At 67.5% G+C, this 111,173-nt stretch carries 109 protein-coding genes and 3 tRNA genes (1 of these 112 cut by a window edge); 64 read left to right on the top strand and 48 right to left on the bottom strand.

Annotated features, from left to right (window positions below):
• The 3 genes in view from PAM7066_RS02755 to PAM7066_RS02745 are tightly spaced (at most 58 nt apart) and all read right to left on the bottom strand, a layout consistent with a single transcriptional unit that may run on beyond the window.
• Positions 1-204, bottom strand: the beginning of a protein-coding gene (locus PAM7066_RS02755) for a dimethyl sulfoxide reductase anchor subunit family protein (RefSeq protein ID WP_085852577.1). It extends 648 nt beyond the left edge of the window; only the first 204 of its 852 coding nucleotides appear in the window; the start codon lies at positions 202-204; its stop codon lies beyond the left edge, outside the window.
• A gap of 58 nt (positions 205-262) precedes the next feature.
• Complete coding sequence (locus PAM7066_RS02750; RefSeq protein WP_085852576.1) at positions 263-1,006, bottom strand: 4Fe-4S dicluster domain-containing protein; 744 nt, start codon at positions 1,004-1,006, stop codon at positions 263-265.
• The gene (locus tag PAM7066_RS02745; protein ID WP_085852575.1) at positions 1,003-3,918 is read right to left on the bottom strand and encodes a molybdopterin-dependent oxidoreductase; all 2,916 of its coding nucleotides are present in this window, start codon (positions 3,916-3,918) and stop codon (positions 1,003-1,005) included. The genes PAM7066_RS02750 and PAM7066_RS02745 overlap by 4 nt, the downstream gene beginning before the upstream one ends.
• 189 nt (positions 3,919-4,107) lie before the next feature.
• On the opposite strand from PAM7066_RS02745, the gene PAM7066_RS02740 reads away from it, so the two are divergent.
• On the top strand, positions 4,108-6,609 hold the full coding sequence (locus tag PAM7066_RS02740; RefSeq protein ID WP_085852574.1) for a GcvT family protein: 2,502 nt from the start codon (positions 4,108-4,110) through the stop codon (positions 6,607-6,609).
• Between the two features lie 64 nt (positions 6,610-6,673).
• On the top strand, positions 6,674-7,522 hold the full coding sequence (locus PAM7066_RS02735; RefSeq protein ID WP_139214933.1) for a hypothetical protein: 849 nt from the start codon (positions 6,674-6,676) through the stop codon (positions 7,520-7,522).
• Here the strand turns inward: PAM7066_RS02735 and PAM7066_RS02730 are convergent.
• The 6 genes from PAM7066_RS02730 to PAM7066_RS02705 form a co-directional block, all read right to left on the bottom strand.
• Positions 7,458-7,895 (bottom strand): PACE efflux transporter, encoded by a 438-nt coding sequence (locus PAM7066_RS02730; RefSeq protein ID WP_085852787.1) that lies wholly within the window; start codon positions 7,893-7,895, stop codon positions 7,458-7,460. The two genes, PAM7066_RS02735 and PAM7066_RS02730, sit on opposite strands and share 65 nt — an antisense overlap.
• A gap of 114 nt (positions 7,896-8,009) precedes the next feature.
• Positions 8,010-8,780, bottom strand: coding sequence for a GH25 family lysozyme (locus PAM7066_RS02725; RefSeq protein ID WP_085852572.1), 771 nt, complete (start codon positions 8,778-8,780; stop codon positions 8,010-8,012).
• Between the two features lie 89 nt (positions 8,781-8,869).
• On the bottom strand, positions 8,870-9,934 hold the full coding sequence (locus PAM7066_RS02720; RefSeq protein WP_085852786.1) for an NAD(P)/FAD-dependent oxidoreductase: 1,065 nt from the start codon (positions 9,932-9,934) through the stop codon (positions 8,870-8,872).
• An 11-nt stretch (positions 9,935-9,945) separates the two neighbouring features.
• Positions 9,946-10,881: an aldo/keto reductase gene (locus PAM7066_RS02715; RefSeq protein ID WP_085852571.1), complete on the bottom strand. Its 936-nt coding sequence runs from the start codon at positions 10,879-10,881 to the stop codon at positions 9,946-9,948.
• A 47-nt stretch (positions 10,882-10,928) separates the two neighbouring features.
• A complete protein-coding gene (locus PAM7066_RS02710; protein ID WP_085852570.1) occupies positions 10,929-11,825 on the bottom strand; it encodes a 1-acyl-sn-glycerol-3-phosphate acyltransferase in 897 nt (298 codons plus the stop codon).
• Positions 11,826-11,937: 112 nt separating this feature from the next.
• Positions 11,938-12,495: a type 1 glutamine amidotransferase domain-containing protein gene (locus PAM7066_RS02705; RefSeq protein WP_085852569.1), complete on the bottom strand. Its 558-nt coding sequence runs from the start codon at positions 12,493-12,495 to the stop codon at positions 11,938-11,940.
• A 105-nt stretch (positions 12,496-12,600) separates the two neighbouring features.
• Here PAM7066_RS02705 and kynU point away from each other — a divergent pair, with 105 nt between their 5' ends.
• The 5 genes from kynU (at position 12,601) to hflX (ending at position 18,402) form a co-directional block, all read left to right on the top strand.
• Positions 12,601-13,785 carry a kynureninase gene (gene kynU / locus PAM7066_RS02700; protein ID WP_085852568.1) on the top strand — a complete coding sequence of 395 codons (1,185 nt, stop codon included), beginning with the start codon at positions 12,601-12,603 and terminating at the stop codon, positions 13,783-13,785.
• Between the two features lie 63 nt (positions 13,786-13,848).
• A complete protein-coding gene (gene trkA / locus PAM7066_RS02695) occupies positions 13,849-15,240 on the top strand; it encodes a Trk system potassium transporter TrkA (RefSeq protein WP_276326057.1) in 1,392 nt (463 codons plus the stop codon).
• A complete protein-coding gene (locus PAM7066_RS02690) occupies positions 15,240-16,748 on the top strand; it encodes a TrkH family potassium uptake protein (protein ID WP_085852566.1) in 1,509 nt (502 codons plus the stop codon). The genes trkA and PAM7066_RS02690 overlap by 1 nt, the downstream gene beginning before the upstream one ends.
• A 117-nt stretch (positions 16,749-16,865) precedes the next feature.
• Positions 16,866-17,105, top strand: a complete 240-nt coding sequence (gene hfq, locus PAM7066_RS02685; protein ID WP_085852565.1) for an RNA chaperone Hfq — start codon at positions 16,866-16,868, stop codon at positions 17,103-17,105.
• A gap of 40 nt (positions 17,106-17,145) precedes the next feature.
• Positions 17,146-18,402, top strand: a complete 1,257-nt coding sequence (gene hflX / locus PAM7066_RS02680; protein WP_085852564.1) for a GTPase HflX — start codon at positions 17,146-17,148, stop codon at positions 18,400-18,402.
• A 432-nt stretch (positions 18,403-18,834) separates the two neighbouring features.
• On the opposite strand, the gene mepK is transcribed toward hflX, so the two are convergent.
• A complete protein-coding gene (mepK, locus tag PAM7066_RS02675; RefSeq protein ID WP_085852563.1) occupies positions 18,835-19,401 on the bottom strand; it encodes a peptidoglycan L,D-endopeptidase MepK in 567 nt (188 codons plus the stop codon).
• Between the two features lie 326 nt (positions 19,402-19,727).
• Here mepK and PAM7066_RS02670 point away from each other — a divergent pair, with 326 nt between their 5' ends.
• The 4 genes from PAM7066_RS02670 to PAM7066_RS02655 are packed head-to-tail and all read left to right on the top strand — an operon-like array spanning position 19,728 to position 23,981.
• Complete coding sequence (locus PAM7066_RS02670) at positions 19,728-21,344, top strand: L,D-transpeptidase family protein (protein WP_085852562.1); 1,617 nt, start codon at positions 19,728-19,730, stop codon at positions 21,342-21,344.
• Between the two features lie 34 nt (positions 21,345-21,378).
• A complete protein-coding gene (lpxD, locus tag PAM7066_RS02665; protein WP_085852561.1) occupies positions 21,379-22,470 on the top strand; it encodes a UDP-3-O-(3-hydroxymyristoyl)glucosamine N-acyltransferase in 1,092 nt (363 codons plus the stop codon).
• A gap of 33 nt (positions 22,471-22,503) precedes the next feature.
• Entirely contained in the window at positions 22,504-22,770 is a 267-nt protein-coding gene (locus PAM7066_RS02660; RefSeq protein ID WP_085852560.1) for an acyl carrier protein, read from the top strand.
• On the top strand, positions 22,767-23,981 hold the full coding sequence (locus PAM7066_RS02655; protein ID WP_085852559.1) for a beta-ketoacyl-[acyl-carrier-protein] synthase family protein: 1,215 nt from the start codon (positions 22,767-22,769) through the stop codon (positions 23,979-23,981). The genes PAM7066_RS02660 and PAM7066_RS02655 overlap by 4 nt, the downstream gene beginning before the upstream one ends.
• A gap of 137 nt (positions 23,982-24,118) precedes the next feature.
• On the opposite strand, the gene PAM7066_RS02650 is transcribed toward PAM7066_RS02655, so the two are convergent.
• Complete coding sequence (locus PAM7066_RS02650; RefSeq protein ID WP_085852558.1) at positions 24,119-24,823, bottom strand: invasion associated locus B family protein; 705 nt, start codon at positions 24,821-24,823, stop codon at positions 24,119-24,121.
• Positions 24,824-25,261: 438 nt separating this feature from the next.
• Positions 25,262-27,733, bottom strand: a complete 2,472-nt coding sequence (locus tag PAM7066_RS02645) for a penicillin acylase family protein (protein ID WP_085852557.1) — start codon at positions 27,731-27,733, stop codon at positions 25,262-25,264.
• Positions 27,734-27,817: 84 nt separating this feature from the next.
• On the opposite strand from PAM7066_RS02645, the gene PAM7066_RS02640 reads away from it, so the two are divergent.
• Positions 27,818-28,696, top strand: coding sequence for an NAD(P)-dependent oxidoreductase (locus PAM7066_RS02640; RefSeq protein WP_085852556.1), 879 nt, complete (start codon positions 27,818-27,820; stop codon positions 28,694-28,696).
• On the opposite strand, the gene PAM7066_RS02635 is transcribed toward PAM7066_RS02640, so the two are convergent.
• Both PAM7066_RS02635 and PAM7066_RS18820 read right to left on the bottom strand, forming a co-directional pair.
• The gene (locus tag PAM7066_RS02635) at positions 28,693-29,676 is read right to left on the bottom strand and encodes a GT-B fold glycosyltransferase domain-containing protein (protein WP_085852555.1); all 984 of its coding nucleotides are present in this window, start codon (positions 29,674-29,676) and stop codon (positions 28,693-28,695) included. The two genes, PAM7066_RS02640 and PAM7066_RS02635, sit on opposite strands and share 4 nt — an antisense overlap.
• A 52-nt stretch (positions 29,677-29,728) precedes the next feature.
• A tRNA-Tyr gene (locus PAM7066_RS18820) sits at positions 29,729-29,812 on the bottom strand.
• A 92-nt stretch (positions 29,813-29,904) separates the two neighbouring features.
• On the opposite strand from PAM7066_RS18820, the gene rlmB reads away from it, so the two are divergent.
• The 11 genes from rlmB (at position 29,905) to PAM7066_RS02580 (ending at position 37,496) form a co-directional block, all read left to right on the top strand.
• Positions 29,905-30,672, top strand: coding sequence for a 23S rRNA (guanosine(2251)-2'-O)-methyltransferase RlmB (rlmB, locus tag PAM7066_RS02630; protein WP_085852554.1), 768 nt, complete (start codon positions 29,905-29,907; stop codon positions 30,670-30,672).
• Positions 30,673-30,849: 177 nt separating this feature from the next.
• Positions 30,850-31,266: a CoA-binding protein gene (locus PAM7066_RS02625; RefSeq protein WP_085852553.1), complete on the top strand. Its 417-nt coding sequence runs from the start codon at positions 30,850-30,852 to the stop codon at positions 31,264-31,266.
• Positions 31,267-31,380: 114 nt separating this feature from the next.
• Positions 31,381-31,707, top strand: a complete 327-nt coding sequence (gene yajC, locus PAM7066_RS02620) for a preprotein translocase subunit YajC (protein WP_085852552.1) — start codon at positions 31,381-31,383, stop codon at positions 31,705-31,707.
• Between the two features lie 31 nt (positions 31,708-31,738).
• Positions 31,739-33,412 carry a protein translocase subunit SecD gene (gene secD, locus PAM7066_RS02615; protein WP_085852551.1) on the top strand — a complete coding sequence of 558 codons (1,674 nt, stop codon included), beginning with the start codon at positions 31,739-31,741 and terminating at the stop codon, positions 33,410-33,412.
• Positions 33,413-33,416: 4 nt separating this feature from the next.
• Complete coding sequence (secF, locus tag PAM7066_RS02610; RefSeq protein WP_085852550.1) at positions 33,417-34,385, top strand: protein translocase subunit SecF; 969 nt, start codon at positions 33,417-33,419, stop codon at positions 34,383-34,385.
• A 29-nt stretch (positions 34,386-34,414) separates the two neighbouring features.
• The gene (locus PAM7066_RS02605; RefSeq protein WP_085852549.1) at positions 34,415-34,768 is read left to right on the top strand and encodes an Mth938-like domain-containing protein; all 354 of its coding nucleotides are present in this window, start codon (positions 34,415-34,417) and stop codon (positions 34,766-34,768) included.
• 10 nt (positions 34,769-34,778) lie between these two features.
• Positions 34,779-35,372, top strand: a complete 594-nt coding sequence (gene ccmA, locus PAM7066_RS02600; RefSeq protein ID WP_085852548.1) for a heme ABC exporter ATP-binding protein CcmA — start codon at positions 34,779-34,781, stop codon at positions 35,370-35,372.
• Between the two features lie 4 nt (positions 35,373-35,376).
• Entirely contained in the window at positions 35,377-36,033 is a 657-nt protein-coding gene (gene ccmB, locus PAM7066_RS02595; RefSeq protein WP_085852547.1) for a heme exporter protein CcmB, read from the top strand.
• Between the two features lie 60 nt (positions 36,034-36,093).
• On the top strand, positions 36,094-36,828 hold the full coding sequence (locus PAM7066_RS02590) for a heme ABC transporter permease (RefSeq protein WP_085852546.1): 735 nt from the start codon (positions 36,094-36,096) through the stop codon (positions 36,826-36,828).
• Positions 36,821-36,970: a heme exporter protein CcmD gene (gene ccmD / locus PAM7066_RS02585; protein WP_085852545.1), complete on the top strand. Its 150-nt coding sequence runs from the start codon at positions 36,821-36,823 to the stop codon at positions 36,968-36,970. The genes PAM7066_RS02590 and ccmD overlap by 8 nt, the downstream gene beginning before the upstream one ends.
• Positions 36,963-37,496, top strand: coding sequence for a DsbE family thiol:disulfide interchange protein (locus PAM7066_RS02580; protein ID WP_085852544.1), 534 nt, complete (start codon positions 36,963-36,965; stop codon positions 37,494-37,496). The genes ccmD and PAM7066_RS02580 overlap by 8 nt, the downstream gene beginning before the upstream one ends.
• Before the next feature lie 259 nt (positions 37,497-37,755).
• Here PAM7066_RS02580 and acnA read toward each other — a convergent pair whose 3' ends face one another.
• The gene (acnA, locus tag PAM7066_RS02575) at positions 37,756-40,557 is read right to left on the bottom strand and encodes an aconitate hydratase AcnA (protein WP_085852543.1); all 2,802 of its coding nucleotides are present in this window, start codon (positions 40,555-40,557) and stop codon (positions 37,756-37,758) included.
• 209 nt (positions 40,558-40,766) lie between these two features.
• Here acnA and PAM7066_RS02570 point away from each other — a divergent pair, with 209 nt between their 5' ends.
• Both PAM7066_RS02570 and prfB read left to right on the top strand, forming a co-directional pair.
• Positions 40,767-41,465, top strand: a complete 699-nt coding sequence (locus tag PAM7066_RS02570) for a DUF1223 domain-containing protein (protein WP_085852542.1) — start codon at positions 40,767-40,769, stop codon at positions 41,463-41,465.
• 72 nt (positions 41,466-41,537) lie between these two features.
• Positions 41,538-42,662 (top strand): peptide chain release factor 2, encoded by a 1,125-nt coding sequence (gene prfB, locus PAM7066_RS02565; RefSeq protein WP_085852541.1) that lies wholly within the window; start codon positions 41,538-41,540, stop codon positions 42,660-42,662.
• Between the two features lie 152 nt (positions 42,663-42,814).
• On the opposite strand, the gene PAM7066_RS02560 is transcribed toward prfB, so the two are convergent.
• The 5 genes from PAM7066_RS02560 to PAM7066_RS02540 all read right to left on the bottom strand — a co-directional run bounded on the left by PAM7066_RS02560 (position 42,815) and on the right by PAM7066_RS02540 (position 50,049).
• Positions 42,815-43,375 carry a bactofilin family protein gene (locus tag PAM7066_RS02560; RefSeq protein WP_085852540.1) on the bottom strand — a complete coding sequence of 187 codons (561 nt, stop codon included), beginning with the start codon at positions 43,373-43,375 and terminating at the stop codon, positions 42,815-42,817.
• Positions 43,365-44,648, bottom strand: a complete 1,284-nt coding sequence (locus tag PAM7066_RS02555) for a M23 family metallopeptidase (RefSeq protein WP_245749562.1) — start codon at positions 44,646-44,648, stop codon at positions 43,365-43,367. The genes PAM7066_RS02560 and PAM7066_RS02555 overlap by 11 nt, the downstream gene beginning before the upstream one ends.
• A 235-nt stretch (positions 44,649-44,883) precedes the next feature.
• Positions 44,884-45,648: an ion channel gene (locus PAM7066_RS02550; protein WP_085852538.1), complete on the bottom strand. Its 765-nt coding sequence runs from the start codon at positions 45,646-45,648 to the stop codon at positions 44,884-44,886.
• Positions 45,645-46,730: a tRNA preQ1(34) S-adenosylmethionine ribosyltransferase-isomerase QueA gene (gene queA, locus PAM7066_RS02545; protein WP_085852537.1), complete on the bottom strand. Its 1,086-nt coding sequence runs from the start codon at positions 46,728-46,730 to the stop codon at positions 45,645-45,647. The genes PAM7066_RS02550 and queA overlap by 4 nt, the downstream gene beginning before the upstream one ends.
• A 4-nt stretch (positions 46,731-46,734) precedes the next feature.
• On the bottom strand, positions 46,735-50,049 hold the full coding sequence (locus PAM7066_RS02540) for a YhdP family protein (protein WP_085852536.1): 3,315 nt from the start codon (positions 50,047-50,049) through the stop codon (positions 46,735-46,737).
• A gap of 115 nt (positions 50,050-50,164) precedes the next feature.
• Between PAM7066_RS02540 and PAM7066_RS02535 the strand changes: the two genes are divergently transcribed.
• The 6 genes from PAM7066_RS02535 (at position 50,165) to uvrA (ending at position 57,036) form a co-directional block, all read left to right on the top strand.
• Positions 50,165-50,623: a peroxiredoxin gene (locus PAM7066_RS02535; protein ID WP_085852535.1), complete on the top strand. Its 459-nt coding sequence runs from the start codon at positions 50,165-50,167 to the stop codon at positions 50,621-50,623.
• Between the two features lie 90 nt (positions 50,624-50,713).
• Complete coding sequence (locus tag PAM7066_RS02530) at positions 50,714-51,970, top strand: MFS transporter (RefSeq protein WP_085852534.1); 1,257 nt, start codon at positions 50,714-50,716, stop codon at positions 51,968-51,970.
• Positions 51,971-52,043: 73 nt separating this feature from the next.
• Positions 52,044-52,622, top strand: a complete 579-nt coding sequence (locus PAM7066_RS02525) for a DUF924 family protein (RefSeq protein ID WP_090928635.1) — start codon at positions 52,044-52,046, stop codon at positions 52,620-52,622.
• Positions 52,623-52,685: 63 nt separating this feature from the next.
• A complete protein-coding gene (locus PAM7066_RS02520) occupies positions 52,686-52,901 on the top strand; it encodes a hypothetical protein (protein WP_085852532.1) in 216 nt (71 codons plus the stop codon).
• 49 nt (positions 52,902-52,950) lie between these two features.
• Complete coding sequence (locus PAM7066_RS02515; protein WP_090928632.1) at positions 52,951-54,099, top strand: MFS transporter; 1,149 nt, start codon at positions 52,951-52,953, stop codon at positions 54,097-54,099.
• Between the two features lie 72 nt (positions 54,100-54,171).
• The gene (gene uvrA / locus PAM7066_RS02510; protein WP_085852530.1) at positions 54,172-57,036 is read left to right on the top strand and encodes an excinuclease ABC subunit UvrA; all 2,865 of its coding nucleotides are present in this window, start codon (positions 54,172-54,174) and stop codon (positions 57,034-57,036) included.
• Positions 57,037-57,042: 6 nt separating this feature from the next.
• Here uvrA and PAM7066_RS02505 read toward each other — a convergent pair whose 3' ends face one another.
• Genes PAM7066_RS02505 through PAM7066_RS02490 form a run of 4 tightly spaced genes read right to left on the bottom strand, consistent with a single transcriptional unit; the run spans position 57,043 to position 58,830 of the window.
• Positions 57,043-57,312, bottom strand: coding sequence for a hypothetical protein (locus tag PAM7066_RS02505; RefSeq protein ID WP_085852529.1), 270 nt, complete (start codon positions 57,310-57,312; stop codon positions 57,043-57,045).
• Positions 57,309-57,635 carry a hypothetical protein gene (locus tag PAM7066_RS02500; RefSeq protein ID WP_085852528.1) on the bottom strand — a complete coding sequence of 109 codons (327 nt, stop codon included), beginning with the start codon at positions 57,633-57,635 and terminating at the stop codon, positions 57,309-57,311. Before PAM7066_RS02500 ends, PAM7066_RS02505 begins: the two co-directional genes overlap by 4 nt.
• 35 nt (positions 57,636-57,670) lie before the next feature.
• The gene (xth, locus tag PAM7066_RS02495) at positions 57,671-58,453 is read right to left on the bottom strand and encodes an exodeoxyribonuclease III (protein WP_085852527.1); all 783 of its coding nucleotides are present in this window, start codon (positions 58,451-58,453) and stop codon (positions 57,671-57,673) included.
• Positions 58,454-58,506: 53 nt separating this feature from the next.
• The gene (locus PAM7066_RS02490; RefSeq protein WP_085852526.1) at positions 58,507-58,830 is read right to left on the bottom strand and encodes a HesB/IscA family protein; all 324 of its coding nucleotides are present in this window, start codon (positions 58,828-58,830) and stop codon (positions 58,507-58,509) included.
• A 76-nt stretch (positions 58,831-58,906) separates the two neighbouring features.
• On the opposite strand from PAM7066_RS02490, the gene PAM7066_RS02485 reads away from it, so the two are divergent.
• Together PAM7066_RS02485 and PAM7066_RS02480 are read left to right on the top strand one after the other, a co-directional pair.
• Positions 58,907-60,064: a deoxyguanosinetriphosphate triphosphohydrolase gene (locus PAM7066_RS02485; protein ID WP_085852525.1), complete on the top strand. Its 1,158-nt coding sequence runs from the start codon at positions 58,907-58,909 to the stop codon at positions 60,062-60,064.
• Between the two features lies 1 nt (position 60,065).
• Complete coding sequence (locus PAM7066_RS02480) at positions 60,066-60,992, top strand: endonuclease/exonuclease/phosphatase family protein (protein WP_085852524.1); 927 nt, start codon at positions 60,066-60,068, stop codon at positions 60,990-60,992.
• A gap of 47 nt (positions 60,993-61,039) precedes the next feature.
• Here the strand turns inward: PAM7066_RS02480 and PAM7066_RS02475 are convergent, their stop codons facing one another.
• The 7 genes from PAM7066_RS02475 to rpmF form a co-directional block, all read right to left on the bottom strand.
• Positions 61,040-62,113 carry a 2'-deoxycytidine 5'-triphosphate deaminase gene (locus PAM7066_RS02475; RefSeq protein ID WP_085852523.1) on the bottom strand — a complete coding sequence of 358 codons (1,074 nt, stop codon included), beginning with the start codon at positions 62,111-62,113 and terminating at the stop codon, positions 61,040-61,042.
• Positions 62,114-62,159: 46 nt separating this feature from the next.
• Positions 62,160-62,236, bottom strand: a tRNA-Pro gene (locus PAM7066_RS02470).
• Positions 62,237-62,297: 61 nt separating this feature from the next.
• Positions 62,298-62,912 (bottom strand): MerR family transcriptional regulator, encoded by a 615-nt coding sequence (locus tag PAM7066_RS19240; RefSeq protein ID WP_245749561.1) that lies wholly within the window; start codon positions 62,910-62,912, stop codon positions 62,298-62,300.
• Positions 62,913-62,914: 2 nt separating this feature from the next.
• Positions 62,915-63,238 carry an integration host factor subunit alpha gene (gene ihfA, locus PAM7066_RS02460; RefSeq protein ID WP_085852522.1) on the bottom strand — a complete coding sequence of 108 codons (324 nt, stop codon included), beginning with the start codon at positions 63,236-63,238 and terminating at the stop codon, positions 62,915-62,917.
• Between the two features lie 77 nt (positions 63,239-63,315).
• Positions 63,316-64,290: a beta-ketoacyl-ACP synthase III gene (locus PAM7066_RS02455; RefSeq protein ID WP_085852521.1), complete on the bottom strand. Its 975-nt coding sequence runs from the start codon at positions 64,288-64,290 to the stop codon at positions 63,316-63,318.
• On the bottom strand, positions 64,287-65,399 hold the full coding sequence (gene plsX, locus PAM7066_RS02450) for a phosphate acyltransferase PlsX (RefSeq protein ID WP_085852520.1): 1,113 nt from the start codon (positions 65,397-65,399) through the stop codon (positions 64,287-64,289). The genes PAM7066_RS02455 and plsX overlap by 4 nt, the downstream gene beginning before the upstream one ends.
• 14 nt (positions 65,400-65,413) lie before the next feature.
• Positions 65,414-65,620, bottom strand: coding sequence for a 50S ribosomal protein L32 (gene rpmF, locus PAM7066_RS02445; protein ID WP_085852519.1), 207 nt, complete (start codon positions 65,618-65,620; stop codon positions 65,414-65,416).
• A gap of 191 nt (positions 65,621-65,811) precedes the next feature.
• On the opposite strand from rpmF, the gene PAM7066_RS02440 reads away from it, so the two are divergent.
• Together PAM7066_RS02440 and PAM7066_RS02435 are read left to right on the top strand one after the other, a co-directional pair.
• Complete coding sequence (locus PAM7066_RS02440) at positions 65,812-66,462, top strand: fumarylacetoacetate hydrolase family protein (protein WP_085852518.1); 651 nt, start codon at positions 65,812-65,814, stop codon at positions 66,460-66,462.
• A 178-nt stretch (positions 66,463-66,640) separates the two neighbouring features.
• Positions 66,641-67,225 (top strand): HNH endonuclease, encoded by a 585-nt coding sequence (locus PAM7066_RS02435; protein ID WP_085852517.1) that lies wholly within the window; start codon positions 66,641-66,643, stop codon positions 67,223-67,225.
• 87 nt (positions 67,226-67,312) lie between these two features.
• Here PAM7066_RS02435 and PAM7066_RS02430 read toward each other — a convergent pair whose 3' ends face one another.
• Positions 67,313-67,504 carry a hypothetical protein gene (locus PAM7066_RS02430; RefSeq protein ID WP_085852516.1) on the bottom strand — a complete coding sequence of 64 codons (192 nt, stop codon included), beginning with the start codon at positions 67,502-67,504 and terminating at the stop codon, positions 67,313-67,315.
• Between the two features lie 309 nt (positions 67,505-67,813).
• On the opposite strand from PAM7066_RS02430, the gene zwf reads away from it, so the two are divergent.
• The 3 genes from zwf to pgi all read left to right on the top strand — a co-directional run bounded on the left by zwf (position 67,814) and on the right by pgi (position 71,615).
• Positions 67,814-69,268 carry a glucose-6-phosphate dehydrogenase gene (gene zwf, locus PAM7066_RS02425; protein WP_085852515.1) on the top strand — a complete coding sequence of 485 codons (1,455 nt, stop codon included), beginning with the start codon at positions 67,814-67,816 and terminating at the stop codon, positions 69,266-69,268.
• A 70-nt stretch (positions 69,269-69,338) separates the two neighbouring features.
• On the top strand, positions 69,339-70,004 hold the full coding sequence (gene pgl, locus PAM7066_RS02420) for a 6-phosphogluconolactonase (protein ID WP_085852514.1): 666 nt from the start codon (positions 69,339-69,341) through the stop codon (positions 70,002-70,004).
• A gap of 6 nt (positions 70,005-70,010) precedes the next feature.
• Positions 70,011-71,615: a glucose-6-phosphate isomerase gene (pgi, locus tag PAM7066_RS02415; RefSeq protein WP_085852513.1), complete on the top strand. Its 1,605-nt coding sequence runs from the start codon at positions 70,011-70,013 to the stop codon at positions 71,613-71,615.
• A gap of 52 nt (positions 71,616-71,667) precedes the next feature.
• Here the strand turns inward: pgi and putP are convergent, their stop codons facing one another.
• Complete coding sequence (putP, locus tag PAM7066_RS02410; RefSeq protein WP_085852512.1) at positions 71,668-73,134, bottom strand: sodium/proline symporter PutP; 1,467 nt, start codon at positions 73,132-73,134, stop codon at positions 71,668-71,670.
• 169 nt (positions 73,135-73,303) lie between these two features.
• Here putP and PAM7066_RS02405 point away from each other — a divergent pair, with 169 nt between their 5' ends.
• The 3 genes from PAM7066_RS02405 to grxD are packed head-to-tail and all read left to right on the top strand — an operon-like array spanning position 73,304 to position 74,173.
• A complete protein-coding gene (locus tag PAM7066_RS02405) occupies positions 73,304-73,546 on the top strand; it encodes a BolA/IbaG family iron-sulfur metabolism protein (protein ID WP_085852511.1) in 243 nt (80 codons plus the stop codon).
• Positions 73,543-73,809: a hypothetical protein gene (locus PAM7066_RS02400; RefSeq protein ID WP_085852510.1), complete on the top strand. Its 267-nt coding sequence runs from the start codon at positions 73,543-73,545 to the stop codon at positions 73,807-73,809. The genes PAM7066_RS02405 and PAM7066_RS02400 overlap by 4 nt, the downstream gene beginning before the upstream one ends.
• 4 nt (positions 73,810-73,813) lie before the next feature.
• Entirely contained in the window at positions 73,814-74,173 is a 360-nt protein-coding gene (gene grxD / locus PAM7066_RS02395) for a Grx4 family monothiol glutaredoxin (protein ID WP_085852509.1), read from the top strand.
• A gap of 99 nt (positions 74,174-74,272) precedes the next feature.
• Here the strand turns inward: grxD and PAM7066_RS02390 are convergent, their stop codons facing one another.
• Positions 74,273-74,677, bottom strand: coding sequence for a cell division protein ZapA (locus PAM7066_RS02390; protein WP_085852508.1), 405 nt, complete (start codon positions 74,675-74,677; stop codon positions 74,273-74,275).
• Complete coding sequence (locus tag PAM7066_RS18480; RefSeq protein WP_090928629.1) at positions 74,670-75,173, bottom strand: hypothetical protein; 504 nt, start codon at positions 75,171-75,173, stop codon at positions 74,670-74,672. Before PAM7066_RS18480 ends, PAM7066_RS02390 begins: the two co-directional genes overlap by 8 nt.
• Before the next feature lie 183 nt (positions 75,174-75,356).
• Between PAM7066_RS18480 and tkt the strand changes: the two genes are divergently transcribed.
• Positions 75,357-77,372, top strand: a complete 2,016-nt coding sequence (gene tkt, locus PAM7066_RS02380) for a transketolase (protein WP_085852507.1) — start codon at positions 75,357-75,359, stop codon at positions 77,370-77,372.
• Positions 77,373-77,480: 108 nt separating this feature from the next.
• On the opposite strand, the gene purL is transcribed toward tkt, so the two are convergent.
• Complete coding sequence (gene purL / locus PAM7066_RS02375) at positions 77,481-79,643, bottom strand: phosphoribosylformylglycinamidine synthase subunit PurL (protein ID WP_085852506.1); 2,163 nt, start codon at positions 79,641-79,643, stop codon at positions 77,481-77,483.
• 351 nt (positions 79,644-79,994) lie between these two features.
• Positions 79,995-80,915 (bottom strand): LysR family transcriptional regulator, encoded by a 921-nt coding sequence (locus PAM7066_RS02370; RefSeq protein WP_085852785.1) that lies wholly within the window; start codon positions 80,913-80,915, stop codon positions 79,995-79,997.
• Positions 80,916-81,281: 366 nt separating this feature from the next.
• Between PAM7066_RS02370 and PAM7066_RS02365 the strand changes: the two genes are divergently transcribed.
• From PAM7066_RS02365 to PAM7066_RS02325, 9 genes are all read left to right on the top strand, one after another.
• On the top strand, positions 81,282-82,094 hold the full coding sequence (locus PAM7066_RS02365) for a glutamate racemase (RefSeq protein ID WP_085852505.1): 813 nt from the start codon (positions 81,282-81,284) through the stop codon (positions 82,092-82,094).
• A gap of 27 nt (positions 82,095-82,121) precedes the next feature.
• Positions 82,122-83,150 (top strand): N-acetyl-gamma-glutamyl-phosphate reductase, encoded by a 1,029-nt coding sequence (gene argC, locus PAM7066_RS02360; RefSeq protein WP_085852504.1) that lies wholly within the window; start codon positions 82,122-82,124, stop codon positions 83,148-83,150.
• 98 nt (positions 83,151-83,248) lie between these two features.
• On the top strand, positions 83,249-83,713 hold the full coding sequence (gene ccmE / locus PAM7066_RS02355; RefSeq protein WP_085852503.1) for a cytochrome c maturation protein CcmE: 465 nt from the start codon (positions 83,249-83,251) through the stop codon (positions 83,711-83,713).
• A gap of 50 nt (positions 83,714-83,763) precedes the next feature.
• On the top strand, positions 83,764-84,375 hold the full coding sequence (locus tag PAM7066_RS02350; protein WP_085852502.1) for a holin-associated N-acetylmuramidase: 612 nt from the start codon (positions 83,764-83,766) through the stop codon (positions 84,373-84,375).
• The gene (locus PAM7066_RS02345) at positions 84,366-84,851 is read left to right on the top strand and encodes a holin family protein (RefSeq protein WP_085852501.1); all 486 of its coding nucleotides are present in this window, start codon (positions 84,366-84,368) and stop codon (positions 84,849-84,851) included. The genes PAM7066_RS02350 and PAM7066_RS02345 overlap by 10 nt, the downstream gene beginning before the upstream one ends.
• Entirely contained in the window at positions 84,848-85,054 is a 207-nt protein-coding gene (locus PAM7066_RS02340) for a hemolysin XhlA family protein (protein ID WP_245749560.1), read from the top strand. Before PAM7066_RS02345 ends, PAM7066_RS02340 begins: the two co-directional genes overlap by 4 nt.
• Before the next feature lie 79 nt (positions 85,055-85,133).
• Positions 85,134-87,110 carry a heme lyase CcmF/NrfE family subunit gene (locus tag PAM7066_RS02335; protein WP_085852500.1) on the top strand — a complete coding sequence of 659 codons (1,977 nt, stop codon included), beginning with the start codon at positions 85,134-85,136 and terminating at the stop codon, positions 87,108-87,110.
• Positions 87,107-87,556, top strand: coding sequence for a cytochrome c-type biogenesis protein (locus PAM7066_RS02330; RefSeq protein WP_085852499.1), 450 nt, complete (start codon positions 87,107-87,109; stop codon positions 87,554-87,556). The genes PAM7066_RS02335 and PAM7066_RS02330 overlap by 4 nt, the downstream gene beginning before the upstream one ends.
• Positions 87,557-87,625: 69 nt before the next feature.
• Positions 87,626-88,402 carry an enoyl-CoA hydratase-related protein gene (locus PAM7066_RS02325; RefSeq protein WP_085852498.1) on the top strand — a complete coding sequence of 259 codons (777 nt, stop codon included), beginning with the start codon at positions 87,626-87,628 and terminating at the stop codon, positions 88,400-88,402.
• Here PAM7066_RS02325 and PAM7066_RS02320 read toward each other — a convergent pair.
• On the bottom strand, positions 88,399-89,175 hold the full coding sequence (locus PAM7066_RS02320; protein WP_085852497.1) for a transglutaminase-like domain-containing protein: 777 nt from the start codon (positions 89,173-89,175) through the stop codon (positions 88,399-88,401). The two genes, PAM7066_RS02325 and PAM7066_RS02320, sit on opposite strands and share 4 nt — an antisense overlap.
• A gap of 109 nt (positions 89,176-89,284) precedes the next feature.
• Here PAM7066_RS02320 and PAM7066_RS02315 point away from each other — a divergent pair, with 109 nt between their 5' ends.
• Complete coding sequence (locus PAM7066_RS02315) at positions 89,285-90,385, top strand: alkene reductase (protein WP_085852496.1); 1,101 nt, start codon at positions 89,285-89,287, stop codon at positions 90,383-90,385.
• Positions 90,386-90,456: 71 nt separating this feature from the next.
• On the opposite strand, the gene gltA is transcribed toward PAM7066_RS02315, so the two are convergent.
• Together gltA and gltX are read right to left on the bottom strand one after the other, a co-directional pair.
• Entirely contained in the window at positions 90,457-91,752 is a 1,296-nt protein-coding gene (gene gltA / locus PAM7066_RS02310; protein WP_085852495.1) for a citrate synthase, read from the bottom strand.
• A 51-nt stretch (positions 91,753-91,803) separates the two neighbouring features.
• The gene (gene gltX, locus PAM7066_RS02305; RefSeq protein WP_085852494.1) at positions 91,804-93,237 is read right to left on the bottom strand and encodes a glutamate--tRNA ligase; all 1,434 of its coding nucleotides are present in this window, start codon (positions 93,235-93,237) and stop codon (positions 91,804-91,806) included.
• Positions 93,238-93,301: 64 nt separating this feature from the next.
• Between gltX and PAM7066_RS02300 the strand changes: the two genes are divergently transcribed.
• Positions 93,302-95,368 carry a ComEC/Rec2 family competence protein gene (locus tag PAM7066_RS02300; protein ID WP_245749559.1) on the top strand — a complete coding sequence of 689 codons (2,067 nt, stop codon included), beginning with the start codon at positions 93,302-93,304 and terminating at the stop codon, positions 95,366-95,368.
• On the opposite strand, the gene lexA is transcribed toward PAM7066_RS02300, so the two are convergent.
• From lexA to tyrS, 5 genes are all read right to left on the bottom strand, one after another.
• Positions 95,362-96,057: a transcriptional repressor LexA gene (gene lexA, locus PAM7066_RS02295; protein ID WP_085852492.1), complete on the bottom strand. Its 696-nt coding sequence runs from the start codon at positions 96,055-96,057 to the stop codon at positions 95,362-95,364. The two genes, PAM7066_RS02300 and lexA, sit on opposite strands and share 7 nt — an antisense overlap.
• 66 nt (positions 96,058-96,123) lie before the next feature.
• The gene (locus tag PAM7066_RS02290; RefSeq protein ID WP_085852491.1) at positions 96,124-97,296 is read right to left on the bottom strand and encodes a molybdopterin molybdotransferase MoeA; all 1,173 of its coding nucleotides are present in this window, start codon (positions 97,294-97,296) and stop codon (positions 96,124-96,126) included.
• Positions 97,293-97,772: a cyclic pyranopterin monophosphate synthase MoaC gene (gene moaC, locus PAM7066_RS02285; RefSeq protein WP_090928626.1), complete on the bottom strand. Its 480-nt coding sequence runs from the start codon at positions 97,770-97,772 to the stop codon at positions 97,293-97,295. The genes PAM7066_RS02290 and moaC overlap by 4 nt, the downstream gene beginning before the upstream one ends.
• Positions 97,769-98,569: an indole-3-glycerol phosphate synthase TrpC gene (gene trpC, locus PAM7066_RS02280; protein ID WP_085852489.1), complete on the bottom strand. Its 801-nt coding sequence runs from the start codon at positions 98,567-98,569 to the stop codon at positions 97,769-97,771. Before trpC ends, moaC begins: the two co-directional genes overlap by 4 nt.
• Entirely contained in the window at positions 98,570-99,817 is a 1,248-nt protein-coding gene (gene tyrS, locus PAM7066_RS02275; RefSeq protein ID WP_085852488.1) for a tyrosine--tRNA ligase, read from the bottom strand.
• 61 nt (positions 99,818-99,878) lie between these two features.
• Here tyrS and PAM7066_RS02270 point away from each other — a divergent pair, with 61 nt between their 5' ends.
• A complete protein-coding gene (locus tag PAM7066_RS02270; protein WP_090928623.1) occupies positions 99,879-101,012 on the top strand; it encodes an anhydro-N-acetylmuramic acid kinase in 1,134 nt (377 codons plus the stop codon).
• Here PAM7066_RS02270 and PAM7066_RS02265 read toward each other — a convergent pair.
• Positions 101,004-101,465: a Hint domain-containing protein gene (locus tag PAM7066_RS02265; protein ID WP_085852486.1), complete on the bottom strand. Its 462-nt coding sequence runs from the start codon at positions 101,463-101,465 to the stop codon at positions 101,004-101,006. The genes PAM7066_RS02270 and PAM7066_RS02265 overlap by 9 nt on opposite strands.
• 131 nt (positions 101,466-101,596) lie before the next feature.
• Between PAM7066_RS02265 and PAM7066_RS02260 the strand changes: the two genes are divergently transcribed.
• Both PAM7066_RS02260 and tig read left to right on the top strand, forming a co-directional pair.
• Positions 101,597-101,684, top strand: a tRNA-Leu gene (locus PAM7066_RS02260).
• 127 nt (positions 101,685-101,811) lie between these two features.
• Entirely contained in the window at positions 101,812-103,149 is a 1,338-nt protein-coding gene (gene tig / locus PAM7066_RS02255; RefSeq protein ID WP_085852485.1) for a trigger factor, read from the top strand.
• Positions 103,150-103,242: 93 nt separating this feature from the next.
• Here tig and PAM7066_RS02250 read toward each other — a convergent pair whose 3' ends face one another.
• Positions 103,243-104,124 (bottom strand): lytic transglycosylase domain-containing protein, encoded by an 882-nt coding sequence (locus tag PAM7066_RS02250; protein ID WP_085852484.1) that lies wholly within the window; start codon positions 104,122-104,124, stop codon positions 103,243-103,245.
• A gap of 83 nt (positions 104,125-104,207) precedes the next feature.
• Complete coding sequence (locus tag PAM7066_RS02245) at positions 104,208-104,750, bottom strand: hypothetical protein (RefSeq protein ID WP_139214932.1); 543 nt, start codon at positions 104,748-104,750, stop codon at positions 104,208-104,210.
• Between the two features lie 265 nt (positions 104,751-105,015).
• Here PAM7066_RS02245 and rpsF point away from each other — a divergent pair, with 265 nt between their 5' ends.
• The 8 genes from rpsF to mltG all read left to right on the top strand — a co-directional run bounded on the left by rpsF (position 105,016) and on the right by mltG (position 111,093).
• Positions 105,016-105,369: a 30S ribosomal protein S6 gene (gene rpsF, locus PAM7066_RS02240; protein WP_085852482.1), complete on the top strand. Its 354-nt coding sequence runs from the start codon at positions 105,016-105,018 to the stop codon at positions 105,367-105,369.
• A gap of 15 nt (positions 105,370-105,384) precedes the next feature.
• The gene (gene rpsR, locus PAM7066_RS02235; protein ID WP_085852481.1) at positions 105,385-105,612 is read left to right on the top strand and encodes a 30S ribosomal protein S18; all 228 of its coding nucleotides are present in this window, start codon (positions 105,385-105,387) and stop codon (positions 105,610-105,612) included.
• A 19-nt stretch (positions 105,613-105,631) separates the two neighbouring features.
• Entirely contained in the window at positions 105,632-106,273 is a 642-nt protein-coding gene (gene rplI, locus PAM7066_RS02230) for a 50S ribosomal protein L9 (protein ID WP_085852480.1), read from the top strand.
• 138 nt (positions 106,274-106,411) lie between these two features.
• Positions 106,412-107,350 carry an ACP S-malonyltransferase gene (gene fabD / locus PAM7066_RS02225; protein ID WP_085852479.1) on the top strand — a complete coding sequence of 313 codons (939 nt, stop codon included), beginning with the start codon at positions 106,412-106,414 and terminating at the stop codon, positions 107,348-107,350.
• A 2-nt stretch (positions 107,351-107,352) separates the two neighbouring features.
• Positions 107,353-108,090 (top strand): 3-oxoacyl-[acyl-carrier-protein] reductase, encoded by a 738-nt coding sequence (gene fabG / locus PAM7066_RS02220; protein ID WP_085852478.1) that lies wholly within the window; start codon positions 107,353-107,355, stop codon positions 108,088-108,090.
• A 175-nt stretch (positions 108,091-108,265) separates the two neighbouring features.
• Positions 108,266-108,505 (top strand): acyl carrier protein, encoded by a 240-nt coding sequence (locus tag PAM7066_RS02215; RefSeq protein WP_085852477.1) that lies wholly within the window; start codon positions 108,266-108,268, stop codon positions 108,503-108,505.
• A 162-nt stretch (positions 108,506-108,667) separates the two neighbouring features.
• On the top strand, positions 108,668-109,936 hold the full coding sequence (gene fabF, locus PAM7066_RS02210) for a beta-ketoacyl-ACP synthase II (RefSeq protein WP_085852476.1): 1,269 nt from the start codon (positions 108,668-108,670) through the stop codon (positions 109,934-109,936).
• The gene (mltG, locus tag PAM7066_RS02205) at positions 109,936-111,093 is read left to right on the top strand and encodes an endolytic transglycosylase MltG (protein WP_085852475.1); all 1,158 of its coding nucleotides are present in this window, start codon (positions 109,936-109,938) and stop codon (positions 111,091-111,093) included. Before fabF ends, mltG begins: the two co-directional genes overlap by 1 nt.
• The last annotated feature ends 80 nt before the right edge of the window (positions 111,094-111,173 follow it).

The raw sequence follows: 111,173 nt of genomic DNA, 5'->3' as shown, positions 1-111,173 counted from the left end.
GAACGCCTTCAGCGCGCGCTCGGGCCGGCCGAGGTGGAAGGTCGAGGCCGCGAGGCCGGCGATGGCGAGGGCAAATGCGAGCGCGGCCTCGGCAAGGCCGGCCCATCCGGTCGTCCGCGCAAGCCCCGCGCCGATCAGCGCCAGAAGACCGAAGCCGGCTCCGGACAGGGTCGAGAACAGGATGAGTGACGCGGCGGGGTGCATGGGGACTTTCGAACCGGGGCGCGTGCGACATTGCGTCGCCGCGCCGCGGATGTCGAGATCATCCCAGCCGGTCCAGTGCCCGGTCGAGCCAGCCGAGCCAGCCCTTGGGCTCTTCGGCCACGGGCGCGAGCAGGGGGGCGAGCACGTCGATTTCGTCCTCCTTCGGGCGGGGCGGGAGGTACTTGTTGACCGGCCGCGTGCCTTGTTCGGGGGCAAGGTCCATGCCGCCGCGCGCCTCGACCAGCTGCGAGACGTGGCTGTCCGGGTCGCCGAGATCCCCGAAATGGCGGGCCTTCGAGGGGCAGGTGCGGACGCAGGCGGGGATGCGGTCGGCCTCGGGCAGGTTCTCGTTGTCGATCCGGTCGACGCAGAGGGTGCATTTCTTCATCACCTTGGCGACCGGGTCCTGCTCGCGCGCGCCGTACGGGCAGGCCCAGGCGCAGAGCCCGCAGCCGATGCACTGATCCTCGTTCACCAGCACGATGCCGTCCTCGGCCCGCTTGTACGAGGCACCCGTGGGGCAGACGGTGACGCAGGGCGCGTCCTCGCAATGAAGGCAGCTTTTCGGGAAGTGCACGATGCGGGGGGCGCCGTCGCCGGTCACCTCGTAGGAGTGAATGCGGTTCACGAAGGCGCCCGAGGGGGCCGCGCCATGGGCGTCGGTATCCGCAAGGGCTGCGCCGTAATTCTCGGTGTTCCACGCCTTGCAGGCGACGACGCAGGCATGACAGCCGACGCAGGTGTCGAGGTCGATGACCAAGCCGAGCTTCTTCGTCGAACGCGTCTCGGGGAGGTCCGTCATTGTTCATCCTCTTTGTGAGGATTGGCACGTAATCTCTTATTCATAAATAAGAATTTTAAGATGTAACTCATCATGCCGGGTGCCGGATCAGGTTCTCCGGTCGATCGCGCGACAACAGACGGCCCTTGGCCTACAGGACTGTCCTGCCGGGCGATCGCGGGGTGAGAGATGCGCTCGCGCGGGACACGCTCGACCTTCACGCGGCAGTCGAACCAGGCGGCCTGTCCGGTCACGGGGTCGCTGTTGGACCAGCGCAGGCCGTCTCCCTTCTCGGGCAGCAGCTCGTGGATCAGGTGGTTCACCAGGAACCCGCGCTGGGCTTCGGGCGCCTCGGGGGACAGCGCCCAAGCCCCGCGCCGTTTGCCGATCGCGTTCCAGGTCCAGACGGTGTTCTCGTTCAGCGCGGCCATGTGGGCGACGGGCACGGTGATCTCGGAATGGGCAGACTCGACGCGGGCCCAGTCGCCCTCGGAGAAGCCGCCGGACCTCCACAGGTTCGTCGGCAGGTAGAGGACGTTCTCGCCGTGGATCTGGCGCAGCCAGGGGTTCTGGCCGCCCCACGAGTGATACATGGCGGCCGGACGCTGGGTCAGGACGTAGAAAGGATACTCGACGGGGTCGGCGTGACCGTCCTCGAGCGGGGGATACCAGATCGGCAGGGGATCGTGGGTCAGGCGCATCCGGGCGCGAAGGTGCTCGGGCGGCTGTCGGGCGCCAATGCCCTCGGCGGCCATCTGGAAGCGGCGGAGCGGTTCGGACCAGAGCTCGAAGAGGTAGGGCGCGGGGGCGTCGGTGAAGCCCATGTCACACGACCAATCCCACCAGGCGGCGTTGAACGGCTTCATGTAGCGGGCGGCCTCGGGCACCGCGTAGGTCTTGAAGCCGCCGGCTGCGATATACTGGTCGATTTGGCCCGCATTCGGCGCGCCGCGGCCGTCGGTCAGGCCGGTTTCTCCGATGCGCCACCCGGCAAGGGGGCCGACACCGGGACGCCGTTCGTGCATCTGCATGTAGTCGGCGTAGTCGGAATGGAGCGGCTCGCCCCCCTCGACGAAGCCCGGCAGGCCGAGGCGGTTGGCGAGGTCGACCAGCACCGACTGGAACGGGCGCACGTCGCGGTCGGGGGCGACCACTGGCCAGCGGATCGCGTCGCCGGCGTGGTCGGGCTCGGAGATCGGCCGGTCGAGCAGCGAGATGCAGTCGTGCCGCTCGAGGTAGGTCATGTCGGGCAGGACGATGTCGGCATAGGCGACCGTCTCGGACGAGTAGGCGTCGGCATGGACAATGAAGGGGATCACGTAGTCGCCGTTCTCGTCCTTGTCCGACAGCATCCCCATCACGGCCTGCGTGTTCATGGACGAGTTCCACGCCATATTCGCCATGTAGAGGAACAGCGTGTCGATCTCGTACGGATCGCCCGCATAAGCGTTCGAGATCGCCATGTGCATCAGCCCGTGGACCGAGATCGGGTTCTCCCACGAGAACGCCTTGTCGAGGCGCAGGGGCGCGCTGGCCTCGTCCACCAGCAGATCCTCGGGGCCGAGCGGGAAGCCCAGGTGCGGCCCGTCGAGCGGCTGGCCCGCATGGGTGTCGGCATGGGGGCGCGGGTGGCTTGCCGCCGCTTTGGGGTAGGGCGGCTTGAAGCGGGTGGCACCGGGCACGTCCACCGCGCCGATCAGGACCTGAAGGAGGTGAATGGCGCGGGCGGTCTGGAAGCCGTTGGAATGGGCCGAGATCCCGCGCATCGCGTGGATCGAGACCGGGCGGGCGGTGACATGGGTGTGGTGCTCTCCGCGGAAGTCGGTCCAGTCCTGCTCGTGCTGCCAGCTTTGGTCGAAGGCCGCGTGGGCGATGCGGGCGGAGATGCGGTGGATCTGGGCGGGGTCGAGGCCGCATTTCGGGGCGACGGTCTCGGGGGCATATTCGTCGGACAGGTAGCGGTCGGACAGGGTCAGGAAGACCGAAGCGTGTGTCGTCCCCGCATGGCGCCAGCGTCCGGCAAGGTCGGGCTTCACGCCGGCCGCGTCCCAAGGCACCGGCTTGCGGCTGGCGCGGTCCATGACCAGCGCCCGGCCGCCTTCGTCCCGCAGGATAAGGCCGTAGGTCCTCGATTTCGGGTCGCCGTCCAGCAGGCAGGGCGCGTTGGTCCAGCGGGAGAGGTAGTCGAGGTCGATCTTGCCGGCCTTCAGCAGGCAGTGGATCAGCGACAGGACGAACAGCCCGTCGGTCCCCGGCGTGATCCCCACCCATTCGTCCGCGATGGCGTTGTAGCCGGTGCGGATCGGGTTCACGGCGACGATGGGGGTGCCGCGCTCCTTCAGCTTGGCGAGGCCCAGCTTGATCGGGTTGCTGTCGTGATCCTCGGAAGTGCCGAACAGGAGGAACAGCTTCGCGGCCTCCCAGTCCGGCGACATGAACTCCCAGAACGCGCCGCCGATGGTGTAGATGCCCGCCGCGGCCATGTTCACCGAGCAGAAGCCCCCATGCGCGGCATAGTTGGGCGTGCCGAACTGCTGCGCCCAGTAGCCGGTGAAGCTTTGCGACTGGTCGCGCCCGGTGAAAAAGGCGAGCTTCTTCGGGTCGGTCTCGCGGATGCGCCCTAGCCGCTTGGCCACGATCCCGAGGGCCTCGTCCCAGGTGATCTCCTCGAACTTGCCCTCGCCGCGTTCGCCGACGCGGCGCAGCGGCGCACGCAGGCGGGCAGCCGAGTTGTGCTGCATGATCCCCGCCGCCCCCTTGGCGCAGAGGACGCCCTTGTTCACGGGGTGGTCGCGGTTGCCCTCGATATATGCGACCTCTTCGCCCTTCATGTGGACGTCGATGCCGCAGCGGCAGGCGCACATGTAGCAGGTGGTCTTGCGGACCGCGTCGCCCGGCGCGGGGCTGGGATCGAAGTGGCTGTCGTCCTTCATCCGCCATTCAGTGGCAGATCGGCGGGTGGTGCGGAAGGGGGCGCCCGCATGTCTCGGCGCACCCGCGCCGATGCGTCGGCTCGTGCAGACGGTGCTTGATGTCGCAAATCCGCACCCATCGGTCGGGCGGGCACAACGGCGCCGCGGGGCGCTGCGCTTAGTGGGCGTAACGCCAAGGGGAGTCCGGGAATGAAAAGCCATGTGAAAGCGCTGGTCGTGGGCGGCGGTGCGGTGGGGACGTCCATCGCCTACCACCTCGCCAAGGCGGGCTGGCAGGATGTCATGCTGCTGGAGCGGGACGAACTGACCAGCGGCTCGACCTGGCACGCGGCGGGGCTGCTGCCATATTTCAACATGAGCTACGCGACGACCTGGATCCACGACCACTCGATCAAGCTCTACAAGACGCTGGAGGAGGAGACGGGCCTGAACGCGGGCTTCTCGGTCGTGGGCAACCTGCGCATGGCGGGCTCGAAAGAGCGTATGGACGAGTACATGCTCTACGCCGCGACGGCCGAGACGGTGGGCGTGCCCTTCGAATGGCTGACGCCGGGCCAGGTGAAGGACCGCTATCCGCTGGTCAATACAGACGACCTTCACGGCGCGATCTTCCATCCCACCGACGGCTATATCAACCCCGCCGACGTGACGATGGCCATGGCCAAGGGCGCCCGACAGCGCGGTGTCACCATCGAGCGCAAGTGGCAGGTCGACGGCTATGAGTGGACCGGCTCGGCCTGGAAGGTCACGCTGAGCAAGATGGCCGAGAAGGGCGGGAACCTGCTGCCCACCGAAGAGCGCACCGTGGTCGAGGCCGAACACGTGGTGACCGCCACCGGCAACCACGCGCAGCGGACCGCGCGGATGCTGGGAATCAAGATCCCCGCGATCCCGGTCGAGCACCAGTATATCGTGACCGAGCCCGACCCGGCCTTGCAGAAATGGCGGGCCGAGGGGAATGGCGAGCACCCCGTGCTGCGCGACGCCGACGCCAAGTGGTATGTCCGCGAGGAACGCGGCGGCTGGATCCTCGGGCCGTACGAGCGCAACGCGCCGGCCCGGTTCCGCTACGGCGTGCCCGACAGCTTCCGCGCCGACCTGTTCCCGCTGGATCTCGAGCGGATCGAGGAGGAGTACATGTCCTTCATCCACCGCATCCCGTCCTCGGAAGAGGTGGGGCTGAAGGACGATTTCAACGGCCCGATCTGCTACACCCCCGACGGCAATCCCCTGCTGGGCGCCGCGCCGGGGCTGCGCAACATGTGGCTGGCCGAGGGGTTCTCGTTCGGGATCACCGCCGCCGGGGGTGCGGGTCACTACCTCGCGCAGCTGATGGTCGAGGGCGAGGCCGAGATCGACATGGCGTCGCTCGACCCCAAGCGGTTCGGGTCGTGGATCACGACCGATTGGGCCGTCGCCAAGGACGAGGAGGCATACGAGCACGTCTACATCCTGCACCACCCCGACGAGGAACGCCCCGCCGCGCGACCCCTGCGCACCGCCCCCTGCTACGACCGGCTGAAGGCCCGTGGCGCGCAGTTCGGCGCGGTCAACGGGTTCGAGCGCCCCAACTATTTCGGCCCGGTGGATGCGGACGCGCGGTTCGACGAGCACGCGCGATCATTCCGCCGCGGCGGCTGGTTCGACTATGCCAAGGCCGAGGCCGAGGCGGTGCGTGGCGCGGCGGGGCTGATCGACGCCTCGGCCTTCGCCAAGCATGTCCTGAAGGGGCCGGGGGCGGCGGCGTTCCTCGACTGGTTCACGACCAACCGGCTGCCCAAGGTCGGCCGGATCAACCTGACCTACGCGCTGACCGATGCCGGAACCGTCCGCACGGAATACACCATCGTGCGCCAGGCCGAGGACCAGTTCTACCTCGTCAGCGCCGGCGGCTGGGCGGATTACGACCGCGACTTCCTGCAGAAGGCGATGGAGGACAAGGCAGCCGAGTTCGGCCCGATGGTCCTGCAGGACGTCACCACCCAATACGGGGCCTTCGCGCTGGCCGGGCCACGGTCGCGCGACATCCTCGCCACCCTGCTGCGCGACGCCGACCCCGAAGGGGCGCTGGGCAACAAGCGTTTCCCGTGGCTGAGCGCGCGAGAGATCGAGTTGGGGATGGTGCCTCTCATGGCGATCCGTGTCGCCTATACCGGCGAGCTGGGGTGGGAGCTTCACCACCCGATCGAGATGCAGAACCACCTGTTCGACTGGCTGATGGAGGCGGGCGAGCCACTGGGGATGAAGCTGGTGGGGATGCGCGCCCAGAACTGGCTGCGGCAGGAGAAATCCTACCGCGCCTTCGGCACCGAACTCGGCCGCGACGCCACGCCTCTGGAAGCGGGGCTCGACCGGTTCGTGGACCAGGGCAAAGCGTTCCACGGCAAGGAGGCGATGGAGGCGACCGGCATCCGATCGAAATGCGTGACGCTTCTGGTGGACGGTCCGGACGACGCCGATCCGTGGGGCCGCGAGGTGTTGTTCTCGGGCGACGAGCGGGTCGGCCGGATGACCTCCGGCGGCTATTCGGTGGCGTTCGGCAAGTCCATCGGCATGGGCTACGTTCGCCCCGACATGGCCGAAATCGGCACGAAGCTGAAGGTCCGGATGTTCCGCGAGCTCTATGACGCCGAGGTGGTCGAGGACTCGCCCTACGACCCCAGGAACGAGAGCATCCGCGCGGACGGCTGATCCGCGCTGGTGCGGCACGGCGGGCGGTGGTTTATGCTGGTCACGAACAGCAGGAGCCCCGCCCGTGACCCGAGACGACCCCGCCACCCGAATGCGCCTGCTCGCCGCCGCGCTGCTTCTGCTCGTGGCGGCAACCTCCGTCTGGGCCGCGTTCAACCACCGCGACCTGCCGCAGAACGAACGCGCGGCGGCTTATGCCCGCGACATCTCGGTGACTGCCTCGGCCACCTACATCACGCTCCGGACACTGAATGCGTTCCTGTCCACGGCGCAGGAGCTGGAGGTCGGCGTGAGCCTGATCGGGTCCGGCTCGGCGCAGCCCCTGAAGGTGCTGGAACCCATCGACGACACGATCGAGCGCATCGCGAGCGTGATCTTCGGCGTCATGGTGGTCTCGGGCGTGCTGGCCGTGACCATGGGGCCGCTGGGGGCGGTGGGGTTCGCGCTTCTGGCGCTCGGGGCCGCCATGGGGGCGGGGGTGCTGGCGACCGGCCGGCCGCTTGGCGGGGTGCCGCGGCACCTGGCGGTCTATGGCGGGTTCCTGGGCCTCGGCATCCCGCTCGCGTTCCTGCTCTCGGCGCTCGTGGCCGACAGGCTGACGGCCGAGACCTGGGCCGAGCACAGCCGCGTCGTCGCCGAAATCACCGCCACCGTCGAGGAAGAGGGCGTCGCCCCGGTCGAGGCAGGTGGCCTGCGCGGCATGATGGACCAGGTCGAGCAGTACCAGACGCTCGCCTCGAACCTGTCGAACCGCGCAGACGACCTGATCGGCAGCTTCATCAGCCTGCTGTCGGTCTACATCTTCAAGGTGCTGGTGCTGCCCGTGATGCTGATCGGCGGGCTGTTCGTCATCGCCCGGCGGCTTGGGGCGCGGGAGTTTCGGGCGGAAAGACGCGGTCGTAGCCCCAGGTGAAGACGAAGGCCCAGACGAGGTAGAAGGCCGAAAAGCCGATATCGGCGATGAAGGCCTGCCAAAGCCCGACCCCAAGCACCCACATCGCCACCGGAAGAAGCGCCAGAAGTAGCGCCGTCTCGAACAGGACGGCGTGGACGACGCGCAGGAGAAGCGTCTTTTGCACCCCGCCGGTGAAGCGCAGAAGCGCGTGATCGAAGATCAGGTTGTAGACATAGTTCCAGACCGTCGCGACGAGGCTGGCGATGATTGCCAGCGCGCCGAGTTCGTGCATCGGATGGCCGAGCACGAGTGCGAAGAACGGGATCGATAGCGCAAGGCCGAGCCCCTCGAACAGAACGGCCTGGCGGATGCGGTCGGTGGTGCTGCGCATGGAAGCTCCGGCGTTGGTGTCCGGGCCGTCCCGCGTGGTGCCCCGGCGCATCCGGGGGGAGGTCGTCCTCCTGCGCAGACCCAGATAGCGGTTCCGGGGCCTGCCGCAAGAGGGTTACCGGATCGAGCGGGCGGCCCGCCAGCGTTGCCAGTCGGCCGCCGACCCGTTGAAGGCGTTGAGGTCGACCTCGCCCGCGATCCCCGGAACCGTGCCGGTCGAGGTGTACTGCCAGACCCGCCACGGCGCGCCGGGATAGACCTCCTGCACGGGGCGGGCGACGGCGCGCAGCCAGGTTTCGACGCCCAGGCGGCCGATCTGGTTCTCTTCGTAGAACTCGGGCGTGGTGTAGATCAGCGGTTGCTGCCCGTAATGCCGGGTCAGGATCGCGAGGAACCGGGACGCGCGGTCGCGCACCTCGGCCGCGGGGGGGCGAACGGTGCAGGTGGGCGAGAACGGCGTCCATTCGAGGTCCAGCACCGGGGGCAGGTCGCCCGCACGCTTAGGGACGTTGCGGATGAACCACTCGGCCTGGCTTTCGGGCGGGCCGCACCAGTAGAAGAAGTGGTAGGCGCCGATGGCCACGTCCGCGGCGCGGGCGCCATCGTGGTGGTAGGCGAACATCGGATCGATCCGGTCGCTGCCCTCGGTTGCCTTGACCCAGGCGAAGTTGACGCCGGACGCATGAGCGCGCGGCCAGTCGATGTCGGTCTGCCAGCGGGACATGTCGATGCCGTGCACGGGATAGCGCGCCGGGCCGGGGCCGCCCCAATCGGTGGGGTCGGTGTCGCCGAAATCGGGGCGAGTGACGGTGCCCTGCCGCAGCGTGGGCACATTGGGACTGCCGCAGGCGGCAAGCGAGAGGCAGAGGAAGCTGCGGCGATACATGGCATACTCGTGCGAGAGGTCGTCGCGACCCTAGCGACTTGGCCGGTAGGGCCGAGGGGGGATCGTCGCCCTCGGCGGAGATGCGCCGACTACGCCACGAGGCGGGCCGGGGCGTAGGGCGCGGCATCGAGCAGCGGGGCGCGGCCGGCCATCAGGTCCGCGAGAAGGCGCGCGGCGGCCGGCGCGGTCTGAAGCCCGTAGCCGCCTTGCCCGGCGCACCACCAGAAGCCCCGCACGGTCGGGTCCGGGCCGATCACGAGAGACTTGTCGGGGGCGAAGGTCCTGAGACCGGCCCATGTGGTGAGCGGGCGCGTGACCTCGTGGATAACCGCCTCTTCGTAGCGGGCGAGGCCCTCGGCCAGCACCATGTCGTCGGCCCATGCGTCGAATGGCTCGACCGGGTCGGCATCGGCGGGCGAGACCAGCCATGAGCCCGCGTCGGGCTTTGCGTACCAGCGCTCGCCGACCTCTTCCACGAAGGGCCAGCCGCTTACGTCATGCCCGCCCGGCGCGGCAAGCTGCGCCATCGACCGGCGGTGGGGGACGAGGCCCAGCGGCGCGACCCCCGCCATCTGGGCGATCCGGTCCGCCCAGGCGCCGGCGGCGTTGACCACGGCGCCCGCATCGGCAGAGCCGCCGGGCCATTCGACATGCCAGCCCGCGCCGTCGCGGTGGATCGCGGTGAGGGGCGCGCGGGTGACGATCCGCGCGCCTTGATCCGTCGTGCGGCGGCGCATCGTCTGCAGCAGGCGGTCGGCATCCAGATCCCATCCCTCGGCGCGGGCGGCGGCCGCCACCCAGCCGGGCCGGAGGATCGGCCACATCTCTTGCGCCTCGCCGGTGCCGATCGGCTTCAGGCCCTGGGCGCGGGCCTCGGCGGCGAGGGCGCCCTCGCGGCCCGCCGGCGCGATGCACAGGAAGTCCCGGGGCGAGAGGCTGTCGGCCTCGGCATGGGCGGCGGCGCTGGCTTCGGTCAGGGCGCGGATGGCGGCGTTGCCGTAGCTGGGCAGGAACATCGCGGCCGAGCGGCCGGTGGCGTGGTGGCCCAGATGCTCCTCGGCCTCGAGGATCAGGACCGAGCCGTGGGCCGCAAGCTCGGCGGCGGCCGATATGCCTGCAATCCCGCCGCCTATCACAAGCGTTTCGACTTGCATCGTGTCGCGACTCACGATGCCTCTTCGCTGCGGTCGGTGGCGGGGGCGGGATCCCGGGTGAGGGCGCCCACGCGGGCCTCGGTGTCGGCGTCCCAGTCGAGCGACAGCGCGTCGAGCGACGGCATCAGCTGCTCGACGTTCCTGGCCGAGATGATCGGGGCGGTCACGCCGGGGCGGTGCATCGCCCAGGCCACCGCCAGCGTCGCGGGCGAGGTGCGCATGCCGTTGGCGAGCGTCGCGAGATCGGCGGCGGTGTTGTGCATCCACTCCTCGCGGTAGCGGTTGGCATACATCTCGCTGTCGCTCAGCCGCCCTTCGCCGCCGGCGCGATACTTCCCGGTCAGGAGCCCGCCGCCCAGGGGCGAGTAGGGGAAGACGGCCATGCCCTGATCCTGCGCCATTGGCAGAAGCTCGACCTCGACCTGGCGCTTCACGAGGTTCAGCATGGGCTGGATCGCGTCGATCCGGGTGTCGAACCGCGCCGCCACGGCCTGCGCCTTCATCACCTGCCATGCCGCGAAGTTCGACACGCCGATGGCCCGGATCCAGCCCTGGTTCTTGAGGGTCGAGAGGGTCTCGAAGCTTTCCTCGAGGTCGGTTTCGGGGTCGAAGCGGTGCAGGTAGTAGAGGTCGATCGTGTCGATGCCGAGGCGCTTGCGGCTTTCCTCGCAGCTTTCGCGGATCGAGGCGGCCGAGTTGCCGCGCTTGACGTTGGCCTTGGTGGCGACGACCACCTCGTCGCGCTCCTTGGCGATCAGGCGGCCCAGCATCTCTTCGGACCGGCCGTCGGTATAGGCGTGAGCCGTGTCGAACATGTTCACGCCGTATTCACGGCAGGCGAGGTACATCCCGCGGGCGTCATCCTCGTCGGCGGTGCCACCGAATTGCATGGCGCCGAAGGACAGGGCGGAGGGCGGGGTGCCGTCGGGCGAGGTCACGTTGTTCATGACCTTGAGAATGCGACGCACGACGCGGTTGGCAAGAGGAATGCCAATCAGAGCCGCGAGGACGTCTCCGAGGCGCGGGCGCTGACCCAGCTGGGGCGGCGGGTCACGTCGACCAGCGACACGTCGGGAGCGTGGCGGCCGCCCAGTTCCAGGGTGGCGTCGCGCAGCCGCGCGATGGCCGAGTCGGCGTCCTTGGGCAGCGCCTTGGGCGAGATCGGCTCGCCGACCGCGATGCGGAAGGGCTGCTTCGCCTTGTTCAGCGTCTCGTAGAACAGGGTGATGTCGCGCAGGGACGGGTGGATGAAGTCGAACAGGTAGAACAGTGCCGAGTTGCGCGACCGGATGTTCATCGGGATCACCGGCACGTCGAACTTGCGCGCGATCATCGCGGCCGAGGACATCCACGGCCGCTCGTGCAGGCGCAGGCCGCGCCGCTTGGCCAGGCGGCCCGAGGGGAAGATGATGCCGAGACGCCCGTCGCCCATGGCGTTTCGGGTGAAGGCCATGGTCTCGCGCGTTTTCGAGTGGTTGCGCTTGTCGGGGCGCCATTCGACCGGCGCGATCATCGAATCGAGCTGCGGGACGACCTTCAGCATGTCCGAGTTGGCATAGAAGAACAGGTCGGGGCGCAGGGGCGACAGCAGGTGCCACAGGATGATGCCGTCGGCGATTCCCGTTGGATGGTTGCACACGATCAGGGCGCCGCCGTTGCGCGGGATGTTGTCGATCCCCGAAATCTCGACGTCGCGGGCAAGCATCTCGCCCATCCGGTCCATGATGGCGGGGCCGGACCAATCCTCCATCTCGATGGCGAGGTCCATCGTGCGATCGTAGCTGAGAAGCAGGTTCAGAACGCGCCGTGTGGCTTGGACGGCCGGGTTGGGTCGGTCCAGCCAGGCGGCCCGTTCCAAGATCTGCTCGTCGATGCGCTCTTTGATGCCCATGACGGCCCATCCGCGGTTGTTGTCGTCTTCACTATTTGGGCCGGTTGGGGGGGAAAGGCAAGAAAGTGGGGCGGAACGCGCGGGATGTCGCGCGCGTTCCGCCGGGTTCGCGTCAGGCCGCGGCCTTGTCGCGACTGGCCGAAACGGCCTCGACGATGGTCTTGCAGAAGGCGTCGAGATCGCCGGGGTTGCGCGACGTGATGAGGTTCCCGTCCTGCGCGACCTCTTCGTCCACGACCTCGGCACCGGCGTTCTTCAGGTCCGTGCGGATCGAGTTGTAGGACGTCAGGCGCTTGCCGCGCACGAGGTCGGCCTCGATCAGCAGCCAGGGCGCGTGGCAGATCGCGGCGAGCGTCTTGCCGGTGGCGGCGAAGTCCTTGATCTTCTGCACCACGTCCGCATCGGCGCGCAGCACGTCGGGGTTGATCTGGCCGCCGGGCAGGACCATCGCGTCGTAGGTGGCGACGTCGATATCCTCGATCTTGAGGTCGGCCTTGGTCTCGTCTCCCCAGTGGTCCTTGTCCCAGCCCTTGATGTTCGAGCCGTCCGGGCTGGCGACGTGGACGGTCGCGCCGGCCTCGGCCAGCTGTTTCTGCGGGGTCGTCAGTTCGGATTGCTCGAACCCGTCGGTGGCGACGATGACGATCTTGGCGTTGTCGATGCTTGGCATGATATCCTCGCTTCGTGTTGGTACGTTTGACCCCTCAACGGGGCCCCGGAGCGTGTGTTCCTGCGACGTCTTGTCGGCGGCCGGCCCAAGGGCTAGTCCATCGCCATGACCGATTTCACCGCCACCCGCGCCCTGTTCGACCTGCCCGAAGGGCTGGCCTATCTTGACGGCAATTCCCTTGGCCCGCTGGCCCGATCCGTGCCCGACCGCGTGGCGCGGGCGGTGCGGGAGGAGTGGGGCAGGCAGCTGATCCGCGCGTGGAACGACGCCGGCTGGATGGAGATGCCGGACCGCCTGGGAGACCGGATCGCGCCGCTGATCGGCGCGCCGGCGGGAACGGTGACCACGGGCGATACGCTGTCGATCAAGTTGCACCAGGCGCTGTCGGCGGCGCTGACGATGACGGACCGGCCGGTGATCCTGAGCGATACCGGCAACTTTCCCTCGGACCTCTATATCGCCGATGCCGTGGCGCGGCAGGCGGGGGGCGAGCTTCGGACCGTGGCGCCCGAAGCGGTGGCCGCGGCGCTGTCGGAGGAAATCGGCGTCCTGATGCTGACCGAGGTGGACTACCGGACGGGGCGGCTGCACGACATGGTCGCGCTGACGGCGCGGGCGAAGTCGCTGGGCATCGCGACCGTGTGGGACCTGGCCCATTCGGCGGGAGCATTGCCGGTGGACGTCGCGGGCGCCGGTGCGGATTTCGCCGTGGGCTGCAGCTACAAGTACCTGAACGGCGGGCCCGGCGCGCCGGCCTTCGTCTATGCGGCGCCGGACGTGGCGGGGCGGATCGACCCCTCGATGCCCGGCTGGCTCGGCCACGCCGCGCCCTTCGCGTTCGAGCCCGGCTACCGCCCGGCACGCGACGTGGCGCGGTTCCGCGTGGGTACGCCGCCCGTGCTGCAGATGGCGGCGCTGGACGCGGCGCTCGACGTGTGGGACGTGGCGGACATCGTCGATGTGCGGGCGCGGTCCCTGGACCTGTCCGAGCGGCTGATCGCGGGCGTCGAAGCGGCGTGCCCGGACCTTGCGCTGGCCTCGCCGCGGGATGGGTCGGCGCGCGGCAGCCAAGTCAGTTTCAGCCACCCCGAGGCCTACCCCATCATGCAGGCGCTGATCGCCCGCGGCGTGATCGGCGATTTCCGCGCGCCGGACATCCTGCGCTTCGGCTTGACGCCGCTCTACCTGGGCGAGGCCGAGATCGACACCTGCATCGCGACATTGGCCGAGGTGATGGACAGGCGCCTCTGGGACGATCCGGCCTATCGCCAGAGGCAGGCCGTCACCTGAACCGGCGGGTGCTTGAACGGCGCGCGGGCGCGTGCCAAAAGACGACTGGCCGCCGTCGCGTTCATTGATCGGACCCTCATGCAAATCATCATCTGCGGAGCAGGTCAGGTCGGCTGGCAGATCGCGCGTCACCTTGCGGGCGAGCAGAACGACGTCACCATCGTGGACAACAACCCCGACCTCGTGCGGCAGGCGACGGACGTGCTCGACGTGCAGGGCATCGCGGGCCACGCGAGCTATCCGGATGTGCTCGAGCGGGCCGGGGCGCGCGATGCCGACATGATCATCGCCGCGACCCATTCGGACGAGGTCAACATGGTCACCTGCCAGGTGGCCCACTCGGTCTTCGCCGTGCCGCGCAAGATCGCGCGGCTGCGGGCGCAGAGCTACCTCGACGCGATCTATTCCGACCTCTACCGCCGCGATCACCTGCCGATCGACGTGGTCATCAGCCCCGAGCGCGAGGTGGCCGAGGCCGCGCTGCGCCGCCTGGCCGTTCCCGAAGCCTTCGACAACCAGTTCTTCCTGGGCGGTCAGGCGCAGCTTCTGGGAATCTCGCTGGACGAGGCCTGCCCGGTGCTGAACACGCCGCTGCGGCAGTTGACGGACCTGTTCTCGACCCTGCGCGCCATCGTCGTCGGCGTCCGTCGCGGCGGCCAGCTTTTTGCGCCCGAACCCGGTGACCAGCTTTTCGCCGGAGACGACATCTACGTGATGACCCACCGCGAGGATGCGCTGCGCGCCCTCGACATCTTCGGGAAAGAGCCCCGCAAGCAGGAGCGGGTGGTCGTCGTGGGCGGCGGCAATGTGGGCCTCGCCGTGGCCCGCGACCTCGAATCGCGCACCCAGCGGGTTCGCGTGAAGATGATCGAGAAGAACCGCCTGGTCGCCGAGCGCGCGGCGGATGCGCTCGACCGGACGATCGTGCTGAACGGCGACGGGATGAGCTTCGAGCTGCTCAACGAGGCGTCGATCCAGAAGGCGGACTCGATCCTCTGCGTCACCGATGACGACAAGACGAACCTCTTGACCGCCGTGCGCGCCAAGCAGGCGGGGTGCCGCATGGCGATCTGCCTCGTCAACGATCCGACGCTGATGGGGATGATGCGGCCGCTGGGGATCGACGCCTCGATCAACCCGCGCGCCACCACCGTCAGCTCGATCCTGCGGCACATCCGCCACGGGCGGGTACGCGGCGTCTATTCGGTGGGCGACGCCGAGGCCGAGGTGATCGAGGCGCAGGTGCTGTCGACCTCGACCATCGCGGGTCAGATCGTGCGCGACATCGACTTCCCCGAGGGGGCGCTGGTGGGCGCGGTCAAGAAGGGCGACAAGGTCATCCGACCGACCGGTGCCACCCGCATCGAAGAGGGCGACATCATCGTCATCTTCGCGCTCGCGGCCGATGTGCCCGCGGTCGAGCGGCTGTTCCAGGTCGCGATCGACTTCTTCTGATGTGGCCGGCGCTGAAACGGCTGCCGTTCCTCCTCATCCTGCAGGGGCTGGGGGCGGCGGCGATGTTCGTTCCGGCGATCCATGCCTTCCGCCTCGGCTACATGCACACGGCGCGCTGCTTCTTCTATTCGGGTCTGCTGTTCCTGGTGCTGTTCGTGCTCATGGCGATGGCGCTCGGTGCGCGGGGGCGCGACGGGGGTACCCGCGGGCAGTTGTCCGGGCTTGTCGGCGCGCTGCTCCTGCTGCCGCTGATGCTGGCCGTGCCGTTCCGCGAGGCGCTGTCGGACAGCCGCGTCCTTGCCCCGTGGTTCGAGATGGTCTCGTCGCTGACCACCACGGGCGCGACACTCTATCCCGGCGGCGGGACGCTTCCGCCCTCGCTGCACCTGTGGCGCGCCATGGTGGGCTGGATGGGGGGGCTGCTGTTCTGGGTCTCGGCGCTTGCGGTGCTGGCGCCCCTGAACCTCGGCGGGTTCGAGGTCATCGCCACCGACATGAACTCGGCGGGGCGGACCGCGCTGCGCGAAAGGCGGGCAGGGCGGCCGGGCGAGCGGTTGCGGCGCTACGCGGTGCGGCTGGCACCGATCTATGCCGCGCTGACCCTGACCCTGTGGCTGGGGTTGGTCATCACCGGGGTCGAGCCGGGCGTGGGCGCGATCCTGGCGATGTCGACCATGTCGACGTCCGGCATCACCTCCGGAGCCTTCCAGGGAACTGGCTTCCTGTCCGAGCTTCTGGTGTTCGTGTTCCTGATCTTCGCGATCTCGCGGCTGACCTTCCGCAACGACTTCATCACCCGCGACCGGGGCTCCCTGCGCCGCGATCCCGAGATCCGGATGGCCGCCGCCCTGTTGATCCTGGTGCCGGGGTTCCTGTTCTTCCGGCATTTCGTCGGCTCGATCGAGACCGAGGGTGGACGGGATCTCGACGCGGCCATCGCCGCGCTGTGGGGCGCGCTTTTCATGACGATGTCGTTCCTGACCACCGCCGGGTTCGAAAGCGCGTTCTTCGAGGATACCCGCTTCTGGTCCGGCCTCGACACGCCGGGCCTTCTGTTCGTCGGGCTCAGCCTGATCGGCGGCGGGGTGGCGACCACGGCGGGCGGCGTGAAGCTGTTGCGGATCTTCGCGCTCTACAAGCACGGCGCGCGCGAGATGAACCGGCTGGTGCATCCCAGCTCGATCGGCGGAGCGGGCTTGCGGGGCCGCAGGCTGAGGCGCGAGGGGGCGTTCGTCGCGTGGATTTTCTTCATGCTCTTCGCGATCACCGTGGCCGTGACCATGGCCGCGCTTTCCCTTGCCGGCGTCGATTTCGAGGATTCGGTGGTGCTGACGATCGCGGCCCTGTCGAATAACGGCCCGCTGGCCGAACTGGGCGGCGAGCAACCGATCAGCTACGGCGACCTGACGGCGGCGGCGCAGTTGATCCTCGCCCTGGTCATGGTTCTGGGCCGGCTCGAGGCGCTGGCCATCATCGCGCTGTTCAACCAGGACTTCTGGCGCAGTTGACGCGGCGGTTTTTCCGCTGGCGTTTCCCTGTACCGGTGCCCATACTTGGTGCCGACACCCGCGGGTCACTGATTCCGCGGGCAATAAGAAACGACCTATTCAGGGGACGGTGCGTCGATGGCCGGTGATAAGCAGAACCTTCAGGAAACTTTTCTGAACCACGTCCGGAAGACCAAGGTTCCCGTCACGATCTTCCTCATCAACGGGGTGAAGCTTCAGGGCGTCATCACCTGGTTCGACAATTTCTGCGTGCTGCTGCGCCGCGACGGGCAGTCTCAGCTTGTGTTCAAGGGCGCGATCTCGACGATCATGCCCTCGCAGCCGATTCAGCTCTACGAGGGCGACGGGCAGGAGTGACCGGGCTGAACCCAACCCCGTTCGGGCGCGTTCGCGAGTCATGACAACAAAAGCCTGGGTGCTGCACCCCGATATCCAGACAGATCGCGACCGGCGGGAGGCCCAGCCGGCGCTCGACGAAGCCATTGCGCTTGCCCATGCCCTTCCGGGGCTTGAGGTGGCGGGCGGTCAGATCGTGCGCCTGCCGCGCGCGCATCCCGGCCACCTGTTCGGCACCGGCAAGATCGACGAGCTGAAGACCCGGATCGACGCGGAAGAGATCGGCCTCGTGCTGATCGACGGGCCCGTGTCTCCGGTGCAGCAGCGGAACCTCGAGAAGGCGTGGGGCGTGAAGCTTCTCGACCGGACGGGGCTGATCCTCGAGATCTTCTCGGACCGCGCCCGCACCCGAGAGGGCGTTCTGCAGGTCGAGATGGCGCATCTGAGCTACCAGCGCACGCGGCTGGTCCGCGCCTGGACGCACCTCGAGCGTCAGCGGGGCGGCCTCGGATTCGTCGGCGGCCCCGGCGAGACGCAGATCGAGGCCGACCGCCGTGCCATCGACGAGCAGATGGTGCGGCTGAAGAAGCAACTCGACAAGGTGGTGAAGACGCGCGAGCTGCACCGCGCCGCGCGTGCCAAGGTGCCGTTCCCCATCGTTGCGCTGGTCGGCTACACCAACGCCGGCAAGTCCACGCTGTTCAACCGCCTCACCGGCGCCGAGGTGATGGCCGAGGACATGCTCTTCGCCACGCTCGACCCGACGATGCGGGCGATCGATCTGCCCCATGGCAAGCGGGTGATCCTGTCGGACACGGTGGGGTTCATCTCGGACCTGCCGACGCAACTGGTCGCCGCCTTCCGCGCCACGCTGGAGGAAGTGCTGGCCGCCGACCTGATCCTGCATGTCCGCGACGTCAGCCACGCCGGCACCGAAGAGCAGGCCCGGGACGTGGCCCGCATCCTCTCCGATCTGGGCGTGAGCGACGACGTCCCGATGATCGAGGTATGGAACAAGACCGACCGCCTTCCCGAACCCGATCGCGAGACGTTGAACAATCTCGCCGCCCGCCGGGACGAGGTGCAGACGCTCTCGGCCTTGACCGGAGCGGGGATGGAGACGCTCCTCGACGCGGTCGAAGAGACACTCGACGAAGCGCGCACCCGCAAGGAAGTGGTCCTGCCCTTCACGGCGGGGCGCCGGCGCGCCTGGCTCTACGAGCAGGGCGTGGTCGAGGACGAATCGCAGGACGATGCGGGTATCCGGCTGACGGTGAACTGGACGCGAAGGCAGGCCCGCGCCTTCCATGACCTCTGACCCCCCTGCGGATTTCACGCGCAGCCAGTATTTCGAGGCGAGTCCAGATCAGGTCGCGATAACTGTCGCTGCTACGGGCGACCGGGTCTTCGGTCTTCAGGTCCTCAAGCGCGGGAGGGGAATCCGTATGGCATTCCCGTCGGCTGGGGCGTCATCGGCACTCACGTGCATCCCGACGCGGCAGGAAAGGGAAACGGCCGCAGGCTCTTCGTGGAGACGCTCGACGCGGCGCGGCATGCGGGGCTCGACCGCATCGACGCGGCGATCATGCACGAGAATATATGGGGTAGGGCTATTACGCGGCGATGGGATTCGCGCGGGATCGCGCGGATGCCGAGCGCATCCATTACGTCCTGACGCTGGACTAGACGCTCGAAAAGAAAAGACCCGCACGCGGCGGGCCTTTCCAATGCACATCTTGGCGCTGTCGCCTCAGCTGCCCCAGGAGCGGACCGGGCCGCAATCCATGTGGACGAAGTTAGACGAGGTATAACGTCCGACGCCACCGGCGGCGCAGGCCGCGGCCGCGCGATACATCTGGTTGACCGAGCGCGAGTTCAGCCGAAGGTCGGCGGCTTCGCCCTGCAGGTGGCGCGAGTTCTTCGCGACGCCGGAGGAGCGCGCGCGGAGCATCGCGTTGGTCTCGGGGCTGCGGTAGCCCGAGATCAGCATGTAGGGCTCGGTGGTGTCGAGAAGGTTGTGCGCCGCGGCGGAGAGGTCGATCGTGCGCGTGTCGATCGCTTTCACCTGGTTGTTCCGCCAGTCACGCATGAAGTGATTGATCTCGTTCAGGGCTTCTTTGATGTAGTTGCCCTCGATCCAGTAGATCGTGTCGAGATTTTCGCCGGTGCGACCGTTATACATGCGCACTCGGCGGACGTCGCCGGCGCCACGCAACAGGCCGAACGCATTTGAGTAGGTCGGTGCCGCGATCACGCTCGTTGCGGCGAAGGCGCCAAGCAGCGCCCGGCGGGTGAGGCCGTTTGTCCGGTTTACCATGATGAGTGTCGTCCCGTTTACTAGTGAACCTGTATAATCGTCTCGCGTTGGCCGCGATGTGTGTGCCCCGTCCCCAAGGCCCTTTCCCTATGCCATGGGATGGATCGTGGAAAAAGGGGCGTAACGGCCACAGTCAGAAAGTTCCGCGAAATTGGCAAAGATTCGCTTAACAAGCGGGATTCAGTCTCAGAGACGGCGAGCGGCGGATTTCGTGACTTTCGGGCAACGTGCCGTCATTCAATCTGACAAATCCGTGTGGGATAGAACTTGCCTGAAACCCCGGGGCTGCCAGAGGGTTGTTGATGGGGATGCAAAGAGGAATTCACATGACCGCCGCGATTTTCAGGCGACTGGCTCTGCCGGCCGTCGTCAGCCTTCTCGCCGTTCCGGCTGCAGCCGTGGCGCAGGTCACGCCGTTCACCCAGGCCGTCGCCGTCGCCGCCTCGGGGGACGAGGCGCTGTCCACGTACTATCGCGAGTCGGGCTACGAGCCGCTCTGGACGGATGCCGACGCAGATGACCGCGCGCGCCGCGAGGCACTGCTGACGGCGGTGTCGAAGACCGATCTGCATGGGCTGCCCGCGGGCCGATACGATGCCGACCGCCTGCGCAGCATGATGGGCGACGCGACCGACGCCCGTGCACGTGGCCAGCTGGAGGTCGAACTGTCGCGCCTCTTCCTGCGATTCGCATCGGACATCTCGACCGGCATCCTCGAGCCCGAGAAGGTGGTTTCGAAGATCAAGCGCACCGCCCCCGAGAACAACCGTGTCGAGCTGCTGCGCGACCTGTCCACCTCCCGCCCGCATGCCTTCATGGACCGCCTGTCCCCCGAATCCCTGGAGTACAAGCGGCTGGTGCGCGAGCGCCTGCGCCTGATCGACGCCGTGCAGCAGGGCAGCTGGGGCGAGCAGGTCGAGGCTGCGCGCCTCGATGAAGGTGCAAGCGGCGCCGACGTCGTGCGCCTGCGCGACCGCCTTTCCGCCATGGGCTATCTCGAACGTTCGCCCACGCAGACATTCGACGCCTCCATGCGGCAGGCGGTCGAGCGCTTCCAGGCGGATCACGGGCTCAAGATCGACGGGATCGTCGGCGGCAAGACCCGCGACGAGCTGAACACGCCGCCCGAGGATCGCCTCGGCTCGATCCTCGTCGCGATGGAGCGTGAGCGCTGGATGAACCGCGACCGGGGCGAGCGCCATGTCTGGGTTAACCTCACCGACTTCCGCGCCAAGATCATCGTGGACGGCGAAACCTATTTCGAGACCAAGTCGGTCATCGGGTCGGACATGCCCGACCGCGAGACGCCGGAATTCTCGGACACCATGGATCACATGGTCATCAACCCGTACTGGTACGTCCCGCGCTCGATCATCGTGAACGAGTATCTGCCCGACCTGCGCCGCAATCCCTACGCTCACGGTCAGCTCGATGTGATCAACTCGCGCGGGCAGATCGTGAATCGTGGCCGGGGCTTCTCGAACTACTCGTCGCGCACCTTCCCGTTCTCGATGCGCCAGAAACCGGGACCGCAAAATGCGCTCGGCCGGGTGAAGTTCATGTTCCCCAACACGTACAACATCTACCTGCACGACACCCCGGCGCAGAGCCTGTTCGAGCGTGAGGTCCGCGCCTTCAGCCACGGCTGCATCCGTCTGGACGATCCGTACGAGTTCGCCGAGGCGCTTTTGACGCTCGACGGCGTTGCCGATCCGATGGGCACGTTCCAGCGCCACCTGACCTCGGGCAACAACACGCGGCTGGAACTGGCCGATCCCCTGCCGGTGCACCTCGTCTATCGCACGGCGATCGCCAAGCTGGACGGTGGGGTCGAGTATCGCGATGACATCTACGGCCGTGACGCGCAGATCCTCGAGGCGCTGCAGGCCGAGGGCGTCGAACTGCCCCGCGCCGCGCTGCGGGTGGCCTCGGCCGCCGAGTGAAGCTAGTGTCGCCCCCGCGGACAGCGGAGGCGGCATGACCCACAGGTTAGACGAGATTGCGGCGGCGCTGTCGGCCCGGCTGGAGGGCGACGGCGCCCTTCGCGTGTCCGGCGCGGCCGAGCCGGCGGATGCGGGCCCCGACGACCTCGCCCTCGCGATGCAGCCCGCCTATGCCGAGCGGCTGGGTGGGGGCCGGGCCCGCGCGGCGATCCTATGGGAAGGCGCGGACTGGCGAGCCCTCGGCCTCGAGGCGGCGCTTTTCGTGCAGCGGCCACGGCTGGCAATGGCGCACCTGACCTCGATCCTCGACCCGGGACCAGAGATCGCCCCGGGCATCCACCCCAGCGCGGTGGTCGACCCCACTGCCCAGGTCGGAGAGGGCGCCGCCATCGGCCCCTTTGTCCTGATCGGCCGGGGCGTGAAGATCGGTGCGCGGGCACGAATTGCGAGCCATGTCTCGATCGCCGAGGGAGCGCTTGTCGGCGACGACGCGCTGTTTCTGAACGGCGTTCGGATCGGTGCGCGGGTGGTGATCGGCGACCGGGCGATCCTGCAGCCCGGCTGCGTGATCGGCGCCGACGGGTTGTCCTTTGTGACACCCGAAAAATCCGGCGTCGAGAAAGCCCGCGAGAGCCTGGGCGATCAGGGCGAAATCTCGGCACAGAGCTGGACGCGGATCCACTCCCTGGGGGCCGTCCTGATCGGAGACGATTGCGAGTTCGGCGCCAACACGGCGATCGACCGTGGCACGATCCGCGCCACCCGGATCGGCAATGGCTGCAAGATCGACAACCTTGTCCACATCGCCCACAACGTCGTCATGGGGAATGACTGCCTTCTCGCCGGTCAGACCGGCATCGCGGGCTCGACCGTGCTCGGCGACCGCGTCGTCTGCGGCGGGCAGACGGGGATCGCCGACAACCTGTCCATCGGGTCCGACGTGATCCTCACCGGGGCCACGAAGGTGGTGTCCAACGTCCCCTCGGGGCGGGTGATGATGGGCTACCCGGCGGTGCGGATGGATCAGCACGTCGAGATGTACAAAGCGTTGCGCCGGTTGCCGCGCGTGTTGCGCGAGTTTGCCGCAGCCAAGAAAGCGGTTCCAAATCAGGGCCCGGATCATTAAATCCGCGGACACGACCACAGGGGCGGGGAAGCCATGACAGACAGCGTCAAGGACAAGGTCATCCGCATCATTGCCGAGCAGGCCATGCTCGAGCCGTCGGATATCGAGATGACGCAGAGCCTTCAGGATATCGGCATCGACTCGCTTGGCCTGGTCGAGAGCATCTTTGCCATTGAGGAAGAATTCGACATCCAGGTGCCCTTCAACGCCAACGAGCCCGAGGCCAGCGAGTTCGACATTTCGTCGGTCGCGGCCATCGTCGGCGCGGTCGAGGGGCTGGTTGCGGCCCAGAAGTCGTGAAGCGCGTCGTCATCACTGGCGCGGGCACGATCAATGCGCTCGGACAGTCGGTTCGCGAGACGATGGAGGCCATGCGCGAGGGGCGCTGCGGTATTGGTCCGCTGGACATCCGCGACGTGGACCGCCTGACCGTGCAGATCGGCGCGCAGGTGAAGGGCTACCACGAGCAGGATCGCTTCAACCGCCAGCAGATCGCGCTCTATGATCGCTTCACCCAGTTCGCCCTGATCGCAGCCACCGAAGCGATTTCGCAGGCCGGACTCGAATTCCAGGGCGAGCTCTCGCAGCGCGCGGGGGTCGTCATGGGTACCTCGGGCGGCGGGCTGACGACCCAGGACGAGAATTACCGCGCCGTCTACGAAGAGGGGAAGAACCGCGTCCACCCCTTCGTGATCCCCAAGCTGATGAACAACGCCGCGGCCAGCCACATCTCGATGCAGTTCAACCTGCAGGGCCCCAGCTTCACGGTCGCCACGGCGTGCGCCTCGTCGAACCACGCGATGGGGCAGGCTTTCGCCATGATCCGCTCGGGGATGGCGGACGCGATGGTGACGGGCGGCACCGAATCCATGTTGTGCTTCGGCGGCGTGAAGGCGTGGGAGGGCCTGCGCGTCATGTCCAAGGAGGCCTGCCGCCCGTTCTCGGCCACCCGCAACGGGATGGTCCAGGGCGAGGGCGCGGGCATGTTCGTGTTCGAAGAGCTCGAACACGCCAAGGCCCGCGGGGCGGAGATCCTCGCAGAGGTCATAGGATTCGCAATGTCCTCGGATGCGGCCGACATCGTGATGCCGTCGAAGAAGGGCGCGGCGCGGGCGATTGCCGGCGCCCTGAAGGACGGCCGGATCGATCCGGGCGAGGTGGGCTACATCAACGCCCACGGCACCGGCACCGCGGCCAACGACAAGACCGAATGTGCCGCCGTGGCCGACGTGTTCGGCCACCACGCCAACGACCTGATGATCTCGTCCACCAAGTCGATGCATGGCCACCTGATCGGCGGCACCGGCGCGGTGGAGCTTCTGGCCTGCGTCATGGCGTTGCGGGACGGCATCATCGCGCCCACCATCGGTTATGAAGAACCCGACCCCGAATGCGCGCTGGACGTGGTCCCCAACGAGGCGCGCGAGGCGCATGTCGACGTGGTCCTGTCCAACGCCTTCGCCTTCGGTGGTCTGAACGCGGTGCTCGCGCTACGCCGATACGCCGCCTGAAGCGGGTGGTGCGGCCCAGGCGGCGCCGTCGCTGATCAACCTTCGGAAAAACCCGCGTAGGGCGCGCCTCTTCCGCACCGCACGAAAAAGGGCCGGGGAAAGTGCCCCGGCCCTGCTTTCGGTCCGATCCGAGGGGATCACTCGGCGGGGACCGTCTCCTGAACCGCTTCGTAGCCGGCGGTGAAGCCCGAGAGCGAGATCGTCAGCTCGATCTGCTGATCCGGCGCCGCTGCGGGACGGATCACCATGTTGCCGTTGGCGCCCTGCTTGAATTGCGCAACCTCGGCATTGGTGAAGCCCACGCGGGCGATGCAGCCCTGAGCCGCGCAGAACTCGAACGGATACCGGCGCGGCTGGCCGCCATCGACGGTCAGCGTGATTCCCGCGGGGAGCAGCGTCTCGAGCGGGGTCACGATCGTTGCGCCAGCGGCGGCCTCCTGTCCCGCGGGCAGGGGGAAGATGCTGATCTCGGCGACCGAGTTGCCGTTGCCGTCCTGAAGCAGCTGGTAGAGCTGGCAGGGATCCGTCCCCTCGGCCGCCCGCGCGCAGCGCTGCTGCCAATCGCCGAACTCGGCGGCGGTATAGGTCGATCCGGGGCCCTCTTCGGGCGTGTCTTCCGCGGCAACGCCGGCCTCGGCGGTCGGGGCTTCGGAACCGGGCGCCTCGGAGGCCGGGGACTCGGGCTGTGCGCCCAGATCAAGGTCGCTGGCCGCGTCGGGGGCGGCAGGCTCGGACGTCTCCGACGCCCCGGAGGTATCGGCGGTCTCGTTCTCCTGCGCGAGGGCCGGCCCGGCAAGGGCGACGAGCGCGGCGAAAGAGATCGTCTTCAGAAATTGGGACATGTCGCTTCCATAGCTGCAGATTGAACCGAGCGCCGTTTAACAGGTCAAATGAGGCGTGTCAGGTCCGATTTCCGGGATCGGCGCAGACGTGAAAAAGGCCCCGAGGAGGGGCCTTTTCGCTACGCTATCTCCCTGGCGGACTGGCCAGCTTTTTTGATTTTCTCGGACGCTATGGGCTAAACAAGGGACCGTCAACAGGGAAAATTCCGTGCTTCGAGCGGTCTGGACGCGACCCGCGAGGCACGAAAAAAGGCCGCGCCCGGCGGACACGGCCAGTCCATCAGGGAGGACCCGAGAAACGAAACATTGCTCCATCGGTTGCTCCACTCTCGCACGAAATGGTTAAGACACTCCTGCGTGGATGGGGGGTCTCCACGGCAGCCGGCTAGCGCCACCGAGACCAAGGCGGCCCCCTTTGGCGGGAACGCCCGCCAAAGTTCACTCGCGCGTCGGGACCAGCGTGGTGATCCCGACGGCCCCGGCGCGGGCGAGGTCGGGGTCGAGGGTCATCGGGATGTATTCGCCGCGCCGCCACAGCTCGCTCAGATCGTCGTAATGGCGCGAGAGCGGGTGGCCCGACTGCCCGGTCGAGCTGATGAACACCGATGAATTCGGGTCCGCGAAGTCGTAGATGCCCCGGTAGCCTGCGCCGTGGACGTTCAGGAACGGATCCGGCCCGGTGCCCTTGGTGCGGCCCCGCAGAAGCGTGTTGTCCCCGCCGCTGGTGCTTTGGCGGATGTTGACGATCCAGCCGATCCCCGGCGCCTCGCCCAGCACGGCATGTTCGTGCAGCGCTTCATGAGCATTTCCCCAACGTAGCGACTCGAGGCCGCGGCCGTAGGTCTCGGTGATCCAGATCAGCGCCTCGTCGAGCGCCTGGCGCGCGATCTCGTTGCAATCCTCGACCCGCGCGGACTGGACGACGTCGCACCACTCCGCCGCGCCATCCACGTTGCGGTAGACGCGCTCGATGAAGAGCGGCTCGATATGGGTGAACTCTTCGGCGAGGGGCCCCAGCTCGTCATGGATAAGGCGGTCCTGCAGCGCGCGCATCCACGCGGCATAGAGCAGGGGTTCGGGCAGATGCTCGTTCATCTCGCCGTTCCAACTGGCCAGCAGGGCCAGGGCGCGCTGCCGCAGGCGTTCGGGCGTCCCCTCGGGGGCGGCCTCGCCAGTGAACCAAAGTTCGGCCCCGACCAGCGGCAGAAGCGACCGGGCGGTGGGGCTGACCGTGTCGAGCTGCGCCTCCATGAAGCTTTCGCGGGTATGGACCTCGCGGCCCTGCATCAGACGGCTCCAGCGTTGCACGCGCTGCGTGTCGCCCCAGTGATACGAGACGTGCAGCGGGAAAGGACGGTCGATCACCTCGTTGTTCGTGTTGCCCAGGATGCCGCCGTCGGGGTCCACGAATTCCGGATTCTGCGAATAGGGCAGCATGCCGTCCCAGCGGTTCGCCTCGATCCAGCCGGGCGTGGGCAGGCGGCCTTTCGACTGGTGGTCCTCGTGCCGCTTGGGCAGGGCGCCGATGGTCTTCATGGCGATGCTCTCGCGGTCGGCCACGGTCAGGTTCTGCGACGGGCCGATGAAGTCCTCGGACGCCTCCAGCGCCTCTTCGACAGTGTCCGCCTTCATCAGTTGCATCGCCGCGGACATGGATGTGTCCTCGTCGCTCAGGACCGTCCAGGACAGCGAGGCGACGTGTCCGGGCGGGGTGACCGTCGCAAGGTTCCAGTGCCGCCCCGGCAGGACGGGGCCATTCTCGGACCAGCGGAGCGTCAGCGTCACGTCGGCCCCGTCCTTGATCCGGACGATCGAGGTGCGGGTGCGCATCGGCTTGTAGCCGTCGGGCGTCAGCAGTTCGGAGGAGTTCTCGGGGTTCAGCCGCTCGATATGGACGTCCTGGTCGTCTGCGTAAGATGATGTCAGCCCCCAACCGAGCTGGTCAGACCGGCCCAGCATCACCACGGGCATTCCGGGGATCGTGCCGCCGATGATACCACCAGATTCCAGCTCGATCCGGGCGAGGTACCAGATCGAGGGCGCGGTGAAGCCCAGGTGCGGGTCGTTCGCCAGCAAAGTGCCGCCGCTGGCGGAACGCGACGGACCGGCCGCCCACGCGTTCGAAGCGCCGCCCATGCCGCGGGCCGCGACGGGGTAAAGTGGATCGGCGATCCCCGACGCCGCAGCATAGCGGATGCCCTCGGTTTCCGGCACGAGCGAGGAGTATTCAGGCAGCGCCGCAATTCCGTTCCCGGGCGAGTCCGGCATGATGTCGGCAAGCCGCGCATCGTCCTCGAGCGCCAGCGAGACGCGTGCGCGCAGCACCTCTTCGGTGGCGTGAGACGACAGCTGCAGGCCCATCAGCTTCAGGATGGCGAGGCTGTCGGTGGGCTGCCACGGGGCGAATTCCGGCGGGAAGAGCCAGAACTCGGGCGCGCCGCGGCCGCGCGCGCCTTCGTTGACCTGCGCCAGCCAGGCGTTGACCCCGGCGGAATAGGCTCTCAGCGCCTCTGTCGTCGCGTCGTCCTGCACCTCGAGCGAGCGGCGCGCGAGGTTGTAGAGGTCGAGCCGCCGCAGCAGCTCGTCGGTGCGGGCCGTGCGCGAGCCGAAGATCTCGGACAGGCGGCCTTGCGCGGTGCGGCGCAACAGGGTCATCTGCCACAGCCGGTCCTGCGCGTGGGCGAAGCCAAGCCCGTAGAACACGTCGGCGTCGGTCTCGCCGAAGATGTGGGGGACGTTCTGGGTGTTGCGCACGATCTCGACCGGGGCGGTCACGCCGTCGACCGTGAAGCGGCCCTCGTAATCGGGGATCGAGCGCGACAGGAACAGGTAGCTCACCACGACGGCCACGATGGCGAACAGGGCGAGGCCGATGAAAATCCGGACAAGCCAGCGAAACACGGAAATCATGGACACCTCGGGGCCGCGCCGGTTGACCGGCAGGGGGGCTGCGTTGGACAACCGCTTAGACAATAGACCGGCAGAGGTGAAGGCATGGCTAAGATAGCATTTCTGGGATTGGGCGTGATGGGCTACCCGATGGCCGGGCACCTGAAGGCCGCAGGGCACGAGGTGACGGTCTACAACCGCACCGCCGCCAAGGCCGAGGCCTGGGTGGCGGAGCACGGCGGATCGCATGCCGAAACCCCTGCTGAGGCGGCCGATGGCGCGGATTTCGTCCTGACCTGCGTCGGAAACGACGACGACCTGCGCGCGATCTGCACCGGCGATCACGGCGTCTTTACCGGCATGTCCGAGGGCGCGATCCTCGTCGATCACACCACCGTGTCGGCCAAGGTCACGCGCGAGCTGGCCGGGATCGCAGCGGGTCGCGGGATCGGCTATGTGGATGCGCCGATCTCGGGCGGGCAGGCGGGGGCCGAGAATGGCAAGCTCTCGGTCATGTGCGGCGGCGATCAGGCGCATTACGACCGGGCCGAGCCGGTAATCTCGACCTATGCCAAGATCTGCCGCCTGATCGGCGAGATCGGGGCGGGGCAGACCACCAAGATGTGCAACCAGATCGCCATCGCCGGCCTTGTCCAGGGTCTCAGCGAGGCGCTGCATTTCGCCGAGAAGGCCGGCTTGGACGGCCGGGCGGTGGTCGAGGTCATCAGCCAGGGCGCGGCCGGCTCGTGGCAGATGGAGAACCGCTACGAGACCATGATCGACGGCGCGTTCGACCACGGCTTCGCCATCGACTGGATGCGCAAGGACCTGGGGATCTGCCTGTCCACCGGGGACGAGATCGGCGCAGCACTGCCCGTCACGGCGCTGGTCGACCAGTTCTACAAGGACGTCCAGAACATGGGCGGCAATCGGTGGGATACGTCTGCCCTGATCGCCCGGCTACGCAAGCTCGGCGCTGTCTAGCGCATCCACAGGTTGTTGGCCTTGAGCCGGTTGCGGATCGCCTGCTCCTTCCGGGGCAGGTCGGTCCGGTCGAACAGCGCGCGGGCCTTCGCGCCCTTGTTCTGCAGGATGAATCGCTTGAAGGGCTCGTGCTCCTTCAGGACCTTCTTGATGCGATTGTCGGACATCGCGCCTTCGGCCGCAGCAACGGCCTCGTCGCGCTCGCGGGCATAAAGCAGGGGCAGGGTGCGGTAGTGGGTCGTCACTTCGCCGTCGAGGCCGCTCAGTTCCGGGCAGGGGCGACCGCCGCCGAAGGAATGAATCACGAGGGGCAGGGCGACCTGGTCGAGCCACGGGTCGAAGCTTTGCAGCGCGACCTCTTCGGGCGGATCGTCGCGGATCGCCGTCGCGTAGTCGAGGAACCGGCGGCCGAATGCGGGGCCGGAGCGGCCGAAGAACCAACCGGCGTTGAAGTAGAGATACCTCTCCCAGTATTCATCGGGCTGGGTCAGGTCGAACGAGCTGTCGAAGTCCAGCCCGAACCGGTCGTAGAGCGCGCGCCATGTCTCGGCATAGCCGGGGCCATAGAGTTCAGGCTCGGGCCAGGTCCCCTCGCGCCGCATCGAGGCGGCGGGTCGGTCGAAGTCGAAGGGAAGGGCAGAGAGGGCGCCATGCACCAGCGTGTCGCTGTCGAAGAAGACGAACGGCCGGTCGGGGTCGAGGGTCAGCAACCCTTCGATCTTGTTGCCGTAGGGGTACTTGGCGCCGAAGACCGGCGTCTCGAACGGGCGAATCTCGGCACCCAAGGTGCCCAGCAGATCGCGCACGGGATCGGACAGCCGCGGATCGTCGGGCCAGTTTGGCCCCGGCTGCGGTTCCAGAACGATCAGCCGTCCGTCGAAGGCGGGATCGGCGCGGCGCAGGGTTGCGGCGAACAGCGCGGACTCGTAGCCGATGCGGCCGGCCTGTCCCACGATCGCGATGTCGAATGGTTCAGTCATGACGTGGGCCCTGTTGCGCCATCCGCGCGTGACGCGGTGGCCGGGCAGTCAGTGGTGGGCGACCCTGGAATCGAACCAGGCGTGCGTCTCCGCGAGGGAGTTACAGTCCCCTGCCACACCTTGCGGCCTGTCGCCCACTGACTGTGGCGGCTCTCCTATCCATGGTCCGAAGGGGGGTCAATACGAAAATCGCTTGAATTTCGGTCACGCCCCGCGCATGGCCCCGGCATGACAAAGAAACCGAAATGGGTCGTCGAAAAAGAGCGTGGCCGCCGCGAGGCCGCGCGCGAGACGGTGTGGCTGTTCGGCCTCCACGCGGTGCGCGATGCGCTCGAGAATCCGCGCCGCGAGATGGTGCGCCTGATCGTCACCAAGAACGCCGCCGACCGGCTGGGGGACGCGATCCGCCATGCCCCCGAGGTCGAGGAGGTCGATCCGCGCAAGTTCCCCCCGGTGCTCGACCCCGGATCGGTGCATCAGGGGGCCGCGCTTGAGGTCAAGCCGCTGGACTGGGGGCGGCTCGACGACATCGCAGTGTCGGGGAGCGGGCCGATCGTGGCGCTCGACCGGGTGACGGACCCGCACAATGTCGGCGCCATCCTGCGCTCGGCCGAAGTATTCGGAGCGCGTGCCGTCATCGCCCCCTCGCGCCATTCCGCGCCCGAGACCGGCGCGCTGGCCAAGACCGCCTCGGGCGCGCTGGAGCGTCAGCCCTACCTGCGGGTCGGCAACCTTGGCGACGCGCTCGAGGCGCTGAAGGGGATGGGCTACCTGTGCCTGGGCCTCGACGGAGAGGCCGAGGCGGACGTGGCCGATGCCGTGGCCGCCGCCGGGTCGCGCCCGATCTGCCTGGTGCTGGGCGCCGAGGGGCCGGGCTTGCGCGAGCGGACGCGCGAGCTCTGCGACCGGCTGGTGCGAATTCCGGCGGGGGGCGCGTTCGGATCGCTCAACGTGTCGAACGCGGCGGCGGTGGCGCTGTACGCGGCGACGCGCTGACGTAAAATCACGTTCGCGCGACCTCTCTTTCCGTTGCCGCCCTGCAACGCCATGTTCTTGGCAGGCGCCGGGCCGGAACACCCGGCGCGTCATCACTGTCCCTCGTTCCACACTCGCGCCCGGGCTGAACCCCCGGGCGCGTTTTTCGTTGGTGCCCTGCACAAGAAGGGGATTCGCATGACTGACGACGATATTCGCCGCATCCTGACGGACGTGAAACGCATCGGGCTGGCCGGGGCCTCGGCCAATCCTGCACGGCCCAGCCACGGGGTCGGGCAGTTCCTGGCGGCGCGGGGTTACGTGGTTCATCCGATCAACCCCGGCCTCGCCGGGCAGGAGCTGTTCGGGCAGACAGTGGCCGGCGGACTTGCCGACCTGCCTGACGACGTCGAGATGCTCGACATCTTCCGCCGCTCGGATGCCGTGCCCGCCCTGGTCGAAGAGGCGCTGAAGGTGATGCCGTCGCTGCGGGTGGTCTGGATGCAGCTTGGGGTAAGCAGCCCCGAGGCGGTCGAGATGGCGCGGGCGACGGGCGTCGAGGTCGTCGTCAATCGCTGCCCCAAGATCGAGATCCCCCGGCTGGGCATCGCCTGACGGTCACTCACGGGTCGGTCAGCCACCCTTGCTGGACAAGAGCGGGGGGCGCAGATAGGACGAAGCCGACCTCGCGGGCCGAACCGGCCTGCCCGACCGCAGAAGGACCGATCCATGTTCGCAACGCCCGCCTATGCGCAGGCCGCCGGTGGGGGCGCCGGTGGCGCCATCGCAAGCTTCCTGCCGCTGATCCTGATCTTCGCCATCATGTATTTCCTGCTGATCCGTCCGCAGCAGAAGAAGGTGAAGGAGCATCAGAAGATGGTCGAGGCGCTGCGCCGGGGCGACCAGGTCGTCACCGCGGGCGGGCTCATCGGCAAGGTGACGAAGGTGCATGACAACGGCGAAGCCGAGGTCGAGCTGGCCGAAGGCGTCAAGGTGCGCGTGGTCCAGTCGACGATCGCACAGGTTCGCAACAAGACCGAGCCGGCCGAGAGCTGATCCCGTTCGGCAGGTCATCCGGGGGCCCTAGATGCTGCACATTCCTCTACTGAACCGCATCCTGATCCTGGGTGTGGTGGTCATCGGCCTCGGCCTGGCCATGCCGAACCTGTTCTACAACCGGGTCGAGCAGGCGAATGACGCCCGTGCCGCGATCGCCGCCGAGGGTGCGACGCCCGAACGGCTGGAAGCCGCGGCGGGCTGGCCGGAATGGCTGCCCTCGGGACTGGTCAACCTCGGGCTGGACCTGCGCGGTGGCGCGCATCTGCTGGCCGAGGTGCAGGTCGAGGATGTCTATGCGCAGCGCATGGACGGCACGTGGCCCGAACTGCGCGACGAGCTGCGCGACGCCCGCGACACCGTCGGCACGATTCGTCGGGTGGACGAGGGCGGACCGGTGCTCGAGGTGCGGATCTCGAATGCCGCGGGGCTTCCCCGCGCTCTCGAAATCGCGCGCGGGCTGTCGCAGCCGGTGGCCTCGCTGACCGGCGGTGGCGGGCAGAGCCTCGTCGTATCCGGCGAGCAGACCGGCGACACCGCGATCATCCGCATCTCGCTGAGCGAGGCCGAGCAGGCCGCGACCGACGACCGCACCATTCGCCAGAGCCTCGAGATCATCCGCCGCCGGGTGGACGAGGTCGGCACCCGCGAGCCGACGATCCAGCGTCAGGGCGCCGACCGCATCCTGATCCAGGTTCCCGGCATCGGCTCGGCGGACGAGCTGAAGACACTGATCGGCACCACGGCGCAGCTGACCTTCCATCCCGTCGTCAGCCGCACCACCGAGGCGGACGCCAATCCCGGCGCAGGCAACGTGATCTACCCGTCGATCGACGAGACCGGCACCTATTACGTGCTGGAGCGCACGCCCGTCCTGTCGGGCGAGACGCTGGTCGACGCGCAGCCCGCCTTCGACCAGAACGGGCAGCCGGCGGTGAACTTCCGCTTCAACCCGCAGGGCGCGCGCGTCTTCGGAGAGTACACATCCGAGAACATCGGCTCGCCCTTCGCCATCGTGCTGGACGAAGAGGTCATCTCGGCCCCCGTCATCCAGAGCGCGATCACCGGCGGGTCGGGCATCATCACCGGCAACTTCACCGTCGAAGGCTCGACCGAGCTGGCCGTCCTGCTGCGCGCCGGCGCGCTGCCGGCCGAGCTGACCTTCCTTGAGGAACGGACCATCGGCCCCGAACTCGGCCAGGACTCGATCGAGGCCGGCCGGATCGCCTGCATCGTCGCCTTCGCCGCCGTGCTGCTCTTCATGGGCCTCAGCTACGGGCTCTTCGGGCTGTTTGCCAACGTCGCCCTTCTGATCAACGTCGGCCTGATCTTCGGCCTTCTGAGCATGATCGGCGCGACGCTGACCCTGCCGGGCATCGCGGGGATCGTCTTGACCATCGGCATGGCGGTAGACGCCAACGTGCTGGTGTTCGAGCGTATCCGAGAAGAGGCCAAGACCGCCCGCGGGCCGTCGCGCGCCATCTCGCTCGGCTACGAGCGAGCCCTGTCGGCCATCGTGGACGCCAACATCACCACCTTCATCATCGCCGGCATCCTGTTCGTGCTGGGCTCGGGGCCTGTCCGCGGCTTTGCGGTGACGCTGGGCCTCGGCATCCTCACCTCGGTCTTCACCGCGATCTTCCTGACGCGTCTGATCATCGTGACGTGGTTCGACCGCCGTCGCCCGAAAACCATCGAGGTCTGATCCCATGCGTCTGAAACTCGTCCCCGAGAACGTCGACATCGACTGGTTCAAGAACGCCCGGCTGACCCTCGGGGCCTCGGCCGTGGCGGTGGTGCTGTCGCTGGTGGCCTGGGCGGTGCTGGGCTTGAGCTTCGGCATCGACTTCCAGGGCGGCACGACCATCCGCAGCCAGGCCGAAGAGCCGGTGAACGTGGCCGAATATCGTGGCGCGCTGGCTGATCTGGGGTTGGGCGACGTCGTGATCTCGGAGGTGTTCGATCCGTCGTTCGGCCCGGACGAGAACGTGGCGATGATCCGCATCGCCGCGCAGGAAGGCGCCCAGTCGGTCCAGCAGGACACGATCGAAACGGTGCGCCTGGCTCTGGTCGAAGTCGCGCCGTCGATCGGGTTCTCCAGCGTGGAGTCGGTCGGTCCCAAGGTCTCGGGCGAGTTGATCCAGACCGCGTTCTTCGCCGTCGCGGCCTCGATGGCGGCGATCCTGTTCTACATCTGGCTCCGATTTGAGTGGCAGTTCTCGGTCGGCGCGGTCGCTGCGCTGTTCCACGACGTGATCCTGACCATCGGCATCTTCGCAATCTTCCAGATCCAGTTCGACCTGGCGACGATCGCCGCGATCCTGACCATCATCGGCTATTCGATCAACGACACGGTGGTGATCTTCGACCGCCTGCGCGAGAACCTCATCAAGTACAAGCAGCGCCCCCTGCGCGACGTGATGAACCTGTCGGTCAACGAGACGCTGAGCCGGACGGTGATGACGTCGGGCACGACCCTCGTCGCGCTGATCGCGCTTCTGATCCTGGGCGGCGACGTGATCCGCAGCTTCGTCTTCGCGATCACCTGGGGTATCGTCGTCGGCACGTATTCCTCGGTCTTCGTCGCAAAGAACATCGTCCTGTTCCTTGGCGTGAAGCGCGACTGGTCCAAACCCGACAAGACCGAGGGCAACCAGTTCACGAATGTCGAATCCTGAGCACAGGCGTTGGTCGAGGAGGCACCCTCATGGAACTGAACGAAGCGCAGTATTTCGGTGGCACGCCGATCGACGGCTACGGCCCCGGCTTCTTCCGCATCGGAGGCGAGGTTCATGAGGGCGCCCTTCTGCTTTTGCCGTCAGGCTTGGGCGAATGGGCGGGGTTCGAGGCCGCGCCGATCGTCGCCGCGGCGGACCAGATCGACATCGTGCTGATCGGCACCGGCCCCGAGATGTCCTACCACCTGCCGCCGGAGTTCCGCGCCGCCATCGAAGGCGCCGGTATCGGGATCGAGGTTATGGCCTCGCCGCAGGCCTGCCGCACATACAACGTCCTTCTGGGCGAGGGGCGCCGGGCGGGCGCGGCGCTTCTTCCCGCATGAGGCCCCGCGCGTGACCCTTGTTGCGCGCGAATTGACCGTTGGCCGGGGCGGCCTGCCGATCCTCGCACGGCTGTCATTCACGGTCGAACCCGGCCGCGCGCTGATCCTGCGCGGGCCGAACGGGTCCGGCAAGACGACCCTTCTGCGCACCCTGTCCGGCCTTCAGGCCCCCTATGAGGGCGAGGTCGAACCCGGCCCCGAGGCGGTCGCCTATGGCGGACACCGCGACGGGATGAAGGGTCAGATGACCGTGGCCGAGAACCTGTCCTTCTGGGCCGGCCTTCACGGGGTGCGCGACATCGAACCGGCATTGCGGGCCTTCGACCTTCAGCGGCTGGAGGATCGGCTGGCGCAGCATCTTTCGGCGGGGCAGGGGCGCAGGCTTGGCCTCGCGCGGCTTCTGGTGACCGGGCGATCGATCTGGTGCCTCGATGAGCCGACCGTTTCGCTCGACGCCGAGAACACGGGGCGGTTCGCCGACATGGTGCGCGGGCACCTCGCGGGCGGCGGGATTGCGGTGATCGCGACCCATATCGACCTCGGGCTAGACGGAGACACGCTGGACGTGCGCCCCTACAAGGCCACGCTCGAGGCACTGGAATGAGCCCGTGCTGAGGCTGATCGTGCGCGATCTGGCGCTGGCGGTGCGCTCGGGCGGCGGGTTCGGGCTGGGGCTGGTGTTCTTCCTGATCGTCACGGTGCTGGTGCCGTTCGGCGTCGGCCCCGAGACGGCGCGGCTGGCGCCGATCGCGCCCGGCATCCTGTGGGTGGGCGCGCTGCTGGCGTGCCTGCTGTCGCTCGACCGGATCTTCGCGCTCGACCGTGAGGACGGGGCGCTGGACCTGCTGGCGACCGCGCCGATCCCCCTCGAAGGGCTGACGCTGGCCAAGGCGGCGGCGCACTGGCTGACCACGGGGCTGCCGATCTCGATCGCCGCCGCTCCGCTGGGGGTGTTCCTGAGCCTGCCCTGGCCCGGGCATCTGTGGCTCAGCCTGTCGCTTCTGGTGGGCACGCCCGCGCTGTCGCTGATCGGCTGCTTCGGCGCCGCGCTGACGGTCGGGCTGCGGCGCGGAGGGCTTCTGCTGTCGGTCCTTGTGCTGCCCCTCTACATCCCGACGCTGGTCTTCGGCGCCGATGTCGCGCGGCGCGGGGCAGAGGGGCTCGATGCCGCCACGCCGCTGGCGCTTCTGGGGGCAGTGACGCTCGGCTGCCTCGCCGGACTTCCCTTCGCGGCGGCGGCGGCGCTGCGCGTGTCGCTGAGGTGAGGCGCATGTGCGACCGCGCGTCCCTTGTTGCATTTCGCGGCTGCGGATAGAGAGTTGCCGATGTCTATCTGGTCCTTCGCCAATCCCACGCGCTTCATGGCGGTCACCGCGCGGCTGACGCCCGCGCTGGGGGCGCTTGCGGCGGTGTTGCTGGTCATAGGCCTCGGCTGGGGGTTCTTCTTCACGCCCGACGACTACCGGCAGGGCGCGACGGTCAAGATCATCTACCTGCACGTGCCGGCCGCGCTTTTCGCGATCAACGCGTGGTTCATGATGCTCGTGGCGTCGCTGATCTGGCTGATCCGGCGGCACCACGTCTCGGCGCTTGCCGCGCGGGCGGCGGCGCCGGTGGGAATCACGATGACGCTGATCGCGCTGGTCACGGGGGCCGTCTGGGGGCAGCCGATGTGGGGCACGTGGTGGGCGTGGGACCCGCGGCTGACCTCGTTCCTGATCCTGTGCCTGTTCTACGTGGGCTACATCGCCCTGTGGGAGGCGATCGAGGATCCCGACACCGCCGCCGACCTGACCAGCGTGTTGTGCCTTGTCGGCAGCGTTTTCGCGGTCCTGTCGCGCTATGCCGTGAACTTCTGGAACCAGGGGCTGCACCAGGGCGCGTCGCTGTCGCTCGACACCGAGGAGAACGTGGCGGACGTCTTCTACTATCCGCTGCTCGTCTGCATCGGCGGGTTCGCTGCGCTGTTCGTGGCACTTGTGCTGCTCAGGACGCGAACCGAGATTCGCGTGCGGCGGCTTCATGCGCTGCGCCTTCGGGAAAGGATGGCCGATGCCTGATCTTGGGAAATACGCCGTCGAGGTGGGGCTGGCCTACGGGCTGTCCGGCGTGCTGATCCTCGGCCTCGTGGCGCTGTCGGTGCTGCGGGCAGGACGCGTCAGGCGCCAGCTCGAGCGGGTGGAGGCGCGTCGTCATGGCTAAGCTGCCGCTGCTCGCCATCATCCCGCCGGTCGCGTTTGCGGCCTTGGCGGGGCTGTTCTACGCTGGGATGCAGCGCGACGATCCCGACGCGCTGCCCTCGACCTTCGTGGGCCGCGAGGCGCCGGCGTTGACCGTGAGCGACCTGGAGGGCCTTCCCCCCGTCACCGCCGAGGCGCTGGATGCGCCGGGCATGAAGCTGGTGAACTTCTGGGCCTCGTGGTGCGCGCCCTGCCGGGTCGAGCATCCGAACCTCGAAGCGCTGGCGCGGGACGAGGGCCTGCCGATCTACGGCATCAACTACAAGGACGAGGCGGACAACGCGCTCGGCTTCCTCGAGGAACTGGGCAACCCGTACCGGGCCGTCTCGGCCGACGAGGGCGGGCGCACCGCGCGGGACTGGGGCGTCTACGGCGTGCCCGAGACCTTCGTGGTGGACGGAGAGGGGCGCGTCGTCGCCCGCGTGGCCGGCCCGGTGACGGAACGGACCCTCGAGCGTACGATTCGGCCGGCATTGGCGGGCGAGTGATCCGCTAGAGCGCCAGCAGGTAGACCAGCGCCACCGCAAGCAGCGCCGTCTCCAGCACGGGAAGCGGCCAGTCGAGGCGCGCGGTGGTGGTGCGGATCGCGTGTCTCATGCGTGGCTGGGTTCCGGGTTGCTGACCCGCTGCTATCCGATCCCGCCCTGTTTTCGAAGCGCATCCCGCGAATTGTCTGCGTTTCGACGGCACCCGCGCAAAGAGAAAGGGCCGGCGCCAAGCCGGCCCTTTCCGGTGGTGCCAAGCGCCTCAGGCGGCCGAGGCGGTGCTTGCCAGTCGGCGCAGCACGTAGTGCAGGACGCCACCGTTCTTGACGTAGTCGATCTCGATGGCGGTATCGATCCGGCTCTTCAGCGTGATCTCCTTGGTCGAGCCGTCCGCGTACTTGATCGTGCAGGGGGCCTCGGCGCCGGGGCGGAAGTTGTCCTCGAGTCCGTGGATCGAGAACTCCTCTTCGCCGGTCAGCTCGAGGCTGCTGCGCGAGTCGCCGTTCATGAACTCGAACGGAAGGACGCCCATGCCGACGAGGTTCGAGCGGTGGATACGCTCGTAGCTTTCCGCGATGACCGCCTTGACGCCCAGCAGCGCCGTGCCTTTCGCGGCCCAGTCGCGGGACGAACCCGCGCCGTACTGCTCGCCCGCGATGATCACGAGGGGCGTGCCTTGCTCTTGGAACGCCATCGCCGCGTCGTAGATCGGCATCTGCTCGCCATTGGGGCCCTTGGTGTAGCCGCCTTCCACCCCGTCCAGCATCTCGTTGCGGATGCGGATGTTGGCGAAGGTGCCGCGCATCATCACCTCGTGGTTGCCGCGGCGCGACCCGTAGGAGTTGAACTCGCGCGGCTGGACCTGCCGCTCGGTCAGGTAGGATCCGGCGGGGGTCGTCTCCTTGAACGAACCGGCGGGCGAGATGTGGTCGGTGGTGACCATGTCGCCCAGCATCGCCAGCATACGAGCGCCCTCGACGTTCGAGATCGTGCCCGGCTCCTTGCCCATGCCGCGGAAGTAGGGCGGGTTCTGGACGTAGGTGGACCCGGCCGGCCAGTCGTAGGTCTGGCTGTCCGTCGTCTCGACCGAGCGCCACTTCTCGTCGCCTTCGAACACGTCGGCATACTTGGCCTGGAAGCTCTCGCGCGTGACGGTCTTCTCGACCAGCTCGGCGATCTCGGCCTGGTCGGGCCAAAGATCCTTGAGGTAGACGTCGTTGCCGTTCTTGTCCTTGCCCAGCGACTCTGTCGTGATGTCCACGTTCATGTCGCCGACCAGCGCGTAGGCCACCACGAGGGGCGGCGAGGCGAGGTAGTTGGCGCGCACGTCGGGGCTGATCCGGCCCTCGAAGTTGCGGTTGCCCGACAGGACCGAGCAGGCGATCAGGTCGTTGTCGCTGATCGCCTTCGACAGCTCGTCCGCGATGGGGCCGGAGTTGCCGATGCAGGTGGTGCAGCCGTAGCCCACGAGGTTGAAGCCGATGGCGTCCAGGTCTTCCTGCAGGCCGGTCTCTTCGAGGTAGGCCGACACGACCTGCGAGCCGGGTGCCAGCGAGGTCTTGACCCACGGCTTGCGGTCGAGGCCCAGTTCGCGCGCCTTGCGGGCCACGAGGCCGGCGCCGATCATCACGTAGGGGTTCGACGTGTTGGTGCAGGACGTGATCGAGGCGATGACGATGCGCCCGTCATGCATCTGGAACGTCTTCTCCTCGCCGTCGATGTCGGTCATCGTGACGCGGGTCTTCTTGTGGTTGCCGGTGTCGCCGGGGATGTCCACCGGCTCGGGCTGGCCGCCCTCGGCTTCCCAACGGGCCTCGGAGCGCTCGGAGCCGGACGCGCTCGACCGCTGGTGCGACACGTAGTCGTGGAACGTCTTGGCCGCCTTGTCGAGGTCGATATGGTCCTGCGGCCGCTTCGGACCCGAGATCGCGGGCTTCACCGTCGCCATGTCGAGCTCGAGCGTTGTCGTGAAGACCGGCTCGGCACCCGGCTCGCGCCACATGCCCTGCTCCTTGGCGTAGGCTTCGACGAGGGCGATCGTCTCCTTGTCGCGGCCGGTCTGGGTCAGGTAGCGCAGCGTCTCGTCGTCGATCGGGAAGAAGGCGCAGGTGCCGCCGAATTCGGGGCTCATGTTGCCGATCGTCGCGCGGTTGGCGAGCGGCACGTTGTCCAGACCGTCACCGTAGAACTCGACGAATTTCTGCACGACGCCGTGTTCGCGCAGCATCTGGCAGACGCGCAGCACGAGGTCGGTCGCGGTCGTGCCCTCGGGCATCGCGCCGCTGAGCTTGAAGCCGACGACCTCGGGGATGAGCATCGACACGGGCTGGCCCAGCATCGCGGCCTCGGCCTCGATCCCGCCCACGCCCCAGCCCAGGACGGCGGCGCCGTTGACCATCGTGGTGTGGCTGTCGGTGCCGACGAGCGTGTCGGGATAGGCGACCGTCTCGCCGTTCTGGTCGGTATCCGTCCAGACGGTGCGCGACAGGTATTCGAGGTTCACCTGGTGGCAGATGCCGGTGCCGGGGGGCACGACACGGAAGTTCTGGAACGCCTTCTGGCCCCACTTGAGGAAGGTGTAGCGCTCGATATTGCGCTCGTATTCCCGGTCCACGTTCATCTGGAAGGCGCGCGGGTTGCCGAACTCGTCGATCATGACCGAGTGGTCGATGACGAGGTCCACGGGGTTCAGCGGGTTGATCTTCTGCGCGTCACCGCCAAGCTCGACGATCCCGTCGCGCATGGCGGCAAGGTCCACGACGGCGGGAACGCCGGTGAAGTCCTGCATCAGCACGCGGGCGGGGCGGTAGGCGATCTCGCGGTCGCTCTTGCCACCGTTCTGCGCCCATTCGGCGAAGGCCTTGATGTCGTCGACGGTCGTGGTGTTGCCGTCCTCGAACCGCATGAGGTTCTCGGCGAGGACCTTCAGCGATTTCGGCAGCTTCGAGAAGTCGCCCAGTCCGGCATCCTTGGCGGCCTGAAGCGAGTAGTAGGCATAGCTCTTGCCGTCTACGTCCAGGGTGCGGCGGGTTTTCGACGTGTCGTGTCCGACCTCGATCGGCATGGCGTCCTCCTTCGGAAAGGTAAGCAGGTGGCTATTGCGGTAAGCTAGGGCCGACTTAGTATCATTCCAATCTGTATGCAATAGTATGCAGATGTTGCATCAGAACCATCGTCGCCACACGGGAGCGTGCTCTCTCAAATCCTTGATTGGCGTCGGGGCGGGGCAGCGCATAGGTCTTTCTCCTGTCCGCGACACCCAAGAGGCCCCTCATGCGCCACGTCCTTCGCAGCGCCGTTCTTGCTCTTGCGACCGCGAGTCCCGTCATAGTGGCCGCCGAGGATCAGCCCGTCGTGGTCGAACTTTTTACTGCGCAGGGCTGCGCATCCTGCCCGCCGGCGGATCGCCTTCTGGGCAAGCTCGTCGACAAGCCGGGGGTGCTGCCGCTGGCGCTGCACGTGGATTACTGGGACTATATCGGCTGGGCCGACGGGTTCGCCGACCCGCGCTTCACCCATCGCCAGAAGGCCTACGCGCATCGCAGCGACGAGCGGATGATCTACACGCCGCAGATGGTCGTGGGCGGCGCCGACCGGATCGTCGGCAGCCGCGTGATGGAGGTCGCCGACGCGATCTCGGCCCATGGCGACGTGGAGCAGCCGGTGCGCGTCACGGCCGAGCGGCGGGACGGCAAGCTCCGCATCGAGGTGCGGATGGCCGATGGCGCGGCGGCGCGCGACCTGCTGGTCCAACTTGTCCCGTTCGAGCCGCATCAGCGCGTGGCGATTCACGGGGGCGAGAACGCCGGCGCCGTGCTCGACTATTACAACATCGTGCGCGACTGGCAGGTTCTGGGCGAATGGGACGGGCAGGGGGTCTGGTCGGACGAGGTCACGCTCGACGGTCCCGCGGCCGTGATCGTGCAGGAACCGGGCCCCGGACGCATCCTCGGCGCTGCCCGGGTGGACTGACCGCGCGCGACTTGTGACCGACCGGGGCTGTTGATAGATCGTCTCTCCGAACCCCCGTGAAGGAGTGCAGCCATGCGCGCGGACACCCAGAACACCGTCGAGGCCATCGAGAAGTCGCTCGACCTGCTTCGGCAGCGCATGGATTACGAAACCGCCGCCTACCGCCTGGAAGAGTTCAACGCCCGGGTCGAGGACCCGACCCTGTGGGACGATCCCGAAAGTGCCCAGAAGCTGATGCGTGACCGCCAGAACCTGGTGGACACCCTGGAGCGCTACGAGGGCATGGCGCAGGAGCTGTCGGACCAGAAGGAACTGATCGAACTGGGCGAGATGGAGGATGACGACGAAGTCGTCTCCGAGGCCGAGGCCGCACTGAAGGCGCTGGAAAAGCGCGCTGCGGCGGCCGAACTCGAAGCGCTGCTGAACGGCGAAGCGGACAGCAACGACACCTTCATCGAGATCAATGCCGGCGCCGGCGGCACCGAGGCCTGCGACTGGGCGCAGATGCTGCAGCGGATGTATGTGCGCTGGGCCGAAAAGCGCGGCTATAAGGTCGAGCTTCAGTCAGAAGAAGCGGGCGGCGAGGCGGGGATCAAGTCGGTCGCCTACAAGATCTCGGGCCAGAACGCCTATGGCTGGCTGAAGTCGGAATCGGGCGTGCACCGGCTGGTGCGGATCTCGCCCTTCGGGAAGGGCACGCGCGAGACCTCCTTCGCGTCGGTCTGGGTCTATCCGGTGGTGGACGACAATATCGAGATCGAGGTCGCCCCGAACGACATCCGGCTGGACACCTACCGGTCCTCGGGTGCGGGCGGCCAGCACGTCAACACCACCGACTCGGCGGTGCGGATCACCCACCTGCCCACCGGCATCGTGGTGACGAGCTCTGAAAAGTCGCAGCACCAGAACCGCGACATCGCCATGAAGGCGCTGAAATCGCGGCTCTACCAGATGGAGCTGGACCGCCGGAACGCCGACATCAACGCGGCGCACGAGGCCAAGGGCTCGGCCGGGTGGGGCAACCAGATCCGCTCCTACGTGCTGCAACCCTACCAGATGGTGAAGGACCTGCGCACCGGGCACGAGACCAGCGATACGCAAGGCGTTCTGAACGGCGACCTCGACGCCTTCATGGGCGCGACGCTGGCGATGGACGTGTCGGGCAAATCACGCGCCGAGGCCTCCGCCGAAGAGTGAGCCGCCCGGCGGTCGTCCGTGTCGGGGCGACGCGCCGGCTGCACCGTCGCTTCGGGCGCGGGTAGGGCCGGCGCAACTTCTCGACCGAACGGAAAACGGGCGCCGCGGCATGTGCCGGGCGCCCGTGGACGGCGATCCGATGGGACGCGCGATCAGCTCTCGGAGGTGGAGCCGCTCGTGCTGGAAGCGCTCGAGGACGAGCTGGACGGCGTGCTGCCCGACGGGGTGCTTGGCGTGCCGCTCGGCCGGGGCTGTTGGCCGCCGGAATTGTTGTTCAACGGGTCATCGCGGCGAGCGACGGAGCCTTCGAAATGGGCGCCGGACTCTATCGCGATGGTCTTGTGGATGATGTCGCCCTCGACGCGCGCGGTCGAGGTCAGGCGCACCTTCAGCCCGCGCACGCGGCCCACGACGCGGCCGTTCACGACGACGTCGTCGGCCATCACCTCGCCCTTGACCACGGCACCCTCGCCGACGGTCAGCAGATGGGCGCGGATGTCGCCCTCGATATTGCCCTCGATCTGGATGTCGCCGGTGGTCTTGAGGTTGCCCTTGACCGTCAGGTCGGCCGACAGGATCGATGCCGGCGGCTTGGCCTTGGGGCTGGTCGAGGGGTTGGTCTTGGGTGCATTCATGGAAGACTCGCTCGAAGGACTGACAGCCTCTCCGCCCTGTTTCGGGCCGGGCTCGTTGATTTTGGACTTAGAAAACATTGCGCGCTGCCTTGATGTAGGTCATCGGATTGACGGGCTTGCCGCCTACGCGGACCTCGTAGTGAAGGTGGGTGCCCGTCGAGCGTCCCGTATTCCCCATATCACCGATTCTGTCACCGCGCGAGACCCTTTGCCCGACCTTCACGTGGATGGCCGACATGTGCGCGTAGCGCGTCTCGATTCCGAAATCGTGCTTGATCTTCACGAGGTTGCCGTAACCCGACTGCCGGCCTGCGAAGGACACGGTGCCGTCGGCGGTCGTGTGGATCGGGGTGCCGTGGGCGCCGGCGAAGTCGGTGCCCTGGTGCATCCGGCCCCACCGGGGACCGAAGCCGCTGGTGAAGCGGAAGTTGCTCATGATCGGCAACGCGAAGGGGGCCTTGGTCGCGGCAAGGCGGTAGAGGTTCATCTCGTCCAGCCGCTCGAGGATGCCGTTGGCGCGCAGGCTCGCCTCGTCGGGGGCTTCGCCCTTGGTCGAGAAGCTGATCGGGGACAACGGACCGCCCTGGCCGGAATAACCGCGACGGACCGAGTTCAGAAGCGTGCCGGTGTCGAGGCCGGCCGAGCGGAACATCTTGTCCAGCGGCTCGACCGAGATCGTCAGCGCGTCCTCGAGCTGCGCGAAGATGCGGTCGTTGCGGTCCTCTTTCAGCTGCGCCTCGAGGATCATCTCTTCCGCGAACTGCTCGGCCTCTTCGGCCTCGCCCGCCATGTCGTCGCGCTGCGACGCGGTCGAATCGAGCGCACCGGCAAGCAGGTCGATGGTGGTCTGGTACTCGGCCAGAAGGGCGCCATCGAGGATCGGATCGTGCTCGCCCTCGACCTGCGAGGCCAGTTGCGCCTTCTGGGCGAGGGCCGCGTCGCGGCCGACGATGGCGTCGCGCAGCTTGGCATGGGCGATTTCCATGCCCTGCTCCAGCTCTTCGCGGCGCGTCTCGGAATCCAGCAGTTCGGACTGCATGTCGCTGATCTGGTCGAGCGCGGCGGTGAAGCGTTCCTGCGCGGCGCGGGCTTCGGCGAAGGCCTGGTCGCGCTCGGTGCTCATGGCGTTCAGACGGTTTTCGTAGACCGCCTGTTCGCGCGCGGCGTTGTCGCGCAGGTCGTCCGAGGCGACCGAGTCCATCAGGACGACGGCCGAGGCGAGGATCGTCCAGCCGACCACCAGCGCGCTGCCGGACAGGGCGATGGCCTGCGTCGAGGGAGACAGGCGGACGAAGCGGGTCTCGGTATCGGATCTGAGGAAGAGGCGGCGTTCTGGAAAGGCGCGGGCCAAGGCGGCGCTCAGGATTTGTCTGCGACCACGAAACAAAAGCTGTCCCCTTGTTCTTGTTTCCCCGGCATTCGCCGTGTTCTTCAAGCTCGTCTGTGCCTACCGGGCGACAGTTGATGCCGCAACTGCTTTGCCCCCACCTCGCCGCTTGCCTTGCGGATTCACGCTCGCGTGAGCGAGATCCTGCCGATTCTCGGTAGGTTACCCGCCACATAGGTGCGCCATGACCACAGTCGCCTCAGGTCTCGCCCTCGGTTTCGATGTGGATGGTGGTGCCGCAATGCTTGCAATGGATGGCGTCGCGGTCGTGCAGCGTCAGTCCGCAGGTGGGGCATTCGTTCTCGACCTTGTCGGGCCGGTAGAGCGCCTGGAGGAGCTTCAGGAAGAAGCCGATGCCGAACACCATGATGATGATGGTGAGGATCCGCCCCCACTTGTCGTCCAGCGTGATGTCGCCGTAGCCCGTCGTGGTCAGCGTGGTGATCGTGAAATACAGCGCATCGACGAAGGTGTTCAGGTCGTCGTTGGTCTGGTTCTCGAGCACCCAGACAAGCGAGGTGACGACGAAGATGAAGACGAAGAGGTTCGCCGCGGCGACCGACACGCGGGTGTTGATGGGCATTTTCGCCAGCAGCGTGTCGAGGTGATGCGCCACCCGCAGGCTGCGCACCAGCCGCAGCACGCGCAGCACCCTCAGGAACGCGAGGTTGGTGTTCGCGATCAGGGGAAGCGCAAGCGACAGAAGGACCACGATATCCGCGATGTTGGTGACCGACATGAAGAAGCGCTTGCGCTCCTCGGTGATCCAGAACCGTGCGGCGAGGTCCAGGCCCACGATCAGGCCGATCCCCACGTCGAGGGCCAGAAGCCGCGCGTTCACCGCGGCGGTCGCGGTATAGAGGAAGTAGACCACCGTCGCGACGTCGAAGACGAAGACGGCGATCCGGAACGCCCGTGGTCCGGCGCCGTCACCGTCGTACAGATGCCGCAGCCAGTCCCTCATGCGTCGTTGGTGTCCGCGTTGCGCATCCGATCTCCGTCTTCCGAGCCGGGGAGAAGGAGCGAGGCATCCCCGTACGAGAAGAAACGGTAGCGTTCCGCGATGGCGTGGCCATAGACGCGGCGGATTTCGTCGGTGCCGAGGAAGGCCGAGACCAGCATCATCAGCGTCGATTTCGGCAGGTGGAAGTTAGTCATCAGCGCGTCGGCGACCCGGAACCGGAAGCCCGGCGTGATGAAGATGTCGGTCTCGCCCGTCCAGGCGGCGATCTCGCGCGGGGCGGTGGCGGCGGTCTCGATCAGGCGCAGCGCCGTGGTGCCTACGGGGATGATGCGGCCGCCCGCGCGGATCGTCTCCATGATCTCGGCGGCGGCCTCGGCGCCGACCTCGCCCCACTCGGCGTGCATCTTGTGATCGGCGATGTCGTCCACCTTGACCGGCAGGAACGTCCCCGCGCCCACATGCAGCGTGACATGGGTGAAGGCGACGCCGCGGTCGCGCAGGGCATCCAGCAGCGCGTCGTCGAAATGCAGCGAGGCCGTGGGGGCGGCGACCGCGCCCTGGTGCTTCGCCCAGACGGTCTGGTAATCCTCGCGGTCCTGCGCGTCGGCGGCGCGTTTCGCGGCGATATAGGGGGGCAGGGGCATCGCGCCGGCATCGGCCAGCGCGGCGTCGAAATCCTCTCCGGCCAAGTTGAAGCGGAGCCGGGCCTGGCCGTCGCCGCGCCCCTCGACCACCGCCGACAGCGCATCGGAAAACAAGATCTCTTCCCCGTCATGCACCTTCTTCAGGGGTTTCAGCAGCGCGCCCCATGTTCCATCCGCCTTCGGTTCCAGCAGCGTCGCCTCGACCCGGGCGGCGTTGCCGTCGCGGTGACGGGTGCCGCTCAGCCGTGCCGGGATCACCTTGGTGTCGTTAAGCACCAGCCGATCGCCGGGGCGCAGCCAGTCGGGCAGGTCGCTGACGACCGCGTCGGTGATCCGACAGCCCTCGGCCACCAGAAGCCGCGCGGACGAGCGCGGCCGGGCGGGGCGGGTGGCGATCAGGTCGTCGGGAAGGTCGAAGTCGAAATCGGACAGGCGCATCTGGTTACTCGGCAGGTCGTGCGGGCGGAGGGCGGCGGAAGATCTCCCTAAACATGCCCGGCGTCAGAATGGAAAGCGGATTGACCCCCACCTGCGGCTGCGAAACCGGCCCCTGCAAGGTGAAATTGACGCCGAACAGCCCTTCGCCCTGCCGGGTGAAGATCGAGCCGATCCGGTTCAGCAGGTAGATCGGCGACACCACCCCCTGCATGTCGAGCCGCTTGTTCACCGTGTCATAGACCCCGTCCATGGACAGCCCCAGCGACGCCCCCGTGGCCGAGGACCGGTAGAGCGTGATCTGCTGCGGCGAGACGCGGAACTCGGCCGAGACGTCCTCGAACGGGATGCCGCGGGTTTCCAGCTGCTCCAGCAGACCGACGACCGAGATCGCGCTGAGCAATTCCGCGATGGCGGGCGCGTCGCGCAGAAGCGGGTTCGTCACGCGGGCCTGCCCCTCGTATGTGCCGGCATCGCCCGTGGGACGCAGGATCAGGTCGAGCTGCCCGCCCTGCACCCGGTCCACCAGCCCCGCGTCGCGCAGAAGTGCGCCCGCGTCCTGGGTCTGGACCCGGATCGCGGTGCCGCGCGCCTCGCCGACCAACGCGCCGGTGACCTCGGTCCCGCCATTCACGCGGCCGCGGAACTCGCCCGACAGCGCCACACCCGGCGCCAGGTCGATGGCCGCGTCGCGCAGCGCGATCGTGTCGGTCAGAGTGACCTCGTCGAGCCGCAGGGACACCGGCCCACGCGCGGTGCCGCTGCCGCCCCCGCCACTGCCACTGCCACTGCCACTGCCACCACCGAGCTGGGCGCGGCGCAGGTCAACGCTGCCCGAGGGGACGGTGATGGCGACCGGCCGCCCGTTCCCCTGCGCGGCGATCGTCACCGCGCCCTCGAACCAGTCCCCCAGCACCACCCGGTCGAGCGTCAGGGCGCGAAAGCGGGTGCCGTCCTGCAGGTCGACGCGGCCGCGCGCGGAAAGGCCCGGCGCTTCCAGTTGCAGCCGGTCCACCACGGGCGTGGCCCCAAGCGTCGCTTGCAGCTCGAAGGTTCCGGTGCGGTCGGGCGGCTTGCTCCAGTTCACCGCGCTCACGGCGAGAGCCAGACCCGACAGGTCGGAGCGCGCGGTGAGGCGGGGGGCGGTGTCGGGGGCGAGCGCGATCTCGATCTCGGCGGTGCCGCTGCCCGACAGCAGCCCGTCGGGCAGCGCCACGCCGAGTGTGGCGAGGCTTTCCGCCGAGACGGTGGCGCGGCCGGAGACCGTGCCGCGCCCCCGATCCTCGCCCGACAGCGCCTGCTGCCACGCCCCGTCGAACGGCACCCCGTCGAACTGCGCACGCCCCTCGACCCGGATGCGGTCGCGGTCGACCGAAACCTCCATCCGGTCGGCGGTGATCGTCCGACCCGCGACCAAGGTGTCGGATTGCAGATCCGTCAGCGTCCCGTCGGAGGTGAACGAGATTTCCTCGGGCTTCACCCCTTTCTTCAGGGGCAGGGTGATCGTGGTGGTGGCGCTCAGATGACCTTGGGCAAGGTCCGGCGTGCGGCCGGCCTTGGACAGGAAACTCAGCGGCTCGCTGTCGATCAGTGCGAGGACCGAGGGCAGGGGGCCGTCCGAAACGATCTCGATCTGGCCCTGCGAAGGGCGTTCTCGGATATCGGGGATCACGAAGGTGGTGCCCGTCAGGTCGACCGGCGCGCGGTCCTCGGGGGTCATGCGGCCCGATGCGACGCGCAGGGCGAAACGGAAATCGTCGAGCGTGGCGAAGCCCGAGGCGTCGGTGACGGGGGGCAGGAAGGGAACTGCAAGGGTCGTAGCGTCCTCGAACGCGAAGCTGACATTGGCTTCGGGCTTTTCGGCCTCGGGGCGCTGGCGCAACACCACGACCGGGTCGACGGCGGTGCCCGCGCCGACCCGGTCGAGGAAGAACTGCCGCGCCTTCCGCGCCACGGGCTTGGGCCAGTAGCGCCGCAAGCGTTCGGCCGTCATCCGCTCGGCGGTCAGGCTCAGATCGACCGACCAGCCGTCCTCCCCGGCCCAGGCGCGCGCGTCGCCGGTCAGCGCGTCGCGGGTCCCTTCGGTGTCGAGCGACAGGCTGTAGGCGCCGACGTCCACCGTGAACGGGTCCAGCCGGATGCGCATGTCGAGCGTCCCGCCCAGCGCCGAGACCGGCTCGGGGAAGAGGGCGGGCGTGTCGAGCCGCAGTTCCTCCACGTTCAGCTGGGCGATCAGCGCGTTGGGGAAGCCGTCCGGTCCGATCTCGTCCAGGTAGGCTTGGCCGCTCAACCGGCCCGAGCCGTCGGCGGCGTCGATCGACACCTCGCGCAGCGCGATGCGGCGGGTGGCCGGATCGAAGGTCAGCGCGGCGCGGGCGTGCTGGAAGTCCAGCGGCGGTGTCCCCCTGCGCGGGTCGAGCGATCCGGCCCCGATCTCGAGCGTGGCGGACAGCTCTTGCAGAGCACCCTCGGCCCCCAGCGTCGTCGCAAGCTGGCCCGAGATCGGCGCGTCCAGGACCGACAGCACCGCGAGGGCCGGCGATTGCGCGGCGATATCGGCGGCGGCGACCCGGTCGAACTCGGCCTCGAGCCGGGCGCCGGAATCGCCCGAGCGCGTGGACAGCGCGATCCGTGCGCGGGCCAGATCCTCGGTGCCGTTGAAGATCTCGGCGTCGAGGTCGAAGGTCAGCCCCTCGGCGCCCCGCGTCAGCGCCGCGCTGCCATCGGTGACCTGCCAGACCCGGTTCGCGCGGGCGTCCTCGAGCGTGATCTCGGCGCCGGTCAGTTCGACCCGCTCGACCCGGTCGAGCGGCGGGCGGTCGAGCGCCCCCTCGACCAGGTCCAGAAGGGCGCCGGGGCTGTCGGCGATGAACTCGCCCCCGCTGCCGAAGCTGAGCGCGAACCGTCCCTCGGCATCCCGCCGCAGGACCAGCCGCGCGCCGTTCACCCGCAGGATGCTGGGGGCCACGCGCCCCGACAGCGCAGCCGCGGTGTCGAAGGCCAGACCCACCTCGGACACGCGCGCGATCTCGCCGCCATCGGGCGCCGAGACGCGCACATCCTCGAGCCGCAGCCGCGGCACGAGGGGGCGGTCGAGCCCGACCGACACCGTGCCCAGATCCACGTCCACCCCGGCGGCCCGCGCATCGATCCGGGACTCGATCGCCGCGACCACCACCGCCGGCAGGGCGATCCGCTCGCCGCTGGCCACCAGCATGGCAGCCACTGCCACGATCGCCACGGCAAAGCCCACCGCAAGCAGAACACCCGTGCGGATCACATGCGCGCCGGCGCGCCCCGCGGTGTGAATCCGCTTGATCATGGCGCGCAACCTGACCCGTTTTCCTCCCGTTGGCCACGCCTCCCGACCCCACGACGGATTGCCTTTCCGTGATCGCGCTGCATCTGGCTGCGGGACATCACAAGGAGACATACCGATGGAGCTGACCGGCCAGCCTGCCCCCGAAATCGACCTGCCCCGCGACGGCGGAGACACCGTGAGCCTGTCGCAGATCGACGGCCCCGTCGTCCTGTTCTTCTATCCCCGCGCCGACACGCCCGGCTGCACCACCGAGGCCAAGGGCTTCACCGATGCCGCCGACGCCTTCGCCGAGGCCGGCGTGACCGTTCTGGGCGTGTCCAAGGACCCGGTGAGCAAGCAGGACAAGTTCCGCGACAAGCACGGGTTGACCATCGCCCTGCTGTCGGACGAGGAGGGCGACGTCAGCGAGCGCTACGGCACTTGGGTCGAGAAGAACATGTACGGCAAGACCTCGATGGGGATCGAGCGCTCGACCTTCCTGATCGGCGCCGACAAGTCGGTGGTGCGCGAGTGGCGCAAGGTGAAGGTGCCCGGCCACGTGGACGAGGTGCTCGAGGCCGCGCGGGCGCTGTGACGGCGCGAACCGGCGCAGAGGCGTCGGTGTTGGAACAGATGGGGCGGCAGGGGTCCGCGTAACCGGGCCCGCACACGACAGGAGGAACGAATGTTCGCGGTAATCGGCAGCGCCTGGGCGCTGTTTCTCGGCATGGGCCTGCTGATGATCGGCAACGGGATGCAGGGGACGCTTCTGGGCATCCGGGGCGACATCGAGGGCTTCTCGACCTTCGAGATGTCGTTCGTCATGGCCGCCTACTTCGCGGGCTTCCTCGGTGGCTCGCAACTGGCGCCCGAGATGATCCGCCGGGTCGGCCACGTCCGGGTCTTCGCGGCGCTTGCCTCGTTCATCTCGGCTGTGCTGATCCTCTATCCCTCCGTGACCGAGCCATGGGCTTGGATCGCGCTGCGCATCATCATCGGCTTCTCCTTCTCGGGCGTCTACGTCACCGCCGAGAGCTGGCTCAACAATGCCACCACCGCCGAGAACCGGGGGCAGGCGCTGTCGCTGTACATGATCGTGCAGATGGGCGGCATCGTGACCGCGCAGTCGCTGGTGGCAGCGGGCGACCCGTCGGGCTTCATCCTCTTCGTGATCCCGTCAGTGCTGGTGTCGCTGTCCTTCGCGCCGATTCTTCTGTCGATCTCGCCCACGCCGCCCTTCGACACGACCAAACCGATGAGCCTGAGGCGGCTCTTCCATTCCTCGCCGCTGGGATGCGTGGGAATGATCCTCAACGGGGGCATGTACTCCGCGCAGTTCGGCATGGCTTCGGTCTACGGCGCGCAGGCGGGGCTGAGCGTGCCCGAGATCTCGACCTTCATCGGCGCGATCTTCCTGGGTGGCCTGTTGTTCCAGTACCCGGTGGGCTGGATCTCGGACCGGATCGACCGGCGGGTGCTGATCCTCGGGTGTTCGGTCGTGGGAACCATTGCCTGCCTGCTGGGGGTGATCCTGACGCCCAGCTTTACTGTCCTGACTACCGTGGGCTTCGTGGCAGGTGGGATGATCAACCCGCTCTATTCGCTGCTGATCGCGTACACGGCCGATTACCTCGATTACGAGGACATGAGCGCCGCATCGGGCGGCCTCGTGTTCATGAACGGCCTCGGGGCGATCGCGGGGCCGGTCATCATCGGTGGCCTGATGACGGCACTGGGCCCGAGCGGCTTCTGGCTTTTCCTGACGGTGCTACTGGCCGCCCTTGCGGGCTACGCGGGCTACCGCATGACGTGCCGCGCAGCGCCGGCCGTGGACGAGACAGCCCCCTACGTGTCCTTCTCGCCGTCGGGCTCTTCCGTCGGTGTCATCGCCGGCGCCGAATGGGCCGAGGCGCAACAGGACGAGGACGCCGAGGAGAGCTGACGCATTCGTTCCGTTGCGTCATGCCGGAAGCGCGCTACGCTCATGCTCAAGCGAAGATGATGAAAGGAGTGTCGTGATGACACCCGATGACGTTCTTGCCTTCTGGCTCGACGAGGTCGGCCCGAAAGGCTGGTATGGCGGCGGCGAGGAGCTGGACCAGACCTGCCGCGACCGCTTCGGGGATCTGTGGGCCGAGGCCACCGAGGGCGGGCTCGGCCTGTGGCTGACCTATCCGAGCGGCGTGCTGGCCTACGTGATCCTCACTGACCAGCTGCCGCGCAACATGTGGCGCGGCACCGCGCAAAGCTTCCAGATGGACTCCGCGGCGCTTGCAGCGTCGAAGGCGGCCATCGGCAAGGGTTGGGATCTGAAGATCGACCCGCCGGGGCGGCAGTTCTTCTACATGCCGATGATGCATTCCGAGAACCTCAGCGACCAGGACCGCTGCGTGCGGCTGTTCCACACCCGGATGCCCGAGGAAGAAGAGAACATCCTCCACGCCAAGGCGCATCGCGAGGTGATCCGTCGCTTCGGCCGCTTCCCCTATCGCAACGAGGCCCTGTCCCGCAAAACGAAGCCGGCCGAGGCCGACTTCCTTGCCGATGGCGGCTACGGCGCCGTGGTGCGCGAGACACGCGCGGCGGCGGCCTGAGGCACGGTCGGAACCGGTACCGGTGCTTTCCGTTGGCCCAACAACGGAAAATGGAGAAATCCCATGAAGAGCACCTGGGCCGCCCTTGCCCTGATCGTGGCAGGACTCGTTATCGTCCTCATGCGCCCGGCCTTCCTGGCGGACGGCCAGGATGTCTCGGTCTACTCCTTCTCGGGTACCGTCGTGCCCTGGCTCGGCTGGATCCTGTTGGCCGCGGGCGTTGTGATGGCCGTCGTCGCGTTCATCCGCGCGCGCAAGAAGAAGAACGCTCGCCGCTGACGCGCGATCCGGGCTTGTCACGAGCGCCCGAGAGGTGTTCGTGGCGGGCATGACGCCGCGCTCCGACTGGTCCCTCATCCTTGTCCTGTTCACCGCGGGGCTCTTCGCCGCCTGGCAGTTCGGCAAGGTGGCGCTGATCCTTCCCGAGATCGCAGCGACCTACGCCCGCGCACCCGAATCCGCCGCCTGGCTGGTGTCGGTCGTGGGGATCGTTGGCATCCTGCTGGGCGCGGTCGGAGGAAACCTCGTCGCCGGCTTCGGGGCGCGGCGCGTGCTGCTCTTCGCACTGTGGCTGGGGGCGGGGCTGTCTGCCGTTCAGGCCATCGGCCTGCCGTTCCCCGCGCTCGCCCTCACGCGGGTGGCCGAGGGGCTGTCGCATCTTCTGATCGTCATCGCGGCGCCGGTCCTGATCGCGGGCGCCGCAAGCGACGGCGGCCGGTCCATGGCAATGGGGCTCTGGGCCACCTTCTTCGGCGTCGCCTTCGCGCTGGGGGCGGTGCTGTTCCCGGCCGTCGTCGCAGCGGTCGGGGTGCCGGGGCTGTTCGTCGCGCACGCGGCGGGGTTCGCGGCGCTCGCCCTGATCCTGTCGCCGCGACTGGCGCGGCAACCGCGGATGCCCCTGGGGGCGGACATCGTGGCGCAGCATCTGCGCATCTACGGCTCTCCGCGCCGGGCGATGCCGGCGCTGTGCTTCGTCTTCTATACCGTCCTCTTCGTCGCGCTGGTCACCCTGATTCCCGTTGCCCTCCACCGCCCCGGGCTGGCGGCGGTGCTGCCGCTGGTCAGCCTGTCGGGCACCTTCGCGGCCGGGTGGCTTGCCAAGCGGGGCGGAGCGACGCGCGTTCTGATGCTGGGGTTCGTCGGATGCCTTCTGTCGCTCGGGTTGATCTGGGCCGGCGCGGTCTGGGGCGTCTTCGTACTGTTCGCGACCATGGGCCTGTTGCCCGGCGCCGCCTTCGCCCTGATCCCCGAGCTGAACGCCAGCGTCCCCGACCGCGCGCTGGCCACGGGCGGCATCGCGCAGATGGGAAACGTCGGCACGACACTGGGCACGCCGGTCTTCGCGATGCTGCTGGCGACAGGGGGCGAGGCCGGGATGTGGGGCGGAGTCGCGTTGTTCTCGGTGGCCGGGCTTGCGGTCACGGCTTGGCTCGCCCATCTCGTGCGGAGGGAACGGACAGGGGTCGTTCCCGTTTAGTTCCATTTTTAGATTGGCGCGGGTCCGGCGCGGGCCTATGTAGGTGCCGAACGCGAACCTAGGGGGTTCTCCATGGCCGAACTGAAGAAGATCGTGGTTCGCGGCGCCCGCGAGCACAATCTCAAGAACATCGACGTGGACATCCCGCGCGACGAGCTGGTGGTGATCACCGGCCTGTCGGGGTCGGGCAAGTCGTCGCTGGCCTTCGACACGATCTATGCCGAGGGGCAGCGCCGGTACGTCGAATCGCTGTCGGCCTATGCGCGGCAGTTCCTCGACATGATGCAGAAGCCGGACGTGGACCATATCAGCGGCCTGTCCCCGGCGATCTCGATCGAGCAGAAGACGACGTCGAAGAACCCCCGTTCGACCGTCGGCACCGTGACCGAGATCTACGACTACATGCGCTTGCTTTTCGCGCGCGCCGGCACCCCCTACAGCCCCGTCACCGGCAAGCCCATCGAGGCGCAACAGGTGCAGGACATGGTCGATACGGTCATGCGGATGGAGGACGGCACCCGCGGCTTCCTGCTGGCCCCGATCATCCGCGACCGGAAGGGCGAGTACCGCAAGGAGTTCCTGGAACTGCGCAAGCAGGGCTTCCAGCGGGTGAAGGTGGACGGCACCTTCTATGACCTCGACGAGCCGCCGACGCTCGACAAGAAGTTTCGCCACGACATCGACGTGGTCGTGGACCGGATCGTGGTGCGCGAGGGGCTGGAGACGCGGCTGGCGGACTCGTTCCGCACCGCGTTGGACCTCGCCAACGGGATCGCGATCCTCGAAACCGCGCCGCGCGAGGATGAGGGCGAGGTCGAGCGCATCACGTTTTCGGAAAACTTCGCCTGTCCCGTCTCGGGTTTCACCATCCCCGAAATCGAGCCGCGCCTGTTCTCGTTCAACGCCCCCACCGGCGCCTGCCCGGCCTGCGACGGCCTGGGCGTCGAGCTGTTCTTCGACCCCGCGCTGGTGGTGCCCGACCAGAATCTGAAGATCAGCGACGGTGCCATCGCGCCTTGGCGCAAGGGAAAGTCGCCGTACTTCACCCAGACGATCCAGGCGATGGCCAAGCATTACGGCTTTTCCACCGCAACGAAGTGGAAGGATCTCGACGACAAGGTGAAGGAGGTGTTCCTCTTCGGGTCGGGCGAGGAAGAGATCAAGTTCCGCTACGACGAGGGCGGCCGCGTCTACACGGTCGAGCGCACCTTCGAAGGCGTCCTGCCGAACATGGAGCGTCGCTACCGCGAAACCGACTCGGCCTGGATCCGTGAAGAGTTCGAGCGCTACCAGAACAACCGCCCCTGCGAGGCCTGCGGCGGCTACCGCCTGCGCCCCGAGGCGTTGGCGGTAAAGATTGCCGGCCACCATGTCGGCGAGGTGGTCGAGAAATCCATCGGCCAGGCGCTGGAATGGTGCGAGACCGTGCCCGCCTCGCTTTCAGCCCAGAAGAACGAGATCGCCCGCGCCATCCTGAAGGAGATCCGCGAGCGGGTCGGCTTCCTGAACAATGTGGGCCTCGAATACCTGACCCTGTCGCGCAACGCTGGCACGCTGTCTGGCGGCGAGTCGCAGCGAATCCGGCTGGCGTCGCAGATCGGGAGCGGACTGACGGGCGTGCTGTATGTGCTCGACGAGCCCTCCATCGGCCTCCACCAGCGCGACAACGACCGGCTTCTGACCACGCTGAAGAACCTGCGCGACCAGGGCAACACCGTGATCGTGGTCGAACACGACGAAGAGGCGATCCGCGAGGCGGATTATGTCCTGGATATCGGCCCGGGCGCGGGTGTCCATGGCGGCCATGTCATCGCCGCCGGCACCCCGCAGGAGATCATGGACAATCCCGCCTCGGTCACCGGTGACTACCTTGCCGGCCGCCGCGAGATCGGCGTTCCGGCCGAGCGACGGAAGGGCAACAAGAAGAAGGTGACCGTCGTGAAGGCGCACGGCAACAACCTTCAGGACGTCACGGTCGACTTCCCCTTGGGCAAGTTCGTCTGCGTCACCGGCGTCTCGGGTGGCGGCAAGTCCACGCTGACGATCGAGACGCTGTTCAAGACGGCCTCCATGCGGCTGAATGGAGCGCGCCACACGCCGGCGCCCTGCGAAACGATCAAGGGGCTTGAGCATCTCGACAAGGTCATCGACATCGACCAGCGCCCCATCGGCCGCACACCGCGCTCGAACCCCGCCACCTATACCGGCGCCTTCACCCCGATCCGCGACTGGTTCGCGGGTCTGCCCGAGGCGAAGGCCCGCGGCTACAAGCCCGGCCGTTTCTCGTTCAACGTCAAGGGCGGACGCTGCGAGGCCTGCCAGGGCGACGGGGTCATCAAGATCGAGATGCACTTCCTTCCCGACGTCTACGTCACCTGCGAAACCTGCGGCGGCGCCCGCTACAACCGCGAGACGCTGGAAATCAAGTTCAAGGGCAAGAGCATAGCTGACGTTCTTGATATGACGGTGGAAGATGCGCAGAACTTCTTCACGGCGGTCCCCTCGATCCGCGAGAAGATGGACGCGCTGGTCCGCGTCGGGCTCGGCTACATCAAGGTGGGCCAGCAGGCGACGACGCTATCGGGTGGCGAGGCGCAGCGCGTGAAGCTGTCGAAGGAACTGGCACGACGGTCCACGGGTCGGACGCTCTACATTCTCGACGAGCCCACGACGGGCCTGCATTTCGAGGACGTGAAGAAGCTGCTCGAGGTGCTGCACGAGCTGGTGGACCAAGGCAACTCGGTCGTGGTGATCGAGCATAACCTCGACGTCATCAAGACCGCCGACTGGCTGGTGGATATCGGCCCCGAGGGCGGCACCGGCGGAGGCAACCTTGTCGCGACCGGCACGCCCGAGGACGTGGCCGAGGTCGAGGCGTCGCATACGGGGCGCTACCTCAAGCCGATGCTGATGTCGCGGAAGGTCGCGGCCGAATAGGCCGGATCACCAGATCAGGACGTCGGACACGGCCCACACCTCGATGACTTCGCGGGTGTCGCGGCGAATGGTGTAGATGAACTCGTTGGTGCGGACGTAGCACGTCTCGCCCCCCAGCGTGGGCAGATCGATGCCGGGATAGCCGTCGGCAACCTTCAGACGGGCGGGCACCGTATCGCCGACCGCATAGGCCGGCTGCGTGTGATTTTCGGCCGGCACCGGGTGCGCCAGCAATGCCAGGGACAGGACCGAAGCGATAGCGGCGACGCGCATCATGGGGAAACCCGGGCAATGATGCGGCGCGTCTCGAAATCCGCTTTGTAGATCGCCGGACCGAACCGGAAATACGCCCAGCCGTCCCGCGCGGGGGGCAAGCCCAGATAGTCGGTGCCGATGACGGTCATCGCGTCGCGCGGAAGCCGGTCTCCCGGCGTCAGGCCGCTCTCGGCGACCTGGGTCGGGGCTGAGACGAACTTGGCCGTCGTCTCGGCCCCGCGAATCCCGTCGCCGGGGACGCAGACCTTCCGGGCCCCGTCCATTTCGCACGCGGCGTGGGCGGGGGCGGTCAGCAGGGTCAGGATGAGACAAACGTGGCGCATGACGGCGAAACGGACGCCTCAAGCCGTCGGTTCCGTCACGCGGCGAGGCGAAGCCATACAGGTACGTGATCCGACGGCTTCTCGCGGGCGCGCAGATCGGCCTCGATCCAGCACTCTTCCAGCAGGTCGGCGGCTTGCGGGGTCAGCAGGTGGTGGTCGATGCGGATGCCGTCGTTCCGGTTCCACGCGCCGGCCTGGTAGTCCCAGAACGAGTAATGCCCCCCGGCCCGTGTCTGGACCCGCAGCGCGTCCGTCAGGCCCGCACCGTGGACCAGCCGGCGGAACGCCGCACGGGTGTCGGGCAGGGCGAGGGCGTCCGTCACCCAGGCCTCGGGGCGGGCAGCGTCGCGTGCCTCTGGAATGACGTTGTAGTCGCCGCAGAAGACGGCGGGTTCCTCGGTCGCAATGATCTCGGTGACGCGGATGCGCAGACGCTCCAACCAGCCCAGCTTGTAGTCGTATTTCGGCCCCGGCGCGGGGTTGCCGTTGGGAAGGTACAGGCAGGCGACGCGGACGGCCCGCTCGCCGATCACGGTGGCCTCGATGTAGCGGGCGTGGTCGTCGGCCTCGTCCCCGGGCAATCCGCGGGTCACGTCCTCGAGCGGGAGCTTCGACAGGATGGCGACCCCGTTGAAGGATTTCTGCCCGTGGGTGTGGACCGTGTAGCCCAGATCCTCGATCTGCTCGCGCGGGAAGGTCTCGTCCGCGGACTTGATCTCCTGCAGGCAGGCCACGTCGGGCGCGGATTCGGCCAGCCAGTCCAGAAGCACGGGCAGGCGGGCCTTGACCCCGTTGATGTTGAAGGTCGCGATTTTCATGCCTGACGGCCCTATCCGAAGTTAGACCTCAGGTGAAGCCGTAGCGGGCCTGCTCACATCGCGAAGCTGGTTCCGCAGCCGCAGGAGCTGGTCGCGTTCGGGTTGTCGATGGTGAACCGCGCGCCGATGAGTTCTTCGGTGAAGTCGATCACCGCGCCCGTCAGGAAGGGCAGGGAGATCTGGTCGACCAGCACACGCTCTCCGTCCTTTTCGAGGATCAGGTCGTCGTCTTCGGGGGCGTCGAGCTTGATCTCGTATTGGAAGCCCGAGCAGCCGCCGCCCTCGACGGCGACGCGCAGGGCTTGGCCCTGGGCGGCCGCTCCGATCTCGGAGAGGCGGGCGAAGGCGCGGTCGGTGACTTTCGGGGGCAGGTTCATGGTTCGATCCGCCTGTATTTCCTGAGGTTCCCCGGATATATGGCACGCGGCCCCGCCGAACAAGGAGCGTCCCCCCGTGACCGCGACATACGCCTCCCGTCCCGAGGACAGCCGCGGGCGGCTGTTCCCCGAGAGTTACTCGACCTTTCGCTCGCCGTTCCAGCGCGACCGGGACCGGATCATCCACGCCAGCGCGTTTCGCCGGCTGAAGCACAAGACGCAGGTCTTCATCGAGCATGAGGGAGACTATTTCCGCACCCGGCTGACCCACTCGATCGAGGTGGCGCAGGTGGCGCGCACCATCGCGGGCGTGCTTGGCCTGAACAGCGACCTGACCGAGGCCGTGGCGCTGGCCCACGACCTGGGCCATCCGCCCTTCGGCCACACGGGCGAGGAGGCGCTGTCGGCGCTGATGGCGCCCTATGGCGGGTTCGACCACAACGCGCAGGCGATCCGCATCGTGACCTCGCTGGAGCGGCACTATGCCGAGTTCGACGGGCTGAACCTGACATGGGAGACGCTCGAGGGGATCGCCAAGCATAACGGACCGGTGGAGGGCAAGGTGCCCTACGCGCTGGCCGAATACGTTGCACGGCACGACCTGGAGCTGTCGACCCACGCGAGCGCCGAGGCGCAGGTGGCGGCACTTGCCGACGACATCGCCTACAACAACCACGACCTGCATGACGGGCTGAGGGCCGAGCTCTTCTCGACCGACGAACTGGCCGAGCTGCCCCTGCTCGACCAGTGTTTCGCGCGCGTGGACGAGCTGTACCCAGGGCTGAACTACTACCGCCGGCGGCACGAGGCGTTGCGGCGGTTCTTCGGCCTGCTGGTCGAGGACGTGATCGCCGAAGCGCAGGCGGCGCTGGCCGAAGTCGCGCCGCGCTCGGCGGACGATGTGCGGCGGGCGGGGCGGCCGGTGGTGCGGTTCTCGCCGGACGTGTGGCAGAAGCTGAAGGTGATCCGCGAGTTCCTGTTCCACCGGATGTACCGCGCGCCTGACGTGGTCCAGATGCGGGCCAAGGTGACGCAGGTGGTCGAAGAGCTGTTTCCCCTGTTCATGGAGCGGACGGACCTGCTGCCCAAGCAATGGCGCAAGGATGTAGAGGAGGCGCAGGGCGAGACCGAGCTTGCGCGCATCGTCCTCGACTACATCGCCGGGATGACCGACCGCTTCGCCATCCAGAGCCACGAGCGCCTTGTCGGCGGTGACCTCGCGAAGGAGATCTGAGGTGCAGGCGATTGTCGCGGTGCTGGCGGGGCTGGTCGCCCTGGTCGTCGCGGCCGATCATGCGGGGCGATGGGTGGCGGCGTTCGACATCCTGGCCCTGGCGCGGGTGCCTGCCGCCGTAGCCCTGCTTATCCTCGGGCTGGCCCTTCCGGGGTGGTGGAGGGTGACGGCGGTCGCAATGGCGGTGGCTGTCCTGATCGCATGGGCCATGCCCCGCTTCACGGCCGGCGAGGTTGGCGCGGCGGACCTCGTTCTCTACCAGAAGAACGTCCTGAGGGGGAATCCCGGGACCGAGGACCTTGCGGAGGACATCCGGCAAAGCGGCGCCGACGTCGTCACCTTGCAGGAGGTCGGCCCGAAGACATCGCGGTTGCTGGAGCTTCTGAAGGACACCTATCCCGTGCAGATCTCCTGCCGCGACAAGTGGCGACATTCCCCGGCCGTCATCTCGCGGTTGCCGGCCACGGGAGAAGAATTGTGCGACCGGGAAGTCGGCATCGCCGCCCTGCAGCTCGAGACGGTGGATGGCCCGGTCTGGGTCGCCTCGGTGCATCTTGGCTATCCCTGGCCCGCAGGCGCGCAGGCCAGCCAGTCCAGGCGGATCACGGAAATGCTGGGCGAACTGGAGGGTCCGGTACTCGTGGCGGGCGATTTCAACAACGTCCCGTGGAGCGGGGCCGTCGCGCGCATCGCCGCGGCGGCTGATGGCCGGCCATTGGCACCGTGGCGGCCGACCCGCTGGCTCAGCATCTTCGCGTTCTCCGAGCGTGTCGTCGGCAGAAAGCCCGGGCCGGCGACCGATCATGGCGAAGGCTGGGTGCCCACCACCATCGATCACGTGATCGCGCCGGGCGGAAGGGTCGAGCGGCGGCCGTTCCTGGGATCGGACCACATGGGCGTGCTCGCGCGGGTACTGCTCAGGCCATGAGGGGAAGCCGACGGGGCTGAACCCGCGGGCGCGTCGGAGGCCTGGGGTCAGGTGCGGAAATGCTTGGCGAGCTTCAGGCCCTGGCCCTGGTAGTTCGAGGCGATCTCGCGCCCGTAGAGCCGCTCGGGGCGTTCGCTCATCCGCTCGTAGACCAGTCGGCCGACAACCTGCCCATGTTCGAGGGCAAAGGGCGCCTCGTGACATCGGACTTCCAGCACGCCGCGCGCCCCGCGCCCTCCCGCGCTGTCATGCCCGAACCCCGGGTCGAAGAACCCGGCATAGTGGACGCGGAACTCGCCGACCATGGCGAGGTAGGGCGCCATCTCGGCGGCGTAGTCTGGCGGGATCGTCACGGCCTCGCGGCTGACGAGGATGTAGAACGCGCCGGGATCGAGGATCAGCCGCCCCTCGGTCGTGCGCAACTCTTCCCAGAACTCCGAGCCGGGATAGTGGCCGATGCGGTCGAGATCGATCACGCCGGTATGGGGCTTGGCGCGGTAGCCGACCAGGTCGCCCTCGGCGGGGCGAAGGTCGACCGAAAAGCCCAGGCCCCCGTCGATCACCGGCTCGCAATCCACCAGCGGCTCGCTGTCGTGGAGCGCGCGCAGGGCGTCGTCGTCGAGCGTGGCCGGTCCGTCGCGGAAGCGGATCTGGTTCAACCGCATTCCCGGCCGCACCAGCACCGAGAACGAGCGGGGGCAGATCTCGGCATAGAGCGGGCCGTCGTAGCCCTCGGGGATCCGGTCGAACTCGGTGCCGTCATCGGCCACCACCCGGGTCAGCAGGTCCAGACGGCCGGTCGAGCTTTTCGCATTCGTCACGGCGCGCAGACCGTGGGGCAGGGCGAGGCGCTCCATCAGCGGGACGAGATATACGCAGCCCTTTTCCAAGACGGCGCCGCGCGACAGGTCGATCTCGTGCATCGAGAATTCAGCCAGCCGGTCGGCCACGCTGCGGCCCCGGCCGGGAAGGAACGACGCGCGGACCCGGTGGGCCACGGCCCCCAGGCGCAGATCGAGCGAAGCGGGTTGTATCTGTGCCGGATCGACGGCGGGATCGGCCGAAAGTGCTCGGGTCTCGATCAGGTGGGCGATCTGCTGGCTGGCGAGCACGCCACTCATCACGATCTTCCCCCGGTGCCGAAGCACCTGTTCAAACGGTGGTAGCTGGTCGGGCTAGCAGGACTCGAACCTGCGACCTTCCGTCCCCCAGACGGACGCGCTACCAGGCTGCGCCATAGCCCGACTGCGGCGTCTTCTATCGAAACGGCAGGCAGGGGCAAGGCCTTTCGCGCTTTTTTCGAAGCTAGATCCGGGCGTCCCACGCGCGGGCGAGAATCTCGGCCTCGATCAGCGCGGATGACAACTCGCGGGCCCGGCGGGCGCGCCCTGCGCGACCGATGGCCGCCAGCGGGGCGATGACGAGCGGCGGCAGGGCCATGGCCTCGGGGAAATGCGATGCCGCGGGTTCGTCGGCACCTGCGGGATCGAAATCCTCCGGAGCGTCGTCTTCGCCAGCGGTCGCGACGAGCGTCTCGATAGCTTCGCCTTCCTCCCAATGGTCGGTGCTTGCGCCTTCGGACCCGTTCGACCGCACGGTGTCGAGCGTGATGATCTTGGCCGAGGGTGGCTCGATCGCTTCGCCGTCGATGGACGGCGACAGAGCGGCGACGTGGCGCACGCCCTCTTCGCGCAAGAGCTTCTGCACGCCACGGATCGTCAGCCCCTCGTCATGGAGCAGGCGCTTGATCCCGCCCAGAAGCTGCATGTCGGCCGGGCGATAGTAGCGTCGCCCGCCGGCCCGCTTGACGGGTTTGACCTGGGTGAACCGGCTCTCCCAGAAGCGCAGGACGTGGGTCGGGACGTCGAGCCACTCCGCCACCTCGCTGATGGTGCGGAACGCGTCTGGCCCCTTCGCCATGGTCATTTCGCAGGCTTGGCGGCCATCTCGGCCTTGTTCCCGGCGGCGATCCTGTCGCGCATCAGGTGGGACGGGCGGAAGCTGAGAACGCGGCGCGGGTCGATCGGCACTTCTTCGCCGGTCTTGGGATTGCGCCCCATCCGGGCCGACTTGTCGCGCAGGCTGAACGTGCCGAAGGACGAGATCTTGACGGTCTCGCCCGAGACGAGGGCGTCGGCGATGCAGTCCAGCACGGTCTCGACCAGAAGCGCCGATTCGTTGCGGCTGAGGCCAACCTCGCGATGTACGGATTCGCACAGATCCATGCGCGTGAGCGTCTTCGACATCCGGTCCCCCCGAGGTTTTTCTAAAATTGGGTCAGGTGCCCGCGAAAGTCAACGATATCAGGGGTGACCGACGGGTTCTACCAGCGCAGAACGACCGAGCCCCAAGTCAGACCGCCGCCGATGGCTTCGGTGACCAGAAGATCACCCCGTTTGATCTGCCCGCGGTCGCGCCCGACCGACAGGGCAAGGGGGATCGACGCGGCCGAGGTGTTCCCGTGGTCCTGCACCGTGACCACGACCCGGTCCATCGAGATGCCCATCTTCTGGGTGGTCGCCTTGATGATGCGGATATTCGCCTGGTGCGGCACGACCCAATCCACCGCATCCGCGTCGAGCCCCGCTTTTTCCAGCGCGGTGTGGGCGGTGCGGGCCAGTTTGTCCACGGCGTGACGGAAGACCTCGCGCCCCTCCATCCGCAGGTAGCCGGTGGTCTGGGTCGAGACGCCGCCGTCCACGTAGAGGATGTCGCGGTGGCGCCCGTCCGAGTTCAGGTCGGTCGACAGGATGCCCCGGTCGTCCGACGTGCCCTCACCCTCGGCCCGTTCGACCACGACCGCGCCGGCGCCGTCCCCGAAGAGGACGCAGGTGCCGCGGTCGGTCCAGTCCATTATCTTGCTGAAGGTCTCGGACCCGATCACGAGGATCCGGCGGGCCTGACCCGACACGATCATCGCGTTCGCCGTGGACAGCGCGAAGACGAAGCCGGCGCAGACCGCCTGCACGTCGAAGGCGAACCCGTGCGACATGCCCAGCTTGTCCTGCACCATGGTCGCGGCAGAGGGGAAGGTCAGGTCGGGGGTCGAGGTCGCCACGATCACCGCGTCGACGTCATCGGCCCCGAGCCCCGCATCCGCGAGGGCCGCGCGCGCGGCATGAGCGGCAAGATCCGAGGTCGTCTCGCCGTCGGCGGCGAAATGGCGGCGCTCTATCCCGGACCGAGAGCGGATCCATTCGTCCGTCGTCTCGACCTTGTCCTCGAACCACGAGTTCTCGACGACCCGCTCGGGAAGGTAGTGCCCGACCCCGACGATCTGGGCGCGCGTGACACTCATGTCCCGCTCCTCATTTCGGGGGCGGAGGCAGCGGCGGCCATCACCTCGTCGGCCGAGGCGACGCGAAGGGCGAGGCGCGTGTTGAAGTCCTTCTGAGCCAGTTTGAACGCGAGCTTGATCGCCGCGGACACGCCGGTGTCGTCGGCCGAACCGTGGCTCTTCACGACCGTGCCGTTCAGCCCCAGGAACACGCCGCCATTCACCCGCCGCGGGTCGATCCGCTTTTGCAGCCGTTTCAGCGACGTCAGGGCAAGCATGGCAGCCAACTTGGAGAGGGGCGTATGGTTGAACGCCTCGCGCAGCGCGTCACGGATGAAGGCTGCGGTGCCCTCGCCGGTCTTGAGCGCGATGTTTCCGGTAAAGCCGTCCGTGACCACCACGTCCACGCGATCAGACGGGATGTCGCCGCCTTCGACGAAGCCCACGAATTCGAAATCCACGGGACCGGCCGCCTGAGCGATGAGGGCATGCGCCTCTTTCATCTCGGGACGGCCCTTGTGCTCTTCGGTGCCGTTGTTCAGCAGGCCGATGCGCGGGCGGGCGACCTCTTGTCCGTTGCGGGCATAGGTGCAGCCCATCAGGGCGTATTGCAGCAGGTCGCGTGGGTCGGCCTTGATGTCGGCGCCGACGTCCAGCATCACGTTGAACCCGGACGGGTTGCGCGACGGCCACAGGCAGGCGATCGCCGGGCGGTGGACGCCGGGCAATTTCCTGAGCCGCATGACCGACAGCAGCATCAGGGCGCCGGTATTGCCGCAGCTGACCGCGACCTCGGCCTCGCCGTTCTTCACCGCCTCGATGCAGGACCACATGGACGTGTCCTGCCCGTGCCGGAGCACGTTGGACGGCTTGTCGTCCATCGACACGGTGGAGGGGCAGTCGCGAATCTCGACCCGGTCGGTCAGCTTGCGCTTCTCGACAAGTGGCTTCAGCTCCGCGGCAGGGCCGTGGAGCAGGAAGCGGATCTCGGGGTTCTTCTCGGCAGACTTGGCCATGCCGGCGACGACGGTCTTCGGACCGTTATCGCCGCCCATGGCGTCGACGGACAGGACGAACGGTCCGGTCCGCTGGGGCGCCCCGTCAGGTCCTGTCGTCGGAGACCGCGACATCGCCAGGGCCGGCCTCAGGCCGCGTCGTCGTCGAGATCGAGCTCGTCGGCCTGCGCGATGATCTCGCGCTCGGCATAGTGACCGCAGGCGCCGCAGACGTGGTGCGGGCGCTTCAGCTCGCCGCAATTGGCGCATTCATGCGGGTTGGCGGCGGTCAGCGAGTCGTGGGCACGGCGCATGTTGCGGCGCGACTTCGTGACCTTATTCTGAGGGACGGCCATTGCAGGTCCTTCGTCTGTCTGGGCGGAGCGCACGATCTGGCGCACCCCGGAATTCGGAATGAAGCCGCGCAATACGCCCTTACGCCAGTGGGATCAAGCCCTCACCGAGGGCGTTTCACGCTGTCTTGCGGGCGGCCGCGAGCTGGTATCACATCTCATCTCGACCAACCCGCCCAGCCCGGAGCCGTTCCATGTCCAACCTCTTCGATCCCGCGCCGCCCGTCACCGTGCCTGTCGAGGGGGCGGGAGGCTACCCGATCCGGCGGATTTTCTGCATCGGGCGCAACTACGAGGCCCACGCCGCCGAGATGGGATCGCAGGCGGATCGCGCGGCACCGTTCTTCTTTACCAAGACGCCCAGTCACGTGGTGGCGCCCGGTGACTGGGCCTATCCCCCGGGGACGTCCGACGTGCACCACGAGGTCGAGCTGGTCGTGGCGCTGGGGGCCGACGGACGGGTGCGTGCGGCGGGGGTCGGCCTCGACATGACGCGGCGCGACCTGCAGAGCGACGCGAAACAGCGCCGCCGCCCCTGGGACGTGGCCAAGGATTTCGAGGGCTCCGCGATCCTCGGCCAGATGGTCGAGGCGACGGCCGAGGATCTGGGCGTGCTCGACATCTCGCTGGCGGTGAACGGGGACGAGCGGCAGTCGGGCTCGACCCGCGACATGATCCACGGGGTGCCGGCGCTTCTGGCGCATCTGTGCGGACTGTATACCCTGGGCGCGGGTGACATCGTGATGACGGGCACGCCCGCGGGCGTGGGGCCGGTCTCGGTGGGTGACAGGCTGACGGGGCGCATCGGTTTCCTGCCGGAGATCGAGGTCACGGTCGTCCGCTAGCCGGGGACGATCTGTCATGTCTTCGTCACCTTGCGGTGGCAGACCCGAGCCATACCGATAGCCCACTGAATGTTGGGCTTGCCGCGGCGGAAACGCCAGATATAGTCAGCTTGACGAGCGGGGCGGGGCCTCCCGCCCTGGTCCGGTCAGCGGAGCGCAGGGCAGGGGCAATATCGCCATGGGGATCGATTTCAGAACCAGTTTCGTGCGAGAGCCGAACAGCCTCAGGCACCATCCTGCGCTTGTGCTGAACGCGGATTACCGTCCGCTGTCCTACTATCCCCTGTCGCTCTGGCCGTGGCAGGAGGCCGTGAAGGCCGCGTTCCTCGACCGGGTCAGCATCGTCGCGGAATACGACGCGGTGGTCCGAAGCCCCACGACCGTGATCAGGATACCCTCGGTCGTCGTCCTCAAAGATTACGTCAAACCCCAGAAGCGCGTGGCCTTCACGCGCTTCAATCTTTTCCTGAGGGACGAATTCCGCTGCCAGTATTGCGGATCGACGGGCGACCTGACCTTCGACCACGTCGTGCCCCGCGCCCGCGGTGGCCGCACCAGCTGGGAGAACGTCGTGGCCGCCTGCTCGCGCTGCAACCTGGCCAAGGGATCGCGGTCGCTGAAGAATACGGGCATGACGCTGAGAAAGCCGCCCCGCGTTCCCGGAGCAGAAGAGCTGAAGAACATGGGCCGCCGCTTCCCGCCGAACCACCTGCACGATACCTGGCTCGACTTCCTCTACTGGGACGCCGAACTGGAGGCCTGATTGCGGGTTTCGGAACGAGAAAGGGCGGTGCCGCGCACCGCCCTTTTCCGTACCGCCGGGCCGGGCCCGGGGCAGAGAGACGCCCGTTCAGGCGGCCTCACGCTCGAAGTGACCGCACCAGTCCTGCGGGCTGACCACCGGCCACAGGCCGCGGCTGTCGGCCTGGGGCTGCGAAACGGGGGGATTGAAGCGGCACAGCCCCTCGCTTTCGGCGGTGCTGCCCGTGTTGGTCGCGTGATCTTCAAAGAAGGCGCATTTCGCGCAAGCTGTATCGGACATGTCCATTTTTCCTTCGTTCGAGTCGATGCCGCACGTCGCGGCCTATGGGTCGTACATAGCGATCCTGTCGCCGAAGTAAATGCATTTATGTAAGTAAATCAAGTAGTTGATAGGAAATCTCGGATTTAGAATCCTTATAAAAAGGGTCGAATAGAGGGTGGGCCACGGGGGCTTGGCGCTTCCCAGGGCCGGGCGCCCGGACATCGGATCGACCCGACGGGCGCGCGCGGATCTGTTAGCGCCAACCGGGGGCCTTGACCCGGACCCGCAAAGCGGCAAGTTCGTGCGCGAACCGTAAAGGAGCGTTGAATGGTCTCGCGCGTGATACCGGTCGATCCGTTCGATCTCACGATTTTCGGCGGAACGGGCGATCTGGCCCGCCGCAAGATCCTGCCGGGTCTCTATCGCCGGTTCCGGTCGGGACAGATGCCCGAGGACTCGCGCATCATCGGTGCCGCCCGGTCCGATCTGGACGACAACCAATACCGCGACGAGGTGCGCGCGGCCCTGAAGGAGTTCGTGGACCGCGACAGGCTTGACGATGCCTCGCTGGAAGGCTTCCTCGACCTGATCCGCTATGTCTCGATCGACGCCATGGGCGATGCCGGCTGGAAGGAGCTCAAGGCGCATGTGCGCCCCGACCATATCTCGGCCTTCTACTTCTCGGTCGCGCCGTCGCTGTTCGGACCCCTGGCGGAACGGCTCCACGCTTACGGGATGGCCGACCAGAGCACGCGGATCGTCGTCGAGAAACCGTTCGGCCGCGACCTGGAAAGCGCGCGCGAGCTGAACCGGACCCTGGCCGAGCATTTCGACGAGACCCAGATCTACCGGATCGACCATTACCTGGGGAAGGAGACGGTCCAGAACCTGATGGCGCTGCGCTTCGGAAACGTCCTGTTCGAGCCGCTCTGGAACAGCCAGTATGTCGACCACATCCAGATCACCGTGGCCGAGACGGTGGGCGTCGGCGGCCGCGGCGGATACTACGACCGCTCGGGCGCGATGCGGGACATGGTGCAGAACCACCTGATGCAGCTGCTCTGCCTGATCGCGATGGAGCCGCCCAGCCAGTTCGATCCCGACGCCGTCCGCGACGAGAAGCTCAAGGCGATCCGCGCGCTGGATCCGGTGAAGCCCGATTCGATCGTGCGCGGGCAATATACCGGGAAGGGCAGCACGCCCTCGTACCTCGAAGATGTCGAGGCCGAAGAGAGCAACACCGAGAGCTTCATCGCGCTGAAGGTCAACATCTCGAACTGGCGGTGGGCGGGGACGCCGATCTACCTGCGGACCGGCAAGCGCCTGAAGGCGCGCCAGTCCGAGATCGCGGTCGTGTTCAAGGACGCGCCCCATTCGATCTTCGGCGCCGAGGCCGGGCGGCACCGCAACATCCTGACGATCCGCCTGCAGCCCAACGAGGGCATGACCCTGGGCGTGACCATCAAGGAGCCGGGGCCGGGGGGCATGCGCCTGATCGACGTGCCGCTCGACATGACCTTCGCCGAGGCGCTGGGGGCCGAGAACGACCAGGTGACCGACGCCTACGAGCGGCTGGTGATGGACGTGATCCGGGGCAACCAGACGCTGTTCATGCGCGGCGACGAGGTCGAGGCAGCCTGGGCGTGGACCGATCCGATCATAGAAAGCTGGGATTCGACGGACCGCAAGCCGTTCCCCTACGAACCCGGATCGTCAGGACCAGAGGAATCTGCGATGATGCTCCACCGCGAGAACCGCCGCTGGCGCGAAATCCGCGAATGACGATCCGCGCGGCCCCACGTCGCGGGCCGCGCCACGGAACACGGGACGACCTCACCAGGAAGGCGAGCCAATGGACCTGATCGAATATCCCGATAGCGAAATGATGATGATGCAGCTTACCGACCGGCTGGTGGGCGAAATCACGAAATGCCTCGCGTCGCATGACCACGTCTCGTTCGCGGTGCCGGGCGGCAGCACGCCGGGACCGGTCTTCGACACGCTGTCCGGCTCGGACCTGCAATGGGACCGGGTCCACGTGCTTCTGACCGACGAGCGCCGCGTTCCCGCCGATCACGAGCGCTCGAACGAGCGGCTCCTGCGCAAAAGGCTGCTGACCGACAAGGCCGCGGCTGCGCAGTTCATCCGCCTCGTGCCGAGCCCCGGCGTGTCGATGGAGGACCTGAACGACCGCATCGCGCCCGAGCTGCCGCTGTCGATCCTGCTGCTCGGCATGGGCGCGGACATGCATTGCGCCTCGCTGTTTCCCGGCAGCCCTCAACTCGCCGATGCGCTGGCGCCGAAGGCGCCGCACGTGATGGAGGTGGACGCCCCCGAGGGGCTCGAGCCACGCATCACGCTGACGGGGCCGGTCCTCAGGGGGGCGATGTCGACCCACGTCCTGATCACGGGCGACGAGAAACGCGAAGCGGTCGAACGCGCGCGCAGGATGAAACCCCAAGAGGCCCCGATCGCCACCGTGCTGAACGAGGCGACGGTTCACTGGGCCAAGGAGTAAAGACGCATGATCGACCGCAAGAGCTGGGATGACCTGAAGGCGCGCGCGGGCGAGGTGGCGGACCGCCGCATCCTCGACCTGATGGACGAGGACCGGGCCCGCGACTTCTCGGTCGAGGCCGAGGGGATGCTGTTCGACTATTCCAAGACGAACATCGACCCCGACACCCGCGACATGCTGGTGGATCTCTGCGATGCGGCCGGACTGGCCGGCCGTCGCGAGGCGATGTTCAAGGGCAAGAGGATCAACGAGACCGAGGGGCGTGCGGTCCTGCACTCGGCGTTGCGCAACCTCGACGGGCGCGCGATCCGGGTCGACGAAGAGGACGTGATGCCCCGCGTCCTCGGCACCCTCGCGCGGATGGAAGGCTTCGCCCGCTCGGTTCGCGAGGGCAACTTCCGCGGAAAGGGCGGGACGATCACCGACGTGGTCAATATCGGCATCGGCGGCTCGGATCTCGGCCCCGCGATGGCGGTCGAGGCGCTGCGGCCGTACCATGACGGGCCGCGGGTGCATTTCGTGTCGAACGTGGACGGCGCCCATATCCGAGACGTGCTGGGCCCTCTGGACCCTGAGACGACGCTGGTGATCGTCGCCTCGAAGACCTTCACCACCATCGAGACGATGACGAACGCCGAGACGGCCAAGGCCTGGATGTCGGAAAAGGTGCGCGACCCGGCGGCGCAGTTCGCGGCGCTGTCGTCGGCGGTGGACAAGACCAGCGCCTTCGGAATTTCGGAAACTCGCGTCTTCGGGTTCGAGGACTGGGTCGGCGGGCGCTATTCGATGTGGGGACCGATCGGGCTGTCGCTGATGATCGCCATCGGCCCGAAGAACTTCCGCGACTTCCTGCGCGGCGCCGAGGCGATGGACAAGCATTTCCGCGAGGCCGAGCCGCTGGCGAACATGCCCGTGATGCTGGCCCTCGTCGGCATCTGGCACAACCAGGGCTGCGGCCACGCCACCCGCGCCGTGCTGCCCTATGAACAACGCCTCGCGCGCCTGCCCGCATATCTCCAGCAGCTCGAGATGGAGAGCAACGGCAAGCGCGTGTCGATGGACGGCGCCGACCTGACGGTGGACAGCGGCCCCGTGGTGTGGGGCGAGCCCGGCACGAACGGGCAGCACGCCTTCTACCAGCTGATCCACCAGGGCACCCGCGTCGTGCCTTGCGAATTCATGGTCGGCCGCGAGGGGTTCGAGGCGACGCTGGACCACCAGCACCGCCTGCTGATCGCCAACTGCCTGGCACAGTCCGAAGCGCTTCTGCGCGGGCGCACGCTCGACGAGGCGCGCGAGACGGTCGCGGGCAAGTTCAAGGGCGACGAGCTGGATCGGCAGGCCCGCCACCGCGTGTTCCCGGGCAACCGGCCCTCGACGACGCTGCTTTACGAAAAGCTCACCCCCGAGGTGCTGGGCCGGATCGTCGCGCTGTATGAACACCGGGTCTTCGTCGAGGGCGTGCTTCTGGGCATCAATTCCTTCGACCAGTGGGGGGTCGAACTGGGCAAGGAACTGGCCAAGGCTCTCGAGCCCGTGCTCGCCGGCGAGGAGGGGGTCGAGGGCAAGGACCCCTCGACCGCGCGCCTGGTGGAGTGGCTGCAAGGCTGATCGCGCCATTCCGTCGTGAAAGGAAGGGGGCCTCGCGGGCCCCCTTCGTCGTTCAGTTCTCGATCGCGCGGAACTCGTCCGCGGACTCGGTGGCAAGGCTGACCCCGATGATCGCCGCAAGTGCTACGATGAAGCCGGGGATGATCTCGTAGACGCCCGGACCGCCCAGGAAGCTGCCATTCCAGCCCAGCAGGATCCACACGATGACCGTCACGGCACCCGAGACGATTCCCGCGACCGCGCCCGCGCCCGTCATGCGCGACCAAGTGAGCGCCAGGAGGATCAGCGGACCGAACGCCGCGCCGAACCCTGCCCAGGCATTCGCCACGAGGCCCAGCACCTGGCTGTCGGGATCGAGCGCGATGATGCCCGCGACCACGCCCACGGCCACGACGGCGAGACGGCCCACGTTCACGACTTCGGTCTCGCTGGGCTCGCGGTCGAGGACGAGCCGGTAGAAATCCTCGGACAGGGACGAAGACGACACCAGAAGCTGGCTCGAGACCGTCGACATGATCGCCGCCAGCAGCGCCGCGTAGAGGAACCCGGTCACCAGCGGGTGGAACAGCAGGCCGGCCAGGAGGATGAAGATCGTCTCGCTGTCGGCCAGCTCGAGGCCGTTACGCTCGACATAGGCGCGGCCGAGAATACCGACGCCCAGGGCGCCCAGGAGCGAGATGCCCATCCATGTCATGCCGATATTGCGGGCCGCGGCCACGGACTTGACCGAGCGGACGGCCATGAACCGGACGATGATGTGCGGCTGCCCGAAGTAACCCAGGCCCCAGGTGATGGCCGAGAGCCAGCCGATCAGGGTCAGGCCGTCGAACAGCGACAGGTAGTTCGGATCGACCGCCGCCAGCGTCTCGGACGCCTGGCTGAACCCGCCGCCCGCTCCGGCGTAAAGCACGATGATCGGCATGATGACGAGCGCCAGCATCATGATGCAGCCCTGCACGAAGTCGGTCAGGGATACGGCCAGGAAGCCGCCGATGACGGTGTAGGTCAGGACGACACCCAGGGTCAGCCAGACCCCGATCTGGTAGTTCCCGTCGAAGGCCGACTGCACCAGCTTGCCGCCGCCGACCAGCCCGCTGGCGGTATAGACGGCGAAGAACACGACGATCACCACGGCCGAGATCATCCGCAGCGCGGCCGCCTGCGTGGGAAAGCGGTTGGCCAGGAAAGATGGGATCGTCAGCGAGTTGTCGTAGCGCTCGGTCTGCTCGCGCAGGCGCGGGGCGACGATGATCCAGTTCGCCAGCGCCCCGAGGAACAGGCCGATGCCGATCCAGGCCTCGACGAGGCCGGTGGCGTAGAGCGCGCCGGGAAGACCCAGCAGCAGCCAGCCGGACATGTCCGACGCGCCCGCGGACAGGGCGGCGACCGCGGGCGGCAGGTTGCGCCCGCCCAACACGTAGTCTTCGGAACTCGACGTGGATTTCCGCCACGCGTAAAAGCCTGTGGCGAGCATCAGCGCGAAATAGGCGGCGAGGCTGATCCAGACTCCGATCTGCATTGCGTTTCCTTTTTCCAGTGTCATTTTGCGAAATTTCGCACATCGCGCGGATGTGAAGGAACCACCTAGTCCGAACCCCTTCGCCGGCCACCAACACGTCGGCGACTTGCACCCCGGCGCGCCGCTCCTTACGTTTCGACCGCGCCGCAGATTCAATGACAGGATGCCCATGGCCATCGAAGCCCGACAGATCGAGGAGCTCATCCGCGCCGAGTTCCCCGACGCCAAGATCACCATCACCGACCTGGCAGGCGACGGGAATCACTATGCCGCAGAGGTCGTGGACGAGAGCTTCCGCGGGAAGAACCGCGTGCAGCAGCAGCGTGCCGTCTATGCCGCGCTCAAGGACAAGATGGCCGGGTCGCGAGGCGATCTCCACGCGCTGGCGCTGACGACGCGGGCGCCCGAGTGAGCGGCCTCGCCCTTCCGGTGGTGCTGGCGGCCCTGATCCTGGGGCTGCTGGCGGCGCGGGCCTGGGCGGTGATGCGCGCCGAACGCGGTGCGCGACGGGGGGCCGAGCCCGGCGAGGGACACCACGTCATCCGGTCCGAGTACTTCTCGGGCGGCGGCGGCGGAGGCGAGACGACCGAATACACCGTGCCGAAGGACCCGCAGGCCTATGCGCGTCTTTTCGTGCCGAAGACGAAGAACAAGACAGACAAACCGAAAGGCTGACCAGATGAGCGCCGAAGAGCAGATCAAGGACACCGTGACCAAGAACGACGTGGTCCTTTTCATGAAGGGCACGAAGTCGATGCCGCAATGCGGGTTCTCCTCGCGCGTGGCGGGCGTGCTGAACTTCATGGGAGTGGATTTCACCGACGTGAACGTGCTGGAGGACGAGAGCGTCCGGCAGGGGATCAAGGACTACTCGGACTGGCCGACCATTCCGCAACTCTACGTCAAGGGAGAGTTCGTCGGCGGCTGCGATATCATCACCGAGATGACGCTGTCGGGTGAACTCGACCAGCTGTTCGAGAAAGAGGGCGTCGCCTACGACAAGGACGCTGCCGAGAAGATTCGCGAAGCGAACGCCTGATTTCCGGGCCGGCCTCGGGCGTGGCTGCGTCCGGGGCTCTGCCCTGCGAGGTATTCCAGCAGAATGACGGTCGTGTCGGTGCCAGCCGGGGTGTGCAGGTCAGTCCTGATCTTCGTGCGCGCGGCGAGCCGTCTCGTCGGCGATGGCTTCGGCGCGGGCCGTCATCTGTTCCAGCGTCTCCAGGACCGAGTTCGGAATGACGGGCACTTCGACCCGCTCGGGCTCGGGTGCCGGACGGTCCTGCATGTCCGCCAGCGTCTGTTCCAGCTCGGCCGCGCGGCTTTCGGCGAAGCGCAGCTGTTCCTCGAGTCCCGCCGTCTTGTCGGCCAGCATGAGCCCCGCCATCAGGAGCATCCGCTGCTCGGGCAGTCTACCGATCTGGTCGACCAGCTGCTGCGCCTCGGTGTCGAGGTAGCGGGCGGCGGATTGCAGGTACTGCTCTTCGCCCGGCTGGCAGGCCACGTCGTAGTCGCGCCCGCCGATGGTGATCCGTTCGTCAGGCATCGGACTCGTCCTCGCTTTGGGCCGAGGTCGCGAACAGCGCCAGCACCGTGTCCAGTTCCGACCGATCGCTGCGCCGCATCGTTGCAAGCGCCTCTATCTCGGCCGCCATGGCCGTGTTGATCAGTTCGCCGTCGGGGGCGTCGGTCTGCCGCAGCGCCTCGCAGCTTTCGCGCAGCCCGTCCGCCACGACTTTCAGCCGCCCGCGATCCTCTTCGAGTTCGGCAAGCAGGGCGTGCGCGGTCTCGAGCTCGGACTCGGCGGCGGTCACGCGCGCCTCGTAGCGGTCGCGCGTCGACTTCAGCCGCTCTTCGAGCTGCTGCACGAGTTCGCGCTCGGCGGCCAGGTCGGATTCGAGTTGAGCGGCGTCGGGACCTTGCGGCTCGGGCTCGGGCTCGGCGACGGGCTCTGGCCTCGGGCGGGCGAGCTGTTCCACATCGGCCTCGATCCGGTCGAGCGCCGCGGCGAGGCGTTGGTGCAATTCGTTGATGTCCTGCATGAACGCGCGCGCTTATCCTTCGGTCGGAACGGACTGATTCGGTTGTCCTCGTCGCAGTTAATCGCAAGACCGGCCGGATTTCAGCCCCCAATCCGCCCACCGCCCCGGCCACGCGCTTGAACTTGAGCGGGGGGCTGGTATTTGCCCATCAACGCCAATGCCCGAGCAAACCGGAGCCGACTCATGGATATCGCCACGCTGCGCGAACGCCACCCCGACCACTGGATGCGATCGACCGCCATCCGCGTGCTCGCCCTCGACGCCGTCGCCGCCGCCAATTCGGGGCATTCCGGCATGCCCATGGGCATGGCCGACATCGCGACGGTGCTGTGGTCGAAGCACCTGAAGTTCGACGCCAAGGCCCCCGGCTGGCCCGACCGCGACCGGTTCATCATCTCGAACGGCCACGGTTCCATGCTGCTCTATGCGCTGCTGCACCTGACCGGCTACGAGGACATGACCCTCGACGAGCTGAAGAACTTCCGCCAGTGGGGCGCGAAGACCGCCGGCCACCCCGAGCATGAGTATGCCAGCGGCATCGACACGACGACCGGCCCGCTGGGGCAGGGGCTGGCCACCTCGGTCGGCATGGCCATCGCCGAGGAATCGCTGCGCGCCCGCTTCGGCAAGAAGGTCATCGACCACCACACCTATGTCTTCGCCGGGGATGGCTGCCTGATGGAGGGCGTCAGCCACGAGGCCATCGCGCTGGCCGGCCACCAGAAGCTGTCGCACCTGATCCTGTTCTTCGACAACAACGGCATCTCGATCGATGGCGAGATCTCGAAGACCGACAGCACCGATCAGCCCAAGCGGTTCGAAGCCTGCGGCTGGCACGTCCAGTCCATCGACGGCCACGACCCCGAGGCCATCGACGCGGCCATCGAAGCGGCGAAGAAGTCCGGCAAGCCCTCGATGATCGACTGCAAGACGCATATCGCGCTTGGCTCTTCGGCGCAGGATACCGGCAAGGGCCACGGCGCGCTGACGGACGAGAAGCTCATCAAGGACACCCGCGAGGCCTATGGCTGGAGCCACGGACCCTTCGACATTCCCGCCGACATCAAGTCGTGGTGGGAAGAGGTCGGCCGCCGCGGTGCCGACGAACGCGCTGCATGGAACGAGCGCCTGGACGACCTTGCCGGGGGCAAGCGCAAGCAGTTCGACGCAGCGATGGAGAGGACGCTTCCGAACAAGCTGACCTCGACGATCCGGAATCTGAAGAAGCAGATCTCGGAGGACCAGCCCAAGGACGCGACCCGCAAGAGCTCGGAGAACGTGCTGAAAGCCGTCAATCCGGTCGTGAAAGAGATGCTGGGCGGATCGGCCGACCTCACCGGGTCGAACAACACGCTGACCCCGGACCTGGGCGTGTTCTCGCCCGAGGATCGCGCGGGGCGCTACATCCACTACGGCATCCGCGAGCATGGCATGGCCGCCGCGATGAACGGCATGGCGCTGCATGGCGGCATCCGCCCCTATGGCGGCACGTTCATGTGCTTCTCGGACTACGCGCGCCCCGCGATGCGCCTGTCGGCCCTGATGGGCGCGCCGGTCACCTACGTGATGACCCACGATTCCATCGGTCTTGGCGAGGATGGACCGACCCACCAGCCGGTCGAGCACCTGGCGATGCTGCGCGCGACGCCCAACATGCAGGTCATCCGTCCCTGCGACGGGGTCGAAACCGCCGAAGCGTGGGAGGTAGCGCTGCGCAACACCGACGTGCCGACCGTCCTGGTGCTGACCCGGCAGGGCCTGCCGACGCTGCGCACGAAGCACCAGTCGAAGAACCTGGTGGAGCAGGGCGCCTATATCCTGGCCGAGGCGGATGCCAAGCGGCAGGCGGTGCTGATCGCATCGGGCTCGGAAGTGTCGGTGGCGATGGAGGCGAAGGCCCTGTTGGAAGAGAAGGGGATCGGCGCGCGCGTCGTCTCGATCCCGTCCTTCGAGCTGTTTGCCAAGGCCGATGAAAGCTACCGCCGCCGCGTCCTGCCCGCCGGCGCCGTGCGCGTGGGGATCGAGGCAGCCGCGCGCCTCGGCTGGGACCGCTGGCTGACTGGCGAGCGCGGCCGTGATGCCAAGGCTGCCTTCGTCGGAATGGACAGCTTCGGTGCCTCGGCCCCGGCGGAGGTGCTGTTCGAGAAGTTCGGCATCACGGCCGACAACGTCGTGGCACAAGTCGAAAATCTGCTCTGACACGACCGGCCTCAAAGGCGATGCCTCTGGGGCCTTCAAGCCAAAAGCCGGCGCCGACAGGATGTCGCGCGCCGGCTTTGTTTGTTCGAGCGGGGCGTTGCCCCCGACCTAGCCGAGAGCAGCCTCGAAGGCCCCGCGATAAAGCGCACGCAGTTCGTCCAAGGGCGCAGTCTTCGAGCCGAGCTGCACGGTGTCTCCGCCGAACCGTCCGACCAGCATGATCGGAACGCCCGCCTTGCCCGCCGCGACCATCAGGTGCTCGGCGCTGTCGAAGCTGCAGGCGACGAGGTAACGCGCCTGATCCTCGCCGAAGAGGCTCGCGGTCTTGCGCTTCTTGTCGATCGTCACGCCGATTCCGGCGGTCTCGGCCATCTCGAAGGCGGCGAGCGCAAGACCACCATCCGAAAGGTCGGACGCGGCGTGGAGCCACTCTGCTTGGTCCAGCATGAAGTCGCCGTTGCGGCGCTCGGCCTCCAGGTCGACGGGCGGGGGCGGACCGTCGTCGCGGCCGAATGCGACCGACAGAAGCGCCGAGCGGCCGAGATGTCCCTGCGTCGCGCCGATGACCAGCGCGAGGTCCCCGTTCTGCGCGGTCCCGGTGATGGCGCGGGACAGGTCCTCGATCAAGCCGACCGCGCCGATCGTCGGGGTGGGCAGGATGCCGGCCCCGTCGGTCTCGTTATAGAGCGAGACATTGCCCGACACGATCGGCATGTCGAGCGCGGCGCAGGCCTCGCCGATGCCTTGAATGGCGCCGACGAGCTGGCCCATGATCCGGGGTTTTTCAGGGTTGCCGAAGTTCAGGTTGTCCGTTGCGGCGAGCGGCCGCGCGCCCATCGAGACGAGGTTGCGGAACGCCTCGGCCACGGCCTGCTTGCCGCCCTCCTTCGGGTCGGCGGCGACGTAGCGCGGTGTCACGTCCGAGGTGAAGGCGAGCGCCTTGTCGGTTCCGTGGACCCGCACGATCCCGGCGCTGCGGCCCGGCGGCGCCACGGTGTCGGCGCCCACTTGCGTGTCGTATTGCTCGAACACCCAGTGCTTCGAGGCGTAGGCCGGGTGCGAGATCAGCGCCTTCAGGCCCTTGATCGCGTCGATCTTGGGGGCGTCTTCCAGCGGAGCCGGGGGCGGCGTCGCCTCCCACGGGCGGTCGTATTCGGGGGCCGAGCCGGACAGGGTCGAGAGCGGCAGGTTCGCCATCTCTTTGCCGTGGTGGAGGACGATGAAGCGGTCCTCGGGGATGGTTTCGCCGACGATGGCGAAGTCGAGGTCCCATTTCTCGAACACCGCGCGGGCCTCGGCCTCTTTTGACGGGTCGAGCACCATGAGCATCCGCTCCTGGCTTTCCGACAGCATCATCTCGTAGGCGGTCATGTTCGGCTCGCGCTGGGGCACGTCGTCGAGCGTCAGGCGCACGCCGAGGCCGCCCTTATCGCCCATTTCCACGGCCGAGCAGGTCAGGCCGGCCGCGCCCATGTCCTGGATCGCGATGACGGCGCCGGTCTGCATCAGTTCGAGGCAGGCCTCCATCAGGCGCTTTTCGGTGAAGGGGTCGCCGACCTGGACGGTGGGACGCTTTTCCTCGATCGTGTCGTCGAACTCGGCCGAGGCCATGGTGGCGCCACCGACGCCGTCGCGTCCCGTCTTGGCGCCGAGGTAAACGACGGGCATGCCGACGCCCGAGGCGGCCGAGTAGAAGATCTTGTCGGCATCGGCGAGGCCGGCGGCGAAGGCATTGACCAGGCAGTTGCCGTTATAGGACGGGTCGAAGCGGATCTCTCCGCCCACGGTCGGCACGCCGAAGGAGTTGCCGTAGCCGCCGATCCCCTCGACCACGCCGTGCACGAGGCTGCGCGTCCTGGGGTGGTCGACATCGCCGAAGCTCAGCGCGTTCATCGCCGCGATGGGACGGGCGCCCATGGTGAAGACGTCGCGCAGGATGCCGCCCACGCCGGTCGCCGCACCCTGGTAGGGCTCGATATACGAGGGGTGGTTGTGGCTCTCCATCTTGAAGACGACGGCCTGCCCGTCGCCGATGTCCACGACGCCGGCGTTCTCGCCGGGGCCGCAGATGACCTGCGGGCCGGTCGTCGGCAGGGTGCGCAGCCATCGCTTTGACGACTTGTAGGAACAGTGCTCGTTCCACATGGCCGAAAAGATGCCCAGCTCTGTGAAGCTCGGCGTGCGGCCGAGGATCTCGAGGATGCGGGCGTACTCGTCGGGTTTCAGCCCGTGGGCGGCGATGAGGTCTTCGGTGATGGTGGGTTCGGGCATGTCATTCGCACGGTGGGGAACGGTCAGTCGGCGTTAGCACGCCCTGCCGCCAAGCAACACCGTTTTGCGACATTCGCGGTTTGCCGGAAAAATGGGCGCGGTGCCTGCATCGGCGGATCGCCGGGCGTTGAGGGGCGGGCGAATCCGGGTGCAGGCTTGACAGCGCGGGCCGAATGGCGTGCCACTAGGGCAGGGTCGGGCGCCCGGCAAAAAAAGAGGCCGGGCACGAAGCCCGGCCAGTCCAACAGGGAGGTATAGCGGCGGACCAGAAGTCCCGCACCGCTATACTGGCATCTAGTCGGTGGCCCTTGGCCGATCAATCGCGAAACTGTCGTGGAATGCGCAGGGCCGTTATGCGCTGCGCGCATGGCCCTCTTCGACGGCAGAAAGGTGGCGTGCCGTTTCACTGAGCTCTTCGAGAACGAACTCGCGGAAGGCGGCGATGCGCTGCGAATGGCGCAACTCTTCGGGATAGGCGAGATAGACGGGAATCGAGCCCGATTCGACGTCGGGCAGCACCCGCTCCATGTGCGGGAAGTCGGCGACGAGGTAGTCGGGCAGAACGCCGATCCCGAGGCCCGACAGAACCCCCTGAAGCACGCCGAAGTAGTTGTTCACCGTCAATGTCGAGGGGATGCCGACCGCGTGCAGGCTTTCGATCAGGGTCAGGCCGGACGAGACCTGGTGCGCGGTCACGGCCTGGCTGATGAGGCGGTGGGTGCTCAGATCCTCGACCGTTTGCGGGCGGCCGTTCTCTTCGAGATACGAGGGCAGGGCGTAGAGGCGCATGCGCACCGTGTTCAGGCGCTTGCGCACGAGGTCGGCCTGCGAGGGCTCCTTCATGCGGATCGCGACGTCGGCCTCGCGCATGGGCAGGTCGAGCACACGCTCTTCCAGCATCAGGTCGATCTTGAGGTTGGGGAACTTCTCGTAAAGCTTGGCGAGCCGCGGCACGAGCCAGAGGGTCCCGAAGCCGGTGGTCGTGGTCACGCGCAACTCGCCGAACACCTCGTCACGACTGTCGCGGATCCGCGCGGCGGCGGTGTCGAGCCGGCGATACATGGAGGCGGTCGCGTCGTGCAGCAGCTCACCCTGTTCGGTCAGGATCAGTCCGCGGGCATGGCGGTGGAACAACACCGTCTCGAGGCTTTCCTCGAGCGCCCGGATCTGGCGCGATACGGCGGATTGGCTGAGATGCAGGGATTCGCCGGCGGCGGTCAGCGATCCGGCCTCGGCGACGGCGTGAAAGACCCGCAGTTTGTCCCAGTCCATCATCGGGAAGATCCTGACATCGGTTGCGTGCTACGCCCCGCATGTGGGGCGATTTTGCGCGCGCGAAAGCCCCGGCAGAGAAAGTTTCGCGACACCTGCAGGCTATACTGTAGGCCTGCGCGCCCAAATTGGGAGAAATTCCTTTCCAGTCCGTAAGGATAAGCGGCCGTTTTCCTGGGAATGATGGATAAAACCGCTTCAATTTCATGCCAGCGCCAAAGTTTGAGCGTTCGAGGGGCCGCGGTCAGGCGCGCTGCGCCCAGGGTCCTCATGGACTTCTCGTGTGCGACGACCTATGCCCTGTCCCCGATGCATGTGGGCCGAGCGCCCGCGGCCACGAACTCGAGAGCAGGTACGGGACAGGCGATGGCGGTCGGCGTCTTTGATAGCGGTCTGGGCGGTCTCACCGTCCTCGGTGAGTTGGAAAAGCGTCTGCCGGACGTGCCCTTCGTCTATTTCGCCGACTCGGCCCATGCGCCCTATGGCGTGCGGACGTCCGACGACATCTTCAACCTGACCTGCGCCGCGGTCGAACAGCTCTGGGACGAGGGCTGCGACCTGGTGATCCTGGCGTGCAACACGGCATCGGCTGCCGCGCTGCGCCGGATGCAGGAGACGTGGCTGCCGAAGGACAAGCGCGTCCTCGGCGTCTTCGTGCCGCTGATCGAGGCCCTGACCGAGCGGACCTGGGGCGACAACAGCCCGCCGCGCGCGGTCGCGGTCGAGCATGTGGCGCTGTTTGCCACTCCCGCCACTGTGTCGAGCCGTGCCTTCCAGCGCGAACTGGCTTTCCGTGCCATCGGCGTCGATGTCGAGGCACAGGCCTGCGGCGGCGTGGTGGATGCGATCGAGGACGGGGACATGATCCTCGCCGAGGCCCTCGTGCGCAGCCATGTGGACGCGCTGAAGCGCAAGATGCCGGTCCCGCAGGCCGCGATCCTGGGCTGCACCCACTACCCGTTGGTCGAAGAGGTGTTCCAGGACGCGCTCGGGGCGGGTGTCGAGGTGTATAGCCAGGCCAGCCTGGTGGCGGCGTCGCTGGACGACTACCTCAAGCGACGACCCGAGATGCTGGGGGCCGGAACGGAGCGCAAGTTCCTGACGACGGGCGACCCCAAGCGCGTGTCCAGCCGGGCGACGCAGTTCCTCAAGCGCGGCATCGAGTTTCAGAAAGCCTGAGGCGGCACCGTCCAGACGGAGAGTCCCATGACCCAGAACATCGCGATCCTCGGCGCCTCGGGCTATACCGGCGCCGAGCTGGTGCGCCTGATCGCCACCCACCCGTCCATGCGGATCGCGGGGCTGTCGGGCGAGCGCAAGGCGGGCCAGTCGATGGCGTCGGTCTTTCCCCATCTGCGCCACCTGGACCTGCCAGACCTCGTGCGGATCGAGGAGATCGACTTCTCGACCATCGACCTGGCGTTCTGCGCGCTGCCACATGCGACGAGCCAGGCGGTGATCTCGAAGCTGCCGGGCGATCTGAAGGTGGTGGACCTGTCCGCTGATTTCCGCCTTCGCGAGGCGGCCGACTACGAGAAATGGTACGGCAAGCCCCACGCCGCGACCGAGCTTCAGAAACAGGCTGTCTATGGCTTGACCGAGTTCTATCGCGACGAGATTCGGGGCGCTCGGCTGGTGGCGGGGACGGGGTGCAATGCGGCGACGGGGCAATACGCGCTGCGGCCGCTGATTGCGGCCGGGATCATCGACCTCGACGAGATCATCATGGACCTGAAATGCGGCGTGTCGGGTGCTGGCCGATCGCTGAAGGAAAACCTGCTGCACGCCGAACTGTCCGAAGGCTATCACGCCTATGCGGTCGGCGGCATCCACAGGCATCTGGGCGAGTTCGACCAGGAATTCTCGAAGCTCGCGGGGCGCAAGGTCGAGGTGCAGTTCACCCCGCACCTCATCCCGGCAAACCGGGGGATCCTCGCCACCGTCTATGTCCGCGGTGAAGCCGAGGCGATCCATGCCGCACTGTCTGAAACCTATGCGGACGAGCCGTTCCTGCAGGTGCTGCCCATGGGTGAAGCGCCGTCGACGCGGCATGTGCGGGGCTCCAACTTCTGCCACCTGGGCGTCGTGCAGGATCGCCGCGAGGGCCGTGCAATCATCGTCGCGGCGCTGGACAACCTGACCAAGGGATCGTCGGGGCAGGCGCTTCAGAACGCGAACCTGATGCTGGGTCTGGAAGAGACGGCTGGATTGATGCTGGCCCCCTGTTTCCCCTGATCGAGGTGCGTCGATCTGCGGCATCGGCCCCGGGGGTGCCCGCTTCCCCCGCCGGCACGTTCGCGCTATGATCCCGGCGCTATCCAGGAGGGCAGGGAATGGCGCTCGGCAAGTTGAAGAAGAAACGCCGCATCCAGGTGATCCTCGTGGCGGTCGTCGCGCTGGCCGCATCCACCGCACTCATCGGTTACGCGATGCGGGACGGGATCAATTTCTTCCGCTCTCCATCTCAGATCGCAGAGGTGCCGCCGGGCCCGACCGAGGTCTTCCGCATCGGCGGACTGGTCGAGGACGGCTCACTGATCCGCGGCCAGGGAGAGACCGTGACCTTCCGCGTCACCGACGGCGCGGCCGCCGTTCCGGTCAGCTATACCGGGGTTTTGCCTGACCTTTTCGGCGAGGGCGAGGGAATGGTCGGCACCGGGCGCTACGTCGACGGCACCTTCCTTGCGTCCGAGATCCTGGCCAAGCACGACGAGTCCTACATGCCCAGGGAAGTGATCGACTCGCTCAAGGAGCAGGGCGTCTACCAGGCACCGGACGCAGAGATTTCCATGAATTAACCGCTCTGCCGAATTCTGGACCCCGGTTTCATGCAGTGGGGGGCTGAACCATGCAGAGCGTCAGGCAGATTGCCGAAGGAATCGTGGCCCGAGAGGGGGGCTTCGTGGACGATCCCGCAGATCCGGGCGGGGCGACAAAGCACGGTGTGACGATCCACACCATGCGCCGTCTGGGGCTGGACCTCGACGGCGACGGTGACGTGGACGTGGCCGACGTGCACCGGATCGACCGCAAGCTGGCCACCGACATCTTCGTGCGCCACTATTTCGAGGGGCCGGGCCTGTCGCGCCTGCCCGGATGCGTTCAACCGTCGGTCTTCGACATGTATGTCAATGCCGGTGCAAACGCGGTGAAGATCCTGCAAAAGCTGCTGGGGGACATGGGGCAACGCGTGTCCGTCGACGGCATCGTCGGGCCGCAAACGGTCGGGGCGGCCGAGCTCTGCGCCGCCGCCGCACCGCGCCATTTCGCCGATGCCTACGGGATCGCGCGGCGGAACTACTACTACCGGCTGGGCGACGCGCGGCCGACCATGCGCAAGTATTGCCAGCGCACCGACGGCGGGAAAGGTGGCTGGATCACCCGGGCCGAGGACTTCATCACGCCGCGCTACCATCTGACCGCCGCCGAACATAAGAGGAGGGTCGCGACATGGGCCTGATCGATCGCGCGATGGGACTTGTCTTTGGCGGCGGCGGTGGGGCTGGCGCGATCGCCGGTACTGCAGCGATCTTTCGCGAGAACGCCGAGAACCGCGCCGTGCGTGAAGTGGAACTGCGGGACGGTGCGCTCGAACAGTTCGCGGCCGAGTTCACGCATCCCGACAAGGGATCCTTCGACAAGTTCATGGACGGGGTGAACCGCATTCCGCGGCCGGCCATGGCACTGGGGACGCTGGGGCTTTTCGTCACGGCGATGATCGACCCCCTGTGGTTCGCCGCGCGGATGGAGGGGATCGCCCTGGTGCCCGAGCCTCTGTGGTGGCTGCTGGGCGTCATCGTCTCGTTCTACTTCGGGGCCCGGCACCAGGCGAAGGGGCAGGAGTTCCGCCGCGCGGTTGCCGCCACCACCGAGGTATTGAATCGGAACCAAAGCGTCGAAAACCCGGCGCTGGAGGACTGGAGGAACGCGCGGTGACAGCGGAATGGATGCGCGAGATCGAACGCCGCATCACGCTGATCGAGACGCGGAACGCGGTGGAGGTCGTCCACCGCGCCAATGTCGAGCAGCGTCTCACGGCGATCGAGGATACGTTGAAATGGCTGGTGCGGCTGATCCTCGGCGCCGTGCTTCTGAGTGTCGTGGGCTACGCGTTGAGCGGAGGAGTGCTGGCCGCGTAGGTTGAGGCCTCGCGAGAGGATGCAGAGCGGCAAACTGCGCCATTGGCGTCCGGGGGCGGGTTGAGATAGACCTGCCCCCATGATCATAGAACTCGGCCACTTCGCCCTCATCCTCGGCTTCGTCATGGCGGTCCTGCAATGCGCCTTGCCACTGGTGGGCGCGCAGAAGGGTTGGCGGGGCTTCATGGCCGCGGGTGAGCCGGCGGCACAGGCGCAGTTCCTGTTTCTGCTCTTCGCCTTCGGGGCGATCACCTGGGGCTTCGTCTCGTCGGACTTCTCGCTTCGGCTGGTGACGATGAACTCGCACACCGCGAAGCCGATGCTCTACAAGATTACCGGCGTGTGGGGGAATCACGAGGGCTCGATGCTCTTGTGGTGCCTGATCCTCGCCTTCTACGCCGCCTTGGCCGCCTGGTTCGGGGGCAACCTGACCGAGACGCTGCGGGCCCGCGTGATCGGCGTTCAGGGGGCGATCTCGGTCGCGTTCCTGGGCTTTCTGATCTTCACGTCGAATCCGTTCTGGCGGCTCGAAATGCCGCCCCTGAATGGCGAGGACCTGAACCCGCTGCTGCAGGATCCGGGTTTGGCCTTTCATCCTCCGTTCCTTTACCTCGGCTATGTGGGCCTCTCGATGGCCTTCTCCTTCGCCGTCGCCGCCCTGATCGAGGGGCGGGTGGATGCGGCCTGGGGCCGCTGGGTCAGGCCTTGGACGCTGGTGGCTTGGGTCTTCCTGACCATCGGCATCGCGCTGGGAAGCTGGTGGGCCTATTACGAGCTTGGCTGGGGCGGCTTCTGGTTCTGGGACCCGGTCGAGAACGCCAGCTTCATGCCGTGGCTCATTGCAGCCGCGCTGTTGCACTCGGCCATCGTGGTCGAAAAGCGCGAGGCGCTGAAATCCTGGACGATCCTGCTGGCCATCCTGGCCTTCGGCTTCTCGCTGATCGGGGCCTTCATCGTGCGCTCGGGCGTGCTGACCAGCGTGCACGCCTTTGCCAACGACCCCGAACGGGGCGTCTATCTCCTGGCGATCACCGGGGTCTTCATGGGCGGCGCGCTCACGCTCTATGCGGCGCGGGCGTCGGCGCTGGAGGCCAAGGGGATCTTCTCGCTCACGAGCCGCGAAACGGCGCTGGTGGCGAACAACGTGCTGCTTGCCGTGGCGGCGTTCGTGGTTTTCGTCGGCACGGTCTGGCCGCTGGTGGCCGAGATGGCGTTCGACCGGAAGCTGTCGGTCGGCGCCCCGTTCTTCAACGCGGCCTTCACGCCCTTCATGGTGGCGCTGGCCCTCCTCTTGCCGATCGGCACGTTGATGCCGTGGAAGCGGGCGCGGATGGGGCGGGTGATGGGCCAGCTCTGGGGGATCATGGCGCTGTCGATCGCGCTCGGGGGGCTGGTCTGGGTGATGCGGACCGGCGGCTCGATGCTCGCGCCAATCGGCGCCGTGCTGGCCGCGTGGCTGGTGCTGGGTACGCTCGTCGATCTGAAAACCCGCGCCGGGCGTGGCGATCTTTCGTCGCGCGCGCGGCGACTGGGCAAGCTGCCGCGGGCGGATTGGGGCCGGGCGGTCGCCCATGCGGGCTTCGGGATCACGATCTTCGGGGTCGCCGCGCTGACCGCGTGGCAGGTCGAGGATATCCGCGTCGCGCAAGTTGGCGAGACCTTTACCGTCGCCCCCTACGAGATCACGCTCGCCTCGGTCGAAGAGAGCCAGGGCCCGAACTACGCCACCACAATGGCCCGGATGGAGGTCACGCGGAACGGCGACCCCGTCGCGACCCTCTACCCCGAGAAGCGCCTCTACCCCGTCGCCCGGATGCCCACGACCGAGGCCGCCATCGACAACGGCATCCTGCGCGACCTCTACCTCGTGATCGGCGATCCGCAGAATAACGGGGGCTGGGCCGTGCGGACCTACATCAAGCCCTTCGCCAACTGGATCTGGGCCGGCGCGATCATCATGGCCATCGGCGGAGGTCTGTCCCTTTCGGATCGGCGCCACCGGGTCGCTGCCGGCGCGGCCAAGGCGCATCGCACCAAGGCGGTGCCCGCGGAATGAGGCGGCTCCTCCTGATCCTGGCGCTGCTTGCGTCGCCGGCTCTTGCCGTCCAGCCCGACGAGGTGCTCGACGATCCGGTGCTGGAATCCCGTGCGCGGGAACTGTCCGAAGGGCTGCGCTGCCTCGTCTGCCGCAACGAGAATATCGACGAATCGAACGCCGACCTCGCCCGCGACCTGCGGCTTGCGGTGCGCGAGCGGCTGGTGGCCGGCGACACCGATGACGAGGTGATCGCCTACCTCGTGGATCGCTACGGCGAATACGTCCTGCTGCGCCCCACGGTAACGGGGGCGAACCTGATCCTGTGGCTCGCCGGGCCCGCGATGCTGCTGGGCGGGGCAGGGATTGCCGTGATCGCCCTTCGCCGCCGCCCGGAAGGCAAACGCCGGGATGACGCGCTGACACCCGAGGAACAGGCGCGCCTGGATACGCTTCTGAAGGAGTGATGTAACGGGGCGTTCCGCTTCCCCCGCGCCCGGAATTGCGCCAGTTTCGGCGCAACCAAGGGAGGCCCCATGCAGTACGACGCCATCACCTTCGAGATCGCCGACGACATCGCGGTCCTGACGCTGAACCGGCCTGACCGGAAGAACGCGCTCAACTCGCAGATGCGGACCGAGATCACCGATGCGATCGGAAAAGCCGAGGCCGAGGCGCGCGTGCTCGTCCTGACCGGGGCCGGGGATGCGTTCTGCTCGGGGCAGGATCTGGCCGACGCGGGGAACCCGGCGACGCTCGACCTCGAACGGACGCTGCGCGAGGAATATGAGCCGATGCTCGCCGCCCTCACCGAATGCCGCGTGCCGACCATCGCCGCGGTGAACGGTGCCGCGGCAGGGGCAGGGGCGAACCTTGCGCTGGGGGCCGACGTGGTCATCGCGTCCGAAGCGGCGGTGTTCCTGCAGGCCTTCACACGGATCGGCCTGATCCCCGACGCCGGCGGGACGTACTGGCTGCCCCGCCAGATGGGACTCGCCAAGGCCATGGGTGCGGCGCTCTTCGCCGAGCCGATCACCGCCCGGAAGGCCGCTGACTGGGGCATGATCTGGGAGGCCGTCCCAGATTCCGACTTCGCCGCTCACTGGCGCGCCCGCGCCGCGCATCTGGCGAAGGGGCCAACGGAAAGCTACCGTGGTGTGAAGGAGGCCCTGCGCGCCAGCTTCGGCAACGATCTGCCCACGCAACTCACGCTCGAGGCGCGGCTGCAGGGGCGGATGGGCCAGACCCACGACTTCCGCGAAGGCGTCATGGCCTTCCTGCAGAAGCGCCCGCCGCAATACGAAGGGCGCTAGGCCCGGTTCACCCATACCTGCTGGTTCTGCAGCGTCGCCCAGCCATAGGTCGTCAGGAAGGCGATGTCGGCGGCGTCGCGTCCGACGCCGATCACTGCCGTCTCCTGCGGTTTGGCCATGTCGGTCGGGTCGACCAAGTGCCAGCCGCCATCCAGCCAGACCTCGGCCACCGCGTGGAAATCCTGCGGGTCCACGTCGGGCGCGTAGCACGACACCATCCGCGCGGGGATCGCCTTCGCCCGCGCGAGCGAGATCAGCACATGCGCAAAGTCGCGGCAGATGCCCCGACGCTGCACGAACGTATCCAGCGCGGTCGTCTGCGGGCCTGATGCGCCCGGCGAGTAGATGAAGCGGCTGCCGATCCACTCGGCCATCTCGGCGATGCAGGCGCCACCCTGCACCTGCGAGAATTCGGCGGCGACGAAGCTCTGGAACTCGTCCGAGGGGCAGAAGCGCGAGGCCATCAGGTAACGCACAGCCTCGTGGGGCAGGCGGTGGACGGGCTCGGCGTTGAGGCTTTGCAGATCGACCGCGGGGCGCTCGATCTCGACCTCGGACTCGTAGCGGACCGACAGCGACTCGGCGCAGGACAGCCAGACCCGCGTGCCGATCGAATCCTCTGACGAGATGCGGCTCAGGTAGGTCGTTTCGCCGGCGTCGAGCCGCTCGGACACGATGGTCTGCTGCAGCGTCGCCGCTGCTTCGACCTGCACGAGCGCATCCGTCGGCGCCTCGAGAGAGTATTTGAGTTCGGCAGAAATACGAAGCTTCATGGGAGCCTTTCGAGGCATGAGACCGCCTGTGCATCTGTACACGGACTGCGGGGGAACGCGATGCATACCTATTGGTTCAGCCTGCGAGATTCACCCCACGGAGTCACTCATGACCGATACCTCGATCCTTTTCTCGCCCGTTCGCATGGGCGGGCTCGCCCTGCCGAACCGCGTGCTGATGGCGCCGCTGACGCGGAACCGCTCGCATGCGGACGGCACCCCCTGGGAGGCGGCGCAGACCTACTACGCCCAGCGTGCCAGCGCCGGCATGATCCTGACCGAGGCGACCCAGATCTCGGCCATGGGCAAGGGCTACAAGGACACGCCGGGCATCCATGACGCCTCCCATGTCGCCGCCTGGAAGAAGATCACCGACGCCGTGCACGCCCAGGGCGGGCGCATCTACATGCAGCTGTGGCATGTCGGCCGGATCAGCCACAACTCGCTCCTGCCCGAGGGGCAGACCCCGCAGGCACCCTCGGCCGTTTCGGCGCAGACCAAGACCTTCACCGAGAACGGGTTCGAGGATTGCTCGGAACCCCACGCGGTCACCATCGACGAGATCGACGCGCTGATCGAGGATTACCGCGTCGCCGCGCAGAACGCCAAGGAGGCCGGGTTCGACGGTGTCGAGATCCACGGCGCGAACGGCTACCTGATCGACCAGTTCCTGCAGGACAAGACCAACCGGCGCGACGACGAATACGGCGGCGCGGTCGAGAACCGGATGCGCTTCCTGCGCCGGGTCATCGACGCCGTGCTCGGTGTCTGGGACCGCGACAGGGTCGGCATCCGCCTGTCGCCGCTGGGCCAGGCGAACGACATTTCCGACAGCGACCCCGAAGGGCTGTTCACGCAGGTCTACAAGCTGATCTCGGGCGAACAGCTCGCCTATCTGCACGTGGTCGAAGAGTTCTTCGGCTCGGATACCACCCAGGAACAGCGCGATATCCTCGAGCGCCTGCGCGGTCATTTCGACGGGTTCTACATCTCGAACGGCGGCTTCGACGCGGCCTCGGCGGCCGATGTGATCGCCAAGGGTCACGCCGACGCGGTGGCCTTCGGGCGCGACTTCATCGCCAACCCCGACCTGCCCGAGCGTTTCCGCCAGGGTGCCGCGCTGAACCCGCAGGATCAGGACACGTTCTATGGCGGGGACGAGACCGGCTACACGGACTACCCGTTCCTCGAGAAGATCCGGGCGGCCTGACCGCCTCCAAGTCATGACGCATGAAAAAGGCCGCCCCGAGGGGCGGCCTTGATCGTCCGGCGGTTTGCGCTTCAGCGCTTTTCGACGTCCACGTAGTCGCGCGCGGTCTCGCCGAGGTAGAGCTGACGCGGGCGGCCGATCTTGTGCTGCGGGTCGCTGATCTGCTCCTTCCACTGGCTGATCCAGCCCACGGTGCGCGCCACGGCGAAGATCGGCGTGAACATCGACTGCGGGAACCCCATCGCGTCTAGGATGATGCCCGAGTAGAAATCGACGTTCGGGAACAGCTTCTTCTCGCGGAAGTAGTCATCCTCCAGCGCGATCCGCTCGAGTTCCTTGGCGGTCTGCAGGGTCGGGTTGTTCTCGATCCCCAGGAGGTCGAGCACCTCGTCCGCGGACTGCTTCATCACCGTCGCGCGCGGGTCGTGGTTCTTGTAGACCCGGTGGCCGAAGCCCATCAGGCGGAACGGATCGTTCTTGTCCTTGGCGCGGGCGATGTATTCGGGGATGCGGTCCGGCGTGCCGATCTCGCGCAGCATCTCGAGGCAGGCCTGGTTGGCGCCACCATGCGCGGGACCCCAGAGGCAGGCGATGCCGGCGGCGATACAGGCAAAAGGGTTGGCTCCGCTCGACGAGGCCAGCCGCACCGTCGAGGTCGAGGCGTTCTGCTCGTGATCGGCGTGCAGCGTGAAGATCCGGTCCATCGCGCGGCTCAGGATCGGGTTCGCCACGTAATCCTCGGCCGGGACGCTGAAGCACATGCGCAGGAAGTTCGACGCGTAGTCGAGGTCGTTGCGCGGATACACGAAGGGTTGCCCGATCGAGTACTTGTAGGCCCAGGCGGCGATCGTCGGCATCTTGGCGATCAGGCGGATCGAGGCGACCTCGCGCTGCCACGGGTCCGAGATGTCGGTGCTGTCGTGGTAGAAGGCCGACATCGCGCCGACCACGCCGACCATGACGGCCATCGGGTGCGCGTCCCGGCGGAAGCCGCGGAAGAAATACTGCATCTGTTCATGCAGCATCGTGTGGCTCGTCACGCGGTTCTCGAAATCCTCGAGCTGCTCGGAGGTCGGAAGATTCCCGTAGAGCAGAAGGAAGCAGACCTCGAGAAAGTGCGATTTCGAGGCGAGCTGGTCGATCGGATAGCCGCGGTGCAGCAACTCGCCCTTCTCGCCGTCGATGAAGGTGATGGTCGAGTCGCAGGACGCGGTCGAGGTGAAGCCCGGGTCGTAGGTGAAGACGCCGGCCTGGGCGTACAGCTTGCGGATGTCGATGACGTCGGGTCCCGCCGTGGGCGAATGAATCGGCAGCTCGAACTCCTGCCCGTCGAAGCTGAGCTTGGCGGTTTTCTGATCTTCGGCCATGTCGCGAAATCCCTGTCCTGTTGGCTGTTTCAGGCCTGTACAGGCCCGGATTTAATTTTCGGTAGTCTCCTGTCGAGATGCCGTCTCCACGGCTTCACCGATCCGGGCGAGGGTTTCCTCTCGTCCCAGGACGACCATCATGTCGAAGACGCTCGGGGTGGCGGTTCGGCCTGCCAGTGCCGCCCGGAGGGGGGCTGCAACCTTGCCGAGCCCCAGGCCGTGAGCCTCGGCGATCCGGCCCGCCACGGCCTCGAGCGTGTCCCGATCCCAGCTAGCATTTTGCAGCTGCGGCGTCAATTCCGACAGTATACCGAGGGATACCGTATCCAGCGCCTTGAGCGCCTTCGGCTCGATCTCGAGGGGTCGCGTGGTCAGCGCGAAATGCGCCTTCTCGATCAGATCCGGCAGCTTCTTGGCGCGGTCCTTGACCAACGGCATCGCGCGGGACAGCGCCTCACGCTCGTCCTCGGTCAGCGCCTGCAAGCCGGCGGCGCTGCGCCATGCGGCGATGGCGGTCAGCAGCGCGTCCGTCTCCATCATGGCGATGTGCTGGCCCGACACGTTGTCGAGCTTCTTGAAATCCAGCCGGGCAGGGGAGCGGCCGATGCCGCCCAGGTCGAACCACTCGAGCGCCTGCTCGGTCGTGAAGACCTCGTCGTCGCCATGGCTCCAGCCCAGCCGCGCAAGGTAGTTGCGCATCGCCTCGGCCGGGTAGCCCATGGCCGCGTATTCCTCGACCCCCGTGGCCCCATGACGCTTGGACAGCTTCTTGCCGTCCTCGCCATGGATCAGCGGGATGTGGGCGTAGACCGGGCGCGGCCAGCCCATGGCGTCGTAGATCAGCCCCTGACGCGCGGCGTTGTTCAGGTGGTCGTCGCCCCTGATCACGTGGGTGACGCCCATGTCGTGATCGTCCACCACCACCGCCAGCATGTAGGTCGGGCTGCCGTCCGAGCGCAGCAGCACCATGTCGTCGAGCTGGTCGTTCCGGAACCGCACGTCGCCCTGCACCGCGTCGGCGATCACCGTTTCGCCTTCCAGCGGGGCCTTCACGCGGATCACGTAGGGCGCGTCGGGATGCTCACCGGGTGCGCTGTCGCGCCAGGGCGAGCGGTAGAGGGTCGAGCGGCCCTCGGCCTTCGCGGTCTCGCGGAAGGTCTCGATCTCGTCCTGGGTTGCGAAGCACCTGTAGGCGGCGCCGCTCTCGACCATCGCGCGGGCGACCTCGGCATGACGCTCGGCCCGGTCTGCCTGGCTGACCGCGTCGCCATCCCAGTCGAGGCCGAGCCACCGCAGGCCCTTCAGGATCGCCTCGGTCGCCTCGGGAGTCGAGCGCGCGCGGTCGGTATCCTCGACCCGCAGCAGGAACTTGCCGCCGCGCCCGCGGGCGTAAAGCCAGTTGAACAGTGCCGTGCGCGCGGTGCCCACATGCATGAAACCGGTGGGCGATGGCGCGATGCGCGTCACGATCGGGGCGTCGTTCATATGGGCTTAACCGAGACTGTGGGATCAATGCCGCCGGTGTAGTCTTTGGGTTCTCGGAGGACAAGTGCGGCAGGCCGTGTGGGACATGCTCGAGGCGCAGCGCGGGGCGCTGTTCCTGTGGGTTCCGCTTTGCCTCGGCCTCGGGATCGCGCTGTATTTCGGCCTTCCGACCGAGCCGTCGCGGCCCGTCTGGATCGGGCTGGGCGGGTTGTTTTCCGTCGGGGCCGTGATGCTCGTGCGGGGCTGGCGGTCGCCGATAGTGATGGCCGTCCTGCTGATCGGCGCGGGCTTCGGGCTGAGCGGGTTGCGCACCGCCACCATCGCCGCCCCGGTGATGGAGTGGCGCTATTACGGCGCCGTACAGGGGCGGATCGTGGCGGTCGATCGCTCGGCCTCGGACAAGCCGCGCCTTACGCTGGACCAGGTGGTTCTCGAACGGATGAACCCGGACGAGACGCCGGCGCGGGTGCGCGTGTCCCTCCACGGCGACCAGCACTGGCTGGACCCGGTGCCGGGCCAGACGGTGATCGTGACCGCGCATCTGTCGGCCCCCGAAGGCCCGGTCGAGCCGGGCGGCTTCGACTTCCGGCGCATGGCCTTCTTCGACCAGCTGGGCGGCGTCGGCTATGCCCGCACGCCGGCGCTGCTGCTCAAGCCGCCGACCGGCGCCCTGCCAATCCAGCGGGTGCGTGCGGCGGTCGGCGAACGGGTGCGCGAGGTGCTGCCGGGCCAGACCGGCACCTTCGCCGCAGCGATCACCACCGGCGACCGAAGCGGGATCGACCCCGAGGTGATGGCGGCGCTGAGGGCGTCGAACCTGGCGCATCTCCTGGCGATCTCGGGCCTGCACATGGGGCTGATGACGGGCGTGGTCTTCACCGCCCTGCGGATCGCGCTGGTCCTGTCGCCGCGCACCGGCCTTGCGTGGCCAGCGAAATCCATGGCCGCGGCCGGCGCGCTGCTGGCGGGTGCGGCGTACCTCGCGCTGTCGGGTAACACGGTTGCGACGCAGCGGGCGTTCCTGATGGCGGCGGTGATGCTGGGCGCGGTGATGCTGGGACGGCGCGCCGTGACGTTGCGTTCCGTGGCCATCGCGGCGATCCTGATCCTGTGCCTCCGTCCCGAGGCGATGGCCGAGCCCGGCTTCCAGATGTCCTTCGCCGCGACGACGGCCCTTGTCGCCGGCTTCGCCGCACTGCGCGGCAAGACTTGGCTGCCGCGAAAGGGGCCGGCGGGCTTCATCGCTTCGCTTCTGATCTCGTCCTTCGTCGCGGGGGCCGCCACGGCGCCATTCGGCGCGGCGCATTTCAACCAGGTCTCGCAATATGGGCTGCTCGCGAACCTCATCAGCGTGCCGGTCATGGGGGCGCTGGTCATGCCGGCCGCGGTGCTGGCCGCCGCGTTGGCGCCCTTCGGCCTCGAGGCGCTGGGGCTTTACCTCATGGCGCCGGGGATCGACTGGATCCTGGGCGTCGCGATGCGGGTGGGGACCTGGCCGGGCGCGGCCTTCGCGCTGCCCTCGCCACATCCTTGGGCGCTGCCGGCTTTCGCCGTCGGCGCGCTTCTTCTGGTGGTGATGCGCGGGCGCATGAGATGGGTCTGCGTCCCGCCGCTGGCCCTCAGCCTCGCGCTCTGGGTGACGGCCACGCGTCCGGCGCTGCTGATCGACCCGACCGGGACGCTGGCCGGGATCATGACGCCCGAAGGCCGCTCGCTGTCGAAGCCCCGGGGCGCCGGGTTCGCGGCGCAGGTCTGGCTGGAGAACGACGGCGACACGGTCGACCAACCCACCGCAGCCGAACGGCCGGGCTGGACCGACGACGTGGCCGTGCTTGCCGGGGTGGAGGTTCACCATGTCTACGGGCGGGACAACGCCGCCCGGGCCGCCGCTGCCTGCCGGCCGGGGCGCATCGTCGTCACCACGGCCGAACTGCCCGGGCCGGCCGACTGCACGCTGTTCGACACGTCGCGTCTGGCGCGTAGCGGGTCAGTGGCGATCATCGAGACGAAAGACGGCCTCACGGTGATACGTGAGGCCGACACGTCTGGGCGCAGGATGTGGACGGGGCCGCTCGCGCCGCAGGACGACGCGCCCGAGCCCCAGCCGAGGCTTCTGGCCCAGTCTCAGTAGGTGCGCAGCAGCCCGACCAGCTTGCCCTGCACCTTGACCTGGTCGTCGCGGAACACGCGGGTCTCGTAGGCGGGGTTCGCTGCTTCGAGGGCGATGGATGAGCCCTGCCGGCGGAACCGCTTCAGCGTGGCCTCGTAACCCTCGACCACGGCGACCACGATATCGCCGGTCTCGGCAGTAGTGGTTTCGCGAATCACCACCACATCGCCGTCGTTGATCCCGGCGTCGATCATCGAATCGCCGCGGACTTCGAGAGCGTAGTGCTCGCCCTTGCCCGACAACATCTGGCTGGGCACGGCGACGTTGTGGCTGACCTCGGAAATCGCCTCGATCGGGACGCCGGCGGCGATCCGGCCCATCACCGGAAGTTCGACCGCGTCGACCTCGACCCGCATCGCGTTCGGCGGTGGCGGTGCGTCGGGGCGATCGCCCTCGATCACGCGCGGGCTGAAGCCGCCGCCCCGCGGGTCGAGGCTTTCGGGCAGCTTCACGATCTCGATCGCGCGGGCCCGGTGGGCAAGGCGGCGGATGAAGCCACGCTCTTCCAGCGCGGTGATCAGGCGGTGAATCCCGGACTTCGAGCGGAGGTCCAATGCCTCCTTCATCTCGTCGAAAGAGGGCGGCACCCCGTCGCGCTGCATCCGCTTGTTGATGAAGGACAGCAATTCCAGTTGCTTGCGGGTCAGCATCGAACGGTCTCCGGCTACTCGTTTCCGCTATGTTCTAGCCGCGTTCCCGCTTCGTGTCAACTTTTGTCACAGTTCGACGATGTCGACTGGCTCGCCTTTATTACGCGCCGGGTCGTGGGGCGGGCGAACGATCAGCGCATCCGCGGCCGAGAGGATGCCCAGCCGTGCACTGTCCTGGCTATCGAACGGCGTGACGCCGTCGGCATCGAGACGCGCGCGCATGTAGTGCTCGCGTGGACCGTTCGCGGGCATGTCGATTGCAAGCCGGACGGAGCGACGAGGGGCGGGCTCGGCCGGAAGGCCCAGCATCACGCGCATCATGGGAAGCACGAAGATCATCCCGCAAACCATTGCCGAGACAGGGTTTCCGGGCAGCCCGATCATGGGGATGCCGCCGATCCGCCCGGCCATCAGCGGCTTGCCCGGCCGCATGGCTACCTTGTAGAAGGCGCGCTCCATCCCGCGAGCCTCGGCCACCTTCGCCACGAGGTCGTGGTCCCCGACCGAGGCGCCGCCGACCGTCACGATCAGGTCCGCCCCGGCCGCGAGGTCGAGCACGGCCTCCAGCGACGCCTCGGTGTCGCATGCGATCGGCAGCATCCGCGCGATCCCGCCCGCCGCTTCGATCATCGCGGCGAGGCCGAACGTGTTCGACGCCACGATCTGGTCTGGGCCCGGCGTCTCGCCCGGCATCACCAGTTCGTCGCCGGTGGCGATCAGCCCGATCTCGGGGCGGCGGCGGAGGGCGACCTCGCCGTGACCCATTGCGGCGATCAGCGCGATGTCCGCCGGGCGCAGGGGGCGGCGGGGTGCAAAGGGGGTGCCTGCGGCAAAATCGGCACCGGCAGGGCGAATATAGTGTCGCGGATCAAGGTCTTCGCGCAGGACGATCTGCTCGCCATCGCGCGTGACGTCCTCCTGGATCACGACCCGCGCGCCGCCTTCGGGCACCGGTGCGCCGGTGAAGATGCGAACGGCCTGACCTGCAGAGAGGCGCCCGGCAAAGCCGTGCCCTGCGGCGCTTTCGCCGATGACGTCGAAGCGGTCTCCGGGGGCGGGATCGTCGGTCGGCACCGCGTAGCCGTCCATGGACGAGGCCGGGAAGGGCGGCTGGCCGAATTTCGCGATGACGGGTTCGGCCAGGACGCGCCCGGCGGCAACACGCAGCGGCACATGTTCGGCGCCGAGCGGTCGGACGAGGTCGAAGACGCGAGAGAGCGCCTCGGCGACGGGAATCACGGCGCGGCCTCGTAGCGCCCCGACTTGCCGCCCTCTTTGAAAAGCAGGCGGATGCCGCCGATCTCCATGTCCTTCTGCGCCGCCTTCACCATGTCGTAGATCGTCAGGCAGGCGGTCGAGACAGCGGTCAGCGCCTCCATCTCGACGCCGGTCTGGCCGGCGGTCTTGACGGTGGCGGTCACGATCAGGCCCGGCAGGTCGGCGTCCGGGGCGATGTCCACGGCCACCTTCGTGATCGGCAGCGGGTGGCAGAGCGGGATCAGATCCGAGGTCCGCTTGGCCCCCATGATCCCCGCCAGCCGCGCGACGCCAGCGACATCGCCTTTCTTGGCGCGACCTTCTGTAATCATCTCAAGGGTTTCGGCGGACATCTTCACCCAGCCCGTCGCCTGCGCCTCGCGCGCGGTCGAGGCCTTGTCCGAGACGTCGACCATGTGGGCGTTGCCCTCGGCGTCGAAATGGGTCAGCGCCATCAGGCCGGGACCGGATCGGCGAGGATCGCGCGGGTCGCGGCGGCGACGTCGTCCTGCCGCATCAGGCTCTCGCCGATCAGGAAGCGCCGCACGCCGCCCTGGGCGATATGGGCGAGATCCTTGGGCGCGAAGAGCCCGGATTCGCTGATCACGTGACGCCCGGGTTCAACCCGCGCGGCGAGGCGGTCAGTGGTCTCCAGCGTCATCTCGAACGTGCGCAGGTCGCGGTTGTTGATGCCGATGAGCGGCGAGCGCAGCCGGTGCGCCCGTTCCAGCTCGGCCGCATCGTGCACCTCGACCAGGACATCCATGCCCCAATCGGTGGCGGCACCCTCGAGTTCGGCCGCCTGGGCGTCCTCGACGCTGGCCATGATGACAAGGATGCAGTCGGCGCCGATGGCCCGAGCTTCGGCGACCTGCCACGGGTCGTAGATGAAATCCTTGCGCAAGACCGGCAGGTTGCAGGCCGTTCTTGCGGCGATAAGGAAGTCCTCGTGGCCCTGGAACGAGGGCGCGTCGGTCAGGACAGACAGGCACGCCGCGCCGCCATCCTCGTAGGCCTTCGCGATGGAGGCCGGGTCGAAATCGGCGCGGATCAGGCCCTTGGACGGGCTCGCCTTCTTGACCTCGGCGATCAGGCCGTAGCCGGTCGCGGCCTTCTCGGTCAGCGCCGCGCCGAAGCCGCGGACGGGGTCGGCGGCGCGGGCGTCGGCCTCGATCTCGGAGAGCGAATGCGCGGACTTGCGGGCCGCGACTTCTTCCAGCTTGTAGGCCTTGATGCGGTCGAGAACGGTTTCCATTCAGCCCTCCAGCGTCACGAGGGCGTGTCGCTTGCGACCCGCCGACAGCTTCACCGGCAGCGCGTCGGCCGTGACCATCAGGCCCGGATCGGTCAGTGTGGAATCGTCCATCCGGGCGCCGCCTTCGGTGATCAGGCGTTTCGCCTCCTTGCCGGATTTCGCCAGCCCCGAGCGCACGATCAACTGCACGATCGATATGCCGTCCGCGATCTCGGCCCGGGGCAGGGCGAGGGTGGGCAGGTCGTCGCCCACGCCGCCCTTCTCGAACACCTCGCGCGCGGTTGCGTGAGCCGCCTCGGCCGCCTCGCGCCCGTGGCAGAGGGTCGTCACCTCGTTGGCGAGGATCACCTTGGCCTCGTTGATCTCGGACCCCTCGAGGGCGCCAAGACGCTCGCATTCGTCCACTGGAAGCTCGGTGTAGAGCTTCGCGAAGCGGCCCACATCGGCATCCGTCGTGTTGCGCCAGAACTGCCAGAACTCGTAGGGCGACAGCATGTCGGCGTTCAGCCAGATGGCTCCGCCCTGGCTCTTGCCCATCTTGCGACCGTCGCTGGTGGTCAGCAGCGGGGTCGTGAGCCCGTAGATCTCGGTCTCGGCGACGCGGCGGGTCAGGTCGATGCCGTTGACGATGTTGCCCCATTGGTCCGACCCGCCCATCTGCAACATGCAGCCGTAGCGACGGTTCAACTCGAGGAAATCGTAGGCCTGCAGGATCATGTAGTTGAATTCGAGGAAGCTGAGGCTTTGCTCGCGGTCGAGCCGGGACTTCACGCTCTCGAAGCTCAGCATTCGGTTGACGCTGAAATGGCGGCCGATGTCGCGCAGGAATTCGAGGTAATTCAGCCCCTCGAGCCACTCGGCATTGTTCAGCATCAGCGCGTCCTGCACGCCGTCGCCGTAGTCGAGATACTTGGCAAAGACGCCCTGCATCCCGTCGATATTCACCTGGATCGCCGCATCATCCAGCAGCGGACGCTCGTCCGCGCGGAACGACGGATCGCCGACCTTGGTCGTGCCGCCGCCCATCAGCGTGATCGGCTTGTGGCCGGTCTTCTGCAGCCAGCGCAGCATCATGATGTTCAAGAGATGCCCGACATGCAGCGATTTCGCGGTCGCGTCATAGCCGATATAGGAGGGCACCGTCCCGTTCAGCAGCTTTTCATCGAGGCCTTGGAGGTCGGTGCATCCGGCCACGAAGCCACGCTCGTGCATCACGTGCAGGAAGTCGGATTTCGGCTGGTAGGTCATGGCGCCTTCGTTCATTTTCGGGCGAGATCGCTATAGCGGGCGGTGGGACCAGAGGAAAGCCATGTTGAAGGACGCGCTGCGCGAGGGGCCGGTCTGGTCCCTGGGGACGATGTCGGGAACGTCGCTCGACGGGGTGGACGCGGCGATGGTGCTGACCGACGGGGCGCAGATCTTCGCATTCGGCGAGACCGCCTACCGCGCCTATTCCGATGAGGAACGCGACGTCCTTCGCGCCGCCATGGGCCGGTGGGAGGGGCTGGGCGAGGCCTCGGCCGTCGTCGAATCGGCCCATGCCGAGCTTCTGGGCCAGATCACGGGCGCGGCGGTCGTTGGCTTCCACGGCCAGACGACGGCGCATGATCCGGCGGGGCGCGGCACCTGCCAGATCGGGGACGGGCGGATGCTGGCCCACATGCTCGACCTGCCGGTGGTGTGGGATTTCCGCTCGGGCGATGTCGAGATGGGCGGGCAGGGCGCGCCGCTGGCGCCGTTCTTCCACCATGCAGCGATGCGCTACGTGGGCGAGACGGAGCCCGCGGCGGTGCTGAACCTGGGCGGCGTGGGCAACATCAGCTACGTGAACCCGGCAATCGAGGTGCCGTCGGATCCGGGCGCGTGCCTTGCCTTCGACACCGGGCCGGCGAACGCTCCGCTGAACGACCTGATGCGCGACCGGACAGGTGCGGGGTTCGACGCGGACGGAGCGCTGGCCGCCCGGGGAGCGCCCGACGGGGCGGTGCTGGATCGGATGGCGGCGGATGGATATTTCGCGAAGATGCCGCCGAAATCGCTGGATCGGGACGAGTTCGCGTGGCTCGGTGCCGCCGTGGCCGAGTTGTCTGATGCGGATGCTGCGGCGACCCTTACGGCTGCCGCGGCAGCTTCTGTCGTGCGGGGCCTCGAGCATCTTCCGAAGCGCCCGGCGCGGCTGCTTGTGACGGGGGGCGGGCGCCTCAACCCCGTGATGATGGAGATGATCCGCGCGGGAAGCCGCCTCGAGGTCGCGCCGGTCGAGGATGTTGGCCTGAACGGAGACATGCTCGAGGCGCAGGCCTTCGCCTACCTGGCGGTCCGGGTCTCGCGCGGATGGCCCACCAGCTGCCCGGGGACGACAGGCGTTCGGGCGGCGGTCGGCGGCGGGGTCGTCTCGGAACCCGGGGACGCGGTGGCGTTGGTCAGTGGCGCGTCAGGCTGAGACCATCGCCGTGGTCATGGCGACCTCGGTGCCCTCGGCATAGACGACCTGCGGTTCGTCGAAGATGAGGTCGAAGCTGCGCAGCTCGGCCACCGTCCGCAGCGTGATGTGAGCGCCGTCGACAAGGTTCGCTGCGGGAACGGTCGCTTGGTCGGCGTCGTAAAGCGCCCGGGCCCGCCAGTCGCGCACGAGGATGCCGTGATCGGCGGCCACGGTGATGTCGGCCTCCGGGCGGTGGTGGCCGAGGGCCGAGGCGCGGATGGTGACCGCGCGCGCCTTTTGCCGCACGCTGACGCGGATGGCGAGCAGGTCGCGAACCCCCTGGCGCGTGACGATGCGGTCGCCGGGTTGCAGGAACTCGACCGGCAGCGGCCCCTCGAGCGTCATCACGCGGATGCCGGCGGCAAGGCCGGTCTGCGTCTTCACGGTCCTGTCGGCGGCGATCCTGGTCATCACGGTCCCTCCCTGTCCCTTACGCCTATTCGCGGCGCAATTCGTGAAGATCGGGTTACCGGCCGCGTTGATTGCCGATGATTTTCGGCTCGCATCGCGAAGCGGGCCGCGATAAACGGCCCACGGACCACGCGGGCGTGGTGGAATTGGCAGACACGCAGGATTTAGGTTCCTGTTTTCTTAACGAAAGTGCGGGTTCAAGTCCCGCCGCCCGCACCACCCCTCACGAGTGCCCCTCGTTGCGACGCGTTCAAGCCGGCGCCTTGCAGTGTGCGCGCCAGCACCTTATGAGACGCCGAAATCACGCGCCCGGGTACGGGTGCCGGGAAATCACGAGAGGGCGAACATGCAGGTCACAGAGACCGTCAAAGAAGGGCTGAAGCGCGGCTACCGGATCACCGTGACCGCTGACGAGCTTGACGCCAAGGTCAATGAAAAGCTGACCGAGGCCCAACCCGACGTCGAGATGAAGGGCTTCCGCAAGGGCAAGGTGCCGCTGGCGCTGCTGCGCAAGCAGTTCGGCGAGCGTCTGCTGGGCGAATCGATGCAGGAAGCCGTCGACGGCGCCATGTCGAAGCACTTCGAGGAGACGGGCGACCGTCCCGCCATGCAGCCCGAGGTCAAGATGACCAACGAGGCATGGAAGAAGGGCGACGACGTCGAGGTCGAGCTGAATTACGAGAAGCTGCCCGAGATCCCCGAGCTCGACGCCAAGTCGATCGAGATCGAGAAGCTGAAGGTCGTCCCGGACGACAGCGCCGTCGACGAGGCGCTGACCTCGTTGGCCGAGAACGCGCAGAACTTCGAAACGAAGGACGGCGCGGCCGAAGAGGGCGATCAGGTCGTCATCGACTTCAAGGGCTCGATCGACGGCGAGGAATTCCAGGGCGGTTCGGCCGAGGATTATCCGCTGGTCCTGGGCTCGAACAGCTTCATTCCGGGCTTCGAAGAGCAGCTGACGGGCGTGTCGGCGGGCGACGAGAAGGACGTGACCGTCTCGTTCCCCGAGGACTACCAGGCCAGCCACCTTGCCGGGAAGGACGCGGTCTTCGCGACCAAGGTCAAGGAAGTGAAGGCCCCGCAGAAGGCCGAGATCGACGACGCGCTGGCCAAGAATTACGGCGCCGAGGATCTCGAGGGGCTGAAGGGTCAGATCCGCGAGCGTCTCGTCGCCGAGTACGATCAGGCCGCCCGCCAGATCATGAAGCGCCGGCTGCTCGACATTCTCGACGAGAAGGTCAGTTTCGAACTTCCGCCCGCCCTGGTGGAGGCCGAGGCCAGCCAGATCGCGCACCAGCTGTGGCACGAAGAGAACCCCGACGTGCAGGGCCACGATCACGAGAAGATCGAACCCACCGACGAGCACAAGAAGCTGGCCGAGCGCCGCGTGCGCCTTGGCCTTCTGCTGGCCGAAATGGGCCGCCAGAACGAGATCCAGGTGACCGATGCCGAGATGACTCAGGCGGTCATGAACCAGGCGCGGCAATACCCGGGGCAGGAGCGTCAGTTCTTCGAGTTCGTTCAGCAGAACGCGCAGATGCGCCAGCAGATCCAGGCGCCGCTGTTCGAGGACAAGGTCGTCGACTTCATCTTCGAACAGGCCAACGTGACCGAGACGGAAGTCACGAAGGACGAGCTGCAAAAGGCGATCGAAGCTCTGGAAGAAGAGGACGACGCGGCGTAAACTGCGCCTCGAATCGAGTCGATCGCCCGACCGAGGTCGGGCATTGGGCGGGGCCGTCGGAGGAGGACGGCCCCGCTTCTTGATTCCGAGGGGTCAGTCGGGGCTGCTGACCCGGCAGAAGGACTCGTTGCGTTGCAGGTCGCGGCACAGGCTGCGCGCTTCGTCCGCATCATCGACGGCAATCTTCGCGGTCAGGATGGCGCGGGTGCCGAAGCCGGGCATGGTGTCTTGCACGATCTCGATCCGGCGGTCGCCGATTATGCCCTGGTTCTCGCGGCGCACCCGGTCGACGAACTTCTCGACCGTCGCGCGAAGCCGGCCGGCGGCGACGACCACACCCCACTGGAGCGGCGGCGGCGAGAAGGTCTTGAAGGTGCGGCTTGCGGCCTGGGCCCGACAGGCTTCCTCGAACGGGGTGTCGGGGGCGAGGGCGTAGTCCACCTTCTCGGGTGGGTTGTCGCGCCAGGCGCGGGGGCTGTGGCCGGTGATGATCTGGACATAGGCGCGGGTTTCGGCGGGCAGGATCCGGTCGCGGTCGATGAAGTCGCGGGTGCGCGCCTCGCCCGCGTTGTAGGCCGCGGCGGCGAGGCCGGGGTTTCCTAATTCGGAACTGAGATCCGCGAGGTAGCCGGCAGAGGCGTAGATCGCTTCGGCCGGGTTGAACGGGTCGGCCAATCCCCGAAGCGCCGCGGTCGTCGGCATGAACTGGGCGATTCCCTGCGCCCCGGCAGGACTGACTGCCGCCGCGTCGAAGAGGCTTTCCTGCCAGAGCAGACGGGCGAAGAAGCCCTGGTCGATTCGGGCTCTGTCGGCGGCGCGGGCGATTTCGTGGCAGACGTCCGTCGTGTAGCTCGCCAGCTGGATGCAGGCCGTTCCGTCTTCCCGGCAGCGCTGATCGTCAGGGCGCGCGCGGGGCCGTTCGGCCGCTTGGGCGACCGAGGCGAGGCAGACGAGAAGGCAGATCAGGCGGCGCATCGCCCAGTATCTAGGGGGGTGCCACCGCCCCGCCAGTCCGCATCCCCTCGGGAAGGCGCGCGGGGTCCACGGGAAAGCACCGTTCAGGCCAAGGCGGTCTGCGCGCGCGGGACCGACCGGCGACGGCGTGGCGCGCGAGCGGGCGCTGCGCGAAGGGCCGTCACGATCTCGACATGCATCCGCTCGAGCTGCGCGAGGGGGGCGGTGCCGATATGGATGCGCTTTCCGGCCGCATCGCGGGCGGCGAGGTGCGACGGTCTGCCGGCCGGACCGCGATCGATATGGACGCTGTCGACAAGGCCAAGCGGCAGTGTCAGCACGGCTCGGGCGCGACCGCCGGCGGTGATCCGGTACTGGCGGACTTCCTGCGAACCGACGTCGAACACCGTCTCGTAGCGCACGCCGCCGAAGCCGAGGCGGAGAAGGGGCCAGGCCCCCGAGAGGCCCGAGAGCGTGACCGCGATGCGCAGATCGGCGACGCCGTGGGGGGCGAGGGGGCTCCAGGCCAGGATGGCGAGCGTCACGAGAAGCAGGCCGGCGAGGCAGGCGCCGATCTCGACCGCGCGGGCATGGCGCTCGACCGGTCCCTCGCGCAGCAGCCGGACCTGACCGACGCTTTGCGTCATGCTCAGGCTGCGCCCGTTTTCATTCATCCTTGTCAGTCCCTCTTCCCTGCGCCCTTCAGGATCTGTAAGGGGGAAGTCGGGCGAAAATCGGCCAAGGGCGTGACACGCTCGGGCCTTCTTCCGGGCGGCTTGCCACCGGACGCTCTTTCCGGTATCGCCCGCCAACCTCCGCGACAATCGCGATCGGCGCAGACTCTCGTGACCGGGATGCGGAGGCGAACGGACCCGGTCTTTGAAATGCGCCCTGAAACCTGGAAGGAAAGTCATGCCGCTTTACGAGCATGTCTTCATCGCCCGTCAGGACCTGTCGAACACGCAGGCCGAAGGGCTGATCGAACATTTCGGTACGGTGCTGTCGGACAACGGCGGCAAGCTTGTCGATTTCGAATATTGGGGCGTCAAGACGATGGCCTATCGGATCAACAAGAACCGCAAGGGCCACTATGCCTACCTGCGCTCGGACGCCCCCGCGACGGCCGTGCAGGAAATGGAGCGCCTGATGCGTCTGCACGAGGACGTCATGCGCGTCCTGACCATCAAGGTCGACGAGCACGAGGAACTTCCCTCGGCCCAGATGCAGAAACGTGACGAGCGCGAAGACCGCCGTCCGCGCCGCTAAGAAGGAGCTTCGAACATGGCCGCAAAACCGTTTTTCCGCCGCCGCAAGACCGACCCCTTTGCGGGCGACAACGCGCCGAAGATCGACTACAAGGACACCCGTCTGCTGCAGCGCTACATCTCCGAGCGCGGCAAGATCGTTCCGTCGCGCATTACAGCCGTCGGTGCCAAGAACCAGCGCAAGCTCTCGCAAGCGATCAAGCGCGCACGGTTCCTGGCACTTCTGCCATACGCCGTGAAGTGAGGAGGACAATCCAATGTCTATGAACGTCATCCTGCTGGAGCGGGTCGCCAAGCTTGGCAACATGGGCGAGGTCGTCTCGGTCAAGGAAGGCTACGCCCGCAACTACCTGCTGCCGCAGAAGAAGGCGCTGTGGGCCTCCGAGGCCAACGTCGCCGCTTTCGAGGCCCAGAAGTCGAACCTCGAAGCCCGCAACGAAGAGACCAAGCAAGAGGCGCAGGCGCTGGCCGAGCAGCTTGAAGGTCAGCAATTCGTCGTCATCCGCGCCGCCTCGGACGGCGGTGCGCTTTACGGATCGGTCTCGACCCGTGACGTGGCCGATGCCGCGGCCGAGCACGACTTCAACGTGGACCGCCGCCAGGTCGCGATGGGTTCGCCCATCAAGTATCTGGGCGTGCACGAAGCGACCGTGACGCTGCACCCCGAGGTCGTGGTCACCGTTCAGCTGAACGTGGCCCGCTCGCCGGAAGAAGCCGAGCTTCAGAAGCAGGGCAAGTCGATCCAGGAACTGGCCGCGGAAGAAGAAGCCGCCGCCGAGTTCGAGATCCAGGAACTGTTCGACGATATCGGCGCCGCGCAGCTCGACGAGGACGAAACCGAGGACGAGCAGCGCACCGAGCGTCCTGCCGTTCAGGAGAAATCCGAACTCGACGATCAGCGCTGATCCTGTCGGATCGCTGTGACATGACGGCCGCCGGAGCGATCCGGCGGCCGTTTTCGTGTGGACGCCCGATGTCGTGCGACGTTTGCCCTCGGCCCCCGCGGCATATATGCGAGGACGAGGCGACAAGGAGGGGCTGAGATGGCGCTGGCATTGGTGTTTCCCGGGCAGGGGGCGCAGACCGTGGGAATGGGCCGGGACCTGGCCGAGGCTTTCCCGGCTGCGAAGGCCGTCTTCGACGAGGTGAACGCCGCATTGGGCGAGGACCTGTCCAAGCTGATCTTCGAAGGCGAACAGGACAAGTTGACCCTGACCGCGAACGCGCAACCGGCTTTGATGGCGACGTCGCTCGCCGCGTTCCGGGCGCTGGAAACCGAGGGCTTCTCGATCGATCGGGCCGCCTTCGTGGCCGGCCATTCGCTGGGAGAGTACTCGGCGCTGGCTGCGGCCGGTGCGATCGGCATCGCGGACGCCGCGCGCCTGTTGCGGCTGCGCGGGCAGGCTATGCAGGACGCCGTCCCGGTGGGTGAGGGCGCGATGGCGGCCCTGCTCGGGCTGGATTTCGAAGCGGCGCACAAGGTGGCCGAGAAGGCTGCGCAGGGGCAGGTGTGCCAGGCGGCGAACGACAATGATCCCGGTCAGGTCGTCGTTTCGGGCCACCGCGAGGCGATCGAGCGGGCGGTGGAACTTGCCAAGGAGGCGGGCGCCAAGCGGGCGGTGCTGCTGCCGGTCAGCGCTCCGTTCCATTGCACCCTGATGCAGCCGGCCGCCGACCGGATGGAGGCCGCGCTGGCCGAGGTCACGATCAACGCGCCGGCGGTTCCGCTGGTGGCCAACGTGACCGCGGCCCCCGTCAGCGACCCGGCCGAGATCCGGCGCTTGCTGGTCGAGCAGGTCACGGGCTCGGTCCGGTGGCGCGAATCCGTCGCGGCGATGGGGTCCGCCGGGGTGGATGAAATCTGGGAGATCGGCGCCGGGAAGGCGCTGTCGGGCATGGTGAAACGCATCGACCGGGGCATTGCGACCCGCACGATCGGCACGGCGGCGGACGTGAAAGCCGCCATGGAACAGGAAGGTTGAGCATGTTCGATCTGACGGGAAAGGCGGCGCTGATCACCGGCGCCTCGGGCGGGATCGGGGGCGAGATCGCGCGCGTCCTGCACGGTGCGGGGGCCCAGGTGGGGCTGTCCGGCACCCGCGAAGAGCCGCTTCAGGCGCTGGCCGAGGAACTGGGCGAGGGCGCTCATGTCCTGCCCTGCAACCTGGGTGATGCCGAGGCGCTGAAGGCGCTGCCGAAACGGGCGACCGAGGCGATGGGGTCGCTGGATATCCTGGTGAACAACGCCGGCGTCACGCGCGACCAGTTGATGCTGCGGATGTCGGACGACGATTGGCAGACCGTCATCGACGTGAACCTGACGGCGGTGGCGAAGCTCAGCCAGGCGGTGCTGCGGGGGATGATGAAGGCCAAGTGGGGCCGGATCGTGAATATCTCGTCCGTGGTCGGTGCCACCGGCAATCCGGGTCAGGCCAACTATGCCGCTGCCAAGGCGGGCATGGTGGGGTTCTCGAAAAGCCTTGCACAGGAAGTCGCAAGCCGCGGCGTGACGGTGAACTGCGTGGCGCCGGGCTTCATCGCAACCGCGATGACCGACAAGCTGACGGACGACCAGAAAGAGGGCCTTCTGGGGCGGATTCCGACGGGGCGCATGGGCGAGGCGGACGAGATCGCCGCGGCCGTCCTGTACCTTGCCAGCCGCGAGGCGGCCTACATCACGGGCGAGACGCTGCATGTGAATGGCGGCATGGCGATGTTCTGACGCCTCGGCGTTTTCGTTTGCCACCGCCGAGCCATATGCTATAGGCGGCGCACCTTTTTCGTCGCCGCGCTGACCGTCCGCGCGGCGATCCCTTGTAAAGAAGCGGGCGGCGGTACAGATTTTGCCCGAGCGGGCGACCATTGACGGGAAAGCCCGGAGCAAAAGAGGAAGAACCATGAGCGACAACGATATCGAAAAGCGCGTCCGCAACAAAGTCGTCGAGCATCTCGGCGTCGAAGAAGAGAAGGTCACCGAGAACGCCTCGTTCATCGACGATCTGGGCGCGGACAGCCTCGATACGGTCGAGCTGGTCATGGCCTTCGAGGAAGAGTTCGGGATCGAGATTCCCGACGACGCCGCCGAGAACATCCAGACCTTCGGCGACGCCGTGAACTACATCAAGGGCGCCGTCTGAGGCATCCATTCGGACCGCGAGGTTCGGCAAGGGCGCGTCCTCCGCAAGGGGGCGCGCCTTTTGCGTTTCCCGGAGGCGACATGACGCGTGGTGCGGGCGCCGCTCTTTCCTCCTGCGCCTGCCGCGTGTATCAGGCTGGCGTGAATTGAAGGAGGGGCGAGCATGGAGTCTCGGCGTGTAGTCATCACCGGCATGGGTATGGTCAGCCCCCTTGCCTGCGGAGTCGAAGCGACGTGGTCGCGCATCCTCGACGGACAATCGGGCGCGGGCACGATCCAGCAGTTCGATGCCAACCACCTAGCGACGAACTATGCCTGCGAAGTGCCGAAGGGCGACGGGTCGGACGGGACCTTCAACCCCGACGACTGGATGGAGCCCAAGGAGCAGCGCAAGGTCGACCAGTTCATCCTCTACGGGATGGCCGCGGCTGACCAGGCGATCAAGGATGCGGGCCTTGGCGGCGAAAGCACCGAGGAGATGGAGCGCATCGGCGTGATGATCGGCTCGGGGATCGGGGGGCTCGGCACCATTGCCGAGACGGCCTACCTGATCCGGGACAAGGGCGCGCGCCGGGTGTCGCCGTTCTTCATCCCGGGCTCGCTGATCAACCTGATCTCGGGGCAGGTGTCGATCAAGTACGGCTACCGCGGCCCGAACCATTCGGTCGTGACGGCCTGCTCGACCGGCTCGCACGCGATCGGCGACGCCAGCCGCATGATCCGGCTGGGCGACGCCGACGTGATGATCGCGGGCGGCGCGGAAAGCGCCATCAACGAGATCGGGATCGCCGGGTTCAATGCCTGCAAGGCGCTGTCGACGAAGTATCGCGACGACCCCACGGCGGCCTCGCGCCCATGGGACAAGGATCGCGACGGGTTCGTCATGGGCGAAGGCTCGGGGATCGTGGTCCTCGAGGATTACGAGCGGGCGAAGGCGCGGGGCGCCAAGATCTATGCCGAAGTGATCGGCTACGGCATGTCGGGTGATGCGCACCACATCACCGCGCCGCCGCCGAACCACGAGGGGGCCGAGCGTGCCATGCGGGCGGCCGTCCGCGGCGCCGGCATCGAGGTGAGCGACATCGACTACGTCAACGCCCACGGCACCTCGACCATGGCCGACACGATCGAGATGGGCGCGGTGCAGCGCCTTCTGGGCGACCATGCGACCAAGGCCACGATGAGTTCGACCAAGTCCGCGACGGGGCACCTTCTGGGGGCTGCGGGCGCGATCGAGGCGATCTTCTCGGCGCTGGCGATCCGTGACCAGGTCGCTCCGCCGACGCTGAACCTGGACACGCCGCCCGAGGATGCGGTGATCGACCTGGCGCCCGGCAAGAAGGTCGAGCGCGAGATCGACGTGGCGCTGTCCAACTCGTTCGGCTTCGGCGGCACGAACGCCGTTCTGCTGCTGCGGCGGGTGGCTGCCTGATGTGGAAGCACGTCGCCGCCAACGGAATGACCCTGCTGATCGTCGCGCTGGTGGCGCTGGCGGGGCTGATCGGCTGGGGGGTGAACGAGTACAATCAGCCGGGCCCGCTGGCACAGGCCATCTGCCTGCGAGTCGAGCCGGGGTCGAGCTTCAACCGCGTCACCCAGGACCTGGAAAAGCAGGGGGCGGTGACCTCTCCGCAGTTGATGCGGATCGGGGCCGATTATACGGAGCGATCGGACCAGCTGAAGGCGGGCTCTTTCCTGGTGCCGGAAGAATCGTCCATGGAGGATATCGTCGGCATCGTCACGCGGGGCGGGCAATCGACCTGTGGGACCGAGGTGGTCTATCGCATCGGGGTGAACGCCCAGCAGATCGAGGTGCGCGAGCTGGACCCGGCAACCAACCGCTTCGAGGACAAAGCCGAGTTCGACCCCGCGGCCGAGGGCGAGGCGCCCGAGATATATACCGGGGTGCGCGATGAGGCGGACACGCGCTACCGCGTCGCGGTGGCCGAGGGGGTGACCTCGTGGCGGATCGTCGAGGCGCTGAAGGCGGTGGATTTCCTGGACGGCACCGTCTCGGACGTGCCGGACGAGGGCATACTGGCGCCCGACAGCTACGAGGTGAGCCCGGGTGACTCGCGGCCGAACCTCCTGGCGCGGATGGAGGCGCGGCAGGAAGAGCGGCTGGCCGCGGCGTGGGAAAACCGGGCGAGCGATCTGCCCTATGACACCGCCGAAGAGGCGCTGATCATGGCCTCGATCGTCGAGAAGGAAACCGGCGTGGCCGCGGAGCGCGGGCAGGTGGCGAGCGTGTTCGTGAACCGGCTGAAGCAGGGGATGCGGCTGCAGACCGACCCCACGGTGATCTACGGCGTGACGAACGGGCAGGGCGTGCTGGGCCGGGGGCTGCGGCAGTCCGAGTTGGATGCCGAGACGCCCTACAACACCTATCGGATCGACGGGCTGCCGCCGACTCCGATCGCGAATCCCGGCCTTGAAGCAATCGAGGCGGCGCTGAACCCCGACTCGACGGAGTATCTGTACTTCGTGGCAGACGGGACGGGCGGGCACGCCTTCGCAACCTCGCTGGATGAGCACAATCGCAACGTGGCACGGTGGCGCGAGATCGAGGCCGAGCGCGCGGCGAATTAAGACCCGGCGCAGGAACATCTCGGAAAGGGCGGCTTCGGCCGTCCTTTTTCGTTTTGCGACAACGGTTTGCGCGGGCTGAT

Source organism: Palleronia marisminoris (assembly GCF_900172315.1).
GTDB classification, from domain to species: domain Bacteria; phylum Pseudomonadota; class Alphaproteobacteria; order Rhodobacterales; family Rhodobacteraceae; genus Palleronia; species Palleronia marisminoris.
Note: the sequence above shows the minus strand (reverse complement) of the source record. Positions and strands in the feature narration are given on the sequence as shown.

Bases quoted from the DNA above. Each gene is read 5' to 3' on its own strand.
- gltX (WP_085852494.1), bottom strand. From the start codon at position 93,237: ATGAACGACGCCCCGATCGTGACGCGCATCGCGCCATCGCCCACCGGT.
- grxD (WP_085852509.1), top strand. From the start codon at position 73,814: ATGAGCGCCGAAGAGCAGATCAAGGACACCGTGACCAAGAACGACGTG.
- PAM7066_RS02740 (WP_085852574.1), top strand. From the start codon at position 4,108: ATGAAAAGCCATGTGAAAGCGCTGGTCGTGGGCGGCGGTGCGGTGGGG.
- PAM7066_RS02370 (WP_085852785.1), bottom strand. From the start codon at position 80,915: ATGGACTGGGACAAACTGCGGGTCTTTCACGCCGTCGCCGAGGCCGGA.
- mltG (WP_085852475.1), top strand. From the start codon at position 109,936: ATGTGGAAGCACGTCGCCGCCAACGGAATGACCCTGCTGATCGTCGCG.
- xth (WP_085852527.1), bottom strand. From the start codon at position 58,453: ATGAAAATCGCGACCTTCAACATCAACGGGGTCAAGGCCCGCCTGCCC.
- rplI (WP_085852480.1), top strand. From the start codon at position 105,632: ATGAACGTCATCCTGCTGGAGCGGGTCGCCAAGCTTGGCAACATGGGC.
- PAM7066_RS02750 (WP_085852576.1), bottom strand. From the start codon at position 1,006: ATGACGGACCTCCCCGAGACGCGTTCGACGAAGAAGCTCGGCTTGGTC.
- purL (WP_085852506.1), bottom strand. From the start codon at position 79,643: ATGCCCGAACCCACCATCACCGAAGACCTCATCGCCGCCCACGGGCTG.
- PAM7066_RS02530 (WP_085852534.1), top strand. From the start codon at position 50,714: ATGTTCGCGGTAATCGGCAGCGCCTGGGCGCTGTTTCTCGGCATGGGC.
- PAM7066_RS02645 (WP_085852557.1), bottom strand. From the start codon at position 27,733: ATGATTTCCGTGTTTCGCTGGCTTGTCCGGATTTTCATCGGCCTCGCC.
- PAM7066_RS02335 (WP_085852500.1), top strand. From the start codon at position 85,134: ATGATCATAGAACTCGGCCACTTCGCCCTCATCCTCGGCTTCGTCATG.
- fabG (WP_085852478.1), top strand. From the start codon at position 107,353: ATGTTCGATCTGACGGGAAAGGCGGCGCTGATCACCGGCGCCTCGGGC.
- PAM7066_RS02725 (WP_085852572.1), bottom strand. From the start codon at position 8,780: ATGTATCGCCGCAGCTTCCTCTGCCTCTCGCTTGCCGCCTGCGGCAGT.
- PAM7066_RS02710 (WP_085852570.1), bottom strand. From the start codon at position 11,825: ATGGGCATCAAAGAGCGCATCGACGAGCAGATCTTGGAACGGGCCGCC.
- PAM7066_RS02490 (WP_085852526.1), bottom strand. From the start codon at position 58,830: ATGAACCTGCCCCCGAAAGTCACCGACCGCGCCTTCGCCCGCCTCTCC.
- PAM7066_RS02730 (WP_085852787.1), bottom strand. From the start codon at position 7,895: ATGCGCAGCACCACCGACCGCATCCGCCAGGCCGTTCTGTTCGAGGGG.
- PAM7066_RS02550 (WP_085852538.1), bottom strand. From the start codon at position 45,648: ATGAGGGACTGGCTGCGGCATCTGTACGACGGTGACGGCGCCGGACCA.
- kynU (WP_085852568.1), top strand. From the start codon at position 12,601: ATGACCGATTTCACCGCCACCCGCGCCCTGTTCGACCTGCCCGAAGGG.
- PAM7066_RS02345 (WP_085852501.1), top strand. From the start codon at position 84,366: ATGGGCCTGATCGATCGCGCGATGGGACTTGTCTTTGGCGGCGGCGGT.
- yajC (WP_085852552.1), top strand. From the start codon at position 31,381: ATGTTCGCAACGCCCGCCTATGCGCAGGCCGCCGGTGGGGGCGCCGGT.
- argC (WP_085852504.1), top strand. From the start codon at position 82,122: ATGACCCAGAACATCGCGATCCTCGGCGCCTCGGGCTATACCGGCGCC.
- PAM7066_RS02520 (WP_085852532.1), top strand. From the start codon at position 52,686: ATGAAGAGCACCTGGGCCGCCCTTGCCCTGATCGTGGCAGGACTCGTT.
- lexA (WP_085852492.1), bottom strand. From the start codon at position 96,057: ATGCTGACCCGCAAGCAACTGGAATTGCTGTCCTTCATCAACAAGCGG.
- PAM7066_RS02635 (WP_085852555.1), bottom strand. From the start codon at position 29,676: ATGACTGAACCATTCGACATCGCGATCGTGGGACAGGCCGGCCGCATC.
- PAM7066_RS02325 (WP_085852498.1), top strand. From the start codon at position 87,626: ATGCAGTACGACGCCATCACCTTCGAGATCGCCGACGACATCGCGGTC.
- PAM7066_RS19240 (WP_245749561.1), bottom strand. From the start codon at position 62,912: ATGGCGAAGGGGCCAGACGCGTTCCGCACCATCAGCGAGGTGGCGGAG.
- fabF (WP_085852476.1), top strand. From the start codon at position 108,668: ATGGAGTCTCGGCGTGTAGTCATCACCGGCATGGGTATGGTCAGCCCC.
- PAM7066_RS02505 (WP_085852529.1), bottom strand. From the start codon at position 57,312: ATGATGCGCGTCGCCGCTATCGCTTCGGTCCTGTCCCTGGCATTGCTG.
- PAM7066_RS02745 (WP_085852575.1), bottom strand. From the start codon at position 3,918: ATGAAGGACGACAGCCACTTCGATCCCAGCCCCGCGCCGGGCGACGCG.
- PAM7066_RS02390 (WP_085852508.1), bottom strand. From the start codon at position 74,677: ATGCCTGACGAACGGATCACCATCGGCGGGCGCGACTACGACGTGGCC.
- ihfA (WP_085852522.1), bottom strand. From the start codon at position 63,238: ATGTCGAAGACGCTCACGCGCATGGATCTGTGCGAATCCGTACATCGC.
- PAM7066_RS02540 (WP_085852536.1), bottom strand. From the start codon at position 50,049: ATGATCAAGCGGATTCACACCGCGGGGCGCGCCGGCGCGCATGTGATC.
- PAM7066_RS02330 (WP_085852499.1), top strand. From the start codon at position 87,107: ATGAGGCGGCTCCTCCTGATCCTGGCGCTGCTTGCGTCGCCGGCTCTT.
- rpsF (WP_085852482.1), top strand. From the start codon at position 105,016: ATGCCGCTTTACGAGCATGTCTTCATCGCCCGTCAGGACCTGTCGAAC.
- gltA (WP_085852495.1), bottom strand. From the start codon at position 91,752: ATGGCCGAAGATCAGAAAACCGCCAAGCTCAGCTTCGACGGGCAGGAG.
- PAM7066_RS02245 (WP_139214932.1), bottom strand. From the start codon at position 104,750: ATGACGCAAAGCGTCGGTCAGGTCCGGCTGCTGCGCGAGGGACCGGTC.
- PAM7066_RS02270 (WP_090928623.1), top strand. From the start codon at position 99,879: ATGTTGAAGGACGCGCTGCGCGAGGGGCCGGTCTGGTCCCTGGGGACG.
- tkt (WP_085852507.1), top strand. From the start codon at position 75,357: ATGGATATCGCCACGCTGCGCGAACGCCACCCCGACCACTGGATGCGA.
- PAM7066_RS02690 (WP_085852566.1), top strand. From the start codon at position 15,240: ATGTGGCCGGCGCTGAAACGGCTGCCGTTCCTCCTCATCCTGCAGGGG.
- PAM7066_RS02215 (WP_085852477.1), top strand. From the start codon at position 108,266: ATGAGCGACAACGATATCGAAAAGCGCGTCCGCAACAAAGTCGTCGAG.
- pgl (WP_085852514.1), top strand. From the start codon at position 69,339: ATGGACCTGATCGAATATCCCGATAGCGAAATGATGATGATGCAGCTT.
- secF (WP_085852550.1), top strand. From the start codon at position 33,417: ATGCGTCTGAAACTCGTCCCCGAGAACGTCGACATCGACTGGTTCAAG.
- PAM7066_RS02440 (WP_085852518.1), top strand. From the start codon at position 65,812: ATGTCCAACCTCTTCGATCCCGCGCCGCCCGTCACCGTGCCTGTCGAG.
- PAM7066_RS02365 (WP_085852505.1), top strand. From the start codon at position 81,282: ATGGCGGTCGGCGTCTTTGATAGCGGTCTGGGCGGTCTCACCGTCCTC.
- PAM7066_RS02250 (WP_085852484.1), bottom strand. From the start codon at position 104,124: ATGCGCCGCCTGATCTGCCTTCTCGTCTGCCTCGCCTCGGTCGCCCAA.
- ccmD (WP_085852545.1), top strand. From the start codon at position 36,821: ATGCCTGATCTTGGGAAATACGCCGTCGAGGTGGGGCTGGCCTACGGG.
- putP (WP_085852512.1), bottom strand. From the start codon at position 73,134: ATGCAGATCGGAGTCTGGATCAGCCTCGCCGCCTATTTCGCGCTGATG.
- PAM7066_RS18480 (WP_090928629.1), bottom strand. From the start codon at position 75,173: ATGCAGGACATCAACGAATTGCACCAACGCCTCGCCGCGGCGCTCGAC.
- PAM7066_RS02570 (WP_085852542.1), top strand. From the start codon at position 40,767: ATGCGCCACGTCCTTCGCAGCGCCGTTCTTGCTCTTGCGACCGCGAGT.
- rpmF (WP_085852519.1), bottom strand. From the start codon at position 65,620: ATGGCCGTCCCTCAGAATAAGGTCACGAAGTCGCGCCGCAACATGCGC.
- mepK (WP_085852563.1), bottom strand. From the start codon at position 19,401: ATGGTAAACCGGACAAACGGCCTCACCCGCCGGGCGCTGCTTGGCGCC.
- PAM7066_RS02500 (WP_085852528.1), bottom strand. From the start codon at position 57,635: ATGCGCCACGTTTGTCTCATCCTGACCCTGCTGACCGCCCCCGCCCAC.
- queA (WP_085852537.1), bottom strand. From the start codon at position 46,730: ATGCGCCTGTCCGATTTCGACTTCGACCTTCCCGACGACCTGATCGCC.
- PAM7066_RS02435 (WP_085852517.1), top strand. From the start codon at position 66,641: ATGGGGATCGATTTCAGAACCAGTTTCGTGCGAGAGCCGAACAGCCTC.
- PAM7066_RS02715 (WP_085852571.1), bottom strand. From the start codon at position 10,881: ATGAACAACGTGACCTCGCCCGACGGCACCCCGCCCTCCGCCCTGTCC.
- lpxD (WP_085852561.1), top strand. From the start codon at position 21,379: ATGACCCACAGGTTAGACGAGATTGCGGCGGCGCTGTCGGCCCGGCTG.
- pgi (WP_085852513.1), top strand. From the start codon at position 70,011: ATGATCGACCGCAAGAGCTGGGATGACCTGAAGGCGCGCGCGGGCGAG.
- hfq (WP_085852565.1), top strand. From the start codon at position 16,866: ATGGCCGGTGATAAGCAGAACCTTCAGGAAACTTTTCTGAACCACGTC.
- PAM7066_RS02535 (WP_085852535.1), top strand. From the start codon at position 50,165: ATGGAGCTGACCGGCCAGCCTGCCCCCGAAATCGACCTGCCCCGCGAC.
- PAM7066_RS02475 (WP_085852523.1), bottom strand. From the start codon at position 62,113: ATGAGTGGCGTGCTCGCCAGCCAGCAGATCGCCCACCTGATCGAGACC.
- plsX (WP_085852520.1), bottom strand. From the start codon at position 65,399: ATGTCGCGGTCTCCGACGACAGGACCTGACGGGGCGCCCCAGCGGACC.
- PAM7066_RS02455 (WP_085852521.1), bottom strand. From the start codon at position 64,290: ATGAGTGTCACGCGCGCCCAGATCGTCGGGGTCGGGCACTACCTTCCC.
- PAM7066_RS02640 (WP_085852556.1), top strand. From the start codon at position 27,818: ATGGCTAAGATAGCATTTCTGGGATTGGGCGTGATGGGCTACCCGATG.
- PAM7066_RS02605 (WP_085852549.1), top strand. From the start codon at position 34,415: ATGGAACTGAACGAAGCGCAGTATTTCGGTGGCACGCCGATCGACGGC.
- PAM7066_RS02515 (WP_090928632.1), top strand. From the start codon at position 52,951: ATGACGCCGCGCTCCGACTGGTCCCTCATCCTTGTCCTGTTCACCGCG.
- PAM7066_RS02405 (WP_085852511.1), top strand. From the start codon at position 73,304: ATGGCCATCGAAGCCCGACAGATCGAGGAGCTCATCCGCGCCGAGTTC.
- PAM7066_RS02580 (WP_085852544.1), top strand. From the start codon at position 36,963: ATGGCTAAGCTGCCGCTGCTCGCCATCATCCCGCCGGTCGCGTTTGCG.
- prfB (WP_085852541.1), top strand. From the start codon at position 41,538: ATGCGCGCGGACACCCAGAACACCGTCGAGGCCATCGAGAAGTCGCTC.
- trpC (WP_085852489.1), bottom strand. From the start codon at position 98,569: ATGGAAACCGTTCTCGACCGCATCAAGGCCTACAAGCTGGAAGAAGTC.
- rpsR (WP_085852481.1), top strand. From the start codon at position 105,385: ATGGCCGCAAAACCGTTTTTCCGCCGCCGCAAGACCGACCCCTTTGCG.
- fabD (WP_085852479.1), top strand. From the start codon at position 106,412: ATGGCGCTGGCATTGGTGTTTCCCGGGCAGGGGGCGCAGACCGTGGGA.
- PAM7066_RS02660 (WP_085852560.1), top strand. From the start codon at position 22,504: ATGACAGACAGCGTCAAGGACAAGGTCATCCGCATCATTGCCGAGCAG.
- PAM7066_RS02315 (WP_085852496.1), top strand. From the start codon at position 89,285: ATGACCGATACCTCGATCCTTTTCTCGCCCGTTCGCATGGGCGGGCTC.
- tig (WP_085852485.1), top strand. From the start codon at position 101,812: ATGCAGGTCACAGAGACCGTCAAAGAAGGGCTGAAGCGCGGCTACCGG.
- PAM7066_RS02560 (WP_085852540.1), bottom strand. From the start codon at position 43,375: ATGTTTTCTAAGTCCAAAATCAACGAGCCCGGCCCGAAACAGGGCGGA.
- PAM7066_RS02705 (WP_085852569.1), bottom strand. From the start codon at position 12,495: ATGCCAAGCATCGACAACGCCAAGATCGTCATCGTCGCCACCGACGGG.
- rlmB (WP_085852554.1), top strand. From the start codon at position 29,905: ATGACAAAGAAACCGAAATGGGTCGTCGAAAAAGAGCGTGGCCGCCGC.
- PAM7066_RS02350 (WP_085852502.1), top strand. From the start codon at position 83,764: ATGCAGAGCGTCAGGCAGATTGCCGAAGGAATCGTGGCCCGAGAGGGG.
- zwf (WP_085852515.1), top strand. From the start codon at position 67,814: ATGGTCTCGCGCGTGATACCGGTCGATCCGTTCGATCTCACGATTTTC.
- PAM7066_RS02650 (WP_085852558.1), bottom strand. From the start codon at position 24,823: ATGTCCCAATTTCTGAAGACGATCTCTTTCGCCGCGCTCGTCGCCCTT.
- PAM7066_RS02670 (WP_085852562.1), top strand. From the start codon at position 19,728: ATGACCGCCGCGATTTTCAGGCGACTGGCTCTGCCGGCCGTCGTCAGC.
- uvrA (WP_085852530.1), top strand. From the start codon at position 54,172: ATGGCCGAACTGAAGAAGATCGTGGTTCGCGGCGCCCGCGAGCACAAT.
- PAM7066_RS02625 (WP_085852553.1), top strand. From the start codon at position 30,850: ATGACTGACGACGATATTCGCCGCATCCTGACGGACGTGAAACGCATC.
- acnA (WP_085852543.1), bottom strand. From the start codon at position 40,557: ATGCCGATCGAGGTCGGACACGACACGTCGAAAACCCGCCGCACCCTG.
- PAM7066_RS02320 (WP_085852497.1), bottom strand. From the start codon at position 89,175: ATGAAGCTTCGTATTTCTGCCGAACTCAAATACTCTCTCGAGGCGCCG.
- PAM7066_RS02720 (WP_085852786.1), bottom strand. From the start codon at position 9,934: ATGCAAGTCGAAACGCTTGTGATAGGCGGCGGGATTGCAGGCATATCG.
- secD (WP_085852551.1), top strand. From the start codon at position 31,739: ATGCTGCACATTCCTCTACTGAACCGCATCCTGATCCTGGGTGTGGTG.
- PAM7066_RS02590 (WP_085852546.1), top strand. From the start codon at position 36,094: ATGTCTATCTGGTCCTTCGCCAATCCCACGCGCTTCATGGCGGTCACC.
- tyrS (WP_085852488.1), bottom strand. From the start codon at position 99,817: ATGACCTACCAGCCGAAATCCGACTTCCTGCACGTGATGCACGAGCGT.
- ccmE (WP_085852503.1), top strand. From the start codon at position 83,249: ATGGCGCTCGGCAAGTTGAAGAAGAAACGCCGCATCCAGGTGATCCTC.
- PAM7066_RS02265 (WP_085852486.1), bottom strand. From the start codon at position 101,465: ATGACCAGGATCGCCGCCGACAGGACCGTGAAGACGCAGACCGGCCTT.
- PAM7066_RS02430 (WP_085852516.1), bottom strand. From the start codon at position 67,504: ATGTCCGATACAGCTTGCGCGAAATGCGCCTTCTTTGAAGATCACGCG.
- hflX (WP_085852564.1), top strand. From the start codon at position 17,146: ATGACAACAAAAGCCTGGGTGCTGCACCCCGATATCCAGACAGATCGC.